Origin of the sequence: Candidatus Alistipes pullistercoris, from assembly GCF_027665465.1 — a bacterium.
GTDB classification, from domain to species: Bacteria; Bacteroidota; Bacteroidia; order Bacteroidales; family Rikenellaceae; genus Alistipes_A; species Alistipes_A hominis.
Genome location: NZ_JAQDED010000002.1, coordinates 288,357 through 403,699, shown reverse-complemented (window position 1 = coordinate 403,699; position 115,343 = coordinate 288,357). Strand labels below are relative to the sequence as shown.

General features: G+C 56.3%; 100 protein-coding genes and 1 tRNA gene (2 of these 101 cut by a window edge). 51 read left to right on the top strand and 50 right to left on the bottom strand.

Going from position 1 to position 115,343, the window contains the following annotated elements; all coding sequences use genetic code 11:
* A protein-coding gene (locus tag PGR91_RS05015; RefSeq protein ID WP_118656390.1) for an NAD(P)/FAD-dependent oxidoreductase crosses the window boundary here: on the bottom strand, positions 1–1,508 show its 5' portion. Its footprint begins 55 nt before the window's first position; only the first 1,508 of its 1,563 coding nucleotides appear in the window; its start codon is at positions 1,506–1,508; its stop codon lies off the left edge, out of view.
* A 99-nt stretch (positions 1,509–1,607) separates the two neighbouring features.
* Here PGR91_RS05015 and PGR91_RS05010 point away from each other — a divergent pair, with 99 nt between their 5' ends.
* The 3 genes from PGR91_RS05010 to PGR91_RS05000 are packed head-to-tail and all read left to right on the top strand — an operon-like array spanning position 1,608 to position 5,447.
* The gene (locus PGR91_RS05010) at positions 1,608–2,330 is read left to right on the top strand and encodes a polyprenol monophosphomannose synthase (RefSeq protein ID WP_101571210.1); all 723 of its coding nucleotides are present in this window, start codon (positions 1,608–1,610) and stop codon (positions 2,328–2,330) included.
* Entirely contained in the window at positions 2,327–3,670 is a 1,344-nt protein-coding gene (locus PGR91_RS05005) for a dihydroorotase (RefSeq protein WP_118656388.1), read from the top strand. Before PGR91_RS05010 ends, PGR91_RS05005 begins: the two co-directional genes overlap by 4 nt.
* Before the next feature lie 40 nt (positions 3,671–3,710).
* Entirely contained in the window at positions 3,711–5,447 is a 1,737-nt protein-coding gene (locus PGR91_RS05000) for a DUF4153 domain-containing protein (RefSeq protein ID WP_147387389.1), read from the top strand.
* Positions 5,448–5,452: 5 nt separating this feature from the next.
* On the opposite strand, the gene PGR91_RS04995 is transcribed toward PGR91_RS05000, so the two are convergent.
* Entirely contained in the window at positions 5,453–6,685 is a 1,233-nt protein-coding gene (locus PGR91_RS04995; protein WP_118656384.1) for a DUF2264 domain-containing protein, read from the bottom strand.
* 210 nt (positions 6,686–6,895) lie between these two features.
* On the opposite strand from PGR91_RS04995, the gene PGR91_RS04990 reads away from it, so the two are divergent.
* The 5 genes from PGR91_RS04990 (at position 6,896) to clpX (ending at position 11,415) form a co-directional block, all read left to right on the top strand.
* Positions 6,896–6,977, top strand: a tRNA-Leu gene (locus PGR91_RS04990).
* A 76-nt stretch (positions 6,978–7,053) separates the two neighbouring features.
* The gene (gene tig / locus PGR91_RS04985) at positions 7,054–8,382 is read left to right on the top strand and encodes a trigger factor (RefSeq protein ID WP_118656382.1); all 1,329 of its coding nucleotides are present in this window, start codon (positions 7,054–7,056) and stop codon (positions 8,380–8,382) included.
* Between the two features lie 139 nt (positions 8,383–8,521).
* Entirely contained in the window at positions 8,522–9,301 is a 780-nt protein-coding gene (locus PGR91_RS04980; protein WP_118656381.1) for an endonuclease/exonuclease/phosphatase family protein, read from the top strand.
* A 106-nt stretch (positions 9,302–9,407) separates the two neighbouring features.
* A complete protein-coding gene (clpP, locus tag PGR91_RS04975; RefSeq protein WP_055201840.1) occupies positions 9,408–10,082 on the top strand; it encodes an ATP-dependent Clp endopeptidase proteolytic subunit ClpP in 675 nt (224 codons plus the stop codon).
* Positions 10,083–10,158: 76 nt separating this feature from the next.
* Positions 10,159–11,415 (top strand): ATP-dependent Clp protease ATP-binding subunit ClpX, encoded by a 1,257-nt coding sequence (gene clpX / locus PGR91_RS04970; protein ID WP_055201838.1) that lies wholly within the window; start codon positions 10,159–10,161, stop codon positions 11,413–11,415.
* A gap of 320 nt (positions 11,416–11,735) precedes the next feature.
* On the opposite strand, the gene PGR91_RS04965 is transcribed toward clpX, so the two are convergent.
* Both PGR91_RS04965 and PGR91_RS04960 read right to left on the bottom strand, forming a co-directional pair.
* Positions 11,736–13,100 (bottom strand): PhoPQ-activated pathogenicity-related family protein, encoded by a 1,365-nt coding sequence (locus PGR91_RS04965; protein ID WP_118656379.1) that lies wholly within the window; start codon positions 13,098–13,100, stop codon positions 11,736–11,738.
* Positions 13,101–13,140: 40 nt separating this feature from the next.
* Positions 13,141–13,608 (bottom strand): TlpA family protein disulfide reductase, encoded by a 468-nt coding sequence (locus PGR91_RS04960; RefSeq protein WP_055201834.1) that lies wholly within the window; start codon positions 13,606–13,608, stop codon positions 13,141–13,143.
* 221 nt (positions 13,609–13,829) lie between these two features.
* Here PGR91_RS04960 and mce point away from each other — a divergent pair, with 221 nt between their 5' ends.
* The 6 genes from mce (at position 13,830) to PGR91_RS04930 (ending at position 19,240) form a co-directional block, all read left to right on the top strand.
* Entirely contained in the window at positions 13,830–14,240 is a 411-nt protein-coding gene (mce, locus tag PGR91_RS04955) for a methylmalonyl-CoA epimerase (RefSeq protein ID WP_055201831.1), read from the top strand.
* 34 nt (positions 14,241–14,274) lie between these two features.
* Positions 14,275–15,837: an acyl-CoA carboxylase subunit beta gene (locus tag PGR91_RS04950; protein WP_118656377.1), complete on the top strand. Its 1,563-nt coding sequence runs from the start codon at positions 14,275–14,277 to the stop codon at positions 15,835–15,837.
* Between the two features lie 2 nt (positions 15,838–15,839).
* On the top strand, positions 15,840–16,058 hold the full coding sequence (locus tag PGR91_RS04945; RefSeq protein WP_055201827.1) for a hypothetical protein: 219 nt from the start codon (positions 15,840–15,842) through the stop codon (positions 16,056–16,058).
* Between the two features lie 82 nt (positions 16,059–16,140).
* Positions 16,141–16,563 (top strand): biotin/lipoyl-containing protein, encoded by a 423-nt coding sequence (locus PGR91_RS04940; protein WP_118656375.1) that lies wholly within the window; start codon positions 16,141–16,143, stop codon positions 16,561–16,563.
* A gap of 52 nt (positions 16,564–16,615) precedes the next feature.
* Positions 16,616–17,584 (top strand): family 43 glycosylhydrolase, encoded by a 969-nt coding sequence (locus PGR91_RS04935; RefSeq protein WP_055201823.1) that lies wholly within the window; start codon positions 16,616–16,618, stop codon positions 17,582–17,584.
* A 57-nt stretch (positions 17,585–17,641) separates the two neighbouring features.
* Positions 17,642–19,240 (top strand): beta-N-acetylhexosaminidase, encoded by a 1,599-nt coding sequence (locus PGR91_RS04930; RefSeq protein ID WP_055201821.1) that lies wholly within the window; start codon positions 17,642–17,644, stop codon positions 19,238–19,240.
* 130 nt (positions 19,241–19,370) lie between these two features.
* Here PGR91_RS04930 and PGR91_RS04925 read toward each other — a convergent pair whose 3' ends face one another.
* The 7 genes from PGR91_RS04925 to PGR91_RS04895 all read right to left on the bottom strand — a co-directional run bounded on the left by PGR91_RS04925 (position 19,371) and on the right by PGR91_RS04895 (position 30,138).
* Positions 19,371–20,957, bottom strand: a complete 1,587-nt coding sequence (locus tag PGR91_RS04925; protein WP_118458430.1) for an ABC-F family ATP-binding cassette domain-containing protein — start codon at positions 20,955–20,957, stop codon at positions 19,371–19,373.
* A gap of 294 nt (positions 20,958–21,251) precedes the next feature.
* Positions 21,252–21,566 carry an L-rhamnose mutarotase gene (rhaM, locus tag PGR91_RS04920; RefSeq protein WP_055201816.1) on the bottom strand — a complete coding sequence of 105 codons (315 nt, stop codon included), beginning with the start codon at positions 21,564–21,566 and terminating at the stop codon, positions 21,252–21,254.
* A 70-nt stretch (positions 21,567–21,636) separates the two neighbouring features.
* Complete coding sequence (gene rhaT / locus PGR91_RS04915; protein WP_101571193.1) at positions 21,637–22,680, bottom strand: L-rhamnose/proton symporter RhaT; 1,044 nt, start codon at positions 22,678–22,680, stop codon at positions 21,637–21,639.
* 92 nt (positions 22,681–22,772) lie between these two features.
* Positions 22,773–24,026: an L-rhamnose isomerase gene (locus tag PGR91_RS04910; protein WP_055201813.1), complete on the bottom strand. Its 1,254-nt coding sequence runs from the start codon at positions 24,024–24,026 to the stop codon at positions 22,773–22,775.
* 72 nt (positions 24,027–24,098) lie between these two features.
* The gene (locus tag PGR91_RS04905; RefSeq protein ID WP_118656373.1) at positions 24,099–25,574 is read right to left on the bottom strand and encodes a rhamnulokinase; all 1,476 of its coding nucleotides are present in this window, start codon (positions 25,572–25,574) and stop codon (positions 24,099–24,101) included.
* 479 nt (positions 25,575–26,053) lie between these two features.
* Positions 26,054–27,763 carry an alpha-L-rhamnosidase C-terminal domain-containing protein gene (locus tag PGR91_RS04900; RefSeq protein WP_101571625.1) on the bottom strand — a complete coding sequence of 570 codons (1,710 nt, stop codon included), beginning with the start codon at positions 27,761–27,763 and terminating at the stop codon, positions 26,054–26,056.
* Between the two features lie 89 nt (positions 27,764–27,852).
* Positions 27,853–30,138 carry an alpha-L-rhamnosidase C-terminal domain-containing protein gene (locus PGR91_RS04895; RefSeq protein WP_118656371.1) on the bottom strand — a complete coding sequence of 762 codons (2,286 nt, stop codon included), beginning with the start codon at positions 30,136–30,138 and terminating at the stop codon, positions 27,853–27,855.
* A 208-nt stretch (positions 30,139–30,346) separates the two neighbouring features.
* Between PGR91_RS04895 and PGR91_RS04890 the strand changes: the two genes are divergently transcribed.
* The 3 genes from PGR91_RS04890 to PGR91_RS04880 all read left to right on the top strand — a co-directional run bounded on the left by PGR91_RS04890 (position 30,347) and on the right by PGR91_RS04880 (position 33,203).
* Positions 30,347–31,159 (top strand): SDR family oxidoreductase, encoded by an 813-nt coding sequence (locus PGR91_RS04890; protein WP_055203440.1) that lies wholly within the window; start codon positions 30,347–30,349, stop codon positions 31,157–31,159.
* 50 nt (positions 31,160–31,209) lie between these two features.
* On the top strand, positions 31,210–32,385 hold the full coding sequence (gene uxuA, locus PGR91_RS04885) for a mannonate dehydratase (RefSeq protein WP_118656369.1): 1,176 nt from the start codon (positions 31,210–31,212) through the stop codon (positions 32,383–32,385).
* A gap of 65 nt (positions 32,386–32,450) precedes the next feature.
* On the top strand, positions 32,451–33,203 hold the full coding sequence (locus tag PGR91_RS04880) for a polysaccharide deacetylase family protein (RefSeq protein ID WP_118656367.1): 753 nt from the start codon (positions 32,451–32,453) through the stop codon (positions 33,201–33,203).
* 8 nt (positions 33,204–33,211) lie between these two features.
* On the opposite strand, the gene dinB is transcribed toward PGR91_RS04880, so the two are convergent.
* The 5 genes from dinB to PGR91_RS04855 all read right to left on the bottom strand — a co-directional run bounded on the left by dinB (position 33,212) and on the right by PGR91_RS04855 (position 38,479).
* A complete protein-coding gene (gene dinB / locus PGR91_RS04875) occupies positions 33,212–34,285 on the bottom strand; it encodes a DNA polymerase IV (RefSeq protein ID WP_118656365.1) in 1,074 nt (357 codons plus the stop codon).
* A 31-nt stretch (positions 34,286–34,316) separates the two neighbouring features.
* On the bottom strand, positions 34,317–34,904 hold the full coding sequence (locus tag PGR91_RS04870; protein ID WP_118656363.1) for a hypothetical protein: 588 nt from the start codon (positions 34,902–34,904) through the stop codon (positions 34,317–34,319).
* A gap of 14 nt (positions 34,905–34,918) precedes the next feature.
* Positions 34,919–35,806, bottom strand: coding sequence for a hypothetical protein (locus tag PGR91_RS04865; RefSeq protein WP_147387388.1), 888 nt, complete (start codon positions 35,804–35,806; stop codon positions 34,919–34,921).
* 578 nt (positions 35,807–36,384) lie between these two features.
* Positions 36,385–37,149, bottom strand: a complete 765-nt coding sequence (locus tag PGR91_RS04860; protein WP_055201797.1) for an exodeoxyribonuclease III — start codon at positions 37,147–37,149, stop codon at positions 36,385–36,387.
* A gap of 4 nt (positions 37,150–37,153) precedes the next feature.
* On the bottom strand, positions 37,154–38,479 hold the full coding sequence (locus tag PGR91_RS04855) for an MATE family efflux transporter (protein WP_118656471.1): 1,326 nt from the start codon (positions 38,477–38,479) through the stop codon (positions 37,154–37,156).
* A 563-nt stretch (positions 38,480–39,042) separates the two neighbouring features.
* Here PGR91_RS04855 and PGR91_RS04850 point away from each other — a divergent pair.
* On the top strand, positions 39,043–39,984 hold the full coding sequence (locus tag PGR91_RS04850; RefSeq protein WP_118656469.1) for a DMT family transporter: 942 nt from the start codon (positions 39,043–39,045) through the stop codon (positions 39,982–39,984).
* An 87-nt stretch (positions 39,985–40,071) separates the two neighbouring features.
* A complete protein-coding gene (locus tag PGR91_RS04845; RefSeq protein WP_101571174.1) occupies positions 40,072–42,291 on the top strand; it encodes a cation:proton antiporter in 2,220 nt (739 codons plus the stop codon).
* A 43-nt stretch (positions 42,292–42,334) separates the two neighbouring features.
* On the opposite strand, the gene tpx is transcribed toward PGR91_RS04845, so the two are convergent.
* Entirely contained in the window at positions 42,335–42,844 is a 510-nt protein-coding gene (tpx, locus tag PGR91_RS04840) for a thiol peroxidase (protein WP_055201787.1), read from the bottom strand.
* Between the two features lie 131 nt (positions 42,845–42,975).
* Between tpx and ybaK the strand changes: the two genes are divergently transcribed.
* From ybaK to PGR91_RS04825, 3 genes are read left to right on the top strand one after another with little or no spacing between them, the layout of a single operon-like run.
* On the top strand, positions 42,976–43,458 hold the full coding sequence (gene ybaK, locus PGR91_RS04835; RefSeq protein ID WP_055201785.1) for a Cys-tRNA(Pro) deacylase: 483 nt from the start codon (positions 42,976–42,978) through the stop codon (positions 43,456–43,458).
* A complete protein-coding gene (mutY, locus tag PGR91_RS04830) occupies positions 43,455–44,552 on the top strand; it encodes an A/G-specific adenine glycosylase (RefSeq protein ID WP_055201783.1) in 1,098 nt (365 codons plus the stop codon). Before ybaK ends, mutY begins: the two co-directional genes overlap by 4 nt.
* A 34-nt stretch (positions 44,553–44,586) precedes the next feature.
* A complete protein-coding gene (locus PGR91_RS04825) occupies positions 44,587–45,306 on the top strand; it encodes a pirin family protein (RefSeq protein ID WP_055201781.1) in 720 nt (239 codons plus the stop codon).
* 72 nt (positions 45,307–45,378) lie between these two features.
* Here PGR91_RS04825 and PGR91_RS04820 read toward each other — a convergent pair whose 3' ends face one another.
* The 3 genes from PGR91_RS04820 to PGR91_RS04810 are packed head-to-tail and all read right to left on the bottom strand — an operon-like array spanning position 45,379 to position 47,478.
* Positions 45,379–46,059, bottom strand: coding sequence for a TrmH family RNA methyltransferase (locus tag PGR91_RS04820; protein WP_118656359.1), 681 nt, complete (start codon positions 46,057–46,059; stop codon positions 45,379–45,381).
* Positions 46,037–46,975, bottom strand: a complete 939-nt coding sequence (gene rsgA / locus PGR91_RS04815; protein WP_101571167.1) for a ribosome small subunit-dependent GTPase A — start codon at positions 46,973–46,975, stop codon at positions 46,037–46,039. The genes PGR91_RS04820 and rsgA overlap by 23 nt, the downstream gene beginning before the upstream one ends.
* A gap of 5 nt (positions 46,976–46,980) precedes the next feature.
* A complete protein-coding gene (locus tag PGR91_RS04810) occupies positions 46,981–47,478 on the bottom strand; it encodes a CvpA family protein (RefSeq protein ID WP_101571165.1) in 498 nt (165 codons plus the stop codon).
* 167 nt (positions 47,479–47,645) lie between these two features.
* On the opposite strand from PGR91_RS04810, the gene PGR91_RS04805 reads away from it, so the two are divergent.
* Positions 47,646–49,649: a glycoside hydrolase family 2 protein gene (locus PGR91_RS04805; RefSeq protein WP_118656357.1), complete on the top strand. Its 2,004-nt coding sequence runs from the start codon at positions 47,646–47,648 to the stop codon at positions 49,647–49,649.
* Between the two features lie 16 nt (positions 49,650–49,665).
* On the opposite strand, the gene PGR91_RS04800 is transcribed toward PGR91_RS04805, so the two are convergent.
* The 4 genes from PGR91_RS04800 to murB form a co-directional block, all read right to left on the bottom strand.
* Positions 49,666–50,289: a WbqC family protein gene (locus tag PGR91_RS04800; protein ID WP_118656355.1), complete on the bottom strand. Its 624-nt coding sequence runs from the start codon at positions 50,287–50,289 to the stop codon at positions 49,666–49,668.
* A 17-nt stretch (positions 50,290–50,306) separates the two neighbouring features.
* Positions 50,307–50,867 carry a DUF4924 family protein gene (locus tag PGR91_RS04795; RefSeq protein ID WP_118656353.1) on the bottom strand — a complete coding sequence of 187 codons (561 nt, stop codon included), beginning with the start codon at positions 50,865–50,867 and terminating at the stop codon, positions 50,307–50,309.
* 243 nt (positions 50,868–51,110) lie between these two features.
* Positions 51,111–52,460: a tRNA lysidine(34) synthetase TilS gene (tilS, locus tag PGR91_RS04790; RefSeq protein ID WP_118656351.1), complete on the bottom strand. Its 1,350-nt coding sequence runs from the start codon at positions 52,458–52,460 to the stop codon at positions 51,111–51,113.
* A 2-nt stretch (positions 52,461–52,462) separates the two neighbouring features.
* Positions 52,463–53,464: a UDP-N-acetylmuramate dehydrogenase gene (gene murB / locus PGR91_RS04785; protein WP_055203438.1), complete on the bottom strand. Its 1,002-nt coding sequence runs from the start codon at positions 53,462–53,464 to the stop codon at positions 52,463–52,465.
* 165 nt (positions 53,465–53,629) lie between these two features.
* Here murB and PGR91_RS04780 point away from each other — a divergent pair, with 165 nt between their 5' ends.
* The 4 genes from PGR91_RS04780 (at position 53,630) to PGR91_RS04765 (ending at position 57,675) form a co-directional block, all read left to right on the top strand.
* Positions 53,630–55,096, top strand: coding sequence for a DUF4301 family protein (locus PGR91_RS04780; protein WP_055201766.1), 1,467 nt, complete (start codon positions 53,630–53,632; stop codon positions 55,094–55,096).
* A gap of 65 nt (positions 55,097–55,161) precedes the next feature.
* Entirely contained in the window at positions 55,162–56,235 is a 1,074-nt protein-coding gene (gene holA, locus PGR91_RS04775; RefSeq protein ID WP_055201763.1) for a DNA polymerase III subunit delta, read from the top strand.
* Entirely contained in the window at positions 56,232–56,852 is a 621-nt protein-coding gene (locus PGR91_RS04770; RefSeq protein WP_055201761.1) for a rhomboid family intramembrane serine protease, read from the top strand. Before holA ends, PGR91_RS04770 begins: the two co-directional genes overlap by 4 nt.
* A gap of 7 nt (positions 56,853–56,859) precedes the next feature.
* Complete coding sequence (locus tag PGR91_RS04765; RefSeq protein ID WP_118656349.1) at positions 56,860–57,675, top strand: aminotransferase class IV; 816 nt, start codon at positions 56,860–56,862, stop codon at positions 57,673–57,675.
* Between the two features lie 20 nt (positions 57,676–57,695).
* Here the strand turns inward: PGR91_RS04765 and PGR91_RS04760 are convergent, their stop codons facing one another.
* Positions 57,696–57,962: a DUF2007 domain-containing protein gene (locus PGR91_RS04760; RefSeq protein ID WP_055201758.1), complete on the bottom strand. Its 267-nt coding sequence runs from the start codon at positions 57,960–57,962 to the stop codon at positions 57,696–57,698.
* 176 nt (positions 57,963–58,138) lie between these two features.
* On the opposite strand from PGR91_RS04760, the gene dnaE reads away from it, so the two are divergent.
* Both dnaE and trxA read left to right on the top strand, forming a co-directional pair.
* Positions 58,139–61,759 (top strand): DNA polymerase III subunit alpha, encoded by a 3,621-nt coding sequence (dnaE, locus tag PGR91_RS04755; protein ID WP_101571153.1) that lies wholly within the window; start codon positions 58,139–58,141, stop codon positions 61,757–61,759.
* 149 nt (positions 61,760–61,908) lie between these two features.
* On the top strand, positions 61,909–62,223 hold the full coding sequence (trxA, locus tag PGR91_RS04750; protein WP_101571152.1) for a thioredoxin: 315 nt from the start codon (positions 61,909–61,911) through the stop codon (positions 62,221–62,223).
* A 65-nt stretch (positions 62,224–62,288) separates the two neighbouring features.
* Here the strand turns inward: trxA and PGR91_RS04745 are convergent, their stop codons facing one another.
* The 5 genes from PGR91_RS04745 to PGR91_RS04725 all read right to left on the bottom strand — a co-directional run bounded on the left by PGR91_RS04745 (position 62,289) and on the right by PGR91_RS04725 (position 68,279).
* Positions 62,289–62,456, bottom strand: a complete 168-nt coding sequence (locus PGR91_RS04745; RefSeq protein WP_153497947.1) for a hypothetical protein — start codon at positions 62,454–62,456, stop codon at positions 62,289–62,291.
* A 417-nt stretch (positions 62,457–62,873) separates the two neighbouring features.
* On the bottom strand, positions 62,874–63,848 hold the full coding sequence (locus PGR91_RS04740; protein ID WP_055201750.1) for a deoxyhypusine synthase family protein: 975 nt from the start codon (positions 63,846–63,848) through the stop codon (positions 62,874–62,876).
* 137 nt (positions 63,849–63,985) lie between these two features.
* Positions 63,986–64,876, bottom strand: coding sequence for an alpha/beta hydrolase (locus tag PGR91_RS04735; RefSeq protein WP_118656347.1), 891 nt, complete (start codon positions 64,874–64,876; stop codon positions 63,986–63,988).
* 22 nt (positions 64,877–64,898) lie between these two features.
* The gene (locus PGR91_RS04730; RefSeq protein ID WP_055201748.1) at positions 64,899–65,765 is read right to left on the bottom strand and encodes an alpha/beta hydrolase; all 867 of its coding nucleotides are present in this window, start codon (positions 65,763–65,765) and stop codon (positions 64,899–64,901) included.
* A gap of 72 nt (positions 65,766–65,837) precedes the next feature.
* Positions 65,838–68,279, bottom strand: coding sequence for a TonB-dependent receptor (locus tag PGR91_RS04725; RefSeq protein ID WP_118656345.1), 2,442 nt, complete (start codon positions 68,277–68,279; stop codon positions 65,838–65,840).
* 50 nt (positions 68,280–68,329) lie between these two features.
* On the opposite strand from PGR91_RS04725, the gene PGR91_RS04720 reads away from it, so the two are divergent.
* Together PGR91_RS04720 and PGR91_RS04715 are read left to right on the top strand one after the other, a co-directional pair.
* The gene (locus tag PGR91_RS04720) at positions 68,330–68,761 is read left to right on the top strand and encodes a pyrimidine dimer DNA glycosylase/endonuclease V (RefSeq protein ID WP_101571144.1); all 432 of its coding nucleotides are present in this window, start codon (positions 68,330–68,332) and stop codon (positions 68,759–68,761) included.
* Entirely contained in the window at positions 68,758–69,621 is an 864-nt protein-coding gene (locus tag PGR91_RS04715; RefSeq protein WP_118656343.1) for a TIGR01777 family oxidoreductase, read from the top strand. The genes PGR91_RS04720 and PGR91_RS04715 overlap by 4 nt, the downstream gene beginning before the upstream one ends.
* A gap of 90 nt (positions 69,622–69,711) precedes the next feature.
* Here the strand turns inward: PGR91_RS04715 and PGR91_RS04710 are convergent, their stop codons facing one another.
* The gene (locus tag PGR91_RS04710) at positions 69,712–69,888 is read right to left on the bottom strand and encodes a histone H1 (RefSeq protein WP_055201742.1); all 177 of its coding nucleotides are present in this window, start codon (positions 69,886–69,888) and stop codon (positions 69,712–69,714) included.
* A gap of 195 nt (positions 69,889–70,083) precedes the next feature.
* Positions 70,084–72,126: a hypothetical protein gene (locus PGR91_RS04705; protein WP_101571141.1), complete on the bottom strand. Its 2,043-nt coding sequence runs from the start codon at positions 72,124–72,126 to the stop codon at positions 70,084–70,086.
* A 260-nt stretch (positions 72,127–72,386) separates the two neighbouring features.
* On the opposite strand from PGR91_RS04705, the gene PGR91_RS04700 reads away from it, so the two are divergent.
* The 9 genes from PGR91_RS04700 (at position 72,387) to PGR91_RS04660 (ending at position 82,285) form a co-directional block, all read left to right on the top strand.
* A complete protein-coding gene (locus tag PGR91_RS04700) occupies positions 72,387–72,863 on the top strand; it encodes a pyridoxamine 5'-phosphate oxidase family protein (RefSeq protein WP_101571619.1) in 477 nt (158 codons plus the stop codon).
* A gap of 13 nt (positions 72,864–72,876) precedes the next feature.
* Entirely contained in the window at positions 72,877–73,383 is a 507-nt protein-coding gene (locus PGR91_RS04695; RefSeq protein ID WP_055201738.1) for a flavin reductase family protein, read from the top strand.
* 171 nt (positions 73,384–73,554) lie between these two features.
* Positions 73,555–75,750, top strand: a complete 2,196-nt coding sequence (locus tag PGR91_RS04690; protein WP_101571139.1) for a BACON domain-containing protein — start codon at positions 73,555–73,557, stop codon at positions 75,748–75,750.
* Between the two features lie 335 nt (positions 75,751–76,085).
* The gene (rplM, locus tag PGR91_RS04685) at positions 76,086–76,541 is read left to right on the top strand and encodes a 50S ribosomal protein L13 (RefSeq protein WP_055201734.1); all 456 of its coding nucleotides are present in this window, start codon (positions 76,086–76,088) and stop codon (positions 76,539–76,541) included.
* 5 nt (positions 76,542–76,546) lie between these two features.
* Positions 76,547–76,933, top strand: coding sequence for a 30S ribosomal protein S9 (gene rpsI, locus PGR91_RS04680; protein WP_055203430.1), 387 nt, complete (start codon positions 76,547–76,549; stop codon positions 76,931–76,933).
* 168 nt (positions 76,934–77,101) lie between these two features.
* A complete protein-coding gene (rpsB, locus tag PGR91_RS04675) occupies positions 77,102–77,962 on the top strand; it encodes a 30S ribosomal protein S2 (RefSeq protein WP_118458486.1) in 861 nt (286 codons plus the stop codon).
* 26 nt (positions 77,963–77,988) lie between these two features.
* On the top strand, positions 77,989–78,807 hold the full coding sequence (gene tsf / locus PGR91_RS04670) for a translation elongation factor Ts (protein ID WP_101571136.1): 819 nt from the start codon (positions 77,989–77,991) through the stop codon (positions 78,805–78,807).
* Positions 78,808–79,160: 353 nt separating this feature from the next.
* Positions 79,161–80,513, top strand: a complete 1,353-nt coding sequence (locus tag PGR91_RS04665) for a phosphodiester glycosidase family protein (RefSeq protein ID WP_118656341.1) — start codon at positions 79,161–79,163, stop codon at positions 80,511–80,513.
* A gap of 239 nt (positions 80,514–80,752) precedes the next feature.
* Complete coding sequence (locus tag PGR91_RS04660; protein ID WP_270399212.1) at positions 80,753–82,285, top strand: hypothetical protein; 1,533 nt, start codon at positions 80,753–80,755, stop codon at positions 82,283–82,285.
* Between the two features lie 284 nt (positions 82,286–82,569).
* On the opposite strand, the gene PGR91_RS04655 is transcribed toward PGR91_RS04660, so the two are convergent.
* Positions 82,570–85,746: a UvrD-helicase domain-containing protein gene (locus PGR91_RS04655; RefSeq protein ID WP_118656337.1), complete on the bottom strand. Its 3,177-nt coding sequence runs from the start codon at positions 85,744–85,746 to the stop codon at positions 82,570–82,572.
* 92 nt (positions 85,747–85,838) lie between these two features.
* Between PGR91_RS04655 and PGR91_RS04650 the strand changes: the two genes are divergently transcribed.
* Together PGR91_RS04650 and PGR91_RS04645 are read left to right on the top strand one after the other, a co-directional pair.
* Positions 85,839–86,525 carry a GIN domain-containing protein gene (locus tag PGR91_RS04650; protein ID WP_101571128.1) on the top strand — a complete coding sequence of 229 codons (687 nt, stop codon included), beginning with the start codon at positions 85,839–85,841 and terminating at the stop codon, positions 86,523–86,525.
* 75 nt (positions 86,526–86,600) lie between these two features.
* Positions 86,601–89,456: a PD-(D/E)XK nuclease family protein gene (locus PGR91_RS04645; protein ID WP_118656335.1), complete on the top strand. Its 2,856-nt coding sequence runs from the start codon at positions 86,601–86,603 to the stop codon at positions 89,454–89,456.
* A 1-nt stretch (position 89,457) separates the two neighbouring features.
* Here PGR91_RS04645 and PGR91_RS04640 read toward each other — a convergent pair whose 3' ends face one another.
* The 4 genes from PGR91_RS04640 to nfo form a co-directional block, all read right to left on the bottom strand.
* Positions 89,458–90,012: a sugar O-acetyltransferase gene (locus PGR91_RS04640; protein ID WP_101571124.1), complete on the bottom strand. Its 555-nt coding sequence runs from the start codon at positions 90,010–90,012 to the stop codon at positions 89,458–89,460.
* A 7-nt stretch (positions 90,013–90,019) separates the two neighbouring features.
* Entirely contained in the window at positions 90,020–90,397 is a 378-nt protein-coding gene (locus PGR91_RS04635; RefSeq protein WP_055205433.1) for a GtrA family protein, read from the bottom strand.
* Positions 90,398–90,402: 5 nt separating this feature from the next.
* Entirely contained in the window at positions 90,403–92,094 is a 1,692-nt protein-coding gene (locus tag PGR91_RS04630; RefSeq protein WP_101571122.1) for an ArnT family glycosyltransferase, read from the bottom strand.
* 127 nt (positions 92,095–92,221) lie between these two features.
* Complete coding sequence (nfo, locus tag PGR91_RS04625) at positions 92,222–93,067, bottom strand: deoxyribonuclease IV (RefSeq protein ID WP_118656333.1); 846 nt, start codon at positions 93,065–93,067, stop codon at positions 92,222–92,224.
* Positions 93,068–93,277: 210 nt separating this feature from the next.
* Here nfo and PGR91_RS04620 point away from each other — a divergent pair, with 210 nt between their 5' ends.
* Positions 93,278–94,282: a DUF3078 domain-containing protein gene (locus PGR91_RS04620; RefSeq protein ID WP_172970751.1), complete on the top strand. Its 1,005-nt coding sequence runs from the start codon at positions 93,278–93,280 to the stop codon at positions 94,280–94,282.
* Positions 94,283–94,332: 50 nt separating this feature from the next.
* Positions 94,333–95,964 (top strand): S41 family peptidase, encoded by a 1,632-nt coding sequence (locus PGR91_RS04615; RefSeq protein ID WP_118458499.1) that lies wholly within the window; start codon positions 94,333–94,335, stop codon positions 95,962–95,964.
* Positions 95,965–96,037: 73 nt separating this feature from the next.
* Here the strand turns inward: PGR91_RS04615 and PGR91_RS04610 are convergent, their stop codons facing one another.
* On the bottom strand, positions 96,038–96,616 hold the full coding sequence (locus PGR91_RS04610; RefSeq protein WP_101571116.1) for an adenylate kinase: 579 nt from the start codon (positions 96,614–96,616) through the stop codon (positions 96,038–96,040).
* A 107-nt stretch (positions 96,617–96,723) separates the two neighbouring features.
* Here PGR91_RS04610 and thiL point away from each other — a divergent pair, with 107 nt between their 5' ends.
* Entirely contained in the window at positions 96,724–97,746 is a 1,023-nt protein-coding gene (gene thiL, locus PGR91_RS04605; protein ID WP_118656331.1) for a thiamine-phosphate kinase, read from the top strand.
* A 14-nt stretch (positions 97,747–97,760) separates the two neighbouring features.
* Here the strand turns inward: thiL and PGR91_RS04600 are convergent, their stop codons facing one another.
* On the bottom strand, positions 97,761–99,932 hold the full coding sequence (locus PGR91_RS04600; RefSeq protein WP_118656329.1) for a M3 family metallopeptidase: 2,172 nt from the start codon (positions 99,930–99,932) through the stop codon (positions 97,761–97,763).
* Between the two features lie 95 nt (positions 99,933–100,027).
* Between PGR91_RS04600 and PGR91_RS04595 the strand changes: the two genes are divergently transcribed.
* Genes PGR91_RS04595 through PGR91_RS04585 form a run of 3 tightly spaced genes read left to right on the top strand, consistent with a single transcriptional unit; the run spans position 100,028 to position 101,837 of the window.
* Entirely contained in the window at positions 100,028–100,741 is a 714-nt protein-coding gene (locus PGR91_RS04595) for a 16S rRNA (uracil(1498)-N(3))-methyltransferase (RefSeq protein WP_118656327.1), read from the top strand.
* 11 nt (positions 100,742–100,752) lie between these two features.
* The gene (locus tag PGR91_RS04590) at positions 100,753–101,316 is read left to right on the top strand and encodes a chromate transporter (RefSeq protein WP_306345968.1); all 564 of its coding nucleotides are present in this window, start codon (positions 100,753–100,755) and stop codon (positions 101,314–101,316) included.
* Positions 101,313–101,837, top strand: a complete 525-nt coding sequence (locus tag PGR91_RS04585; protein WP_118458507.1) for a chromate transporter — start codon at positions 101,313–101,315, stop codon at positions 101,835–101,837. Before PGR91_RS04590 ends, PGR91_RS04585 begins: the two co-directional genes overlap by 4 nt.
* Before the next feature lie 172 nt (positions 101,838–102,009).
* Here the strand turns inward: PGR91_RS04585 and PGR91_RS04580 are convergent, their stop codons facing one another.
* On the bottom strand, positions 102,010–102,411 hold the full coding sequence (locus PGR91_RS04580) for a hypothetical protein (protein ID WP_118458509.1): 402 nt from the start codon (positions 102,409–102,411) through the stop codon (positions 102,010–102,012).
* A gap of 84 nt (positions 102,412–102,495) precedes the next feature.
* Positions 102,496–103,734 carry a 6-bladed beta-propeller gene (locus PGR91_RS04575; RefSeq protein ID WP_101571112.1) on the bottom strand — a complete coding sequence of 413 codons (1,239 nt, stop codon included), beginning with the start codon at positions 103,732–103,734 and terminating at the stop codon, positions 102,496–102,498.
* 554 nt (positions 103,735–104,288) lie between these two features.
* Between PGR91_RS04575 and PGR91_RS04570 the strand changes: the two genes are divergently transcribed.
* Complete coding sequence (locus PGR91_RS04570) at positions 104,289–104,642, top strand: DUF805 domain-containing protein (RefSeq protein ID WP_055205445.1); 354 nt, start codon at positions 104,289–104,291, stop codon at positions 104,640–104,642.
* 144 nt (positions 104,643–104,786) lie between these two features.
* On the opposite strand, the gene fabG is transcribed toward PGR91_RS04570, so the two are convergent.
* The gene (fabG, locus tag PGR91_RS04565; RefSeq protein ID WP_055205446.1) at positions 104,787–105,533 is read right to left on the bottom strand and encodes a 3-oxoacyl-[acyl-carrier-protein] reductase; all 747 of its coding nucleotides are present in this window, start codon (positions 105,531–105,533) and stop codon (positions 104,787–104,789) included.
* A gap of 241 nt (positions 105,534–105,774) precedes the next feature.
* On the opposite strand from fabG, the gene glyA reads away from it, so the two are divergent.
* Positions 105,775–107,055, top strand: coding sequence for a serine hydroxymethyltransferase (gene glyA / locus PGR91_RS04560; protein ID WP_055205447.1), 1,281 nt, complete (start codon positions 105,775–105,777; stop codon positions 107,053–107,055).
* Positions 107,056–107,127: 72 nt separating this feature from the next.
* Here the strand turns inward: glyA and PGR91_RS04555 are convergent, their stop codons facing one another.
* From PGR91_RS04555 to PGR91_RS04540, 4 genes are all read right to left on the bottom strand, one after another.
* The gene (locus tag PGR91_RS04555; protein ID WP_055205448.1) at positions 107,128–107,994 is read right to left on the bottom strand and encodes an EamA family transporter; all 867 of its coding nucleotides are present in this window, start codon (positions 107,992–107,994) and stop codon (positions 107,128–107,130) included.
* Positions 107,995–108,128: 134 nt separating this feature from the next.
* Positions 108,129–108,896, bottom strand: a complete 768-nt coding sequence (locus tag PGR91_RS04550; RefSeq protein ID WP_101571108.1) for an SGNH/GDSL hydrolase family protein — start codon at positions 108,894–108,896, stop codon at positions 108,129–108,131.
* Positions 108,897–108,904: 8 nt separating this feature from the next.
* Complete coding sequence (locus PGR91_RS04545) at positions 108,905–111,301, bottom strand: alpha-L-rhamnosidase C-terminal domain-containing protein (protein WP_118656325.1); 2,397 nt, start codon at positions 111,299–111,301, stop codon at positions 108,905–108,907.
* The gene (locus tag PGR91_RS04540; RefSeq protein WP_055205451.1) at positions 111,298–111,675 is read right to left on the bottom strand and encodes an MmcQ/YjbR family DNA-binding protein; all 378 of its coding nucleotides are present in this window, start codon (positions 111,673–111,675) and stop codon (positions 111,298–111,300) included. The genes PGR91_RS04545 and PGR91_RS04540 overlap by 4 nt, the downstream gene beginning before the upstream one ends.
* 328 nt (positions 111,676–112,003) lie before the next feature.
* Here PGR91_RS04540 and PGR91_RS04535 point away from each other — a divergent pair, with 328 nt between their 5' ends.
* Positions 112,004–112,576 (top strand): hypothetical protein, encoded by a 573-nt coding sequence (locus PGR91_RS04535; RefSeq protein WP_055205452.1) that lies wholly within the window; start codon positions 112,004–112,006, stop codon positions 112,574–112,576.
* A 95-nt stretch (positions 112,577–112,671) separates the two neighbouring features.
* On the opposite strand, the gene PGR91_RS04530 is transcribed toward PGR91_RS04535, so the two are convergent.
* From PGR91_RS04530 to PGR91_RS04515, 4 genes are all read right to left on the bottom strand, one after another.
* Positions 112,672–112,872: a cold-shock protein gene (locus tag PGR91_RS04530; RefSeq protein WP_081032628.1), complete on the bottom strand. Its 201-nt coding sequence runs from the start codon at positions 112,870–112,872 to the stop codon at positions 112,672–112,674.
* A 134-nt stretch (positions 112,873–113,006) separates the two neighbouring features.
* Positions 113,007–113,702, bottom strand: coding sequence for a lipoate--protein ligase family protein (locus PGR91_RS04525; protein WP_055205454.1), 696 nt, complete (start codon positions 113,700–113,702; stop codon positions 113,007–113,009).
* Positions 113,703–113,710: 8 nt separating this feature from the next.
* Entirely contained in the window at positions 113,711–115,012 is a 1,302-nt protein-coding gene (locus PGR91_RS04520) for a class II aldolase/adducin family protein (protein WP_055205455.1), read from the bottom strand.
* Positions 115,013–115,178: 166 nt separating this feature from the next.
* Positions 115,179–115,343 carry the final stretch of a zinc-binding dehydrogenase gene (locus tag PGR91_RS04515; protein WP_101571101.1) on the bottom strand. It continues 1,110 nt past the right edge of the window, so the window shows 165 of its 1,275 coding nt (coding positions 1,111–1,275); its start codon lies beyond the right edge, outside the window; its stop codon occupies positions 115,179–115,181.

Sequence of the window (115,343 nt, the reverse complement as noted above, 5' to 3'; positions counted from 1 at the left end):
ATGGCGGCCGAGATGATTCCCCCGGCGTATCCGGCGCCCTCGCCGGCCGGGAAAAGCCCCGCGGTCTGCGGGTGCATCAGCGTCGCCGGATCGCGCGGGATGCGTACCGGCGAAGAAGTGCGCGATTCGACGCCGACGACGAGCGCCTCGTTCGTTACGAATCCGCGCAGTTTCTTGTCGAACGAGGCCAGGCCGCCCCGCAGCGCGTCGGAAATCGTGCCGGGCATCCACTGTTCCATTCGCGTCGCGGCGATGCCCGGCACGTAGGAGCAGCGCGGCAGCGATCCGGACGCTTTTCCGGCTACGAAGTCGGCCAGCCGTTGCGCCGGGGCGATCTGCCGGTCGCCGATCTGCCGGTAGGCCAGCTCTTCGAATTGCTGCTGGAAACGCAGCCCGGCCAGTTCCCCGTGTTCGGCCCGCAGGTGTTCGAAGTCGGAAAGGCGGATTTCGGTGACGATGCCCGAATTGGCGAATACCGAGTTGCGGCCCGACGGCGACATGCCGTTGACGACCGACTCTCCGGCGCGCGTCATGGCCGGCACGATAAAACCTCCCGGACACATGCAGAACGAGTAGACGCCCCGTCCGCCGACCTGGCTGACCAACGAGTACGAGGCGGCGGGCAGGTATTCGCCGCGTTCGGGCAGGTGGTATTGCGCGCGGTCGATCAGTTGTTGCGGATGTTCGGCCCGGACGCCCATCGCGAACGGTTTGGCTTCGATCCGTACTCCCCGGCGGTGCAGGATTTCGTAGATGTCGCGCGCCGAGTGTCCGGTCGCGAGAATTACGGCGGCCCCTTCGACCGTCGTGTCGCCGAGGCAGACCCCGGCGATTTTTCCGTTCCGGATTCGGACGTCGGTTATTTTCGCCCCGAACAGCACCTGTCCGCCGGCGTCGACGATCGTCTGTCGCATCGCGGCGATGATGCGCGGCAGCCGGTCGGTGCCGATGTGCGGGTGCGTGTCGTACAGGATCGACTCGTCGGCGCCGTGGAAGCGGAAAACTTCGAGCGCCTTGCGGTAGTCGCCGCGTTTTTTCGAGCGCGTGAAGAGCTTGCCGTCGGAATAGGTGCCCGCTCCGCCTTCGCCGAAAGCGTAGTTCGATTCCGGATCTACCGGGCCGTTGCGGTTGATCCGGGCGATGTCCCTTTTGCGCGCCGAGACGTCTCGTCCGCGTTCGAGTACGATCGGGCGCAAGCCGCGTTCGATCAGCCGCAGCGCGGCGAACAGTCCGGCCGGCCCCGATCCGACGACGACGACCGGCGTGCGACCCCCGACCTGCGGATAATCGAAGCGCACCGGCGGCGGAGCCTGTTCTCCGTCGACATAGATCTGTACGCCGAGGTTGACGCGGATCTGGCGGCTGCGCGCGTCGATCGAACGGCGAACGATGCGTACCAGTGCGATCCGGGATTGCGGAACGGCTATCCGGTCGGCGATCAGCGGCAGGTAACGGGCCTGGTCGGATGCCTGTTTCGGCGTGAGTTCCAGCGACAGTTCGATGGGCATAATTTTTAAGGATAAAGTTACATATTTCGCCAAAATTACTACTTTTGTTTTAAAATTAGCGTGTCGTGTGCAACATCGCGGCGCATAGCAACTGAATGTATGAGAAACCTGGTGATTATTCCGACCTACAACGAGCTTGACAACATCCGGCCGATGATAGACAAAGTCTTTTCCCTGCCTGAAAAGTTCGACCTGTTGATTATCGACGACGGCTCTCCGGACGGTACGGCGAAAGTAGTCCGGGAGCAGCAGCGGGTCTATCCCGGCTCGCTGCACCTGATCGAGCGTTCCGGCAAGCTGGGACTCGGCACCGCTTACCTTGCGGGATTCCGCTGGGCACTTGAGAACGGGTACGACTACGTTTTCGAAATGGACTGCGATTTTTCGCATAATCCGGACGATCTGGTGCGGTTGTCGCAGGCGGCGGTCGCAGGGGCCGACCTGGTGATCGGGTCGCGTTACGTGACCGGCGTGAACGTGGTGAACTGGCCGATGAAACGGGTGCTGATGTCCTATTACGCGTCGGCGTATGTGCGTTTCGTGACCGGGATGCCGGTGCGCGATGCGACGGCCGGTTTCGTATGTTACAGCGCGAAGTTGCTGCGGACGATGGATATGGATGCCGTGCGGATGAAAGGTTACGGTTTTCAGGTCGAAATGAAATATACCGCGTGGAAGTTGGGTTTCCGTGTCAAGGAGGTGCCTATCATTTTCACCGAACGGACGCTCGGCGCGTCGAAAATGAGCGGCGGGATTTTCCGCGAAGCTTTTTTCGGGGTGCTGAAACTGCGTTTCCGTTCGATCAAACCGAAAGCCGTATGAGCCGGGGGCTGCTGATTCGCGGAGGGACGGTCTTCGGTGACGGGGTGCGTTTCGAAGGATACGTAGTCGTCCGCGGCGAACGGATCGCCGAGATCGGCCGGGGCGCATATCCGCACGACCGTTTCGAAGGCGAAACGATCGACGCCCGGGGACAGTGGGTGTTGCCCGGCGCGATCGACGATCAGGTGCATTTCCGCGAACCGGGGCTTACCTACAAGGCCGATATCCACAGCGAGTCGGCCGCCGCCGCCGCCGGTGGAGTCACTTCTTTTATGGATATGCCGAACGTCAAGCCTCCGACCGTAACGCTCGGCCTGCTCGACGAGAAATTCGAACGGGCCGCCGAAACGTCCGTAACGAACTATTCGTTTTATTTCGGGGCGACGAACGAAAATGCCGCCGAGATCGAACGAATCGATCCGAAACGGGTGTGCGGCGTCAAAGTGTTTATGGGTTCTTCGACCGGGAACATGCTGGTCGACGACGATCGCGCGCTGGCGTCGATATTCGCCCAGTCCCCGGTGCCGGTGGCGACGCACTGCGAGGACGAGGCGACCGTGCGCGCTAATATGGAGCGTTTCCGGGCTGGGTACGGCGATGAGATAACGGTGGCGATGCATCCGCTGATCCGGTCGGCCGAGGCTTGTTACCGGTCGTCGGCGAAGGCCATCGAATTGGCGACGCGCTACGGGGCGGACCTGCACGTGCTGCACCTGAGCACGGCCCGCGAACTCGATCTTTTCGACCGGGGGCCGCTCTCCGGTAAACGGATTACGAACGAGGTGTGCGTGCATCACCTGTGGTTCAGTGACGCCGACTACGCCCGCATGGGGAATTTTATCAAGTGGAATCCGGCTATCAAAAGCGAGGCCGACCGCGATGCGTTGCGCCGCGGAATCGCGGACGGACGCGTAGACGTCGTAGCGACGGATCATGCCCCGCACACGCTCGATGAGAAGAAGCTGCCTTACCTGAAAGCTCCGTCCGGCGGCCCGCTGGTGCAGCATTCGCTGGTAGCGATGCTCGAAATGAGTCGCAACGGGGTGTTCCCGGTCGAAACGGCGGTCGAAAAAATGTGTCATGCGCCGGCTGTCCGGTTCCGGATCCGGGAGCGCGGTTACCTGCGCGAAGGGTATTTCGCCGATATCGTGTTGGTCAGGCCCGACGATCCGTGGACGGTGTCGCCGCAGAATATCCTATCCAAATGCGGCTGGTCGCCGTTCGAGGGCGTTACGTTTTCGAATCGGGTGACCCATACGCTGGTCAACGGGAAAATCGTTTTTCGGAACGGGGCGGTGGATCGCGACGCCCGGGGCCGGGCGCTGGAGTTCGACCGGTAATTGAGGATAACGTGTCCGTCTGGACGTAAAACAATAACCATTGAAAGTATCGTTAAAAGATCGTATTCGCCGGTTCGTCAGCCGATTGGCCGAGACGTTCCGGTATGCGCCGGCCGAAACGGCCGTAGCCGTTTATGCCTTTTTGATCTGCGCGTTGATCCGGGAGGAAGTGATCGAAAACGATGGTTATGCGTTGCTGCTGCCGCTGTTTTTCACGTTTTCGTTCGTGACGAACCGGTGGTGTCGCCGCGGCGCATGGCGGATCGTCTATTATCTGTCGCCGTTGCTGGCGCTCCCGTTGCTGGCGGCCGACGTCGGCGACTGGACGAGGACGGTGGCTTATCCCGTGACGCTGGTCGTCTGCGCGTTGACGGTGCTGGCCAGCGATTGGCAGAGCGATAACGAACGGTTCGTCGAGCGCGCGCTACGCTACGTGTACGACCTGCTGTCGGCCTTACTGCTGGCGTTGACGGCTTTCCTGGCGCTGATGGCCATTTTCCATTCGATCGTATACATATTCAATATTTTCACCGGGATATCGTCCGGTTTCACGACCTATGCCGCGATGTCGGCGTTCGTGCTGCTGGCGCCGGTTTGTTTCCTGGCATTCAACCGGACGAGCGACCGGGAGCAAGGCGTTCGGCCGAATCCGTTTTTCGATGTGCTGCTCAATTACGTGTTGAGCCCCACCGTGCTGATCTACACGGCGATCCTGTACCTCTATTTCGCAATGATCGTGCTGCGGTGGGAACTGCCCAAGGGCGGAATCGCTTACCTCGTGTTCGGTTATGCGATCGTCGCGACGGTGTTGAGAGCCTGCCAGCCGATGCTGCTCCGGCGGATGTACGACTGGTATTACGGCCGGTTCAGCCTGATCGCGCTGCCGGCGCTCGCGATGTTCTGGACGGGAGTGGGTTATCGCGTGCAGCAGTACGGGTTTACGCAGGACAGGGTTTACCTGGCGGTTTGCGGGGCGATCATGACGGTGACGATCCTGCTGTTTTTCAGCCGTCGGAGCGGACGTTACCTGTATGTCGCGGCGCTGTCGGGCGTTTTACTGGCCGTTTTCACGTATATACCGGGCGTTACGGCGGCGGCTATCGGCATTCGTTCGCAGATGCAGCGCGCCGAACGGATCGTCGTCCGTCTCGGATTGGCCGATGCTTCGGGCCGGTTGATTTTGCAGAAACGTCCCGATGCCGACTCGGTTTACCGCGAGGATTACCGTCGTCTTTACGAATCGTTCGAATACCTCGTCCGGAACTGTCCCGCCGGATTTATGGCGGAACGTTACGGGGTGGACGACTCGTTCGCTTTGCAGAACGAGGTGATTCCTCAGGTGTTGGAATGGTATGTAAGCGTGCCGTGGGCCACCGAACTGACTCCGCAGGAGGATCCGCAGCGGAACTCCGTGCTGCTCGAATCGGACGGGGCTCCGGTCGATATATCCGGATACCGCACGTTGCGGGCCGTGCAGAATTACGAGAACGGGCAGCGCCTGTATGCCGATCTGAGCCGGGATACGCTGTCGATCAAAGACAATGACGGCAGCCTTCTGTTCCGGCGGGGACTGGAAGATATGCTGCGAGAAAAGCTGTCCGGGAGCGGTTATGCCGTGCGGGATACGGTTCCCGTCGCGGCGTTGGATTCGATGAAGAGCGCGCTTCTGCAATACGAAACGGATTCGGTCAAAGTCGTTTTCGACATGGTGCGCCTGTCCCGCTTTCCCGAACTGCGTATCGAATACGTTTCGGTCGGTTTTTTCCTGGAAAAATAATCCGGTCAGTTGACGGCGTGGTCGGCCGGCAGGTCGATGCCTTTCCACAGCTTCAACGAAGTCCAGTCGGCGTCGGGGGCGTTCCAGAACGGATCGTCGGCCGGCAGTCCCAGCGGCAAGAAACCGGCGCAGCACAGATACAGACTACCGGTATTGATGTAGCCCTCTCCGATACCCGGCTGCGCTCCGCAGAAACCGATTTTCAGCCATCCTTTTTCGTCGAAAGTGCCCGGGGCTTCCATCATGCGTTTCATCACTGCCGTCAGCGCGCAACGCACCTGTGCGGGGGCGACTTCGGCGGGCAGCAAATGTCCGAGCGCGACCTGTCCGAGCGCTTGGAACGCCCCGATCCGGTAGGCCAGCGACCGGCCGATCGGCGGGAACGCTCCTTCCGGCGAGATTAGCCGTTCCTGTACGGCGGCATAGCGTTGTATCCGCCGCTGCACGTCCTGAAAGGTTTTGTCGGAAACGAGTTTCCGTTTATGCAGGATACGCACCACGTCCAGCAGCATCGGCTGGATCACGAAGCTGTTGTAATAGTCCCATTGGAACAGGTCGCCGTCGCTGTACGTGCCGTCGCCTTTGTAGCGTTCGAGGTGTTTGTTGACCGCGAAGTCTATTCGCATCAGGTCGCCGCCGTAGTCGTTGTCGAGCAGGAACGCTTCGATGATGCCGCTGAAAAGCAGCCAGTTGTTGGTCGGAGTGCGGATCGTGCGGGTGGATTTCAGGGCATCGACGACCTGCCGTTTGACTCGTTCGTCCAGACGCCCCCAGATTTGTTTGGGCGCCCGCACCAGCCCGTGCGCGAGGAAGGCCGCATCGACCAGCGGTTGCTGGTATTCCGTGAAGTTCATGCAATCGGCCGACTCCGGGTTGGTCGCGTTGTCGAGGCATTTCAGTACCAGTTCGATGTAGTGCGCCCGTTTCCGGCCTTCGACGGTGCTGTCCGGGCCGAGTTCGAGCCACGGGGCGATCCCGGTCAGCGTGCGGCCGAACGCTTCGAGGTAGCCCACGTGTTGCGCTCGGTCGATCTTCGTTTCGAGCGGCATCGCCGCTTTCAGGCGCTGTTCGCTCAACGCGGTCAGTACCGGCAAAGCCGTCCGGTCGAGCGTGGCGATCCAGTATTCGCGGGCCGCGGGTTCGGCCGGTTGCGGAGTTTTGCGTTTGCCGGACAAAGGGAAGCAAAACAGGCAGGCGAGCAGCGTCGCCGCATTCAGCAGGAGGTAGATCCGTTTCATGACTCGGTAGGGTTAGGTTTGCGATGTTGTCGGACTAATGCAACCGTTTGCACAAAACTAACGATATTTTGCCGGAAATCAAAATGTCGGGAAAACGGGGCGGTTCGTTTTTGCCGTTTGGCCGGGAAAAAACGTATTTGCGTCATTCATGCAAAATTAGGTCGAAAATTTGCAGCCTGATGAAAAATGTGCTATCTTTGTGGCGCTTCTGCGGATATGGCGTAATTGGTAGCCGCGCCAGACTTAGGATCTGGTGCCTCACGGCGTGGGGGTTCGAGTCCCTTTATCCGCACGATGTCGGAAGGCCGCCGGACATTGTCGCAGGGCGGCCATCTTGTTCGCGTTAACGATCAAAATATTACGGATAAATGAATATTGTCAGAGAAAATCTTGAAAATCTCACCACGCTGCTGAAGGTGACCGTGGGTGAGGCCGATTACAGTGAAGCTGTAGATAAGGCGCTGCGCACCTACAAACGCAAAGCGAACGTTCCGGGTTTCCGCCCGGGGATGGTTCCGATGGGGATTATCAATAAAATGTACCGCAAAGGAGTCGTTGCCGAGGAGTCGTACCGCGCCGCTTCGAAAGCCTGCTTCGATTACATCGAAAAAGAGAAGCTCACGCTCGTCGGCGATATGATTCCGAGCGACAAACAGCAACCGCTGGATTTCGACGACAGCACCGAATACGAGTTCGTGTTCGAAGTGGGTCTGGCTCCGGAGATCGGTATCGACCTGAGTAAAAAAGATAAAGTAACCCGGTATTCGATCCGGATCGAAGATAAGATGCGCGACGGTTATCGCACCAACTTCTTGAACCGTTTCGGGAAACTGACCGACGTCGATACGGTCGAGAAGGAAGACGCGCTCGACGTAACGCTCGAACAGGGCGATACGAAAGTCGAGGAGGCTTACGTAGGTCTGATCGGCATGAGCGACGAAGACCGCGCGCCGTTTATCGGCAAGAAGGTCGGCGATTCGCTGGACGTCGATGTGACCAAGTTGTTCAAGACGCCGTCGCAGCGTGCTGCCGCGCTCGGCGTGAAGGAAGCCGACCTGGAAGGGATGGACCAGAATTATAAGTTGACGATCAATAAGATCCGCCGTTTCGTCGCTCCCGAAATGAACGAGGAGTTTTTCAAAACCGCTTTCCCGGACGGCGGCGTCGCTACGCCGGAAGCGTTCGAAAAATACATCGAGGAACAGATCGCCCGCGACTTGTCGCGCGAAACCGATTTCCTGTTGCACCTCGACGTGCGCAAATTCCTGTTGAAAAAAGCCGGACTCGTAATGCCGGAAGCGTTCCTGAAAAACTGGCTCTATACGATCAACGAGGGCAAGTTCTCGATGGAGGAGATCGACAAAGACTTCGACCGTTTCCTCGATATGATGCGCTGGAATCTGATTCAGAAACATTATATCGATGCGCTGAAACTCGAAGTGACCCCGGAAGAGGCTACCGAGGAAGCCAAGAAAATGGCCGCCGCCCAGTTCGCTTACTACGGGATTCCGAATGTAGACGGCGAGACGTTGGCGAATTATGCGAAAAATATTCTCGGCAACAAGGAGGAAAATCGGAAAGTCTACGAAAAACTGTTCGAAAATAAAGTAATCGACGCGGTGATTCCGCAGATCACGGTTTCCGAAAAAGCCATTTCGGCCGAAGATTTCGGCAAACTGGCTCAGGACGCGCAGTAGTTTCGGCAATGACGTAAAAAACGAAGGCGCAGGTAGTACGACCTGCGCCTTCGTTTTTCGATCCGTACCGGCAGACGTATGCGGAATTGTAGAGTAATGTTGTATCTTTGTAAATATTTGTGACCAAAACGGGACGACGATGAAAAAATCCGGGGCGTTTTTCGTTTGCCTTTTGCTGACTCTGCTGTGCTACGCGCCGATAGCCCGCGCGCAGGATACTTTGCGGCTGAAAGCGATCACCTACAACCTGCGTTTCGGGGAGCTGGCGTCGCTGGAAGAGCTTGCGGCGCGAATCGCGTCCGAAAAACCGGATATGGTGGCGCTTCAGGAAGTGGACTGCCATACTCGCCGGGAGGGAATCCCGCATCAGCACGGCAAGGATTTCGCTACGGAGCTGGGCTTCCGTACCGGGATGTTTCCATTGTACGGCAAGACGATCGCTTTTGCCGGAGGCTGGTACGGGATCGGGCTGCTGACGGCCAGGCCGTACCTCGGGGTGCGGAAGCTGATGTTGCCGCAGGCTTCCGCGCAGGAAGAATCCCGGGCGTTGCTGCTCGTTACGGTCGAAGTCGGACAGGATACGGTCGTGTTTGCATCGACCCACCTGGGACTGAGCGAGGAGAGCCGACGGATGCAGACGGAGTGCATTCTGAACGAACTGAAACGGTCGCGCTATCCGGTGTTGCTCGGCGGAGATTTCAATGCGGAGCCCGATGCCGCCGAGATCGCTGCGATGACGTCCGGTTGCGATCTGTTGTGCGGGATGCAGCCGACCTTTCCGGCCGACGCTCCCGACGTCAAGATCGATTACCTGTTCGGTTATCCGGCCGGTCGGTGGACGCTCGAATCGACGCGGATCATGCCTTCCGGCCTGTCCGATCACCGGGCGATCGTTTCGGTCGTCGCGCTGGCACGCTGAGCGGAAGTCCGGAAAATTCGGGTCGGATCGCTTTTTGGTTCGGGGTTTGCAGAGAAATACCGGATAGGCTTTCGATAAAAGACAGTAACGGTAAAATGAAATAATTATGAGTAAGAGCGAGTTTGAAAAATATGCGACCGGTCATGCCGGGATCAGCAGTCTTAAACTGCATCAGTTCAAAGCGGCGGCGCAAGGCTCCATCTCCCCGACGATCATCGAGGAGCGGCAGATGAACGTGGCCGCGATGGATGTCTTTTCGAGGTTGATGATGGATCGGATCATTTTTCTGGGTTGCCCCGTTTATGACGACGTGGCCAATATCATCCAGGCGCAGTTGTTGTTTCTCGAATCGACCGAGCCGGACAAAGACATTCAGATTTATATCAACTCGCCCGGAGGATCGGTGACGGCCGGTTTGGGAATCTACGATACGATGCAGTTGATCAGTTCGGACGTGGCTACGATCTGCACCGGGCTGGCTGCCAGCATGGGGGCCGTCTTGCTGACGGCCGGAGCCAAGGGAAAACGTTCGGCGCTGCCGCATTCGCGGGTGATGATCCACCAACCGCTGGGCGGCGTCGAAGGACAGGCCTCGGACATCGAGATCACGGCGCGTCAGATTCTTCGCACCAAACAGGAGTTATACGAAATACTCGCTCTGCATTCGGGCGTAACCATCAAAAAGATCGAGAAGGATGCCGACCGCGATTACTGGATGACCGCTCCCGAAGCGCAGAAATACGGTCTGATCGACGAAGTGCTGTCGGCCCGGAAGAAATAGGGCGACGGAACGGAAAACGACTGCAATCTAACGAATATACGAATTTCCGCATCGCGCGGATATTTTTGAATAGAAAATGGAGAAAAAGGATACGAAACGGCCGGCGGATCATTGTTCGTTCTGCGGGCTTTCGCGTTACGAGGTGGCTATGCTGTTCGACGGCGACAACGGAGCCCGCATCTGCGACCAGTGCATCGAGCGCGGGCATGCGCTGCTGGCCGAGAACCCCAAAAAGACGGTGCGCAAGGCGCCTTCCATCCGCATGGAGGAGCTTCTGAAACCGATTCAGATCAAACAGTTTCTCGATCAGTATGTGATCGGGCAGGAGAGCGCCAAGCGGCATATATCGGTGGCGGTCTATAATCATTACAAGCGGTTGCTGCACGAGGAGAGCAACGACATGCAGATCGAGATCGACAAGTCGAATATTATGATGGTCGGGCAGACCGGTACCGGGAAGACGTTGTTGGCCCGGACGATCGCCAAATTGCTCAAAGTGCCGTTTACGATCGTCGATGCGACGGTGCTGACCGAGGCGGGATATGTCGGCGAAGACGTGGAGAGCATCCTGACGCGGTTGTTGCAGGTGGCCGACTACGACGTGGCGCTGGCCGAACGCGGGATCGTTTTCATCGACGAGATCGACAAGATCGCGCGCAAAGGGGATAACCCGTCCATCACGCGGGACGTGTCGGGCGAAGGCGTGCAGCAGGCGTTGCTGAAGATCCTCGAGGGTACGGTCGTGAACGTACCGCCTCAGGGGGGACGCAAGCATCCCGACCAGAAATTCATACAGGTCAATACGTCGAACATTCTGTTCATCTGCGGTGGAGCGTTCGACGGCATCGAGAAGAAAATCGCTCAGCGGCTCAATACGCAGGCGCTCGGTTACGGACAGCTTCACAGGGAACGGATCGATAAGGACAACCTGATGCGGTACGTCATGCCGCAGGATCTCAAATCGTTCGGACTGATCCCCGAACTGATCGGGCGTATTCCGGTGCTGACCTACCTCGAACCGCTCGACCGGGTTGCGCTGCGCTCGATTCTGACCGAGCCGAAAAACGCGATTACGCGCCAGTACGTCAAGCTGTTTGAAATGGACGGCATCAAACTGACGTTCGACGAGGACGCTCTCGATTACATTGTCGATAAGGCGATCGAGTACAAGCTCGGCGCGCGCGGCCTGCGGTCGATCTGCGAAGCGATCATGATGGACGGCATGTTCGACCTGCCGGGCCAGGAGGGACGCAAGTCGCTGCGCGTGACGGTTCCGTATGCGAAAAGCCGCCTCGAAAGCGACAAATTCCGGCAATTGAAGGCCGTTGGCTGACGCGCCTAATAATCTAACCGAAACCGAAATGCAGTGCCGGCCGGCGACGGAAAGTTTCCGACGGTACGTATGATCCGATAAGGAGTGTGCAAGGACATGCTCCTTTTTTTTGTGCTCGTTTGTTGCTCGTCGGAAATTTGCTTTAGCTTTTAAAAGAACGGATATCCCGCGTTTTTATCCACGGGTCCGCTTCCGAAATAACCGTCTTGAAAAGAGATCTTCCCTTCGTCCGCCGTTTCGTCCGGCCGCGTTATCCGTTGAATGCGCGGCAAGGGGGCACCGGGAGGAAATACGGGCCGATCGAACGTTATTCGGATAAATTACAACAATTTGCCTGGATCGGTCATGAAAATGCGCGTGGAGATTTTGTATTGCCGGCCGTCGTCGGTACGGTAGATCAGATCTACGTAACAAGCTTTGAAACCGGTTTCGGGCAACGGTACGTCGACCGTGTATTTTTCGCTTTCCGGTTCCGGCAGCGGAGCGGAATTCCATTCCGCTTTGCGAAAATCGCGGGTCGGCGAGACGGCGCTCCACAGCTCTGCGCCGACAAGATTTTCGCGGGACATCTCCAGCGCGATTTTCAGATTCTTGCCTCCGGTTTTCGCCTGCCATGCGCAGGTCGGGAAAAGATTATCCGACAACAGCGAAGCGAAAAAAGCATCCAGCGTCAGCATCGCTTCGGCTCCGCCGCCGAGGTTATGCCCGGCGTTCGGGATGTAATGCAGCCGGTTGATCCCCGGGATCGAGTCGATGTAGTTCTTGACGTTGTCGGCCACCCAAAATTCGTCGTTGGTTCCCATCAGCAGCAGTTTGGGCTGCGACAATTTGCGGCGGTAGCTGTACGGGTCGATCATCTCGACGATGGCGCGCCCCTTTTCCGAAGAGATCGATTGCAGGATGCCCAAGTCGCTGTAATCCTTGATTTGTTCGCTGTAAGCGCCGTACGCTTCCAGTTGGTAACGGATGCTTTTGGGCATGTTCAGGATGTCGATCACCATCGGCGCGGCTGCCGCCACGCGGCTATCCTGCGCTGCGGCGAGCCAGGTCGTCCAGCCCCGTTTCGACGCTCCGGCCACGACAAATCCTTCCACTTTGCGCTGCAACCGCTCTGCGCAGAATTCCGTCACGGCGTCCATTGCCCGCACGGCGCTTTTGGTCATCGGGAACAGCAGCGGCCAGGTGTAGTCGCCGTCCTGCTGGAAACGGTGCAACGTATAAGAGATCAGCGCGTCCTCCTTCAGGCTGTCGTACAGCGGTTGGTTCGGAACCTGCCTCAGGACGGCTGTGACGGCGCGGTTGTCCTGCGCTATTTTTCCCATCGGCGCGAGCAGGCCTTCCTGTATGCCTCCGTTCCAGTTCGGTTGTCCGTCCTTGACCGAGCCGCCGGTAATCATCAGCAGCGCGCCGGGATGCGTGATCCGATCCGGTACGATGACCGAAAGCTGGTGCGTCCAGGTGATGTCCTGCCATTTCTGCGAAGTCAACAGCAGGTGGTAGACGGTCGCATTGCCGTCGCGCACCGTTTCCCGGACTTCCCAACCGTAGGTCAGGTCGCCGTTGTGCAAATAGGATTCCAAAGCCGTCGAGGGCGTTACGGCAGGGTCTTCGGCACGCGCCCCGGCGGCGAAGACTGCAACGAACAAGATTCCCGGCAATATCCGTCGGAATAGCAATCTTAACATAGGTTATTAAATGATTATCGGATCAATCTCTTCGTCAGGGCTACTCCCACTCCAGCGTCTTTTTCAGCTCCTCGGCGCCGAATTTCGACGAATTGCCGAACCAGAGCACTTTCCCGCGCGCATCGAGCAAAACGCCGTACGGGACGAACTGCGCTCCGTAGGCGGTGAACGTCTTGTGTTCGTTGTCCACCGCGACGGCGAACGCATATCCTTTTCCGTCCATTACGCTTTGGATCTTATCTTTCGTTTCGCAGCCGATGACGACTACGTTCAGTTTTTTGCCGTAATTCCGCGCGAAGTCGTCCACGGTGGGCAGGCGCTTCATACTCAGGTCGCTGCGCGAGAAAAAGAACTCGATTAACGTGGGCTTTCCGCTTTGCAACTGGTTCTTGCTGATCCACTCGCTGAGTTTCAGTTCCGGAGCTTTTTCCCCGTTGATCAGTTGTTGCGCTTTGACTCCTGAAAAGGCCAGCAACAAAATGCCTGTTATAACGATGATCTTTTTCATGAGCACGACAATTAAACAAATATACGTATTCTTATTAATAAAACGAAAATCAGTATCAAAAGTTGCACCGATTTTAGCGACTGTATGTTTTTTGGACAGAAACTTTCCGGTAGATACTGGATTTTAAAGAATAAAATCCTAAATTTGTGAGATTCGGATTTGAATAATCCCCTTATTGCATACGGCAGCTATTAACTTACTTAAAAATAAAAATCTGTATCATGAAAGTATCGCACATCGAACACCTCGGTATCGCAGTGAAAAGCTTGGATACCGCCATCCCGTATTGGGAAAAAATGCTCGGAACCAAATGCTATAACATCGAAGAGGTCGCCGACCAGAAAGTGAAAACCGCTTTCTTTAAAGTCGGAGACACGAAGATCGAGCTGCTCGAATCGACCTCTCCCGAAGGTTCGATCGGCAAGTTCATCGAAAAGAGGGGCGAAGGCGTGCACCATGTGGCTTTTGCCGTCGACGGGATCGAAAACTGTCTGGCCGAATGCGAGGCGAACGGCATCCAACTGATCGACAAGGCTCCGCGCGGAGGCGCCGAAGGGCTTAGCATCGCGTTCCTGCACCCGAAGTCTACCGGCGGCGTGCTGACCGAACTGTGCGAAAACAAGAACAAATAATTTACCTGAAACCGTATATAACTGCAAAACTAAAATGAGCGACATTCAAGAGAAAGTCAAAGAATTGATGGGGTATCGCGAACAGGCGAGACTCGGAGGCGGTCAGAAAAGGATCGATTCACAACATAAAAAAGGGAAAAAAACGGCGCGCGAACGCATTAAGCTACTGCTCGACGAAGGTTCCTTCGAAGAGTTCGATATGTTCGTAAAGCACCGCTGCAATAATTTCGGCCTCGAGGAAGAGACCTATTTCGGCGACGGCGTCGTAACCGGCTACGGTACGATCAACGGCCGTCAGGTGTACGTGTTCTCGCAGGATTTCACCGTGTTCGGCGGTTCGCTGTCCGAAACCTTCGCCGCTAAGATCTGCAAAGTGATGGATATGGCGATGAAAAACGGGGCTCCGGTGATCGGAATCAACGATTCGGGCGGCGCGCGTATCCAGGAGGGCGTGAACAGTTTGTCCGGTTATACCGAAATCTTCCAGCGCAACATCCTCGCTTCGGGCGTTATCCCGCAGATCTCGGCTATCTTCGGACCTTGCGCCGGCGGCGCGGTTTATTCGCCCGCGTTGACCGACTTCATCCTGATGAGCAAGGGCAGCAGCTATATGTTCGTTACCGGCCCGAAGGTCGTGAAGACCGTGACCGGCGAAGATGTGACGCAGGAACAACTGGGCGGCGCTTCGATTCATGCGGCCAAGAGCGGCGTGGCCCATTTCGTTTCCGAAACCGAGGAGGAGGGGATCGAAATGCTGCGCAAGCTGCTGAGCTTCCTGCCGTCGAACAACATGGAGGACGCTCCGGTAGCCGCCTGCACCGATGCGATCGACCGGATGGAAGACGTGCTGAACGACATCATCCCGGACAACCCCAACAAGCCGTACAACGTGCTGGACGTGATCCATGCCGTAGTCGACGGCGGGGATTTCCTGGAGAGCCAGGCGAAATTCGCCCCGAACATCGTGACCGGTTTCGCCCGTTTCGGAGGCCAGAGCGTCGGGATCATCGCGAACCAGCCGAAGTTCCTGGCCGGGGTGCTCGATATCAACGCTTCGCGCAAGGCGGCCCGTTTCGTGCGCTTCTGCGATGCGTTCAATATTCCGATCGTGACGTTTGTCGACGTGCCGGGCTTCCTGCCGGGGACGGCCCAGGAGTACGGAGGAATCATTATCCACGGTGCGAAACTGCTGTTCGCTTACGGCGAGGCGACCGTTCCGAAAGTGACGGTAATCCTGCGCAAGGCCTACGGCGGAGCTTACTGCGTGATGAGTTCGAAACACCTGCGCGGCGATATCAACTATGCGTGGCCGACCGCAGAGATCGCCGTTATGGGGCCGAAAGGCGCTACCGAGGTGTTGTCGTCGAAAGAGATCGCTGCGATCGAGGACGAGCAGAAAAAAGCGGAATTCATAGCCCAGAAGGAGGAGGAGTACCGCGACAAGTTTGCCAATCCGTACGTGGCTGCCCGGTTCGGTTATATCGACGATATCATCGAGCCGCGTAACACCCGTTTCCGCATTGCGAGGGCGTTGCAGTCGTTGGCCAACAAGCGTCTGGCGAACCCGCCGAAGAAACATTCTAATATTCCGTTGTAGCGATGAAGGGATTTTTCAGCAGATTGTTTGCATCCAAAAAATCCGGATCTTCATCTTCCGAAAACGAAGTGGTTGCGGCGATTGCCGTCGCTCTCGAACTGTACGGCAGGGAGACCCGCACGGCTCCCGCTGCCGTCGTTCGGACGGCGAAAGCGGCTTCCGGATGGAATTGCAAAAGTTACGGGATGACCCGCCTGCCGCAGCGCAACCGCCGCTGGTAGGGAATGATTGCAGGGCGCCGCGGCCGGTCCGGTTTCCGGGGAGTCGGGACGCCCGTTCATACAAACGACAGATCGAATCATCATGAAGGAATATAAACTGAATATCAACGGAAACGATTACCAGGTCGCCGTCAACGACCTGAACGGAAACCGCGCTGACGTGACGGTGAACGGAACGAACTATACGGTGACGCTCGACCAGGAAAAAGCCGTCGCTGCGAAACCGGTCGCTGCCGCCGCGCCCGCTCCGGCACAGCCGGCGCCTGCCGCAGCCGCGAAACCCGCCGCCGGCGGAGGCGCTGTCAAGAGTCCGCTGCCGGGCGTGATCCTCGACATCAAGGTTGCGGTCGGCGATGCGGTCAAAGTCGGACAGCGTCTGATGGTGCTCGAAGCGATGAAGATGGAAAACAACGTCGATTCGGACAAGGAAGGCACTGTTGCGGAGATTCGCGTCGGCACCGGAGATTCCGTGCTCGAAGGAGACGTATTGATCGTTATCGAATAGGCATCCGGTCCGGCAGGTTGCTGCCGGGGCGCTGTCGCAAAACATTTCGGCTATGTATAAGATCAACCGTTGGGGTGCCGCGTTCCTGCTGTTGGCGGGGATGGCTTGTTGGGTTTGTTCCCCGCTCGGCGCGCGCGCGCCGGAAAAGATGCGGGCGAATTCCGGGCAAATCGGGCAGTTTTCCCGCGAGGGCGAATACGTCAAGGATTATTTCGTCATCAAGAAGGGGCGTACGTTCCATCTGTTCTACAACGTGGGCGTGGCCAACGATACGCAGGACTGGCAGGAACCGGACAGCGAGAAGGCGTTCGGACACGCCACTTCGACCGATCTGGTGCATTGGGAGCATCACCCGCGCGTCATCCGGGTCGTTCCCGGTACGTGGGAGGGGCAGGTCGTATCCGCTCCGTCCATCGTGAAGCACAAGGGAACGTACTACATGGTTTATACCGGGTTCGACGACCGTTGGCTGGGCAAGCAAACCGTCGGTCTGGCTACCAGCAAGGATCTGTTCGACTGGAAACGTTGTCCGGAAAATCCGGTCTATACGGCGCCGGAGTGGGCGATGCGCAATCCGACCGGTTGGGAGGATTGCCGGGATTCGCACATCCTGCGATATGGCGGGCAGTTCCTGATGTTTTCGATGGTCACTACCGCCGACGGCAAAGGCGCGATCGCGCTCGCTTCGTCGGACGATGCGATCCGTTGGAAAGATCTCGGGCCGGCGCTGATTACGTTTACGACGCCCGAAAGTCCGCGGGTTTTCGAGCATGATGGCACATATTATATGTTCGCTACCAGCGGACACGGGAAAGTGCTCTGCAAGACCAAAGACCCGATGTCGAACCGCTGGGAAGAGGTGCCGTTCGACTGGCCGCCGGACGGATTGTGGTCGGGCTGGGAGATCGTCGAAGATAAAGGCCGTCTGATTTTTTCCGCTTTCAAGTGGGAAATGAACGGCAATTTTATCCGTTTCTGGGAAGTCGAGTGGGACGGCGAAACGCCGGTTATCCGCTACTGACCGTTTTCGGAACCGGTTTGAATGACTTAAATTAACCAAGCATTAAAACGCTTCTTTATGAAAAAACTTTTTATCGGCCTGGTTGCCGCGGCGCTGTTCGCCGTAAACGGAACACGGGCGCAGAACCACCCGATCGAGATACTGCCGAAGCCGGTCAAGATCGTCGCTTTCCAGAACGCAGCCGTATTGAGCGGGGAGACTTCGGTTTATCTCGATCCGAAAGCGAACCTGAATCAGGATTACGTGACCGGGGTGCTGAAAGAGGCCGGGATCGATCCGGTTTATACGACCAAAGCCAAGAAAGCCAAACTGGCGTTTAAACTCAATGCCGTGCCGTCGAATAACAACGACGAGGCGTATCGCCTGGCCGTGATGTCCCCGGACAGCAAAAAGCAGATCGTGGCTACGGCCGACGCCCGTGCGGGGTTGCTCTATGCGTTGCAGACGCTGCGCCAGATGACCACGCCGCAGAACGGCCTGGTGACGATACCGGCCTGCGTGATTACCGATGCGCCGGCTTTCCCGTGGCGCGCTTACATGCAGGACGAAAGCCGTCATTTCCAGGGCGCTGAAACGGTCAAGAATCTGCTGGACGAGATGGCCCGGCTGAAAATGAATACGTTCCATTGGCATCTGGTAGACGATCAGGGGTGGCGTATCGAGATCAAAAAATATCCGAAGTTGACCGAACTCGGTTCGAAACGCGATTTCGACCACATGAACGTTACGTCGGAAGAGTGGGACGAGTTGTTCCCGAAACGCGCTTATTATACGCAGGACGAGATCCGCGACATCGTGAAGTATGCCGACGACCGGGGGATCAAGGTGATTCCCGAGATCGAGGTGCCGGGGCACGCTTCCGCTTCGATCTATGCCTATCCGTGGATCGGCGCCACGAGCCGCAGGGAAGGGAAAGCCGTCGTAGGCGATCTGTACGACGTGACCGACCCGAAGGTCGAGGAGTTCCTGCACGATATTCTCGATGAAGTGGTGGCGCTGTTCCCGTCGAAGATCGTGCATATCGGCGGCGACGAAGCGAATTACACGCACTGGCAGAATTCGGAGGAGATCCAGGCTTTCATGAAGGCCAACGGCCTGCCGACCTGCTCCGATTTGCAGGTATGGGCGATCAACCGGATGTCGAAATACCTCGCCTCGAAAGGGTGTCGGATGATCGGCTGGAACGAGATTACCGGCGACAATGTTCGCGGCGAAGCGCACGTACAGGCCAGCCAGTCCGAGAAATTGGCTCCCGGTACGATCGTGCAGTTCTGGGACGGGGATATCAGTCTGGTGAACAAAGCGATCGAGAAAGGGTACGACGTGGTCAATTCGAACCGTTTCTTCACTTACCTGGACTATCCGTACGAAGTGACCCCGTTCGAAAAGGCTTATTCGTTCAATCCGATTCCGGACGGCCTGGCCGATGCCGATAAAGAGAAAATTCTGGGAACCGGCTGCCAGATGTGGGGCGAATTCACGCCGAACCTCGACCGGCTTTATTATCAGATTTTCCCGCGTATCGCGGCTTATGCCGAGTGCGGCTGGACGCCTGCGGACAAGAAATACTACGAAGATTTCCGCAAGCGGTTGAAAAAGATCGAGAATATCTGGAAAGAAAAAGGTTATCTGAAAACCCAGTTGGATAAATATTGATTTTCCATCCGATCCGTTGTCGTTCGTAGCGGAACGCGCGGGTCGGACCGTAAAAAAGAGTCCGGGAAAACGGAGACGATTTCGTCATACCGTTTTCCCGGACTCTTTTGGGGCGTTCCGGAAGCGGCGCTTATCCGAGTTCGACGGTTTTCGTGATTCCTATTTCGTCGGTGAAGTTCCGGTCGTGGGAGATAACGAGCAGGGTGCCCCGATAATCGCCTATCGTATCGGCGAGCACGGCGAGGCTCGACAGGTCGAGATTATTGGTCGGTTCGTCGAGAATAAATAGATCGGGAACATGGTTCGAGATCATCAGGCAGCACAGGCAGAGCCGCATCTTTTCGCCGCCGCTCAGCGCGTTGCAGCTTGTGTCCCACGTGTCTGCGGCGAATAGGGCCCGCTTGAGCCGCATCTTGATCTCGTGGTCGCAAAGGTTGCTGCGGTTGTATTTTTGCGCCAGTTCCAGTACCGTCTGCGGAGTGTCGACCAGACTGTATTCCTGGTCGAGGCAGACGTACGAGAAGTCGGTTCTGCGGATTTCGCCCGCTGTCGGGAACAGTTCTCCTGTCAGCAGCCTGACGAGAGTCGTTTTGCCGCTGCCGTTGTTGCCGGTAAGACGTATCCGTTCGCCGCTGCGGATCTCCAGGTCGAGCGGCATTCTCCACAACGGGCGCTCCCGGTCGTAACCGAAGTTCACTCCGTCCGCAGCGATCAGCAGTTTCCCGTTATGCAGCAGCGCATCGTCGAAATCGATTTTGAACCGGCACGCCGTTCCGCGCTGTCGCCGCAGATCGTTCAGCCGCTTTTCGTTCAGGCCGACGATGTCCGAATGTTTTTCCCGGAGTTTCGAAATCGTTGTTTCACCGCGGTCTTTCGCCCCTTTGCGCAGGATGCGGGGAAGCCGGTCTTTGTTCCGTTCTCCTTGGTTGAACCTTTTCTGCTGTCGTTCCGCGATTTCTTGCGCTTTTTTACGGGCCAGCCGCAGCGCGGCCTGTTCCGAATCGATCCGCTGCTCCAGGGCGCTGTCTTCGATTCGTTTTTGTTCCCGGTAGAAATTGTAGTTTCCTCCGTATGTTTTGAGCCCTTTCTTGGAGAGTTCGCAGGTGCGGTCGAGCAGATTGAGCAAGTAGGTATCGTGACTGACTACGATCAACGTAGCCTTGCAGGTGCGGATGTAGTCGTAAAGCCGGTCGCGGCCCGTGCGGTCGAGGTGGTTCGTGGGTTCGTCGAGCAGTACGATGGCCGGTCGGTGGATCGTCAGTCCAGCCAGAGAAAGTCTCGTTTTCTCCCCGCCGCTCAGCGAATCGGTCGATGCGGTTAGTTCTACGTGCGGCAGGCCCCAAGCGTCGAGAGCGGAACGACAGCGGGATTCGATGTCCCAGTCGTCCGCCAGCGTGTCGTAGTGATCCGGGTTGGCGCTGCCGTCGCAGATGGCGCGCAGTGCGTCGAGTTTCTCCGCGACGCCCAATGTCCGGCCGACCGATTCGCTCCGGATGTCCGTTTGCTGGGGAACGTAATAAGGGGAGACGGAACGGCCGATGCTTCCGCAGGAAGGAGCCAGTTCTCCGGCGATCAACCTTAGCAAGGTCGATTTTCCGGTTCCGTTATTTCCGACGATCGAGATTTTCTCGCCCGGAAGTACCGATAGGTTGACCGGTTCGAAAAGAGGTTGCCGGTTGGTATAGCGGTAATTTACACCGCTTAGGATAATACTCATCAAAGTACGATTAATAAGGGGTCTTGCATGAGACCGGGTTGATAAACCGAAAAATGTTAGTTGCTTCGAGGCGTCGGTTTAACAGTACCGACTATCAATCGTTTATTCTCATCGGAGTATTTTTTGATTCGGGTGCAAATCTAAGCATTAAAATCCGGTTAACCTAACCGGGCGCGGAATTTCAACGGAATGGATTTTTTAGATGATTGCTCCTCGGGTGGTCGTTTAAGCGCGGCGAATAAATAAAAAAAGAGGATGACCGAAGTCATCCTCTCCGTCCCGGAAGACCCGGTCTTATTCCATGTAGAATACCTCTTTCAGCGGAATCGAAACCGGCGAGTTGTCCGGATTCACGTCCATGATGTCGGCCATGTAGTCCCACCATTTTTTTACGATCGGATTCGTGCCGAGATCCTGCGAACCGCTCTCGCCTCCCTGTTCCTGAACGGCGAACAGCAGGTTCGTCTCCTTGTCCCAGAAGATGTAGTAGTCGCTTACGCCGGTTTCTTTCAGCAGTTTGACCAGTTCGGGCCAGATCGCGCGGTGGCGTTTTTCGTACTCTACCTCGCAACCGGGTTTGAGTTTCATTTTAAATGCGCATTTCATAATATTGAAGTTTTATTGGTTAAGAATTCCGGAACCGGAGTCGGTTCCGGAATTCGAATAGGTTTTATCCGGTTTAGTATCCGAACGCCATGTTCATCAGCGACGGTGCGAATACCGAGAATACCAGGATCACCAGACCGATGACCAGTACGGAGATCGTTTTCGAATTGCAGCCTTTCCATTCTTTGAGCAGGATGCCCCATACGTTCGAGAACGTTACGTTCAGCGACATCAGGATGCTCCATGAGAAGGCCATCAGCAGCGGCGAATCCACCAGGAAGCTCTTGCCCATTTCCAGTCCGAAGAACTGTGAATACCACAGCACTCCGGCCAGCGCGCAGAACAGCACGTTGTTTACGAAAATGCCGCCCGGAACGGAGAAATAATCTTTTCCCGTTTTGTTTTTGATATTTTGCTGGATACAGTAAGCGGCATTCGTAAGGAATCCGCCGAAAGTCACCAGCAGGATAACCGGCAGACCGGCGAACAGCGGTTTCACGCCGTTGGTGAGCGCAGCTTCTTTGATCGGTGTTCCGGCGTCGAGACCGAGTGCGAAACAGGCGCTCATTACGCCGGCCAGCAGGGCTACGAGCAGACCTTTGGTCAACGCGAAATCTTTGATAGCGGCTTTTTTCTCCTCTTCGGTCATGTTTTTCGAGCGCAGCGAACCGGCGTAACCGATCACGGCGATACCGGCTAGCGTGATGCACACGCCTACCAGCAGGATCAGACCCTGGCCCTGGAACAGGTTCGTGCCGGCGAAAATGGCCGGCAGCAGCGTACCGAATCCGGCACAGGTTCCCAACGAGATCGACTGCCCGAGCGCAACGCCCAGGTAGCGCATGCTGAGTCCGAACGTCAGACCGCCGACGCCCCACAATATGCCGTAAACGATGGCTTTTGCAGCGCCGCCGTTTCCGAGCAGTTCGAACAGTCCCATTCCTTCGGGAACGCCCAGCAGCGCGCCGAGCAGCGGAAATACGAGCCATGCGAAAATGCCCTGGACGATCCAGAAGCTTTCCCAAGCCCAGTTCTTCACTTTATTGATCGGCACGTACGAGCTTGACTGCCCGAAACTGCCTATCGCGATGATAAGTAAACCCAGTAAAATTTCCATATGAATCAGTAGTTTTTAACAAGCTATCCGCACATGTCGTTTTTCGGGAGAAAAACACATGCACGGACAGCTCGCTTGGTTAATATCGGATATTATCTCTTAGAGGTAATTTCCTTTTCGTATTTTTCGATTTCCGTGATGTAGTCTTCGGCAACGGGAACGTTGTTCTTGTAGCAGAAGTAGTCGTACACGGCAGCCCACGGCATACTCTTGGCTTCTTCGAGCACAGCCATGCGCTGGAACAACTGGCCGTTCGCTTCATACTGGCGCAGTTTGCTGATCGGGGTCAGCAGTGCCTGCAGGAACGCTTTCTGCGTAGCGCGGCTACCTACCACGTATGCGCCGATCCGGTTGATCGAAGCGTCGAAGTAGTCGAGACCGATATTGGTCTTGTTCAGTGCGTTGGCCCATACGATTTCCTGTGCCAGCAATTGTACGCTGTCGTTCAGGATAACCACGTGGTCGCTGTCCCAACGTACCGGACGGCTTACGTGCAGCATGATTTCCGGCGTGAAGAGCAGCAGCGACGAGATCTTGTCGTAAGTCTCTTCGGTCGGGTGGAAGTGACCCATGTCGAGCGTGCACATGATGCCGTTCTGTACGGCGTAACCCATGTAGAACTCGTGCGAACCTACCGTGTAGCTTTCGAGGCCCACGCCGAATACTTTGCTCTCGACGGCGTCTTTCACGTTTGCGAATTTGTGGGCGAAGATCTGATCGAGCGAGTCTTTCAGCAGCGAACGGTACAGGTAACGGTCGACGGTCATATCTTTCGAACCGTCGTGGATCCACAGGTTGTGGCAGGCTTTGTCGCCGAGCTGTTTACCCATTTCGTCGGCGATCTTACGGCTGCGGATGGTGTGTTCGATCCAGAAGTCGCGGATGCCTTTGTCGCGGTTCGACAGCGACTGGTCGCCGCTCTTCGGGTGCGAGAAGCTGGTGCTGTTGAAGTCCAGTTTCATGTTGTTGGCTTTCGCCCAGTCGATCCAACTCTGGAAGTGTTTCGGTTCGATCTGATCGCGGTCTACCTTTTGACCGCCGAAGTCGCCGTAGATGGCGTGGATGTTCAGACGGTGATTACCCGGCAGCAGGCTTTTCACCTTTTCGATGTCTTTGCGCACTTCTTCGATGTTGCGGGCTTTGCCGGGATAGTTGCCGGTAGCCTGAATACCGCCCGAAAGCTGGCCGTCCGGGTTTTCGAAACCGGTTACGTCGTCCGTCTGCCAGCAGTGCAGCGACAGGGATACTTTGGCGATCTGTTCCAGTACGGCGTCGGTATCGACACCGATTTCGGCATAGCGTGCTTTGGCGGCCTCGTAGGCTTGCTGGATTTTTGCGTCTTTCATGGTTTTTGTTTTAAGTTAAAGAGTATTGAATGATTGTTGTTTTCTGTCGTTACCGAATCCGGCGGAACGGAATTATTTGATCAGCGATTTGATGCGTTCGTAAGCGGCGTTCCATGCGTCGGTATCTTCCGGCGTGAACGTTTCGATCTCGATGGCTTCGCCGATCATGTCGCGCATCTCCTGCAGCGAATTGACGCAACCTGCGGCGCGCGCCTGCAGCATGATGTTGCCGATGGCCGTGCCTTCCGACGGGCCGGCGACGACGGTTACGCCGGTTGCGTTGGCCGTGAACTGGTTTAGCAGGCGGTTCTTTGCGCCCCCGCCGATAATGTGCAGCCGTTCGATCGGGAACGGAGCCAGCGAACGGAACTTATCGAGCACGTTCTTGTATTTCAGCGCGAGGCTTTCGAAGATGCAGCGGATCAGTTCGGAGTGGTTGCGCGGAACTTTCTGGCCGGTTCTGAGGCAGAAGTCCTTGATCGCCTTGATCATGCTGGGAGGATTGGCGAACGATTCGTCGTCCGGGTCGATGAACGACTGGAACGGAGCGGCGTCGCGCGCCATTTTGACGATTTCGGGGTAAGTGTATTCGATCGCTTCTTTACGCCACTCTTTGATGCACTGTTCGAGAATCCACATGCCGGTGATGTTCTTCAGCAGTCGGGTAGTGCCTTCGACGCCGCCTTCGTTGGTGATGTTCAGGCGCGAAGTTTCTTCGGTGATGATCGGGTCTTTGACTTCGATCCCCATCAACGACCAGGTGCCGGAGCTCAGATAAGCGAATTTTTCGTTTTTGGCCGGAACGGCTGCCACGGCCGATGCGGTGTCATGACCGGCAACGGCTACCACCGGCAGTTTGCCCAGTCCGGTTTCTGCGGCCAGCGCATCGGTCAGCGTACCGATCACGTAACCCGGCATCACGATGTCGCCGAACAGGTTGGCCTTCACGCCCATTTTTTCGAGCAGGCAGGTTTCGAACTTCTTGGTGCGCGGGTTCAGTATCTGCGACGTGGATGCGATCGTATATTCGACCACTTTCTTGCCGGTCAGCATGTAGCTCAGCGCGTCCGGAATGAACAGCGCTTCTTTCGCGGCGTTCAGCAGCGACGAGTTGTCGCGCTTCATCGCGTAGAGCTGGTACAGGCTGTTGAAGTTCATGATCTGGATGCCGGTGATATCGTATACCTCTTTGCGGGGCAATACCTTCTCGAAATATTCTTCCGGCGCTCCTGTCGTGTGCTGGTCGCGGTAAGCGTGCGGAATACCCAGGATCTGACCGTCTTCGCCGAGGAATACGAAATCGACGCCCCAGGTGTCGATGCCGATCGAGGTGATCTCCACGTCTTCCTTGGCGGCGGCGATCATGCCGGCCTTCAGGTGTTCGTACAGCGAGAAGATGTTCCAGTAAGCGTGTCCGTTCAGTTCGAGGATCTGGTTCGGGAAGCGGGTCAGTTCCTTCATCTGGAGTTTGCCTTCGTTCAGCGTCCCCAGGATGGTACGGCCGCTGGTTGCTCCAAGGTCGAACGCCAGAAATGAAATTTGTTTCATCGGTTTTCGGTTTTTAAGTTTATTTAATTTGTTTGGCTTAATAAGCTGTCCGAACAGCCGTCGCAAATCAAATTTCCGAAAACCGAACACGCTGAGATCGTTTTTCGGAGTTTGCAGATTGTGCGGGGGAATCCCCGCGTCCTCGTTGCTCCGGCTTTTCGCGCCGTCCCGACCGTCCCGGTTTTCAGCCCCGGTTGCTCGTTCCGTCTGCGATACGATTTCTTTCGTGTCTCTCTGTCGCGTTGCCTCTTTGTAACCTCCATGTCTTTCGGCGCGCCGTCGTTTTCCGCCGCATGTCCGAAAGCTGCATCCGTATCTTATTGTCCGGCTGTTGCCGACGGATGCCGTGTTTTTGTGAAAGCAAATGTACCTAAAACAAGGGATATGCCTGTGAAAATAATGATATAAAAAATATATTTTTTGATACCCTTATTTTCACAGGCTGCCTCCCTGGCGGCCGAATCGCTTCCCGCGGTTCGTTATTTTACCACTTTCACGCCTTTCGGGACTTCGATCTTCGATTTGATCTTCCCGTCGGCCTGTTTCTCATGACGTACCTTGATCACTCCGTACGGCGTCGGAACGGTTCCTTCGACCCATTCGAGACCGCCGAGGTTCGGTTCGATCTTCACGGCTTTGCAACCCGGTTCGACGATCTTCACGCCGAGCACGTATTCGCTGAGCCATGCCGTCGGCCCCGATGCCCATCCGTGCGCCAGGCTGTGACGGTAGCCTTTGTAGCAGTAGTCGCCGTAAGTGCGGTGAACGTCTACTTTACCGGCCGGGATCAGCTCGTCGATCCGTGCGGCGTTTTTCTTCCAGTTGATGTCGAAGTCTTCCCAGAAAGTCGTAGCGCCGAGGTCGAGCATACCGCCCCAGTAGTCCTTCATGTTCTGGATCGCATCGGTATAGTCTCCGGCCAAGGCTTGGGCCTTCAGCATGTAATAGCCGTAGAAGGTCGAGAAACCGTGGGCGCCGCCCACTTCGAGCACTTCCTTGTTGGCCGTTTCGGCCGGAACGATGCCGGCCAGGGCGATCAGTGCGGCGGACTGTTTCGACGTTTTGTAGTCGGGCGTTACTTTTTTCATCCGGTCGGCGGTTGCGGTGCATTGTGCGGCCAGTTCTTTGTCGCCCAATGCGTTCAGCATTTCGGCTCCGGCTTCGAAAGTCATCAGCATCAGCGCGTGCAGGCCGGCGTTGACGGCCAACGTGTCTTCGCTGGTCGGCCAGTCGAGGAAGCGTCCGCCGCCGTCGAGGTGTTCACGGCCTTCGGCGTCCACCTTGCTCATCAGGATCTTCATCAGGTCGCTGAGGTATTGTTGCTGCTGTTTCAGGTAATTCAGGTCGCCGCGGTACATGTAGTAGTCGCGGTGGATCAGCACCCACCACAGCGAATAGGAGCACATGCCGTTCATCCAGCCCGGCAGCGGGGTTTCGTCGCGGGCGAAGTCCAGGCCGCGCGAAAGCGCCTCGTTGTCGCCGAATACGGCCAGCGCGGTACGCACTTCGGGATGCAGGTCGCCGAGCCATACCAGGCGGTCGCGCTTCGGGGCCTCTACGAGGTATTCCTGCAGGTTCAGGTGCAGCGTGTAGGCGCCGGTCGCCCAGATGCTGTCCACGCGCGGATCGTTCGAACGGAACGAGCCGAGGTACGGGATGTCGCGGTATAGCAGGCTGGCGCGGATCTCCTTGATCGGCAGTTCGACGTCGTCTTCGAGCATGTCGATCCGGACGAAACGGAAGCCGGAGTTCCCGACTTCGCAGACGCCCAGCCACGGCAGTTCGATCGTATAGTCGCGCATCGCGTGGTCGTTCGTCGCGCCGTTTTCCTTCGTGATCTCGCACATCGCTTCGCCGACCGATTCGCCGAGGCGCACGCGTACCTTGACGGGTTTGGTCGATGCGCGAATGCAGGTTACGAACTGCAGTCCCCCGTGGATTTCACGACCGAAATCCAGCAGGATCGACGGACGCTTACCCTCTTTGGATACGAAAACGGTTTTCGGGGTATTGGCCGTCGTAGCCTGCCCGTTGCCTTGCAACAACAGGTTCTCGGAGCCGGTGATCAGGTCGCCGTTCTGCGTCCACATCACGCGCACGGGCGAAATATACGCACGCGTACGGGTATCGAATTGTGTCTTTTCGGCCACTTCTTTCGGGAATACGGGGGGCAGGTTGCCCTTGCCCATCGGTTGCGCCTGAAGCGAAGCGGCATACACGAGGAATGCACAGATAAAAAGTTTTTTCATTTCGGTTGTTTGTGTTTGGTTTGATTAAGTTATTTAGTGTTCAGAATATATGCGTTTTTTCCGGAACCCTGATCCGCGATCTTTATAAAATTTCCTTCGCGGACGGTCTGTCCTGCAGGCTTCCCGTTGACGGTCACGTCGTAATTTTTGGTGCCGGCGGGCAGCGGCAGGTAGACATCGGCTTTCACGTTGGCCGGTACGACGGTCGTCAGCGTGAAACGGTCGGGCGTGTTTTCGAACGCCGTTTCCACGTCGCCCCGTATCGTGGGTATCCGCAGCGAGGCTTTTTCGAGTCCGGCCGGCTGCGGGCGGATTTCGATGCGCGAAAAACCCGGTTCGGTCGGTACGACGCCCATCAGCCTGCGCGGGATGATGTTGGCTGGGGCCGCGCCCCAAGCGTGGTTCCAGTCCTGATTCGGTTTGTATTTGTCGTCCCAGGCTTCCAGCGAAATGGTCGAGCCGACGCGGATCATGTTGTACCAACTGCGTTCGGCGTCCGACGTGAGCAGTTGCAGCGCATAATCGGCTTCGCCCGCTTCGTACAGCCCGTCCATCAAGAATTGCGAACCGTAGACGCTGCAGGCCATGCCCCGCGTCTTGACGAAATCCGCAACGGACTGCGCCCGTTTTACGTCGGCGAGTCCGAAGCAGAGCGGGAACATGTTGGCGTGCAGCGAGCAGTGGTCGGTGCCGATGCCGTCGCGGTAAGCGCCGGTTTTTTTATTGAACAGTTGTTTGTTGAAATTGTCCGCCAGACGGCCGGCCGCCCGGGCGTATGCGGCGGAATCTTCCGACTCTCCGGCGGCTCCTGCCATGCGGGCCATCAGTTCCAGCGCGCAGTAGTGGTAAGCGTTGACCACCGTGTTGACGTCGCGGAATACGAAACCGTCGGTTTCGCCCCCTTCCGCCTTGCCGAGTCCCAGGATCCCCGTGTGCGGCCAGTCGACGATATTTTTCAGCGTTTGTCCCCGCAGGTTGATCGACGCGTACAGTTCGGGCGTCAGTTTCTCCGGCGTGAGGCTGACGAATCCGTCCGTGCCGGACAGTGCGGTCAGCGTCTTGTTTTTCAGCGTCTCGTAATGCGTTTTTACGGCCCGCAGGTCGCCGGTGTACAGGTAGTCGTACCAGGCGATCAGCACCGATTGCAGGATCCATTCGGTCGGCCAAGTGGCGTTCCCGAGCAGGTATTCGTGGCTACGCCGCGCCATCGTGTATTCGCGGTCGACGCAGTAGTGCGACAGTTGGTTGATCAGCGCGTCGGCTTCGTAAGGGATGCGTTCGCGGTCGCCGTCCACATATAATCCGGCGAAAGAGGTCGCTTTGATCGAGTATTTGCACAGTTCCCATACCTGGTTCAGCGTCGTGTCGGAACTGGCGAATTCCGCCGCGAGATCGTCGAACGGGTAGTTTACGACCTGCCGGCTGATGATACCCGTGCCGTTGCCGATCGCATCGCCTTCGATCTCGCAGTAGCGGAACGGATAGACTTCCCCGATATAGTCCGGCATCCGAACGGCCTGAGGGCCGGTGTTGCGCGCGTCCGCCGGTATTTTTACGGTGTAAGTGCGTATGCCCGGCAGCAGTGCGAGGCGCTGGCTCAGGAAACGGCGGGAGCCTCCCGGAGCCGGGTCGATGCGTCCGTCTTTCAGGCATTCGCCGAGGCGGACGGTCACCGTGTCGCCGCCGGCGTGCGAGCAAAGCGTCAGCCGGAGCTGTCCGAACGCGTCGTAACCGAAGTCGGCGAAAACGAGCCGATCGGAGAGTTTTTGGGTCGTTTTCGGTAAGCCGTTGTCCGTTTTTTCGAGCGGGTAGGCCGGCGTGGCGTATTCGGTCAGCGAATCTGCCGTGCGGAACGCCTTGACGGCCGACCACGGCTGCGGATTGCCGTTGTTGAAAGTCATCACTTTCCAGTAGTAGATTTTGCCGGGCTCCAGTGCCTTGCCGGCATACGGGACGGCTACGCTGCGGTCTCCCGGAATTACGCCGCTGTCCCACAGGTCGGCCGAGTCGGTTGCGAGCGTTCCGGGCGACGAAGCCAGCAGGATGCGGCAAGCGGTCTGCATTACGTCGCTGCGCGAATCGTTGACCTGCCAGCCGAACGACGGCCGCCGGCTGCCGATCGTAACGAACCGGGCCGGTTCGACGATCTTGTCCGCCTGTTCCAGCGTCACTTGCGACGGATAACCGCCGATCCAGACTCGGTCGGTATGTTCCGCGAGGTCGGTCGTTAGCCGCGAAGGGGCTTCTCCCCGCAACGACAGGCACAACAATACGCCGACACACAGCGCCGGGACCGGCAACAGGATCTTTTTCATGATACGAAGTCTGGATGAAACGTCACAATTCACAATGTACAAAATAAACAATCATTTGCCAATATTGCAAATCCGGACGGGAAAAGTGTCCGGAAAAACGTTTCGGACGAGGCGTGCGGGTGTCGCGGATACGGAAATTTTGGTATCTTTACCCCTCGGAATATCCGATCATGAAATTCATGCGGTTCATTTTTTAAGGTATTCGATGATGAAAAATTTGTTTTGCGTAAAAGACCGGGTCGTGGCGATTACCGGGGCTACCGGGGTGTTGGGACGCTCGATGGTGCTCCATTTCGCCGAACAGGGCGCCCGGGTCGTGCTGATGGGCCGCAAGGCCGAAACCGGGCTTGCCCTTCAGCGGGAAGCCGCGGCGGCCGGCGGGGACGCGTTGTTCGTGGCGGCCGACGTGCTGAATAAGGAGGACATCGAACGGGCGTATTCGGAAATCATGGAACGTTACGGCCGGATCGACGTGCTGATCAACGGGGCCGGCGGCAATATGCCCGGGGCCACGATCGCGCCGGATAAGACGATCTTCGACCTGGATATGAAGGCATTCCGGGACGTGGTCGATCTGAACCTGTTCGGGACGGTGCTGCCGACGATGGCGTTCGCCCGCGCGATGGTTGCGGCCCGCGGCGGTTCGATCATCAACATCGCGTCCGAATCGGCGATCCGCCCGCTGAGCCGGGTAGCCGGGTACGGAGTGGCTAAGGCGGCGGTAGTCAACTTTACGAAGTACCTGTGCGGCGAACTGGCGCTGAAGTACGGCGACGGCTTCCGGGTGAATGCGATCGCTCCGGGCTTTTTCCTGACCGAACAGAACCGTGCGCTGCTGACCAATCCGGACGGCAGCTTGACGCCGCGTTCCGAGGCGATCCTCGGCCATACGCCGTTCCGCCGCTTCGGCGAACCCGAAGAGTTGCTCGGTACGCTGCAGTGGCTCGCCAGCGATGCCTCGCGTTTCGTCTCGGGCACGGTCACGGTTATCGACGGCGGTTTCGACGCTTTTTCGATTTAGAACGGAAATCGTATTTTTGCGATAGGGAATCCATAAAACGGATAAAGAATATGTATTTGTGTAAACAGGCATGGCGCTGGTACGGGCCGGACGATCCGGTCGGCCTTTGGGATATCCGGCAGGCCGGGGCTACGGACGTGGTAACGGCGTTGCATCATATTCCCAACGGGGAGACATGGAGCGTCGATGAGATCCGCAAACGACAGCGGACGGTTGCCGATGCCGGGTTGGTATGGAGCGTCGTCGAGAGTGTTCCGGTCCATGAGCGGATCAAAACCCGCACCGGGGAATTTCAGCGGTATATCGAAAATTACAAGCAGAGCCTGCGCAACCTGGCCGCCTGCGGTATTCGTACCGTTACCTATAATTTTATGCCGGTGCTGGACTGGACGCGCACCGACCTGGCCTATACGCTGCCGGACGGCTCGAAAGCGCTTCGTTTCGAACGGGCGGCGTTCGTGGCGTTCGACCTGTTTATTCTGCAGCGTCCGGGGGCGGAGGCGGAATATACGTCGCAGGAGCGCGCGAAGGCGGAAGCACGCTTCGACCGGATGGATGCGGTCGAACGCGAGCGGCTTACCCGGAACATGATCGCCGGATTGCCCGGCGCTGAGGAAAGTTTTACGATCGAACAATTCCGCGGGGCGCTCGGCCAGTACAAGGGGATCGACGCCGCCCGGCTGCGCGAACACCTGGTCGCTTTTCTGCGCGAGATCGCTCCGGTGGCCGATGAAGCGGGCGTCGAACTGGTGATCCATCCGGACGATCCGCCTTATCCTATTCTCGGCTTGCCGCGTATTCTGAGCACGGCGGACGATTTTCGTGCATTGATTGCGGCCGTTCCGAACCGTTCGAACGGACTTTGCCTTTGTACCGGATCGTTCGGCGTCCGCAGCGACAACGAACTGGCCGCCATGATGGAAGAATTCGGCGATCGCGTCGGGTTCGTCCATCTGCGCAGTACCTGCCGCGACGACGAAGGTAATTTTTACGAGGCGAACCATCTCGAAGGCGACGTGGATATGTACGGCGTGATGAAGGCGTTGTTGGCGTTGCAGCAACGTCGCGGCGTATCGATTCCGGTGCGTCCCGATCACGGGCATCAGATGTGCGACGACCTGCGCAAGAAGACCAATCCGGGCTATTCTTGCATCGGCCGCCTGCGCGGCCTGGCCGAACTGAGAGGGCTCGAAATGGGAATCGCGCGCAGCCTGTACGGGAAGTAAGTTCAGAGTAAGGTTCTGGGAAACGGCGGCGCGTTACGTGCCGGGTTTTCCAAAAAATAGCATGGATGATGAAACGATTTTTTTTACTGTTGTTATCGGTCGTCATTGCGGTGACGGCGGTAGCGGAAAAAACGGCCAAACGCCTGAAGCCGTTGAAAGGCCGGATCGTCGTGCTGACGTTCGACGATGCGACGGCGGGCCAGCGGGAAGTGGTCGCTCCGTTGCTGCATAAATACGGATTCGGCGCGACGTTCTACGTTTGCGAATTTCCGGGTTTCGAGGACAAAACCAAGTATATGAGCTGGGATCAAATCCGGGAGTTGGACGAAATGGGCTTCGAGATCGGGAACCACAGCCGCAGTCACGGGCAGATGAGTCAAATGACCCGTAAGCAGATCGGTTCGGAAACGGCCTACATCGAAGATAAATGCGCGTTGTACGGCATTCCGCGCCCGGTGACTTACGCTTATCCCGGTTACGACAACAGTCCGGAGGGGATCGCCGTCCTGAAAGAGCGAGGCTATAAGCTGGCCCGTCACGGCGGGGATAAGCCTTATGTGAAAGGAGTGTCGGATAAAATGCTGATGCCGAGTTACGGCGTGGTCGACGCGCGGTTCGAGACGCCCGAATTTTTCGAAAAAGCGCTGGACGAGGCCCGCGACGGGCAGGTCGTGATTTTCTGCCTGCACGGGGTGCCCGACCTCGCGCACGATTTCGTCAGCACTTCGCCCGAGAATTTCGAAAAATTATTGAGCATGTTGAAGGAGCGCAAATGTAAAGTGATTTCGATGCGCGACTTGCTGAAATACGACCTGTAACATGACAGTCAGAGGTCGAGGCTCAACTGCCGGTACAGTTCGTGCTGCACCGGGTGGGTCGGGTTTCCGACCGACAGGCCGAGCAGCCGTACCGGATGTCCTTCGATGCCGGCATCGCGCAGCAGCGCAGTCGCCAGCGGGAAAATTTCGGCCGATGCGAACAGCTCGTATCCCGGGCTCAGGCTGCGGGTTTGCAGCCGGAAATCGGCGAATTTGATTTTCAACGTCAGCGTATTGCCGCGAAATCCGGCCCGGTCGAGACGCCCGTTCAGTTTGGCGGCGAGTTTATACAGTTCGTCCGTCATCGCGTCGAACGAGGTCAGGTCGTACGGGAAGGTGGTTTCGCATCCGACCGATTTGCGGACGCGGCTCGCTTCCACCGGTCGCAGGTCGATGCCGTGGGCGAATTCGTAATAAAGGCGTCCTGCTTTTCCGAACCGTTCGGTCAGAAAATCCGGCGGGCACTCTCGCAGCGCAGCGCCGTCGTGGATTCCCATTTCGTGCATCTTGCGTGCCGTGACGCGGCCGATCCCCCAGAACGCTTCGATCGGCAGGCGCGCGATGAAAGCGGCGGCGCGGTCGGGATGGATCGTGCAGAGTCCGTCCGGTTTCCGGTAGTCCGAAGCGATCTTGGCGAGAAATTTATTGTAGGATACTCCGGCCGATGCGACCAGTCCCAGTTCGTCGCGGATTTGTCGTTTGACGGCCCGGGCGACGTCCACCGCCAGCGGGATTCCCTTTTTGTTCCGGGTAACGTCCAGAAAAGCTTCGTCGAATGCGATCGGCTCGACCAGGTCGGTGTATTCGCGGAAAATCCGGTGAATCTGCCGCGACACTTCGCGGTAGACTTCCATCCGTCCGGGAATGAAAATCAATTCGGGACACAGCCTTCGGGCCGTAACGGACGGCATGGCCGAACGGATGCCGTAGCGCCGCGCCTCGTAGCTGGCCGCGGCGACCACGCCGCGGCCTTCGGGACGGCCTACGGCCAACGGACGGCCCCGGTATTCGGGGTGGTCGCGCTGTTCGACCGACGCGTAGAACGCATCCATGTCGATGTGTATGATCTTCCGCTGCTCCATTCAGCGGTAAAAATAGGAAATATATGATTCATTATTCCGCCCGTCCCGGCAGTTGGGTGAAATAGTCGTCGTGCATGTAATCGTTGTGTTTGGAGCAAACCAGCAGATTCTCTGCGCGGAAGTCCGGCGATAATGTGAACATATACGAGCCGATAAAGTTTTTCAGGTCGAGACACAGTTCCAACTCCGGGATATTGAACAAACGGAACCCGCCGAGGTCGTACCTCCGAACGAATTCGGCGACCTCGTCGTCGTCGTGGAATTCGGTGACCAGAATTATATTTGTCGTACCCAACCGGTTTTCGTTTCTTTTCAGGCTTCGGACGAGTTGTGATATGCAGCGTTCGCAGGAAGGGAATTGTATGCGCACGAACAGTTTCGACGAGTCGGCCGAATAGGGGGCCAGCAACGCCCGCGCGCTGTCCGAAATGAAAAACGGGCGGCCTGCATACCGGACGCTCAACAGCGTACTCTCCCTGATGTCCCATTTTTCCATCGCACAGACCGAGGTGTCTGCGCCGGCGATCATCCGTTGTTTTGCGGCCGATCCGGTCCGGATCAATGCATAAAGCAAAAAGGCATTCAGCAATATCATGCCTACGATGAATGCGTTCTTCATGGCGTGTTCGGCATTTAGTAAGAAAACCGGTAAAGTTGCGTATGCTCGATGTCCGGCATATCGAGCAAGCCGTATATTTTTTTACCGGTTTCGTCTACGCAAAACTGCGTGATCGAGCGTGGGCAGTCGTAAGCGGCGGTCAGGCGGCCGTCCCAGTCGAAAGCGAGGATCGTCGGCGTGGCGGTTCTGTTTTTGATTTCGCCGTAAGGATTCGTGTAGCGCAGCACGAAAAAGCGATCGGGCGTGCCGAATAACCCGAGCGCATAGTTTACGGCGGACGATTCCGGCCAATTCCCCTGCGTGTTCAAAATGGGTAATTGCGGTTCAGAGAAGCAAATGCTTTTCACAAGACGACCTTCCTGGGAGAATAGTTGGATCATGTCCAGGTATTTATAGGCTCTCGCCATGATCCCTTTCCCCGGGTTAGCGCATAGGAAACCGTAGCATATCCCGTAAGGATTAGCCTTTACGGGCATTGCGAACCCCAGGTCGTATTCCCCCCACAAGGTTTGATCGTTTTTCGTGTCGTAAATTGCAACGGGGCCCAGGGGAGCGTCTGCTAAAATTCCTGCGTATAACGTATCGTTCAGGCGGTTGATATCTTTGTTGTATCGTAAGGCTTTGTAGGTATGTTCTCCTTGGATATTGAGAACAGCCGTGTCGCGCAGTAAAGATCGCACGTGGATCTCTTTCGTAAAGACCAGATGCGCATCGTAGATCCCGAGAACGGAATCTTCGGCGGAACCTGTCGAACGGTCGCGTTGCGGCATCTGAAATTCGTTCGGGCCTTTTCCTTTCGTTCCGAATGAGCATATCGGTTTCAGCGACTTCGTTTCGAAAAGGCTGAAGAATTTCCGTCCGCAATAATTGACGAGGACGATCGCCGAATCGTATAAAGCCATGTCGTAGGCGCAATTGTTTTCGATTCGTACGGAATCTTCGACCCGTAATAGTTCTGGTTTTTCGATCGGCAGAATAACGTGTCGATGCCGGTTATTGCATCCGCATAAAAGAACCATCCCCATTATGCCGATAATCGTTTTGAATGATTTCATGGATGAGGCGTAATGTGACAAAGTACCTTAATAAGGTACTTTGTCTTGAATTAAGATTGAAATATTATTGTTTTTTGCAAAGGCCGTCTCCGCCTCTGCTTACGTGGTACATATCACAAGTTCCACAATACAATACGTATTCAGGTGCCTCCGATCCCCCTCCTACAACACATCCTGTATAACTATCGCCGCTTTCGATTTGTGTCATAGCTTCAGGATTCGAAGCGAAAATAGTTTTTACGTCCGCATTTTTTGTAAAGGTTACAGCGCTGATAGCGACAATGCCTGCGAATAATGGAATAAATAATAAAGTCTTTTTTCATGACGATATAGTTCATGGTTTAAACAAAGCGTATTTTTAAATGTAATAATAAATATAATTAAATGCAAATAATATGAGTTTTTTGGGGATGGTGCTGGGATTTTCAGATCGTAATCTCCAGTACGGCCGGGCAGTGGTCCGAATGGCGCACGTCGGGCAGCAGCCAGGCGTTTTTTAGCAGCGGGCGCGCCGCTTCGGACGCCATCGCGTAGTCGATCCGCCAGCCTTTGTTGTTCGCCCGCGCGTTGGCGCGGAAACTCCACCAGGTGTACTGATTCGGTTCGTGGTTGAACAGCCGGAACGTGTCGATGAAGCCGCTGTCCAGGAAGCGGCTCATCCATTCGCGTTCTTCGGGCAGGAAACCGCTGCTCGAGGCATTGCGCACCGGGTCGTGGATGTCGATCGGCCGGTGGCAGATGTTGTAGTCGCCGCACAGGATCAACTGCGGCCGCTCTTTTACGAGTTCCGATACGTATCGCTGAAAATCTTCGAGCCACTGCATTTTGAACGCCTGGCGTTCGTCGCCTGAAGTTCCGGACGGGTGATAGACGCTGACGACCGACAGCTCGCCGTAGTCGGCGCGCAGGAAACGCCCTTCCGCATCGTATTTTTCGATACCCATGCCCGCCGCCACGCGGTCGGGTTCCCGGCGGGTCAGGATCGCCACGCCGCTGTACCCTTTTTTGACGGCCGAGAAGAAATAGCAACGGTATCCCAGCGCTTCCAGTTCGAGGGTCGGGATCTGCTCCGGCTGCGCCTTGGTCTCCTGCAGGCACAGGATGTCGGGCCGTTCGGCGGCGATCCAGTCGGTCAGTCCTTTCGACAGCGCGCTGCGCAGTCCGTTGACGTTGTAGGTGACGATTTTCATGGCTTTATATTTTTTTGTGCTGCCAGTCGGCTTTTTTCAGGTATCGGCAGGCCAGCAACAACATTACGATCGCGTATACGTGCTCCGTCGTCCAACAGACCGCGACGTCGGCCTGCAGGTAGATCACTACGTAGAGCGTATAGAGGATATAGATCAGCAGCGTCGTCATTTCCAGCGCCAGCGCCGAGCGGGTGTTTCCCGTTCCCGAAACCGTGTTGAACAGGATGATCGCCGGCACGGTCAGCAGGTAAGCCGACAGCATGACCCACAACGAAGACACCGAGCTGTCGATCAGCGGGATGCTGTCGGTGTAAATACGCAGTACGGCGGTCGGAAACAGCGCGAACAGCAGAGCCGCGGGAGCGATCGTCAGGTAGCACATGCCGACGATCCGACGGACGGTAGGCATTACGAGCGTTTGCTGTCCCGCTCCCATCTGGTTGCTCACGAGCGAACTGGCGGTCGAGGCGAAGGCGCTGACCGCCATGAAGATAATCCCGGATATGCTGCGTACGATGTTGCTGACGGCCAGCGGCCGCTCGCCGAGGTGTTCGACCGCGAGAAAGAACAGGAACCACGTGGCGACCGAGACGAAGGATTGCAGCATCGTCCACACCGAGACGTTCAGCATCCGTCCGAGCAGCCGGGGACGGGGACGGGCGAACCGGAACAGCCCGTATTTGCGGTGGTCGGTTTTCAGCCACGAGTAGAGGATGAAAAAGAGCGCCGAAGCCAGTTCCGAGGCCGACGATGCGATAGCGGCTCCGGCGATGCCCATGGCCGGAAGTCCGAATTTACCGAAGATCAGCGCGTAGTTCAGCGCCACGTTGGTCAGCACCATCGTGACCGAATTGGCCGTGAGTATCTTCGTATTGGTCGTGCCGACGTAGAACGCCCGGAACATAACGGCGACGAACGAGAAGAAAAAGCCGTAAACGCGCCAGTTCGTATAGCTGATCGCCGCGTCGCAGACCGGGCCGGAGTCGATGATCCAGCGCAGCACGACCGGCGTGAACGTCCGCGAGACGACGAACATGACGGCAGCCAGCAGCAACAGGAACAGGATTCCCTGTTGCAGCAGCGGGCCGATATCCGCGTACGCTTTTTCGCCGTTCCGCCGTGCGATCAGAATCTGCGTTCCGATGCTGAACCCGAACCCGATCATGAAAATAGCCATGTAATAGACTCCCGCGAGCGCCGAAGCGCCCAGTTCCACTTCTCCGACGCGGCCCAGGAAAGCGGTGTCGGTCAGTCCGATCAGGTTCTCCATCAGCAGGCTGATCAGGATCGGATAGGTAATGAGCCAAATCTGTTTGTAGGTCGGTTTCATCGGGAAAAGCGATTGTTGTTCGGCAGTCGATTTTTGTGCGAAAAAAAAGCGGATCGCAAAGGTAATGCTTTTTTTGATTTTTTTTGAGGATTGCCGTCGAAAAACGAGTCTCGAAAAAAGATTGCCTTTGTTCGCTCCGGCAGATTGTGCCGAAACAGGTAAAACGGCGGATAAACGCAAACGATATGACGCGTTTCGAATCCGGAGCCCGGGAAACGGAAAACGACTTGCGGGCGGAAATTAGGGTTGCGAAAAGGCGCGGAAACGGAGTGCGGAACGGTCTGGGAGGGAGGGCGACTCGCTGGGAAAGACGTCGGAACGGAGTACGATCGGCTCGATGGGCAGACGGGTATGGAATTCTTTTTGCGGTCGATCCGTCCGGTTTCCCGGAAATTGGCTAAATTTGCAGCGGGATGGCGCTACGGAGGTTGTAAATCAGACGATTGATGGTCCGTTGAGACCGATTCCGTCGGTGCGGAAGCCGGAATGCCGTTGGGAGCGTTCGATTTTCGCCGGTTTTGTCCTACTTTGTTTTTTAATTTTGGTTTCGAATGTCGAATTTAATCGAAGATAAAAATTTCAGGGGACATGCCGCGATGCTCGGGGCGTGCATTACGTTCGGCCTGCTCGCGCCCGTTTCGAAATCGCTGTTCGGGACGGGACTCGTCAGCGCTTATGCGCTGACGATGATGCGGATGGGCGGAGGAGCCGTCGTGTTCTGGATCGCGTCGCTGTTTACGCGCCGCGAGCACGTGCCGCCGCGCGACCTGCTGCTGTTTTTCTTCGCGTCGTTGCTCGGGATCGTGCTGAATCAGGGAACCTATGTGCTCGGCGTGTCCAAGACCTCGCCGATCGACGCCAGCGTCGTGACCACTACCACGCCGATCTTCGTGATGGTCATTGCCGCGTTGTACCTGCGGGAACCGATCACCGGCAAGAAAATCCTGGGTGTCGTCGTCGGCGCCGCCGGCGCGCTGCTGCTGATCCTTTCGGGCGCGCACCTGGTTTCCGGCCGGACGGGCAGCGGTTCCGTTTCCGGCGACCTGCTGTGTCTTTTCGCCCAATTGTCGTTTGCGACCTATTTCGTGGTATTCAAAAAACTAATTAGCCGCTATTCGCCGGTTACGTTGATGAAATGGATGTTTCTCTATGCGACGGCGTGCTGCCTGCCGTTCGGTTACTCCGACCTGAAGGCGGTCGGCTGGGCGGAACTCGGCTGGGCGGATTACGCCCAGATCGCTTACGTCGTGCTGGGCGCCACGTTCCTGGCCTACCTGCTGATGCCGATCGGCCAGAAGAACCTGCGCCCGACGGTGGCCAGTTCCTACAATTACGTGCAGCCGCTGGTCGCCACGCTGGTCGCCGTTTCGCTGGGAATGGATACGTTCGGATGGCTCAAGGGCGTTGCCGTGCTGCTGGTGTTCGCGGGGGTGTATATCGTGACGATCAGCAAGTCGAGGGCGCAGTTGGAAGCCGAGGCCGGACGCGGTTCCGCTTCCCGTTGATTCGTCCGAAAAGGAGTATTTCGCCCTTGTAAAAGTTCCGAAATAAACTTACCTTTGTTGGAACGGGAATCCCGACGGAACAGGTCTATGAAGGCAAAACGCAACTACATAATCTACGGGCTGATGCTTGCCGCGTTTGCGGCGCTGCTGCTGTGGATCGTGCATTTGGGTCATGCTTACGACGGTCTCGGGCCGGGAGCGGCGCCTTCCGGGGAGGATTCGCCGGTCGGCTTGCTGTACGACACGCTGACGATAAACCTGAAGCACCCGCTGTCGCTGTTGCTGCTGCAGGTCATCGCTATTCTGATCACGGTACGTATCTTTTCTTATCTTTTCAAATACCTCGGGCAGCCGGGGGTGATCGGCGAGATCGTCGCCGGTATCGTGCTCGGACCGTCCGTACTCGGGCACCTGTCGCCCGAGACGTTCGCTTTTCTGTTCGATCCCGATTCGCTCGTTCCGCTCAATATCATCAGCCAGATCGGCTTGGTGCTCTTTATGTTCGTAATCGGGATGGAGCTTGACCTGGGCGTCATCCGCCGCAAAGCCAGCGAAACGCTGGTCATCAGCCACGCCAGCATCATCGTGCCGTTCCTGATGGGAATGGGGCTCGCCTATGTGGTCTATCCTGAGTTCGGGGCGCGGCACGCTTCGTTCGTGCCTTTCGCGCTGTTCGTGGCCATCTCGGTCAGCATTACGGCGTTTCCGGTGCTGGCGCGGATCGTTCAGGAGCGGAATCTGAGCAAGACGCCGATGGGGATGCTGGCGATCGCCAGCGCCGCCAACAACGACGTGACGGCATGGTGCCTGCTGGCGGCGGTGATCGCCGTGGCCCGGGCCGGCAGCGTGACCAGCGCGTTTTTCACCATCGTGCTGACGGCGCTGTATATTTTGTTCATGTTCTACCTGGTCAAGCCTTTCCTGCGCAAGATCGGGGAGTTTTATAACAAACAGGAGACGGTCAGCAAAACGCTGGTCGCCTTTATTTTTCTGGTGCTGATCATTTCGTCCTACATTACCGAAATCCTCGGGATCCATGCGCTGTTCGGCGCTTTCCTGGCCGGGGTGGTTATGCCGGCGAACCTGAGTTTCCGCCGTGTGATGACCGAGAAGATCGAGGATGTCGCATTAGTGCTTTTTCTGCCTCTGTTTTTCGTCTTTACGGGTTTGCGTACGGAGATCGGCCTGCTGAATACGCCTCACCTGTGGGGAATCTGCGCGCTGTTCATCGTCGTGTCGATCGCCGGTAAGATGATCGGCGCCACGTTCTCGGCCCGGTTGGTCGGCGAGTCGTGGAAGGACAGCCTGTCGATCGGCGTGCTGATGAATACGCGCGGACTGATGGAACTGATTGTGCTGAACATCGGTTACGAGATGGGGATCATCCCGTCGTCGCTGTTCGTGATTTTCGTGATCATGGCGCTGTTCACGACCTTTATGGCTACGCCGCTGCTGGCGCTGATCGAAAAGATCGCGGGGTATAAATCGCGCAAGGTGAGGCCGACCCGCAACGGGCATCCGCGTATCCTGATTTCGTTCGCCAATCCCGAAAGCGGGCCGCTGTTCCTGAAATTGGTGCGCCTGCTGTACGGTCGTGTGCTGAAAGACGCTAAGGTGACGGCGATCCACTATACGATAGGCACCGAGACCAACCCGCTCAATGCGAGCGACTATTCGAAAGAGAGTTTCAGCCTGCTCGAGCCCGAGGCCAAACGTCTCGGGTTGCGGGTGGATATGCGTTACCGCGTTACCGACCACTATACCGAAGACCTTTGCGCGCTGGCCGACGACGAACATTACGATTTCGTGCTGACGGGCGTAGGGCCGGCTTTCCTACGCAGTTATCTCGATCCGCCGCGTCGGCTGAACGCCCTGCTGTCGAAGGGCGGCAAATGGTTGTCGCCGGGACTGACGCAGGACAAGATCCGCGTGTTGTTCCAGAATATGCACTCCGCTTTCGGAGTCTTCGTGAACCGCGACATCGACTCCGTTACCGACGCCGGCGTGATCCTGCGCGACGAGCGCGACCGGAGCCTGCTGTCGCTGGTTGGGTCGATGTCCGACCGGCTGCGGGTGGAACTGAGTTCGGTCAACGGCGACTCCCCGTTCCTGGACAAAGATTCCGCAGGCAAATCCGGTCGTTTTACGATAGGCGATCCGCAGGAACCACTGGCCGCGCGGCTGAAAGGCAAGCAATTGGTATTGATCAGCTATTCCGCCTGGCAGTACATCCTGCGCAACGAACGGGCGCTGTTGCATGCGCTGCCTTCCTTTATCATCGTAAAACCGCAGGAAGGCGACCGTTGACGGCGACCTTCCCGCGGTTTTTGCACGGAACCGGGAAATCCGGCTATTTCAACTCCCTGACCACTTTCAGCGCGGCTTCGTAATCGGGTTCGTGCGTCACTTCCGGCACGTATTCGATGTAGCGGATCAGCCCTTTCTTATCGATCACGACGACTCCGCGCGACAGCAACCGCAGTTCTTTGATGACGAATCCGTACTTCATGCCGAAGTCCAGGTCGCGGTAGTCCGAATAGACGTACACGTTGTCGATGTTCTCGGCGGCACAGAAACGTTTTTGCGCGAACGGCAGGTCGACCGATAGCGACAGGATCGCCACGTCGCCGTCCAGTTTGGTGGCTTCGCGGTTGAAACGGATGTTTTGCAGGGCGCAGACCGAAGTGTCCACCGACGGGAATACGCTGATGACGACCGTTTTGTCTTTGTATTGCGTCAGCGATACGGGCTGCAGGTTCTGATCGATTACTTCGAAAAGCGGAGCCCGGTCTCCGGCGGCGAGGTGTTTGCCCACGAGCGTCATGGGTTTGCCCCCGAACGTGATTTTCCAATTATCCATAATTTTAAAATTTAAAGGTTTGTACTCGGTGAAAAACACCCTCCAAGATACAACTTTAATACCGGAATCGGTACGCCTGTTTTCGATTTTCGACGAATAAGTTTTACCTTCGTGCGAAAGAGTCGTAAGCCGTGTCCGTAAAAATCAATAAAACCAATGCCGCCCGCCTGCTCGACCGGGCGAAGATCGCCTACGAGTTGATCCCTTACCGGGTGGACGAAGAGAATCTGGCCGCCGCGCACGTCGCCGAAGAGCTCGGCGAGCCGGTCGGCCAGGTGTTCAAGACGCTGGTGTTGCGCGGCGATCGCAACGGGATTCTGGTGTGCGTGATTCCCGGCGATGCCGAGGTCGACCTGAAAGCCGCCGCGCAGGCGTCCGGCAACAAACGCGTCGAGATGTTGCACATGAAGGAACTGCTGCCGGTAACGGGATATATCCGCGGCGGATGTTCGCCCGTCGGGATGAAAAAAGGGTTTCCGACGTTTATTCATCGCAGTTGCCTCGATTACGATACGATTTATGTCAGCGCCGGGGTGCGGGGATTGCAGTTGAAGCTGGCTCCCGGCGATCTGATTCGTTTTACGCGGGCCGTGACGGCCGACCTGATCGGATGACGGACGGTTTCGCAGACATACTGATCCGCTGGTATGCGGACAATCACCGCCGATTGCCGTGGCGCGAAACGTCCGATCCGTATCTGATCTGGTTGTCGGAGGTTATCTTACAGCAGACCCGCGTGGCGCAGGGACTGGATTACTTCCGCCGGTTCGTCGCCCGTTTTCCGGACGTGCGCTCGCTGGCCGAAGCTCCGCAGGACGAGGTGCTGAAACTGTGGCAGGGACTCGGCTATTACAGCCGCGCGCGGAGCCTGCATACCGCAGCGAAAGACATCATGGCGCGTTTCGGAGGCCGGTTTCCGGAGGACTACGAGGCGGTGCGTTCGCTGTGCGGGGTGGGGGATTATACCGCTGCCGCGATCTGTTCGTTCGCTTACGAGCTGCCTTATGCGGCGGTCGACGGCAATGTTTATCGGGTGCTTTCCCGCGTGTACGACGTGGATTTGCCGGTGGACGATGCGGCGGGCAAACGCTACTTCGCCGAATTGGCGCAGTCGTTGCTCGATCCGGTACGTCCGGGCCTGCAGAACCAGGCTACGATGGAGTTCGGAGCTCTGCAATGCGTGCCGCAGCGTCCCGATTGCGGGGCGTGTCCGCTGGCCGACCGCTGTCTGGCGCAGGCGCACGGCACGGTTGGCCGGCGTCCGGTGAAACGCGGCAAAGCGGCCGTGCGGCCGCGTTACTTCAATTACTTGTGCATCCGCTGCGACGGGACATTGTTGTTGCGGCAGCGTACCGAGAAGGATATCTGGCGCAACCTGTACGAATTTCCGCTGATCGAGACCGATGCGGAGACCGAGTTCGACGCGTTGCAGCGGACTTCCGCATGGAAAGCGTGGTTCGGCGGCGAACGGCGGATGCGGATCGGGGAACGGACGGCGATGCCGCGGCACGTACTGTCGCACCGGATTATTTACGCTTGCTTTCAGGAGATCGAACTGGAGCGGATTCCGGATTCGCTGTCCGGCTTTCTGAGGGTGCCGGAAGCGGAGCTGGATCGTTATGCCGTTTCGAGGCTGACCGAACGTTACCTGGAGCGGAGGCGTGCGGCCGGCGTGAATGTTAAAGTTGGCAAACTATTTGATAGTTGACAGGTTATATATTGAATATTAATATTTCAGAATTATGAATATACTGTTGCACAAAGCTCCTACGCGGGGTTATTTCGATCACGGATGGCTGAAGACCCACCATACGTTCAGTTTTGCGAGTTATTACAATGCCGCGCGCATCCATTTCGGGGCGTTGCGGGTTTTGAACGACGACGCGGTCGCTCCGGGAATGGGGTTCGACCTGCATCCGCACCGCGAGATGGAGATCGTTTCGATCCCGCTGAGCGGGACGCTCGAACATAAAGACAGCATGGGGAACGTTTCGGCGATCACCACCGGCGAAATCCAGGTGATGAGCGCCGGCACCGGGCTGCACCACAGCGAATACAACCAGAGCCGCGAGCAAAATGTCGAATTTCTTCAGATATGGGTATTCCCCGATCGGGAAGGCGTGAAACCCCGCTACGAAAATGCCGTGATTTCCGACCTGATCCGTCCGAACGAGCTCTGCGTGATCGTCTCGCCTTATCCGGGCGACGGACACGGCGGGCTGTGGATTTACCAGCAGGCTTGGTTCTCGTGGGGAGAGCTCGAAGCGGGTACGCGCGCGGAGTATGCGCTCAAATCGCCCGGCAGTTTCGGGGTTTACGTGTTCGTAATCGACGGGGAAGTCGAGGTGGCCGGACAGTCGCTATCGCCGCGCGACGGGCTCGGCGTCAGCGAAATGGACCGTTTCGAAATTCATGCGAAGGAGAAGGCGCGTGTCTTGTTGATCGAAGTTCCCGAAGCATAATATCAGGAAAGAGTAAAAAGTACGGCCGCGGAAAACGTTCCCGCAGCCGTGCTTTGTTTGTTTTCAGAGAACTCAGAAACCGCCCCGTTTCATGATCCGTTCGGCGTCCCGGACGGTCGTTTTCATCCAACGCAGCAGGATTTCGTCCCGCTCGTCTTCCGGAATCCGCCAGTCGACGGACGACTCCCGGAGCCGCGTCGACAGCGTGTACAGCAGGATCGCCGCCGATGCCGAGACGTTGAGGCTTTCGACGAATCCGCACATCGGGATGCGGATGAATTCGTCGGCACAGCGCATTACTTCGTCGCTGATGCCGGCGTGCTCCGTGCCGAAAAACAGCGCGAACCGTCCGGCGGTCACGTCGAAATTTTCCGGCGTACGGTCGTCGGTATGCGGCGAAGTGGCTACGATACGGTAGCCTTTTGCCCGCAGCGCGGCGATCAGATCGCCGGTGCTTCCCGTTTTGTGGATATCGACCCACTTGTCGGTTCCCCGGACGATGTTGACGTTCGGCGAGAACTTGCACAGCGCTTCGACCGTGTGGATATCCTGTATGCCGAACGCTTCGCAGTTGCGCACCAGCGCGCTGGCGTTCTGCGGATGGAACGTATTTTCCATGCATACGGTCATGTAGCGGGTCCGGCGGGCGAGCGTGGCGCGCAGCACTTCGGCCCGTTCCGGCAGCATGAAACCGGAAATGTATTCGATCTTGCGGGCCAGCAGTCCGTCGTTATTTTCGGTATTTTTGGTCATCGTCCAACAGTTTGAGGTAGCTTTCGTAACGGGAGAGGCCGATCTCTCCGGCGCGCAACGCCTCCCGCACCGCGCAGGCGGGTTCGTGGGTATGCGTGCAGTTGTAGTAGCCGCACCGGGGGGCGTAACGGAACAGATCCGGGAAATAGCGGCATATCTCGTCGTTTTCGATGTCGATCAGTCCGAATCCCTTGATGCCCGGCGTGTCGATCAGGTAGCCGCCTCCGGCGAGCGGGTACATTTCCGAAAAGGTCGTCGTATGTTTTCCTTTGCTGCTGCTGGCCGATACCGCGCCGATGCGGATGTCCAGCGACGGGTCGATCGCCCGGATCAGCGTCGATTTGCCGACGCCCGAATTGCCCGAGAGCAGCGACGTTTTTCCCGGTAACATTTTTTTGAACGCGTCGATGCCGGTCTGCTGCGTCGCCGACAGCTCGATTACTTCGTATCCCGCCGACCGGTAAATTTTCAGAAATTCGGTCTGGGCGTCCTGCAATGCATCGGTCGCGTAGAGGTCGCATTTGTTCAGCAGCAGCGTGACGGGAATGCGGTAGGCTTCCGCCGTGACCAGAAAGCGGTCGATGAACTCGCAGTTGGTGGACGGCAGGAAGAGCGACACGACCAGAAAGGCCTGATCGACGTTCGCGGCGATGATGTGCGACTCTTTCGACAGGTTCGATGCGCGGCGGATGATGTAATTGCGCCGCGGCAGGATTTTCGTGACGACGCCCGTCGCTCCTTCCGGCTGTTCGTATTCGACGCGGTCGCCCACCACGACCGGATTGGTCGTGCGGCTTCCTTTCAGCCTGAGATTCCCGCGGATGCGGCAGGTTACGGTCTGCCCCGACGCGTCGTCGCGCAGCGTGTACCAGCTTCCGGTACTTTTGATTACCAATGCCGAACGTGCGGATTCCATAGGCGTCAGTCGTTATTGCCGGTTATTTTGTTTTTCATCAGGTCGAGGTACGGGAAAAGCAGCGCGGTCGTGCTCCGTACCGGCTTGTAGAGCGCGGCTTCGGTGTAACGGTCGTTTTCGACCCATCGGGTCGTGCTGTTGACGGTTTCGAACGCATATAGCAACAGGCTGAGAATGACGGCCATTTTGAACACGCCCAGCAGAATGCCGCCGATCGCGTCGATCGGGCCGAGTCCGGCGAGTTTGAAAATTCCTTTGATCAGGTGTCCCAACAGCGCCATGACCAACAGTACCGCCAGCAGTATTACGACGAATCCGACGGCTGCGGCGATCGGCGGATCGGTATGCAGCCATTGGCCTACCGCGCTGCTGTGGCGGAATGCGAAATAGACTCCGATGAAGAGTCCCGCGATTCCGCCCAGTTGCACGATGATTCCTTCGCGGAATCCCCTGTATGCGGCGTAGAGCAATGGAATGCCCAGGATGATATCGAATCCGTTCATGCTTGCGTTCTCGTGCGTCCGTGTTCCGTATCCGGCTGCGGGCTGCCCGGCGATCGGCCCGGTTCCCGTATTTCCGGACGGCGCCGGAAGACGGGACGGCCGAATATTTGTACCAAATATAGGGATTTATTCGTTATTTATTAAATTTGCTCTCAAATGCAACGCATATGAAAAGAATCTGGATTTTGATCGCAGGGGTGTTTATGCTGACGCAATTGTCTGCAAGAGACGTGATTAATATAAACAGGGATTGGCGTTTTTTCAGCCATACCGAAGGTTCCAGCGACCGGGCGCAGGGCGTGAACCTGCCGCACATGTGGAACAACGACGCCCTGAGCGGCCGGAACGACTATTTCCGGGGGGTAGGCAATTACATGAAAGATATCGCCGTACCGAAAGAGTGGGCCGGTCGGCGGATTTTCGTCCGCTTCGGCGGGGCCGGAACCGTGGCCGACCTGATCGTCAACGGGCGCTATGTCGGCGAACACCGGGGCGGTTACAGCGCATTCACGTTCGATCTGACCGATTACTTGAAATACGGCGAGAACAACTCGCTGTGGGTGATCGTCAATAACGCTCCGCGGCTCGACGTGCTTCCGACCGCCGGGGACATCAACGTTTACGGGGGATTGTACCGCGATGTCGAACTGATCGTAACCGATCCGTCGCATATCGCCGTGGACGATTACGCGTCTGAGGGCGTTTATGTCCACCAGAAAGAGGTCTCCCGCGAGAAAGCCGATCTGGAGACGGTCGTGAGGGTGCGCGGCGCGGCCGGTAAGACCCTTACGGTCAATCTGGCCGTCGAAACGCCGAACCGCGATACGGTGGTCGTGCAAGGTGCGAAAGTCAAAATCGCGGGGGACGGTCGGGGATCGGCGACCGTACCGGTGATCGTAGGAAATCCGACGTTGTGGGATGGCGTCGAGAATCCGTATATGTATACCGTGCGCGTGCAGCTGGCCGACGAAGGACGCGTGTGCGACGAGGTTACGGTGCCGCTCGGACTGCGCTTTTTCAGCGTCGATCCGAAGCAGGGATTCCTGCTGAACGGCCGTCCGTATCGGATTCACGGCGTGGTGCATTACGAAGACCGGGCGTCGGTGGGGATCGCGTTGAAACAGTACCAGATCAAAGAGGATCTGGATCTGATTACCGAGATGGGCGCCAATGCCGTCCGGGCTGCCGGTTATCCGCATCATCCGGGCTTTTACGACGAGTGCGACCGCCGCGGGATCTTGGTCTGGAGCGAAATGCCGTTTATCGGGCCGGCTTATATGACCGATAAGGGGTATATCCATACGGACGATTTCCGCCGCAACGGCGAGCAGCAGCTTTACGAAATGATTTTCCAGCAGTTCAACCACCCTTCGGTCGTATTCTGGGGTATTTTTTCGGATCAGGATCCGCGGGGCGACGATCCGACCGACTACATCAAAGGGCTCAACGCGATGGCGATGCAGGAAGACCCGTCGCGGATGACGACGGCAACAAGCAATCAGGACGGCCCGATCAATTTCGTGACCGACCTGATCGTCTGGGATCTTCCGTTCGGATGGAAGGAGGGGATGCCGGGCGATCTGAAGATATGGCTCGAGCAGTTGCAGAAAAAGTGGGGGAGCCTGTGTTCCGGGATCACGTACGGAGCGGGGGCTTCGATCTATCATCAGGAAGATTCGCTCTACCGGCCCAACTACCTCGGCAACTGGCATCCGGAACGCTGGCAGACCAGTCTGCACGAGCAGTACTTTCCGCTGGTCGACGCGTCGCCGTTTCTGTGGGGCTGGTTCGTGGCCAATATGTTCGATTACGGGGCGGCCGGGCGCGACTGGGGCGAGGGCACCGGGATCGACGACCGGGGATTGGTGACTTTCGACCGCAAGTACCGCAAGGATGCGTTCTATTTCTATAAGGCCAACTGGAACAAGGCCGAACCGATGGTTTATATTGCGCAGAAGCGCTGGACGCCGCGCGTGAAAACGACCCAGACGATCCGGGTCTATTCGAATGCTCCGGAAGTGGAACTGCTGGTCAACGGCGCTTCGCTCGGAAAGAAAACGGGCGCCAACGGCGTGTTCTTGTGGGAAAACGTCGAGTTGAAACGCGGTGTCAACGCACTGGAAGCCCGTAGCGATACGGGTATCGACTATGCCGACATCCGGGTATTATAGACCGGGGCGGAACGGCTTAACGTACGGTCGAGTCCTGCAAGATCCCGGTCGCGGCCGGCCCTTCGCAAAACAGCAGGTCGATGATCGACAGGTTCGCTGCGAAAGGGTAGCGTTCGGCGAAAACCTGGTAATAGGTTGCGGGCCGGAATGCCGGATCGGGGCGTTGCAGGCCCGGTTTCGGGGACAGCGTGTCCCGGAAATCTTCGGCGGGGGCCGGGCACGGCAGGTAACTTTCTGAATATCCGACCTCCGGCTCTGTTTGTAACAGGTCGAATACCGTTTGCTGCAATTCCGCATTCAGATCGGCCAGGAATTCGTAACGCTTCCGGTAGAATGGAGCGAACCGTTCTTCGTAGTGAACGAAATAGGGTGAACTCCTGTAGGCCGATACGATCGTCTGCCAGTGTTGGTGCTGCCATTTTTTCGACGAATCGATCCGGATGTCCCGGGTCGGTTTTTTCAGGCCCGAAGGTTGAAGCACCGGGACGATCAGCGGGCTCGTGCCGTTGGCCGTCAGGATATCGCAACGGTTCCGGTAGCTCTGTTTCCGGTAGTGTTCGTGCAGGTCGATCACGGCTTTGCCGCTCAGCAGTTTGGTGTAGTACTGGACGTTTCCGAGGTAGGCGGTCGAAAGGATCACGGTCGGCGGGTTTCGGGTTATTTTTTCGGGCCGAACAGGTCGGTTTCGCCGCGTTCCGCGGCGTGGAACACGGTGGCCAGTTCGGCGACTGCCGGCGAGATCAGGCCGATGACGTTGCGGATGTCGTTCTCCTTGCTTCGATCGCCTTTGATCCGGTACAGCATAACGGCATACAGAGCCCGGAAGAACAGTTCCACGTCGGAGATGTCCTGTTTGCCGAGTTTGCTTTTGAGCGTCGGGATTTCGGGGGCTACCGCGGCGTAGAGCGCACGGTATTTCTCGCCGACGGGCAGCGTCAGCAACTGTTTGTGCAGGTTATCCAGATCGTCGATCAGATGCAGGGTGTGTTCCAGATGGCCGTTTTCCTCCTTGCCTTCTTTGCGCAGCAGGTTTACCAGATCCATGTACCAGAAGAAAACCTCCTGTTTTTTGGCTTCGTCCAGTTCGCTTTTCTGCACCAGTTGCGAATAGATCGCTTCGGGACTGAACTGCAGGGCGCGTAGCAAATCCTCCAACTGCCACAGATAGAGGATGTACTCGGCGATATTCTCTTTGCGTTTGCGTTGTGCGATATACATTTCGGTCGTTTTTCGGTGAACGGATCGTGTTTCCGACCGCTAATATACCGATTCCTTTCGAAAAACGGATGACGTCGTCCCGTTCGGAATGCGTTATTGCATCCGGATGTGCTCTTCGATCCTCTTTTTCAGGCTCCCCTTGCCGTAATCGAGCCACCGGTCGATCAGGATGCCTTCGGGATCGAACAGCAGGCCGAGCGCCGGGGAGAGTTGTCGGTCGCCCCGGCTATCGGGCGAATGGCGTTAAATCTCCACGTCCGTTTCGCGTACGATCCGGAGCACGTTTTCCGTAGCGGGCGCCACTTTGTAGCGGTCGTCGATGCGCCGTCCGACCACCCATACGATGTCGTTCTCGCTGGTCACGACGAATTGGCGGCGTTTGTCCGGGAGCGATACCTTGTTGTTTATCAGGAAATCGCTGATTTTCTTGCGGCTGTCCATGCCGAACGGAACGAATGCGTCCCCTTCGTTCCAGCGGCGCACCGTTAGCGGATAGGTCAACTTGTCCGCATCGAGCAGCGCTACGTTTTCGGGCTGGCGGAGCGATTCGACGTCGTCTGCTTCGAGGCGTTCGAAGGTCAGCAACGCGCCGCCGCAGTAGATGTGGGTCGTTTCGGGAGTCACTTCCGTCGTGCAGCCCTCGTCGTCGGGGATCGGGGTGATCAGGATGCGACCGCGGTCGATGTAAGCTACGCTGTCTTTCGAAAAGAAACGCTTGCCGGAGCCGTGTCCTTCGCAGAATGCCCGGTAAAGGCTGTTGATGACTTCCCCGTTGAACCCGAAACCGCGCAGCAGTTCGAAGATGACGAAATCGGCAGGCAGCGACGGATCGATCCGCGACAGATCGACGACGGTGCGCGTTTCGTCGCGTATGAGCGCCTGGCGGCGGATCACTTCCATGCTGCGGTCGATGAAATTCTGGGCCGAGGTCAGCCGTTCGACGTTGGCCGCCATCGTGTCGGTGAATTTCGGAGAGATCTCCTTGATGCGCGGCACGATGCCGAGCCGGAATTTATTGCGTAGGTATTTGGTCGACGCGTTGGTCGAATCTTCGCGGTAGGGGATTTTGTTGGTCAGCGCGTAGTCGATGATCTCTTTGCGCTGCGAAAACAGCAGCGGCCGGATCAGGCGCCCGTTCACGACGCCGATGCCCGTCAGCCCCCGGAGCCCCGTTCCCCGGATCAGGTTGATGAAAAAGGTTTCCACCGAGTCGTCGGCGTGGTGTGCGATTGCGACCCGGTCGTAGCGGCGCTCTTCGCATAGCTTGTCAAACCATTCGTAGCGCAACCGCCGCGCGGCCATTTCGACCGATTCGCCGGTCGCGGCGACTTCCGCCATCGTGTCGAAGCGAACGCCGTAATACGGGATTCCGTAGCGGGTCGCCTCGCGTTCGACCAGTAAGTCGTCTTCGTCGGCTTCGGCTCCGCGAAGCTGGAAATTGCAGTGCGCCACGCCCACTTCGTATCCGCCGCGGACGAACAGCGACAGCATGACCATCGAATCGACGCCGCCGCTTACGGCCAGCAGAATGCGGTTTTCGTGAGTGCACAGACCCCGTTCCCGGATGTAAGCCCGAAATTTATCCTGTAGCATATCTATATCAGATTTACTTCCATGTCGATCGTTACGCCGAACCGTTCGAGCACATCCTGCTGAACGGCACGGGCGAGGCGGACGATATCGGCTCCCGTAGCGCCGCCGTGGTTGACCACTACGAGCGCCTGGCGTTCGTGGATGCCGGCCGGGCCGAGCCTTGAGCCGCGCCATCCGCAGCGGTCGATCAGCCAGCCGGCCGCCAGTTTCACCCGGCCTTCTCCGGTCGCGTAGCGCGGCATGTCCGGGTATTTCTTCGTCAGGAAATCGGCCTGCGCTTGCGACACGACCGGATTTTTGAAAAAGCTGCCGGCGTTTCCCAGCACTTTCGGATCGGGCAGCTTGCTGCTCCGGATAGCGATGACCGCCCGACGGATATTTTCCAGCGATACGCCGCCGAGCGCTTCGACCTGTTGCTCCACGTCTCCGTAGCGCAGCCGGAACTGCGGATCGCGCGCGAGGACGAATTGAACCGCCAGGATTACGGCGCGGCCTTTCAGCTCCCGTTTGAAAATGCTGTCCCGGTAACCGAAACGGCATTCCGCGTTGGACAGCGTCACGGTTTCCCGCGTGTCGGTCAGCAGGCACTCGACGCTTTCGATCGTATCTTTCGCTTCGGCCCCGTACGCTCCGATGTTCTGTACCGGCGCGGCCCCGACATAGCCTGGGATCAGCGACAGGTTTTCGATACCGCCCAATCCGTTGCGCACCGCCCAGGCGACGAGGTCGTCCCATTCGACGCCGGCTCCGGCTCGGACGCGCACCGTCCTGCCGTCGTCCGAAACCTGCGCGATGTCGCGGCACGCGGGATGCAGCACGGTGCCGTCGTAATCGCCCGTGAACAGCACGTTGTTACCGCCGCCGAGGATCATCCATTTCTCGCCGGGCGGCAAGCTGTCCAGCAGGGCGGTCAGTTCGGCCCGGTCGCTGAATTCGGCGAAACGCCGCGCCGAAACGTCCACCCCGAAACTGTTCAGTCCGCGGAGGGATTTGTTTTCTTCCATCATACACGCTATTGTTAAACAAACATACGACAATAAATCAGATTTTGCAAAACCGACTGCCGACGGAGCGGTTCCGCTACAGACCGACGGCCGGTAAAAATCCCGGATGCGGATATTTGCGGAAAAATGATTACTTTTAATGTGAATTTTTAAATCCGACGAAAAATGTTTACCGAACAGGATATCGAACAGATCGGCGCTCACGGCCTGTGCGTCGCCGATGCGGAGCGGCAGATGCTCCGTTTCAGAGAAGGGTTTCCATACCTGGATATTTGCCGTGCGGCAGTGGCCGGCGACGGGATTCTGCAAGCCGACGGGGCTGCTGCGGAGCGTTACGGCGCGGTTTACCGGGAACTCCGTCCGCAGCGCAAGGTCGTGAAATTCGTTCCGGCGTCGGGTGCGGCGACCCGTATGTTCAAGGCGTTATTCGAATTTTTGAACGACGGCGTTCGCAGCCGCGAAGTCGACGAATTGTTGGCCGGTCTCGACCGTTTCGCTTTTGCCGAACGGCTTGCGGAGTTTACCGGAGGCAGCCGCGATCCGCGAACCGTGGTCTCGAATATCCTGACCGAAGGGCTCGGTTACGGGACGCTGCCGAAAGCGCTGATCCTTTTTCACCGTTATCCCGACCGCAACCGGACGGCCTTTGAAGAACATCTGGCCGAAGGGGCGTTGTATGCGGCCGGAGTAGGGAGCGAAGTATGCATTCATTTTACCGTATCTGCGGAGCACCGGGAGCAGTTCGAACGCCTGGCCGCCGAAACGGTTCCGTTTTACGAAGCCCGTTTCGGGGTGAAGTATCGGATCGGTTATTCCTGCCAGAAGCCTTCGACCGATACGTTGGCCGTCAATCCCGACGATACGCCGCTGCGCGACGGGCAGGGGCGCCTGCTTTTCCGTCCTGCGGGGCACGGGGCGCTGATCGAGAACCTGAACGAGATCGATGCCGACCTGGTTTTCATCAAAACGGTCGATAACGTGGCGCCCGACCGTCTGAAATCCGATACGGTGATCTATAAAGAGATGCTCGCCGGGTTGCTGCTCGATTTGCAGCGGCAGGCGTTCGGGTATTTGCGCCGGTTGGATGCCGGGGAACGGGTGTCTGCGGAGGAGATGGCGTCATTCGTTTCCGGCAGGCTGTGCCGTCGGCTGCCGGCGTCGTTCGCTGCGTTGGAACCGCAGCGGCAGGTCGGTTTGCTGCGCGAATTGCTGGATCGTCCGATCCGGGTGTGCGGTATGGTGAAGAACGAAGGCGAGCCGGGCGGCGGGCCGTTTTGGGTGCGGGAGGCCGACGGCGGCGAGTCGTTGCAGATCGCCGAATCGTCCCAGATCGCGCCGCAGCAAAAGGGTCTGATGACCGCGGCGACGCATTTCAACCCGGTAGATCTCGTCTGCGGGGTGCGGGATTATCTCGGCCGTAAGTTCGATCTGACGCGTTACGTCGATCCGCAGACCGGTTTTATTTCGTCGAAATCGCAGCAGGGGCGGCCGCTGAAGGCGCTCGAATTGCCGGGTCTGTGGAACGGAGCGATGGCGCGGTGGAACACCGTGTTCGTCGAGGTTCCCATATCGACTTTCAGTCCGGTGAAAGTTGTGGGCGATCTGCTGCGGCCGCAGCATCGGAACGGATAGTCCGGGTTTTGAAAGCCCCGTTTTATTCGTTACCTTTGCGTAAAAGATCAGATTCCGTACGAGCGATGGCGAAAAGCAGTAAAAAGAGCTTTAAGGAGAGTGTGGCCGATTATGCGGCGTTGTCCGAACGGATCGGCCGGAGGCAGTTCGCGCCGGTCTATCTGCTGATGGGCGAGGAGCCCTATTTTATCGATATGCTGGCCGAACGGCTCGGCGAGACGATCCTGTCGCCCGAGGAGCGGGCCTTCGACCAGACGGTCGTTTACGGCAGGGATACCGAAGCCGGGGCGATCGTCAATTTTTGCCGTCAGATGCCGATGATGGGGGCTTTTCAGGTGGTGATCGTCCGCGAAGCGCAGACGTTGCGCCGGATCGACCAGTTGTCGCTGTATACGTCGGCGCCCTCCCCGACTACGATCCTCGTGCTGTGTCATAAAGAAAAAGGACTCGATAAACGTAGTCAGCTCTACAAGCAGATCGAGGCTAAAGGAGCGGTTTTCGAATCGGTCGCTCCGCGCGATTACGAGATCGCCGGTTGGCTCGGCGATTTCGTCCGCAGTAAAGGATGTTCGATCGACCCGAAAGCGGCAGCCATGTTGACCGACCACCTCGGCGCCGATATTTCGAAGATCAGCAACGAACTGGGCAAACTGCTCACCTATCTGCCCGAAGGAACGAAGCAGATCACGGCCGCGCACATCGAACAGAATATCGGCATTAGCAAAGATTTCAATAATTTCGAGCTGACGCGGGCGATGTCCGAGCGGAACGTGGCCCGGGCGATGCTGATTGCCGATCATTTCGCCCGCAATCCGAAGGAGAATCCGTTGCTGGTGACCGTCAGCGCGCTGTTTACGCATTTTCAGCGGATTTTTATACTGAATTACCAAAAGTGGTATTGCCGCCGCAAAGGCGCGCCGATGCCGCCGGATGCGGAATTGGCAAGGATGTTGAAGCTGCCCACGGCGTTCTTTCTGAAGGAGTACCAGCAGGCGGCTGCGCTCTATCCGAACAACAAGGTTTTTGCGATTCTCGGCCTGTTGCGCGAGTATGACCTGAAAAGCAAAGGCATGAATACCGGGCAGGCCGACGGCGGCGAGTTGCTGAAGGAGTTGCTGTTAAAAATATTTTTACTCTGATGACCTATATCCTGATTTTCATAACGGCGATCGTTTCGATAGCGGCGTTCAACAATCGGCAATTGTTCGACCGGCTCGCGTTCGTCCCCTACCGTGTCGTGCATCGGCGCGAATGGTACCGGGCCGTGTCGTACGGTTTCGTGCACGGCGATTACATGCACCTGATCGTCAATATGCTCGTGTTGCTGTCGTTCGGGCAGTTCCTTGAGCAACTGTTTAAGGCTTACCAGCAGGCAGGGACCATTTTCAGCGGCTACCTGAGCTACGGACTGCTCTATTTCGGCGGGTTGCTGTTCTCCGTGCTTCCCGACCTCGTGCGTCGGCGCAACGATCCGCAGTATGCGTCGATCGGGGCTTCGGGAGCGGTGTCGGCCGTAATCTTCACCTCCATTTTTTTCAATCCGTGGAGTAAGATTTATTTCTTCGGTATCCTGCCGATCCCGGGGATTCTGTTCGGAATCCTTTATGTAGGCTACGAGCAGTACATGAGCCGTCGTCCGGGCGATCATATCAACCACAACGCCCACCTGTTCGGGGCGCTTTTCGGATTCGTGTTCCCGCTGCTGATGGAGCCGTCGCTGTGGCACGTATTCGTTAAGAACCTGACGTCGTTCTGATCCTGCGATGGATACGGTTTGTTACAACGGGGCGTTCGTCGTTCCCGGAGAGCGGGGATTCGCGCCGGAACGGTTGCTTTCGACGAATTACGTCTATCAGCGGATGCATGCCTTCGATCGCCGGATTCTTTTCCCGGATGCGCATTTGGAAATTCTCGGGCGGGCCGTGGAGCGGGTTTGCGGCGTGCCGTTCGTCCTCCCCGAATCGACGTTGCGACAGGCGGTCGGAGCGTTGCTTGACGCCAATCGTTATCCGCACGGCAGCAGTCGGATTACGTTGCGCGTTTTTCCGCACGGGCTGGAATCCGATGCCGAAGAACCGTCTTGGCTGCTGGAGACCGCTGCTCCGCTCTATTATCCGCGTTACGTGCTGTGGCATAAGCGTCCGCTGCTGGACGTGTTTCCGTGCGATTGCGCCTGGCCGGGATATCCGACTTCCGTTTCGCTGCTTTCGGCGGCATTCGGACGCGATGCGGCTGCCCGAGCCGGAGCGGAACTCGCCGTTCTCGAGAACCGGGACGGGACGCTGACCCACGTCGACGACGAGCCGTTGTTCCTCGTCTCCGCCGGCGAGGTGTTTACGACGCCGCTGGCAGCCGGGGCGACCGATTCGGTGATGCGGCGGCTGGTGCTTGCCGTCTGCCGCGCCGAAAAGATTGCGGTGTGCGAATGCCCGCTGACACGGGGTATGCTGACCCATTGCGAAGAAGCCTTTACCGTTTCGGTGCAGGGAATCGTGTCGCTGCTCGGTTACGGGGATTACCGCTACTTCAACCTGATGGCCGTGAAACTCGCCGAACGGATCAACGACGTGCGGCTCTGAAGCGTTTCGTCCCGTTCCGGCTACGGCTTTTTCCGCCGTTTGGCGCTCTCCTTATCGAATTCTTCCTGATCGAACTTCGCCCCGAGGATCTCTTCGGCCCGGCGGGCGTCCGCCTCGTTGACGACCAGCCGGACGGGCATCATCTCGTTGCGGATCGGCAACACCTCGGCCGTCAGTTCGTTCAGCAGTTCGCACGGTACTCCGCTGCTTTCCAGCAGGCTTTTGTAAATGGAGGCTTCCCCTACCGAGGAGAAGCTCCGGATTACTACCAGTTTCGAATCGTCCATCGCATTCGGTTTTTAGTACGACATTGATAATCAGGCGGAAATATCGGATCGTCGCCGGTTGTTCCGCATGTTCTAAATATAGGGATAATTTGTGAATAAATTCCCGCCGGGGATGCCGCGGGACAACTATTTTTTCGTTATTTTTGTCGGGATACATCATTAAAAGCGAATCTGAAATGGCTCAATTTACACATCTGCACGTACATACCCAATATTCGATCCTGGACGGGGCGGCTGCGATCAAACCGTTGCTCAAACGCGCCAAAGAACTGGGCATGACGTCGCTGGCGATTACCGATCACGGCAACATGTTCGGCGTGAAGGAGTTTCACGATGCGGCCGAAAAAGAGGGGATCAAACCGATCCTCGGATGCGAGGTGTACGTTGCGGGCGGCAGCCGTTTCGACAAAAGCGGCAAGGACGACCGCGGCGACCACCTGATCCTGCTGGCCAAGAACCTGGAAGGGTATCATAACTTGGCGCGTATCGTTTCGTACGCCTTTATCGAGGGATTCTATTACCGTCCGCGTGTGGATAAAGAGTTGTTGAGGCTGTACCATGACGGGATCATCTGCTGCTCGGCCTGTCTCGGCGGGGAGCTTCCGCAGGCGATCATGCACGGGAATATCGACGAGGCGCACCGCGTCGTCGAGGAGTTTAAGTCGATTTTCGGAGAGGATTACTACCTCGAACTGCAACTGCATCCGAGCGGTAACGCGCGGATCGACGCGCAGGTGTACGAGAACCAGAAAAAGGTCAACGAAGTGATCCTGCGGCTGGCGGCCGAACACGGCGTCAAGTACATCGCGTCGAACGACGTGCATTTCATCATGGCCGACGATGCGCCGGCGCACGACCGGCTGATCTGCCTGAACACGGGCCGCGACCTGGACGATCCGAATCGGATGCGGTACACGTTCCAGGAGTATCTGAAGAGCGAAGAGGAGATGGCCGCGCTGTTCCCGGATCATCCCGAAGCGCTCGCTACGACGGCCGAGATCGCCGCTAAAGTGGAGTCTTATTCGCTGGAACACAAGCCGCTGATGCCGAACTTTCCGATCCCGGACGATTTCGAAATACCGCTCGACAAACTGAAAGAAACCTTCCTGAAAAAGCTGGAAGACGAGGCGCTGCGCGCGGAAGTGAACGATTGCGCGTCGCTCGACGACGTGATCGCGCGTCATCCGGAACTGTCCGAACGGTTGATGATCTCGAAACAGTTCCGCTACCTGGAATACCTGACCTACCTGGGTGCCGAAAAACGTTACGGCACGCTTTCGGAGGCGGTGCGCAAACGGATCGAATACGAATTGTCGACGATCGAGTGGATGGGGTTCCCTGGTTACTTCCTGATCGTGTGGGACTTTATTCGTGCGGCGCGCGAGATGGGCGTGTCGGTCGGGCCGGGTCGTGGGTCGGCGGCTGGGTCGGTGGTTGCCTATGCGTTGAAAATCACCAGTATCGATCCGATGAAATACGACTTGCTGTTCGAACGTTTCCTGAATCCGGATCGTATTTCGCTGCCGGATGTCGACGTCGATTTCGACGAGGACGGCCGCGCCGACGTGCTGCATTACGTGACCGAAAAATACGGCAGCAAGCGCGTCGCGCAGATCATCACGTTCGGGACGATGGCTCCGAAAATGGCCATCAAAGACGTGGCGCGGATTCAGAAACTGCCGCTTTCGGAAAGCAACCGCCTGGCGAAGCTGGTTCCCGAAAAACCGGGGATGTCGTTCCCGAAAGCCTATAAAGAATCTCCCGAACTGCTGGCCGAGAAGGAATCGCCCGACCCGCTGGTGCGCGATACGATGCGTTATGCCGAGAAGCTCGAAGGGTCGGTGCGCCAGACCGGCGTACATGCCTGCGGTGTGATTATCGGGCAGGACGACCTCGAACTGTTCGCCCCGATCGCGATCGCGAAGGACGCCGAGCTGAACGTGGTGCAGTACGAAGGCAAGCTGGTCGAGAGCGTCGGCCTGATTAAGATGGACTTCCTGGGACTCAAAACACTGTCGATTATCAAGGATGCGCTCGAAAATATCGAATCGACGACCGGGCGGAAGCTCGATATCGACGCGATCCCGCTGGACGACGGCCCTACGTACGAATTGTACAGCCGCGGCGAGACGACCGGCCTGTTCCAGTTCGAGTCGCCGGGTATGAAAAAGCACCTGCGCAACCTGAAGCCGAACCGGTTCGAAGATTTGATCGCGATGAACGCGCTGTACCGCCCGGGCCCGATGGAGTACATCCCGAACTTCATCGCCCGCAAGCACGGGCTGGAACCGGTGACCTACGAGATTGCCGACATGGAGGAGTACCTGAAGGACACGTACGGGATTACGGTCTATCAGGAACAGGTCATGCTGCTGTCGCAAAAGCTGGCCGGTTTTTCGGGCGGCGAGGCCGATACGCTGCGCAAGGCGATGGGGAAGAAAAAACGGGACGTGCTGGATAAGATGAAGCCCAAGTTCATCGAAGGGGCTAAAAAGAACGGTCACGACCCGAAAATCTGCGAAAAGATATGGGGCGATTGGGAGGCGTTCGCATCGTATGCGTTCAACAAGTCGCACTCGACCTGCTACGCCTACGTTTCGTACCAGACGGCCTACCTGAAAGCGCATTATCCGGCCGAATTCATGGCGGCGCTGCTGAGCCGCAACCTGTCGGATATCAAGAAGATCAGCTTCTTTATGGACGAGTGCAAGCGGATGGGGCTGTCGGTACTGGGCCCGGACGTCAATTACAGTAAGTCGCGCTTCTCGGTCGACGAGGACGGCAACGTGCGTTTCGGCATGGCGGCGATCAAAGGCGTGGGCGAGGCCGCCGTCCAGAATATCATCGAGGTGCGCAAAGAGGGCGGTAAGTTCACGTCGATCTATGATTTCGTCGAACGGGTGAACCTGCAGGCCGTCAATAAGAAAACGCTCGAAAACCTCGTGCTCGGCGGAGCGTTCGACACGATCAGTTCGTTCCCGCGGAGCGCTTACCTGGCCAAGGACGACCACGATATGACGATGCTCGACGCGCTGATCCGTTACGGAAACCGCATCCAGAACGACAAAAACAACGTGCAGCAAAGCCTGTTCGGCGAAACGGCCGCCGAGTCTTCGGTGCAGAAGCCGGAGCCGCCGCAGCATACGCCGTGGTCGAAGCTGGAAATGTTGAACCGCGAACGCGAGGTAATCGGTATCTACCTGTCGTCGCATCCGCTGGACGATTTCTCGGTTATTATCCGTCACTATTGCAACTGCTCGCTCGGCGACCTGTCCGACCTGTCGTCGATGAACGGGCGCGACTTCATGGTCGCCGGCATGGTGACATCGGTGATGCACCTGACGACCAAAACCGGCAAGCCTTACGGACGGTTCACGATCGAGGATTACAACGGTTCGCACGAATTCGTGCTCTTTTCGAAGGAATACGAGAATTTCCGCCGCTATATGTTCGAAGGATATTACCTGTTCATCCGGGGGAAGGTGGGTCCTCGCATCTACAATCCGAGTGAGCTCGAAGCGAAAATCACGTCGATGATGATGCTTTCCGAAGCGCAGGAAACGCTGATGAAAGAGGTTACCGTAATGGTACCGGTGAACGATCTGACCGAAGAGTTGATCGGGAAGCTTTCCTGTACGGTGAAGGACAACCGCGGTAAGGTGATGCTCCGCGTCAAGGTGTACGATCCGGCAGCCGATGTGGCAGTAAATTTGTATTCGAAGAGCGTGAAGGTCGATATGACCGGCGACATGGTGCGGTTTCTGGAAGACTATGCGTTGCAGTATACGCTGATGTAACTATTTGATCCGTAAGTGTGTATTCGTCTGCCAGTCGGAATGTTGAATAAGTTGTTGATTACTTTTGCCGTCGCCGCGTGCTTTTGTCGGATGTTATTATGACCTTTGTACGACCACAGTGAAACATAAACTTTAAAAATACCGAAATTATGGCACTTACTATCACATCCGAAAATCTGCAGGGATTGCTCGATTCGGGCAAGCCGCTGGTAATCGATTTCTGGGCCGAATGGTGCGGCCCCTGCCGGATGGTCGCTCCGATCATCGACGAACTGGCCGGCGAATACGAAGGCAGAGTGACGATCGGCAAATGCGACGTCGATTCGAACAATGCGATCGCCGTGCAGTATGCCGTCCGCAACATCCCGACGATTTTGTTCATCAAGAACGGGCAGATCGTCGACAAGCAGATCGGCGCGGCTCCGAAAAACGTATTCGCGGAGAAAATCGCAAAACTTCTGTAAACTCGTATTCTGTTTTCATGGCGATAGGGGGGCGACTCTCCCTATCGTTTGTTTTGTGCGATCTCCTATCCGCCGAACGTATTTTCTCCGTAGTATTTTTGAGCCGTACGTGCGACGATGTCCGCATCGTATTTCCATTCGTCGTTGCGGTACCATATCTTTTTGCGCAGCGAACGGAGATAGCGGGATTCCTTTTTCTTTCCGCTGTCGGTAAAGTACATCTTCAATGCCATGCCGACACGGTCTTTTTTGGTGATAACCACACCCGTACAATACACATAACCTTTCTTGTATGGGTCGTCTACCGGCAAAGTATAGATACACTGTACCGGCATTGAACCACCTACGGGCTTTGTTTCCGGAAACGGTCGTAACGTAGTCGTCGAAACGAAATTCTTTATCCGACGCCGAATCGAAGCCCCCGTTCTTTTTCTTCTTGTGACCGTAAACCGTCGTCTTCAATTCCCCCGATTTATACAGGTAGCGAGGCGCTCCGCTGATTGTTGTCGGGAGAAGATGATTGATATCGGATGATGGAACAGAGGGGAATATACGACGACAAAGCCTGGAGACCGTATTTACAATGTCTCCAGGCTTCTGTGTATTGCCGGCAGGTTCCGGCCGCTTTGTGAAATCGATTGCGCGCGGAATTACCAGCCCAGCACGTATGCGAAAATCAGCGGGGCCACGATCGTAGCGTCCGACTCGACGATGAATTTCGGGGTGTCCGGAGCGAGTTTGCCCCAGGTGATCTTTTCGTTCGGAACGGCGCCCGAATATGATCCGTACGAGGTCGTCGAGTCCGAAATCTGGCAGAAGTAGGCCCAGAACGGCACGTCTTCCCATTCGAGATCCTGGTACATCATCGGCACCACGCAGATCGGGAAGTCGCCCGAAATGCCGCCGGCGATCTGGAAGAATCCGACGCCTTTGCCGCCGCTGTTGGCGCGGTACCATTCGGTCAGGAAGATCATCGTTTCGATGCCGCCCTTGACGGTCGAGGCTTTCAGTTCGCCTTTGATGACGTACGACGTGAAGATGTTGCCCATCGTGCTGTCTTCCCATCCCGGAACGATGATCGGAATGTTCTTTTCGCAGGCGGCCAGCATCCAACTGTTCTTCGGGTCGATTTCGTAGTACTGCTCCAGTACGCCGCTGCGCAGCAGCTTGTACATGAATTCGTACGGCAGGTAGCGTTCGCCTTTGTCGTCGGCATCTTTCCATATCTTGAAGATATGTTGTTGCAGGCGGCGGAACGCTTCTTCTTCCGGGATACAGGTGTCCGTCACGCGGTTCATGTGGTTTTCGAGCAATTCCCATTCGTCCTGCGGCGTCAGGTCGCGGTAGTGCGGCACGCGTTTGTAGTGCGAGTGGGCGACGAGGTTCATGATGTCTTCTTCGAGGTTGGCGCCGGTGCAGGTGATGATCTGCACTTTGTCCTGGCGGATCATTTCGGCCAGCGAGATGCCGAGTTCGGCGGTACTCATCGCACCGCCGAGGGTGATCATCATTTTACCCCCTGCCTGCATGTGGGCTTCGTATCCTTTGGCGGCGTCGATCAGCGCAGCCGCGTTGAAGTGGCGGTAGTGGTGCGTAATGAATTGAGAAATAGGTCCCTTTTCCATTTTTTTTGATTGAGTTTAATATGTAATCGTATTATTTAGGTCGTCTCGAACACGTGTTTCCGCTGTTGTTGCAGCGGACCTCCGCAAAGGTAGGAAATTCCGCCGTGAATTATTCCTTCAATTATATGGGAAACTCTTTATTTGCGGATTTCTTCGAGCCAGCGGCCGAGCGCGGCGCGCAGTTCGTCCTTGTAGCGGAACGATTCGCTCCAGCCCCAGCCGTGACCGCCGGTCGGGAAAATGTGAAGTTCGGCCGGGACATTGTGATTTTTCAACGCCGTGTAGTAACGTGTGCTGTTGCCAGGCAAGACGTTGTCGTCGTCGTCGCTGAGGACGATGAAGGCCTGCGGCGTTCGTTCCGTCACCTGTTTTTCGCAGGAGTAACGGGACGTTTCCCGGGTGGAAGCGTCCGGCCCGGTCAGGTTGCCGAAAGTCTCCTTGTCGATGATGTCCGAATCGTCCGAGATGGCCGCGTAGCACAGGATCGTGAAATCGGGACGGTTGTCCGGCCCGGTGAACAGCGTCGAGACGGCCGCGGCAAGGTGTCCTCCGGCTGAGAATCCGATGATGCCGACCCGGTGCGGATCGACGCGCCATTTCGGGGCCTGTTTGCGTACCAATTCCAGCATTTGCTGCGCGTCTTTCAGCGGGATTTCGGGGTGGCCGTTCGGCATCCGGTAACGCAGTACAATGGCCGTTACGCCCTGCGTATTAAACCATCGGGCGACCTGTAAGCCTTCGTGATCGAAGCAGATGGCTCCGTATCCTCCGCCGGGACAGATGACGACGGCCTGGCCGGTCGCCTGCGTCGGATCGGCCGGCAGCACCAGGTAGTCGGCGTCGACCGCCCCGAAAATCACGTCGGGTAATACTTTGACGCTGTCCGCCGACAGGCCGTTGCTCTCCGGCGCGCCTTTCGGGTAGAGCGGCAACGCTTCGGGCGTTCGGTTCGGTTCGGGTGTCCGGCCCGGGCTTTCGGCGGCGGACAACAGCAGCGGAAGGACTGCCAGCCATACCATTTTTTTCATCGTAACGGGCTTTCGGCGATTCTTATTTGCGGATCTCTTCGAGCCAGCGGCCGAGCGAAGCGCGCAGTTCGTCGTGGTATTCGAACGAATCGCGCCAGCCCCATCCGTGTCCGCCGCTCGGATAAACGTGCAGTTCGGCCGGCACGTTGTGCTTTTTGAGCGCGGAATAGTAACCGATGCTGTTGGCGGGCGGTACGCCGTTGTCGTCGTCGCTGAGCGCGATAAATGCTCGCGGCGTTTGGTCGGTAACCTGTTTTTCGTTCGAATAGCGCTCGGCCAGCTCCGCCGGGGCGTTCGTGCCCAACAGGTTGTCCTTCGACCCCTGATGCGTGATCGAATCCATCGAGATGACCGGGTAGATCAGGATTGAGAAATCGGGCCGGTCTTCCGGGCCGGTGAAGTGGGTGGCTGCGGTCGCGGCGAGGTGCCCTCCGGCCGAAAATCCCATGATGCCGACCCGGTTCGGGTCGACGTGCCAGTCGGCGGCCTTCTGCCGCACCAGTTTCAGGGCCGTCTGCGCGTCTTTCAATGGAATTTCGGGATGCCCGTTCGGCATCCGGTAACGCAGTACGACGGCGGTTATCCCGTGCTCGTTCATCCATTCGGCCACGTCGAGTCCTTCGTGACCGTAAGCCAGCGAGATATACCCGCCTCCGGGACAGATGACGACGGCCTGTCCGGTCGCTTGCGCCGGATCGGCCGGAAAAACGAAATAATCGGCTTCCGCGCATTTGTCGAGGTTCGTGGCGGTCAGCCGGACGTCGGCTGCGGAGAATCCGTTGCTTTCCACGGCCCCGTCGGGGTACAGCGGCAGCGCCTGCGGTGTTTGGGCGAATCCGCCCGGAGCGCACAGCAGCGCGCCGACGGCGGTCAATAGTTGTTTTTTCATAGTATCTAAAAATCCGATTTTAACAAAGGTAGCTAATTTGTACGGTTCGTCAAAGCGCTTGCGTGCGGTACGTTAAAATTCGACGGTGATGCCAAGCGTCGGCAGTACGGTGCCGCCGATGTCGTGCGCGACGGTCTTCATTTTGTAGTGTCCGGGGCGCTGCGGATCGGGGACGTATTGCCCCGAAGCGTCGGTCTCGGGCATCAGGATATCCTGCCCGGCCGCTTTGAAGTTGTAGAGATTCTGGATGTCGACGTAGAATCCGAGCCGCCATTTCGCGAAGTACCATACTTTGTCCGCCCGCACGTCGAGCTGATGGAAAGCCTGCAGTCGCCGCGAATTGTACAGCGCGTAATCGTAGTAGGGCCGCTGTCGGGCGTCCCAGGCTCCGGTTTGCGACGAGAGGCCGAAATCGTAGGGCGTGAAGGGGCTGCCGCCTGTCAGATACCATTTGGCGCCGAGCGTCCAGTTGCGCCCGAACTTGTGGATCGCCGAGACGTTCAGGATGTGCCGCACATCCCAATCGGAGGAGACGTACTCGTCCGTCGGGCGCAGGTCTGCGCCGGGACGGTTGAACTGCGAGTGCAGGAACGTGTACGAAACGTTGACGACCGTGTTCGCGAGGTTCGTGTTGCGGTACGAGAGTTCGACCCCGTAGGCGCGTCCTTTGCCGACCGACCGCACCGGAACGTCCCCGATCGTATAGTCGGCGAAGTCGCCGGTCGATACCGGCAGCGAATCGATCAGCGATACCGGATAGTCCGAGTAGCGCTTGTAGAAGCCTTCGACCGAAATGCGCGAGTGCGCGTCGGGCGTAAAGGCGATTCCCGCGATGAAATGGTCGGAGGCGATGTATCGCAGTCCGTTCGCTTTGTTGATCAGTACGCCGGTGCTGTCCCTGTATCCCATCGACGTGTAGGGCGGTTCCTGGTAATATCGCGCGACCGAAGCGCTGAACGTCCACTGCGGCCGGAAGTTGTAAGAGAGGTTCAGCCGCGGCGAAAGTTGTCGCAGCGGGTTGTGCATTTCGGAAGAATAGGTCGTTCCGTCGGCCCGTAGCCCGAGCAGCACCGAAAAGCGTTTCCCGAAAAATTCCCGGCTCAGCGTGGCGAACAGTTCGTAGCGTCCGAACGAGAGCCGGCTGTCGAACCGTTCCGTGCGGAGCTGGCCGCCGGTGTAAGCCGGCCGCCGGGTCGTATTGTCGTAGTGCCCGCTGCCGCCTCCGACGCCGCCCGTAAAGCGGAAGCCGCCGACCGACCGCAATTCGATTTCGGCCCGCACCCGGTTGTCCGATTGCTCGGTATTGTAGTCGATCGTGCGCGGCAGCGACTTGTCGTTGCGTTCGTGCTTGTAGAGTTTGTTCGTAAAAGCGTTACGACTGACCACGACGCGCAGTTGCCCGGCCCGGAAACGGTGCACGTATCCCGCGCCGAACACGTAGCTTGACTGCCTGTTTTCGGGCAGGTAGCCGAGGATGTACTTTTGATCGTCGTCGGGGTCTTTCAGTCCGGTATTCAGCCGGTTGTAGTCGAACGATCCGAGTCCGATCAGGTAAAATTCGTCCGACGCGCCGAGTTTCGAGGCCAGTTTGAACTGGTAGTCGTTATAGGTCGGCAGGAAGGGCAGGCCGAGTACGCTGAACAGCATTTGCAGGTAGCTGCGACGATAGGAGGCCAGCAGCGTGGTCTTGCCGTTTCTCGAAACCGGCGTATCGAAGTTGATCCCGAAATCCGACGCTCCGAGGATCAGTTTGCCTTTGAACCGCGTCGGGTTGCCGTCGCGCATCCGCATGTCCATCACCGAACTGAGGCCGTTGCCGAACGCGGCCGGGAACGCCCCGGTGTAGAAGTTGACCGAACGCAGCAGGTCGGTGTTGACCAGCGAGGCGTTGCCGCCCGATCCGCCCTGCACGGCGAAGTGGTTCAGCACCGGGATTTCGATGCCGTCGAGGTAATATTTGTTTTCGTTGGCCCCGCCGCCGCGCACGAGCACGTCGTTGCGCTGGATGGCCGTGGCGATGACCCCGGGGGCTGATTGCACCACTTTCGAGATGTCGCGGTTCGCGCCGGGCGTCATATCGATCTCTTCGGTTCCGATCCGCCGCATCGACACGGGGGATTCGGTTGTCGCCGCGAGCGGCGAAACCGCCACGACGACTTCCGACAGCGCTACCTGCATCGTGTCGAGGGCGATGTTCACCACGGCGGTGTCCGATGCCGTGACCAGGAACGATTCGGTGGTGACCGCGTGGAATCCTTCGGCGGCGACATACAATGTGTTGTATCCCACCGGGACGCGGCGGATCAGGAACAGCCCGTTGCCGTTCGACGTTCCCGCGAGAGTGTCGCCCGCGAGCCGCACGGTGATGCCTGCGATCGGCCGGTCGTCGCCGCTGCCGGTCACGCGGCCCTTGACGGTGCCCGTTTTCGGCATCGGTTTTGTCTGGGCATAAGTTGTGGCGCATAAAACGATCGGAAACAGCCATAAAAGGCCGTAAAGGCAAAGCTTTTTCATTGCGGCGTGCGAAGTTTCCGGCAAAGATAACGTCTAATTCCGATAAAGCGATGCGATTGTGGTCGATACACCCGAAGTATCTGGATCCGGCCGGTCTGACGGCCTGCTGGCGCGAAGGGTTGCTGGCGCGGGAGGTGCTTTGCGGCCGGACGTCCGGTTACCGGAACCATCCGCAACTGGCGCGTTTCAAGGAGGCGGAAGACCCGGTGCGGGCGATCGACCGCTATCTCGAAGCCGTCTGGGAAGAATCCGTGCGCAGGGGGTACCGGTTCGATGCGACGAAGGTCGTGCCCGGCATTGCCGTCGTCCGTCTGACGGTCTCCTGCGGACAGCTCGATTATGAATTCGAACATTTAAAAAGAAAGCTGGAACTCCGTTCCCCGAAAAACTATATGCGGCTGATTGCCGTGCGCAGCATCGAGCCGCATCCGTTGTTCCGGGTTACGACGGGGGGAGTGGCCGTTTGGGAGATCATCCGATGAAAATTGCGATTTCGGGAGCAACCGGGTTTATCGGTACGCATCTGACGGCCTATCTGACGGGATTGGGGCATCGGGCCGTTCCGCTGGGACGTCCGGCTTTCCGGTCGCAGGAGTCGCTCGCGGCGGCGCTTGCCGGCTGCGGGGCCGTGGTCAATTTGGCCGGCGCGCCGATCGACCGGCGGTGGAGCGACGCCTATAAAAAGCAACTGTACGACAGCCGGATCGGGACGACCCGTAAGCTGGTGGCCGCAATCAACGAAATGAATCCCGCGCCGAAGGTTTTCGTTTCGGCGTCCGCCGTCGGTTATTACCCCGATCAGGGCTGTTACGACGAATACACGGCGGTCAAGGGAACGGGCTTCCTGTCCGACCTCTGCGAAAGCTGGGAGCGGGAAGCGAGCCGGCTGGTTCCGGGGATACGGTTGGCGGTCGCCCGTTTCGGCGTAGTGCTCGCCCCGGACGAAGGCGTTTTCGCAAAAATGGCTTTCCCGTTTCGCAAAGGGATCGCCGTCCGTATTGCGTCGGGCGCGCAGATTTTTGCATGGATCGACATCGGCGATCTGGTGCGTGCGCTGACTTTTATCCTTTCGTCGGATATGCTGGCCGGGGCGATCAACCTGACGGCTCCCGAACGGCTGACCAATGCGGCGTTCGCCCGGGCCGCCACCCGCCATTACGCCGCCCGTCTACACGTGGCGGTTCCCGGTTGGGCGCTCCGGCTGCTTTATGGAGAGGCTTCCGGTATGCTGGTTTCGGGCCCGTGCGCGATTCCCCGGAAACTGCTGGATGCCGGATTCGTTTTCAATGCGCCGGAGATCGCCGCGTTTATGTCGAAACTCGGCAAAACGGCCGAGAAGTGAGCGTCCGTGTCGGTCCCGTCCGGGGGGAGCGAAAGCAAACGGAGCATCCCTTTTTGAGGACGCTCCGTTTGTCGAATTTGTTGTCGAAAACTATTTTTTTGCTTCTTCAACAGATACTTTACGAAAATCTTTCAGCAGTTTGGACAGTTCCAGCGCTGCTTTGCGCGCACGGGTTCCGGCTGCTTTGTTGTTTTTTTCAACCTGCAGATCTGCATTGGCCATAAAGACGTCAATTTGTTCTTTGATCTGGTTAACCAACTCTTTCATAAGCTTTTACGATTAATAGTTAGACATTCGGAAATACATGGAGGCAACCGGAATTCGACTTTTTTGAAGCAAAGCGACGACAAGGCAGTTCCCTCTGTGCTGAGTTTCCGTTTGATTTTCACCTGCAAATATAACAAATATAATGATACTTGAAAGAAAAGCCCCCGCTTTTTTGAGGCGGGAGCTTTTTTCCGTCTATCTGCTCCAGATGCAGCGGTAGTTGAACCGGCGGTTCGGAGCCGTGTCCCCGTTCAGGCACAGCGAGATCGGATCGTTCAGGTCGGCCGGGTTGTCGCTCCACTTGAAATCGAACACGAAACGGTCGCCGCCGAGTCCGAGCAATTCGCGCGGAACGGAAACTTCCAGTTGGTTGCCTGCGTAGCGCATCGGCAGATCGGCCACTTCCGTCCAGTCGCCTTTGGCGCTGTCGTAACGCATCAGCGTGGTGGTCTGATCGTTTTTGATCCGCTTGTTGATCAGGTAATCGTATCCGTACCATCCCGTTGACGGATCGTTGTCCGCGTCGATCAGCAGCAACATCCAATTGTTGTCGGTGCACGGGGTCAGCGCGTCGGCCGTTTCGGCGTAGAACGCCATCTGCTTCTTGTCGACGGCCACTTTGGCGGTGATGATGTCGTTGCGTCCCGAATTGTTGACGTAATGGATTCCCGCGTAACCTTTGGCGTCGCGGTGGAAAACGTCGCCCTTGGTATCGCGGTATTCGGTGGTAGCCCCCGCCCAGTCGTCGAACCGGCCGTCGATCTTAGTTTTTACGTAGCCGGCCAGTTCCGGGATCGGACGGATTCCTTTGTAGCGGCGGATGTTCTGCGCCATTTGCATGTAATAGTTATCCGTGTATCCGCCTTTCATCGGCTGGATGCCCCGGTTGAATTCCATGTTGTACTGGTCGACGAAGAAGAACGGGCTGTCGCGGTTCAGCCAGACGGTGGTCTTGCCTTTGCCCGGATGGTATTTCCCGGCGGTCCATTCGTTCCAGTCGTTGATATACAGGAATTCGGGGTTGGCCTGCAGGGCGTCCTCCCAGCGTTCCTGGAAATAGATTCCGTAGTTCACCGGGTCTTTTACGGTTTTCCCGAGCCAGGGCACATAGGCCGATTTGGGCATGTCGTGTTCGTCCAGCTCCGGCTCGCCGTACTTTTTCGACCACGATTTGCCGACTCCCATGCGTTCGCCTTCGATCATCGTGACCGGATGCTGGGCCGGCGTGACGGCGGCCTGTTCGCGTTTGCCCTTATGGGTCGAGAGCAGTTCCTCGGGTTTCATATCTTTGATCCGGGGATCGGCCATGTTGTATCCGAAGCTCCAGTTGTCCTCGGTTCCGATGAAACGCTCGTTGGCCCATTCGTAGTAGCCCCACCACATCGTGCGCAGCGTGAAGAAGTTTTTCACGTCGTCGGAATAATCCGTATAATATTTAGCGGTATAGTACGGGTCTCCGTAATGCGGATTGTTTTTGTTGGTCACGGCGTCTTCGTCGTAGTGCAGATTCGGGTGCGGCGTATCCTGTCCGTTGGCGTCGTATTTCGGGGTGCCGTTATAGAGCAGCAGCGGTTTGCCGTCCCAGTAGAACCACAGGTCGGGGTATTGGTTTTTCTCGTAGATGCGTTCGTAGAGATCCTGCACGACGGTGATGACCGGGCCGTTGAACGCCCAGAAACAGAATTTGGGCACTTTGTTGCCTTCGGCCTTCATCTTTTCCATCGTTTTGAAGATCACGTCCCATTCGTCCCAGTAGCGCACCGCGTTGGTGACGTCCATGATCATCACGTCCACGCCGGCGTCTGCCAGCATCGAGATGTCCTTGCGGATCACCCATTCGTCCTGGCTGAGGAAGTAACCCATTTCCGGTTCGGCGTAGTGGTACGAACCTTCCGTCCACAACGGATTGTCGGCCTGCAGGCGCGCGTTCGGATCTTTTTCGAGGATTTTGGTCACGTCGGCCGTGTAAGGGCTTTTCAGTCCAGCCAGTCCCTGGGTATGCCAGGTGATGTAGAAGATGCCGACGATGCGGCGCTGGTCGTTTTTCACGGCTCCGACCTCTTCGTAAGAAGGCATCGTGCGTCCCACGGCGTCGGTGGCTACCCAGGTGTCGGGATAGATGTCCCGGTATCCGGCGGTGTCGGCGGCGCTTTGCTGCGCGGGATTACCCGCCGCGAGCAGCCCCGGGGCCAGCAACAATGCCGGAAGCGACAGCAATTTGTAGATGTTTTTTTTCATCTTGCGGTTAAGTTATCGGTTAATAATATCAAAATAGGCAGATTCGACCTGCCGGCGTTTCCGCGCTTTAAAGATAATGATTTATTGCGAGTGCGAAAAACGGAAGATGCAGATCGGCGTTTTTTGCGATTTCCGGGACGGATTTTTTGGGGATTCTTCAAAAAAATTCCCCCAAAGATATCGGATTTAGAACAAGTATGTTTAAACTTGCACAAACAAGGAAGCCGGATGTTTCATTAAATGTCGGATTTATGGGAGGATTGTTTAGAGAAATCAGAAGAAAAGACCGTGTTTGGGACGACGGGCGGGCCTGGGAATTGCTGGCCCGAGGCGAATACGGTTTTCTGTCGCTGTGCGGAACGAACGGTTACGGTTACGGAATCCCGATCAGCTATGCGCTGTCGGGAAAAAGCGTCTATTTTCATTGCGCGCCCGAAGGGTACAAACTGGAGTGCGTCCGGGCGAACAATCGGGCGTGTTTCTGCGTCGTCGGGCATACCCGGATCATTCCGGAAGGGTTCACTACCGAGTACCGGAGCGTGATGGCGTTCGGAACGGTCGCCTGCTCGCTGCCCGAATCGGAACGGCTGTCGGCCCTCGATCTGCTGGTGGATAAATACAGCGCCGATTTTAAGGATATCGCGGCTAAATATATCGCCGGATCGTTTCACCGGACCGAGATTCTGAGGCTGGATATCGAGCACCTGTCCGGAAAACATAAAGAACTGCATAAATAAAATCTGATCGTCTATGGAAAAAATCGATCCCGCCTGGATTACCGAAAATTTTATTTCGCTGATCGGCAGAGAATGGATGCTCGTCACGGCTGGCGATGCGTCCCGTTTCAACACCATGACCGCCTCGTGGGGCGGGGTGGGGTATCTGTGGAATAAGCCCGTGGTGTTCGTATTCGTTCGTCCGGAACGGTATACGTTCGAATTTATCGAACGCTGCGACTGTTTTACGCTGTCGTTCCTGTGCGAGGAGTACCGGGAAGCGTATAAAGTTTGCGGTTCCCGTTCCGGGCGCGATACCGATAAAGTGAAGGAAGCGGGGCTCGTCCCGTTCGTTACGCCGTTGGGAAACGTCACCTTCGAGCAGTCCCGCCTGACGCTGGAGTGCCGGAAACTGTACACCGGGATAACCGCCGAGGAGCGGTTTATCGATAAGAGTATTTACCGGAAGTGGTACGGAGGGTCCCAGGGCGGAGACCATCGGTTGTACGTGGCCGAGATCGTGGACAGTTGGATCAAGTAAGCCGTCCGTCCGCTGTTTTCGCCGGCTTCGCACGAATCCCCGTTCCCGGAAAAAGTGTTGTTTTTACGCTTATTTGTTTGGTTTATTAAATAAAAAAAGATAAATTTACAGACAGAAACGAATTGTTTAACCAAAAGTCAACTTTAACGATTAAAAAACTACTTGATTATTATGAAAAAACTTTTGTATGCGGCTTTATTCGTCTTGGGGGCTACGGCTTTCTGGCAATGTGACGATCCTGAATGGGAATCTGCGGCGATCGGAACGTGGGGCGCGCCTGAAGTGTCCTTCCCGATTGCAGGCGGGTCCACAGCAGTGAAATTTACGGCGACCAAAGGATGGTCCATTTCCATCGACTATCCGGAAGGGGCGATTCAAAAAGATTGGTGCACCGTATCTCCGATGAGCGGCGGCGCAGGAGACAATGAAATTACCATTACGGCTGCCCAGAACGAGACTTTCGAGGATCGTACGGTCGACGTCGTGGTGCATTCCGGTTCCGCTTCGAAAGTTTACAAGGTTACGATGCCGGCGAAGAACGAACTGGCGGCCGAGGTTCACGAGTTCAAGGATCTGTCTTATGAAGAGCAGATCATCGAAGTGCCGTTGGTCAGCAACGTCGAGTACAAGGTGAATATCTCGGCGGAAGCGCAGGAGTGGATTTCGCAGGTGGAATCGAAGGCCGAGCCGGTGAAAGACACGCTCTATTTCAAGATCGAAACTTACCGGACGGGGCTTCTCCCGCGCGAAACGAGCATTACGCTGACCAACACGGCGCTGGGGGCTTACGAGCAGATCGATATTTCGCAGAATCCCGGCCCGACCCTTGTCGTAGATCCGGCGCTTTCCGAAATCGACGGGAAGAAACAGGAGGTGACCGTTTCGCTGGTATCGAGCGCTGCGTGGAAATTGACGCAGGAGGAAGCGACTGCTTGGTGTAAGTTGACCGGGACCGGTCCGGAAGGAGAAAAAGGCGAATATGAGTTGGTCTTCTCGGTTGAGGAAGCGCTTACCAAGGCACGTACCGCCGTATTCACGCTGACGGCCGACACGATGGTGCGAACCATTACGATCCAACAGACCGAACTGGGCGTTGAAAACGGAGCCTTTATTTATAAAGGGGATGCAGCGACGTATTCCAATCCTTCGGTATTCGAAAAGAGCGGCAACCTGATAGGGCTTTATACTTATCCTTATAAGTTGAGCGCTTCGCAGGCTGAATTGTGGGCTGCCAACTCAGGCGTTACTGGCGGAGAGTTCAGAAAGGGAACCTTATACGTGCATTTCGTGCTGGATCTGCCTGCTAGCAATATGAAGCAGTCTATCCGTGGGGAAGGTTGGGGAAGTACTAGCAAAATGGTCTTCAAGTTGTACCGTTGGGATACCGATTACAACACGACGCTGGCCGGTGATCCGATCATTACCAATACGATTCCGTACACCGAAGGTAAGCACTACGATATGCTGCCGAGCGGCAAGACCGTAGCTCCGGGCGAATATATGCTTTCGCTGGAAGCCACCGATATCGATATCAATAACCCGCAATACTGGTCGTGGGGTAAGGCGAATGAAGAGTTCGTCAAAGGGGCTTGGTGCGGAAAAGAGGAAATGACTGCTAATTTCCCCGAATTCTATTGCGTTTACGACACGAAGGTGAACGGTTCGGGACAGGTGGCCTGCAAAACTTCCACCGACCTGGGCAAAACGTGGAAAGATCAGGCCGACGAATCTTTCGCGGCTCTCAGCAAGAAATGGCTCGGCGATTATACGGTCGCTTCCAATTTCAATATCACGACATTCGACGGTTATTATTACGTGACTTTCGATAAGGCCGGTGATAAGGGTATTTGCGTAACCCGGTGTAAAATAGCCGGCGGCGATTGGGAATCGTGGAACGGTTCGGGCTGGTCGGCCGACGGAAAAGCTACCGTATGGACGAGCTCGACCCCCGTTTCGCTGGTCGGGAAAGACGGAGCCGTGTACGCTTATTATATGGACGGCGACAATGTGGTGTCGGTTAAATACGCCGGCGGCGACAACTGGCCGGCTTCCGGACAGCAGAGCGTAGGCTACGCGTTCACCGAAGACGCTCCTGCCGAAATCGACGTGAAATACCATGCGGGCAGCAGCGAATATGTTGCGACTTACGTGACCGCCGACCGCGAAATCGGGACGCTCACATCGACCGACGGCGTTCGGTTTACCGTAGCCGATCCGCTGCCGGTAGATTCGTACTACCTGTGGGCCGGCGCTTCTGGCGTGCGTTATGCCGTCGATGCGGCTACCGGTACGGTGAAGGCGAAATCTTACATCTCCTATAAACGTGGAGAAGGTACGAAAGGATTGTATGCGTTCCCCGAGAAATAGCATACGTTCGTAATTCCTAACGAAGAGGAGGTTGTCCGTCGGGATAATCTCCTCTTCCCTTTTATTCGGATCGCCTGCCGGGGAAATTCCGAAAAAACGGGTGCGCTTTTGGTGCGATTCCGTAGGGTGCGCCCCTGTCCAGGCCTGCGCCGGACGGGAAAAATCCGTGCATAAAAACGAACGGGACGAATCCTCTGCGGCGGAAATCGGGCAATCGCCCGGAAGAAATGCGAATATTTTTTTGTTTTCGGAAAAATCACTATCTTTGCAAGCCCGTAAAAGCGGGCACGGATCACATAATTAAACAAGTATTAATTTTTTAAACCTTAAAAACAGTGGAGTCACTAAGCTACAAGACAATCTCCGCCAACGCTGCGACCGTCACCAAGGAATGGGTTTTGATCGACGCAACGAACGCGGTATTGGGACGTCTTGCCGCCCAGGTAGCCAAAATCCTGCGCGGAAAAGACAAGCCGAGTTTCACTCCTCACGTTGACTGCGGTGACAATGTCATCATCATCAACGCCGAGAAGGTGAGACTGACCGGGAAGAAGCTCACGGACAAGGAGTATGTCCGTCATTCGGGCTATCCGGGAGGCATTCGGTTGACCACGCCTGCCGAATATCTCAAAAAAAATCCCGAATTCATTATCGAGAAAGCCGTGAAAGGCATGTTGCCCCGCACGCGTCTGGGGGCTGCGCAGATGCGCAACCTGAAGGTGTATGCAGGCGGCGAGCATCCGCACGCCGCTCAAGCTCCGAGAACAATCAATTTAAACGAGATTAAGTAATGAGTATGGAAGTTGTAAACAGCGTTGGACGTAGAAAAGCTGCTGTAGCTCGCGTTTACGTGAAACCCGGAAAAGGCAACATTACGATCAATTCGAAGCCGCTGGCTACCTATTTTCCGTTGGAAATTTTCCAGTATGTCGTAAAACAGCCGTTGCTGGTTACCGACAATACCGAAAATTTCGACATCACGATCAATCTGGATGGCGGCGGAATCAAGGGTCAGGCCGAAGCCGCCCGTCTCGGGATCGCCCGTGCACTCTGCGAAATCGATGCGGAGATGCGACCGATCCTCAAGAAGAACGGTTTCATGACGCGCGACCCGCGCGAGGTTGAACGTAAGAAACCCGGACAACCCGGAGCACGTCGCAAGTTCCAGTTCAGTAAACGTTAATCACTGCGTTCACCGGGCACAGAACGGGAACAAATACCGGAGACTGCGATTTTCGTACTACTCTGTTATTGCCCGTCTGCGGAAAACCGCGGGGATTGTCCAGGACACTACCGCCGCGGTTGATGTAAAGAGAATTTTAATCAGAGATTTATTAACGATCAGAAAACAATGTCAAGAACTGATTTTAATCAATTGTTGGAAGCCGGAGCCCACTTCGGTCACCTGAAAAGAAAATGGAATCCCAAAATGGCTCCTTATATTTTCATGGAGAAAAACGGGATTCACATCATCGACCTGCACAAAACGGTGGTAAAGGTCGATGAGGCTGCCGCAGCCCTGAAGCAGATCGTCAAAAGCGGTCGCCGCGTGCTTTTCGTCGCTACGAAAAAGCAGGCCAAGGAGGTTGTCGCAGAAAAAGTATCGACCGTCAACATGCCTTACGTCACCGAGCGTTGGCCGGGCGGTATGCTTACAAACTTCCCCACTATACGTAAAGCCGTCAAGAAGATGGCTACCATCGATAAATTCACTGCCGACGGAACCTACAACAACTTCTCCAAACGCGAAAAGTTGCAGATCAGCCGTCAGCGCGCCAAACTCGAAAAGAACCTCGGTTCGATCGCCGATCTGACCCGTCTTCCGGCGGCTATTTTCGTGGTCGACATCCAGAAGGAAGCCAATGCCGTGAAAGAGGCGAAACGTTTGAACATCCCCGTATTTGCAATGGTTGATACTTGTTGTGATCCGACAGATATCGATTATGTGATTCCCGCCAACGACGACGCGACCAAATCCATTGCCGTAGTGCTGGATGCCGTTGTCGGCGCCATTGCAGAGGGGCTGACCGAACGCAAGCTGGAAAAGGAAAAAGAGGCTGCCGAGGCTCCGAAAAAAGAGGAAAAAGAGGCTAAGCCGCGTATCCGGAAAGTAGCCAGAGCCGAAGCTGCGAAAGCGGAAGTTCCAGCCGAAGAAGTCGCTGCCGAAAGCGGAGCTGCGGAAGCTCCTGCCGAAGAGGCCGCCGCCGAGTAATGACATTTTAATAAAAACAGAAGATCATGGAAATAAAAGCTGCTGATGTCGCCAAACTTCGTAAAATGACCGGTGCAGGTATGATGGACTGCAAAAAGGCATTGATCGAAGCCGATGGCGATTACGACAAAGCGCAGGATATTATCCGCGAGCGTGGAAAGTTGGTTGCCGCCAAGCGCGCCGACCGTTCGGCTACCGAGGGGGTGGTCGTTTCCAAAATCGTGGGTCAGAAAGGGTATATGCTTTGCCTTGCCTGTGAGACCGACTTCGTGGCGAAGAACTCCGAGTTTTCGGCGACCGCCAATGAAATACTGGATATAGCCATTGCCGCCGATGCCGCCGATTTGGAGGCGCTGAACGCCGTGGCTGCCGACGGACGCACCGTTGCCGACAAAGTGACCGAGAAATCGGGCCAGACCGGCGAGAAGGTGGAACTGGTTTACTACGCGAAGATCGAAGCTCCGATGTGCGTAACCTACATTCATACGAACCACAAGCTGGGTACGTTGATCGGGTTCAACAAGGAGATCGGGATGGAAGTCGCCAAGGACGTTGCCATGCAGGCTGCGGCTATGGCTCCGATTTCGATCAGCCGGGAGGATTGCGATCCGGCGGTGATCGAGCACGAACGTTCGATCGGCCGCGAACAGGCCCGTCTGGACGGAAAGCCCGAGGCCATGTTAGATAAGATCGCCGAAGGAAAGGTGAATAAGTTCCTGACCGAAAATACGTTGTTGAGCCAGCCGCTGGTGAAGAACAACAAGTTGTCGGTGGGCGCTTATATCAAACAGGACGATCCGCAGGCTACGGTCGTCGCTTACAAACGTTTTTCGCTGAACGATTAATCGTTTCGGCGGGATTTCATGTACGGCCGGACACCGATCGGTGTCCGGCCGTATTTTTTTGATGACAAAAATGCATATTTTTGTTGTCCGTTTCGAATAATGAATTATTTTTGTCCGAAAGAAGACCCCGTATTTTGCGATCGGTTTCGTGAAAAAGGCGGTTTTATAGTCCGATTTTATCGGAAAGAATAGGGAATTTGGTTGAATGAATGAACCAGGGGAAAGTCTCGCTATTTTTATTTCGGCGGGTAAAATAATAATACAAGTTATTGCCGGATTAAAAAAAAAAGTTTAACTTTGGTTTTGATTTGAAGCCAAATTAATGCATTATACTAAATTAAAAACCTTGTTTTATGAAAAAGTGCCTACAACTTAGCGTTTTACCTCTTTTATTGTCGGCAGTGCTTTTTTGCTCGTGTAAGGACGACAATCCGGGGAATCCCAACCCGATCGTCGACGCTTCCGTGCAGGATGCAGAAGTGACAATCGATCAGGCAAACAAAAGGATTGATGTTCTGTTCTACGAATACAATCCGCTCTCGGCCGTCGAGATCACATTTAAGTTCGTCGATGGAGCTTATCTGTATACGCCTCTGATGAAGAATCCGGCTACGCTGGATCTGTCGAACACGAAGTACGGTTCGACGATCGTCGTACAGACGGGCGACGATCTGGTGTATTACGACGTATACGGCGCAGTCGATTACCCGATCATGGGGATGGTCGCTACCGCCGATGACGGAGCGATCGAAGGACGTGTCGTATTCGACCAGAGTACGCGTGAAATCACGGTCGAATTCAACTATGTGATCGATCCGACGAAGGTCGACTGTTCGTTCACGTTGAGTCCGAAAGGCGGCAAGTTGATCGGCTTGACTAACCCGTGCGTTTTGGATATGTCGAAAGACCAGACGATCACTGCCCAATCGGATAGCAGCGGTACGGTTACTTATAAACTGAAAGCGGTGGAGAGTGCGGACGCTTCGATCGTTCCCGACGGTTGGGAAAAAGTGTCGGGCTATACCATGCCTTCGTATATGGCGCTGTACAAAACCAATATGCTGTATGAAAACGAAGCTTATGTGCTTGTTGCGGATAAGCGGGCCAAATTCTCCGTGCTGAGTAACGGTTACAAATTCCTGACGACCCTTCCCGAATTTTACCAGCAGGATCCTACCGCGACGGTGATTATCAACGGCAGTGCGACCGACGATATGATCGTTGTCGACGGGCAGGTGATCAACCAGGGCCGGCAAACGACTACTGCGGGTTTCGGCGTAACCAAGGCGGGGACGATTCTGATCGGCGATAATTTTAAAGTCGAATGGGATAAGGTTAAACAGAACGATAGCACGGCACACTATGCGATGTATGCAGTTCAGTCGTTGATTGAGAAAGGTACCCTACAGGATGGACTGGATGCCGAAACCAAGGATGCGCGTGCCGCCATCGGGGTTACTTCCCGCGGATATTATGTATTCTTCGTTTGCCAGAAATACACTTCGTCCGGTATTACGGTGGAGCAGCAACGCGATATCATGGCCGACTGGGCATGTTATTACGCTGTCGGTCTGCAGGGCGGATCGGGTTCGTGTATGCTCGTCGGAGGGCAACGGACGATCTATTCGTCGAAGACAGATGCGTCTACCGGACTTACCGATAAGGATTACTACAAACCGGTCGGATGCGTAGGAGTCCTGAAATAATCGAGCTATAGAGATTCGTCGGAAAGAGGATGCAGTGTCTGAATTGCATCTTCTTTCTGTTTTGCACAACAATATCACAAAGAGAAGGAAAATAAGTTTAAAAAGTCCTTTTTTGTGTTTCTTTGTCGAATTAAAACGAAAATGGCTTGCAAAGTTGAAAAAATGATTTATTTTTGATTCTAAGCTACGACAAGGATTATACCTTGTGACATTAAAAAAACCTTATTGATAATTTGTCTATGAAAAAGTATTTACAACTCAGCGCCTTATGTTTGATTGTATTGGCGGCGGGCATTTTCAGTTCCTGCAAGGACGACGAGTCCGGCTCGTCGAGCCCGTTGCTCGGGATGTCCGTGCAACTGGCTGCGGCGGACAGTACCGTTTCGACACGGATCAATATCGATCATGCCAACCGCCTCGTGACCGTTTCGCTCAGCCAGGAAGCGCGCGATCTGAGTCATGTTCTCTGTACGTTCGACCTGGTCAACGGTGCGTCTCTTTATACGCCGAGCGTTACGAATCCTGTCGAGATGGATCTGAGCGACGTAACCGGCGTAAATATCCTTACGGGCGACAACATTGTTTGCTATAAGATCGTAGCGGAAGTGGACAGCCCGATCAAGGAGGTGAAGGCGTCTTACGGAGGAGTCGAAGCCGTAACGAGTCTCGACAAAAAGTCTCGTTTGATCAATGTTTATTTCGGCAGCGATCCCGTGGACTTCACGCAGGTTCAGGTGGAATTCGTGATTTCGGCGATCTCGTCGATGGTCGATCCTACGAGCACGAATCTAACGATGGATCTGTCGGCCGATACGACTTATGTGAAGGTTCAGAACGACCTGGTGGGTACGGCTACCTACAAGATGATCTGCTGGAACGATCCTTCGGATAACAATCTTGCGATTAAGCGGAGTGCGGACGTGGAAGTCACCGACAACGGCGGCGGCAGCTATACGCTGAATACGACGGGTACGGCTCCGACCGTCTCTACGTCGATGTTCCCGGTATCGGCCGGTTCTGTGGTTTCGTTCTCGTACAAGGCAACCAAAGCGATCGGTCGCCCGAGGTTGAGTCTGGATGTGAATAATAAGAAATTGCAGATGCTCGGTTACGAGATGAACCAGGCTGACGATTGGACGGAATATGCCGTAGATTTGGGCGGCGTTTACTTCGATATGGGATCGGAACTTGCACCGGGTTATCCGTTAACGCTCTCGTTGGGCAGCGAATCCGGCGTAACGATCGAGATCAAGGATATCCAGGTACGCGAAAAGAACTATGAAGAACAGATGTTCGCCGACAACGCTTATTACTTCAAGTTTGAAGACGGCAAGACCGGAAACAATTTGAAGGTGAACGATGTGACTACGGATGAACAATTCCTTACCTATAAGTTCACTCCGAGCGGCACTTCCGATCCGTATGTTTCTGCGAAGAGTCGTGAAAAAGCGGTAACGATCAATGACAATCAGATCTATTTCGAATACAAGAGCGAATCACCGTTCGAACTACAGTTGTTCTGGCAGGCAGTAGCCGATTCATGGAGCGGCCGCGCCGGGTATATGCTTCCCGTTTCGGATGTTTGGGTTGCCGTTCATATGGATTGGACGGATCAGGTGAAGAGCATCTTTACGACCAATCCGACGGCCGGAGATGCGGGAGCTCCGTTCCGCTTCGACTTGGAAGACCTGAAAGATCATAGCGGCGGAATGATTGCTAACGTACCTATTTACGTTCGTAACCTGAGAATAGGTCAAAAGAGTTACGAATAGTTCGGACCGGAGGTCCCGTTAATATTCAAAGAAAGCGCTGCGACAAATGCCGCAGCGCTTTCTTTTTAGTTCGCGAACGTTTGCAAGGAATCCTATCGGATATAAGCCGGCTTCGATCATCATGATTAAGACCTTCGAGAGCATAACGGTACCGTTTCGGGCGATTTCCGATTTGTAGGTGGGATCGGGAAGAGGTGGGCAAGGGGGAAGCCGTTTCCGTACCTTGTCGCTATTGGTTCTGCTGGGAGGAGTTGCCGGCGTAGGAGCGGTTGCTTTAGGCCCTTCTAACCTACCGCGTTTGCTGCGACCCGTTCGATCTCCTGGAGTTCGACATACCACAGGTATCCCGTTACGGAACGGTATCCCATATCCCGGAGCAGCCGCATGTAGGCTTCGATTTGCCGGGTGTGTGCCGTTCGTTTTTTGCGTCCGAATTTGTAGTCGATCACGACGGCTTCGGTTCCCCGGGTCAGTACCCGGTCGGGTCGCCGTACGGTCGGGGCGTTCGGGACGAGAATCGTATTTTCGTTCCGTACGGCGCTCCAACGGCTGTCGAACCACGACGCGATCAACGGATCGTCCAGCGCTTTGTCAAGCAGGGCCTGTACCTGCTGCGCTTCGTTGTCCGACAGAAGACCGTTTCGGCGCATCTGCTGCAGCCGGGGCATGATCTCCGTGCGGTCTGCGACCTGTTCGAACAGCCGGTGCATGAGGATGCCGTGGTCGCGCAGCGACGGGGCAGGAGGATCGTCCTGTTCGAAATAGCGTTGCGAACTCAGCCTGAATTTCAGTTTGCTGTGGTTTTTCTCTACCGGGTAGGAGGCCGGGTAACCGGTGGCGGCATGTTCTTCTGCAGAGGAGACGGCAGGAGTGCCGAAATCGTAGGTCAGTCCTTGTTCCGTTTCCGAAAAATGTCCCTGAAGCGTTCCGATCTTCGCATTGCCCTCGCCGTCGGTTTCGATGGAACCGAGAATCAACTGGTGAATGCGCGCCGTGTTCTCCTGCGCGCTCCGGGGGAACTGGATGTGCAGTTCCTCTTCGGCGCGGGTCGCCGCCACGTAGAACAGGTTGATGTTATCGATTTGGGCGAGAACCGTTTCGCGGAAATAGGCTTCCGAAAAGTAGGATTCGGCCAGCGCTTTGTTCCATTCGAGAGGAACGTGCTCCAGTGTGTCGAACGGAGCTTCGGGGCTTCGGGCCCACAGCAAACTACCCGTTTTGGGTTGCAGGCTCCAGTTACAGTAGGGAATACATACGGCTTTGTACTGCAGTCCTTTGGACTTGTGTATCGTGATGATATTGATGGCGTCTCGGTTGCGCGGCAGGTGGATCGATTGGGTGCGTCCCGATTCGTCCCACCATTGCAGGAAAAGCGGGATATCGGCGATCCTGGAAGTTCCGAATGCGTGGATCTGTTCTTCCAGCGCCTGTATGTAGGCGATCTCGTCTTTTTTCTCCGCGAGCCGGTAGAAAAGGACGATTTCGCTGAACGCTTCTTCGAGGGAAAGCAGCCGCAACCGGCCGATCCATGCGCTCTCGTCCGGCGTCGGCGGTTCGTCCAGGTTGCGCCCCAGGTAGCGGTTGTAGAAAGCTATGCGGATCCTGTCGTCCGGAGACGATGCGATTTGCAGTACGGCGATGATGAAGCCGACGGTGTCGGAGTTGCCTATTTGTAGGGCTTCCTGCGTAACGACGTCGTAACAGTACGGCGTGTCCGGGCGGGAGGCCTTGTAGTCGAGCAATTGCCTGGCTACGGCTACGCCCTGGGCGTTGGTGCGTACCAGTACGGCGATGTCGCCGGGCGCGTAACCGCGCCGTTGCAGTTCTTCGACCGTTTCGATGACCGGCGTTCGCGCCGTTTCTTCTTCCGGCGGATCGTATGCCGTGATCCGGACGTATCCGGCCTGCGGAGCGCGGTGCTGCTTTTGTTTTAGGTCGCTGTAAGCTTCCGCCAGCATGTCGGTCAGTTCGCGGCGCAGGGAGGCCGATATGGTTCCCTCCCCGGCGGACGCGTCGAGCAGCCGGTTCAGCGATTCGTTGGCCGACCGGACGCACCGTTCGATCAGGTTGTTGTTGAAGGCGACGATCGTTCCCGAACTGCGATAGTTCGTGTCCAGAGTCTGCTCGGCGATCTGCCCGAACGCTTCGCGGACTTTCCGTCCCAGAATCTGCCAGTCGCCGCCCCGCCACCGGTAGATCGACTGTTTGACGTCGCCTACCAGCAGGACGGGAAATTCGTCCTGCTGCGCCACGGCGTTTTCGAGTAGCGGGACGAAATTCTGCCACTGCTGCGACGAGGTGTCCTGGAATTCGTCGATCATGAAGTGCGAGAACGTATTGCCCGTTTTTTCGTAAATAAACGGCGTATCGTTGCCGGCGATCAGCTTGTTGATGATCGAGTTGGTTTCGGAGATCGGGATCAGGTGCTGTTCGGCGCAGACTTCCGCGATCTTTTCGTTCAGGTTGTTCAGCAGCGCGAAGCTGCGATAGTTGGTTTGCAGCAGCCGGGTCGTGTTCAGAAAACGGAAATTGCGGTCGAACGTTTCGCAAAGCCGCCCGAACAGTCCGCGCAGTTGCGGAACGAGGCTCAATATCTTCGCTCGGTGCGGCGATTTGGCGCTGACCCATTTGTCGTCCGAACCGAGGGCGTCCTGCACGCGTTTACCGTAAGGGACGATCTCCCCGTTGTTTATCCGCGTCAGGTAACCGGTGCAGCCTTGGCGGCCGTAGGCGAAATCTTCCGGACGCAATCCCGCGTCGGCGATCACCGCCAGCGCTTCGGAGGCGGTTCGCCGCATTTCGTCTTTGACGGCCCGGCTTCGGGCGATCGCCTCGCCTACGACGGCCGTCAGCTTTTCCGGCGTGACCGGTTCGCTTTGCAGTGTTTTGTACTGTTCCCTGAAAAGTTCCCTGCCTAAGGCGACGATTTCGCTGCGAACGTCCCATTTGCCGTTCCGGTCGATCTGCTCCTCGGCGAAACGGACGATCCATTTCCGCAGTTTGTCGTCCGTGGCGATCGCTTCGATCAGACGGTCGGCGGCCGTATCGAGCAGCGGATCGGTTTGCAGTTCGAGGTTGAAGTTGATGTCGATGCCCAGCTCTTTGATGAACGAACGGATGATGCGCTGGAAAAATTTATCGATCGTGACGATGGTGAAATGGCTGTAATCGTGCAGTATTCGGGTGCGCGCTTCCCGGGCCCGCCGACGGATCGTGTCGGGGGGCAGTTCCAGGTCGCGCACCAGTTCGGGCAGGTATCCGTCCGGCGCGCCGCAGGCCAGGCGGTTGATCTCGCTGATGATCCGTTGTTTCATCTCCTCGGTAGCCTTGTTGGTAAAGGTGACGGCGAGGATATGCCGGTAGCGTCCGGGATCGCGAATCACGTTGCGGATATAGGCGTAGGCCAACTGGTAGGTTTTACCGGAACCGGCCGAAGCTTTCAGGATTTTGATATTTCCCATGTAACAAAAAAACGCTTGTATGCGTTAAAGGTATAGAAAAGATTGATAATCTCGCATAAAATAGTATTTTTGTATCATAAAAACCGGATGCCATGAAAAAGTTTTTGGCGCTGGCCGTGCTGATGGGAATTGCAGTGTTGCCGGCTTTTGCACAACAGGAGATTAGAAGCGAGGGATCGCTGGATTTTTCGAAAGCGGATCTGAGCGGGAACCTGACCGTGAAGATGATTCGATCCGACACGGCGCGGATTGCGATCAAACTGCAGGATGCGGAGATCAATCGGTTGAATTGGGGCGTTAAGGACGGTCTGCTGACCGTTCGGCTGAAACCCGGGATGAACGGCAAGGGTAGCGCCGACGTGACGCTCTATTACGACAGCCTGTCGTCGGTGAAAGTTTCCGGAGCCAACGTATCGGTTGCGGGGGTATTGTCGGCCGTTATGCTGGACATAGACCTGTCGGCCGGAGCGACTTTCGGCGCCGAGCTTGCGACGAAAGACACTTATATGAAAGTAGCCGGCAATTCGGTCGCCAACGTGACCGGAACGACGAAATATTTTACGCTCGTGGCCGGGGCCAGGTCGAAGGTGGATTGCCGGGCGCTGACGGCCGAAGATGTGCGCGTCGAAGCCGGATCGGCTGCCGAAGTTTATGTGAACGTGACCGAACGTCTTCAGATGACTGCCGATACCGGGGCCGCGATTTTCTACAAGGGTTCTCCGGAGATCCTCCGGTCTTCGTCGAAAATGCTGGGAACGATCAACAATATCGGGCAATAAGGATATTTCCGGTTGCCGAATGGAATTTACGGTGCCGTCCGGTTTGCAGGCGGCATTTTTTAACAATACGATCCGATGCGGGGATTCATAACGGAAGTGGCCGATGCGCTGTACCGGCGCTACGGGGACGACATATCGTCCCTACGGTTGGTATTCCCGAACCGCCGGGCGCAACTTTTCTTTTGCGATGCGTTGAGTTCGTTGATTCACAGGCCGCTGTGGCAGCCCGCTTTCGTTAGCATCGGCGAACTGATGGAACGGTTGTCGGGCCTGCGCGGCAGCGACCGGGTCAAGCTGATTACCGAACTTTACAAGGTTTATTCCCGTGTTCACGACGAGAGTTTCGATACCTTCTATTTCTGGGGGGATATGCTGTTGGCCGATTTCGACCAGATCGACAAATACCTGATCGATGCGGATATGCTGTTCTCGAACATCGGCGATTTGAAAGCGCTCGAAGGCGATCATTCGTATCTGACGGACGATCAGATCCGGGTGATTCGGCAGTTTTGGCAAAGTTTCGGCTCCGGGAGTTCCTGTTCCGACGAACAACGGCACTTCCTGACGATCTGGGAGTCGCTGGCCGATATTTACCACCGGTTCCGCGAGTCGCTTTCGGCGCAGGGATTGGCTTATGAAGGCATGGTTTACCGGGCGGCTGCCGAGAGACTGCTCGACGACGAAGCGGTCGCCTTGCCCGGCGATGCGGACGGCCGTTATGTCGTGGTCGGATTCAATGCGCTGTCGGCCTGTGAGAAACGATTGTTCAACCGACTGAAAAAAAGCGGCCGCGCCGAGTTCTACTGGGACTACGATTCGTATTACGTCGATCATAAAGATTACGAGGCGGGGATGTTCCTGCGGGACAATATCCGAGATTATCCGCCGCCGGAGGCGCGGATCGGGCACGACCATTTCGGAGCTCCCAAAGAAACGGTCGTCGTTCCCGCGCCTTCCGACGCTTTGCAGTGCAAGTACGTCCATACTTTTTTGCAGGAACTGATCGACCGCGGCGAAACGCCGGATAAGGAGACGGCCATCGTGCTGACCGACGAATCGCTGTTGCTGCCGGTGCTGTACGCCGTTCCCGGCGCGGTCGATCAGTTGAACATTACGATGGGGTATCCGCTGCGGCAGACGACGGCTTATTCGTTCGTCGAGCGTCTGATCGGGCTGCAGGGGCGCAAGCGGGTGCGGAGTGGAAATACCTGGTTTTATCACAACGACGCGCTCGGCCTGCTGGAGCATCCGTACATCCGGCAGAGCCAGCCCGAAATCGCTTCCGCGTTGGCGGACGGTATCCGGCGCAGCCGGTCGGTGTACGTCCGTTCCGGGCTTTTCGAGGTCGGGGGGACGATCGGACAGGTGTTCCGGACGACCGGTTCATGGCAGTCGCTGTCGGACTATATACGCGGCTGCCTGGCGCATGTCGTCGCGCAACCGGCCGGAGAGGGACAGGAGGATGCCGCGCAGCGGCGCGAATTTTTCACGGTGATCGACGAACACCTGGTGCGGATCGTCAATTCACTGGCCGATTCCGGGTTGGAAATTCCGGTGCCCGTGTTCGCTTCGCTGCTGCGGCGGACGCTGCAAACGTTGCGCGTTCCGTACGAAGGCGAGCCGTTGGCAGGCGTCCAGATCATGGGAATCCTGGAGACCCGGAACCTCGATTTCAAAAACGTGCTGATCCTGTCGGTCAACGACGATACGTTTCCCGGCAACCGGGCCGTCTCGTCCTCCTTCATTCCTTACAACCTGCGCTACGCTTACGGCTTGCCGACGCCGCAGCACCACGAAGGGGTTTATGCCTACTATTTCTATCGGCTGATCCAGCGCGCCGAGCGGGTGCATCTGGTCTATTGTTCGCGCAGCGACGACAAACGCACCGGCGAGCCCAGTCGCTACATTTACCAGCTCGAATACGAGTCGCCTCACAAGCCCGTTTACCGTCCGATCCGGCTGGGGGTCAATCTTTCGGCCCGGCAGCCGCTTTCGGTCGATAAGACCGGGCGGGTGGCCGATGCGCTGCGCGCTTACTTGGACGGCGGACAGAAGCGTCTTTCGCCGACGTCGTTCTACCATTACGTCGAATGTCCGCTGAAATTCTATTTCCGCAGCGTCGCCGGATTGTCGCCGCAGCAGGAGATTGCCGAAGAGGTCGATTTGCCGATGTTCGGCACCATCCTACACCGGACGATGGAGCTGCTGTACGCGCCGTTGCTGGGCGATCCTGCCGCCGGGCCGAAGATCGGAGCCCTTGTCGGATCTGCGGCGGTGAAGGCCGCCGTCCAGCGGGCGATCAACGAAGAGTACCTGCGCGACGAAGGGGCGGGGGAAGAGGAGTACGGAGGGAACCTGATTCTGGTGCGGGATGTGGTCGCCAAGTACGTCAACAGTTGCATTCTGCCGTACGACGCTTCGCAGACCGGTTTCGTGATGCGGGGGCTGGAAGTGCCGGTAAGCTGTCCGTTCGGATTCGAGGAAGGGAACAGGGAGCATACGGTTGTTTTCGCAGGAAAGTCCGACCGGATCGACCTGCTCGCCGACGGCCTGCTGCGCGTGGTCGATTACAAAACGGGCAAACGGCATATCCGGTTCAAAGATCTCGAATCGCTGTTTTTCGGCGATATCCGCGAACGGAGCGCGGCCGTGTTGCAAACGCTGCTTTATTCGCTGATGCTGACCCGTTCGGAGAAGTGCGACGTGCAGCCGGCGCTTTACTATGTCAGAAATATGCAGGAGCCGGATTTTTCGCCGCTGCTGCTGGAGGGGAATACGCCGGTCGTCCGTTTTTCGGAGTACCGCGCGGAGTTCGAAGGTCTGCTTCGGCGCGTATTGATCGAACTGTTCGATCTCTCGAAGCCGTTCGTGCAGTGCAGTAGGCAGGAGACCTGCGCTTTCTGCGATTTCCGCGAAATCTGCCGGCGGTAACTCAGAAGTCGAGCCGGCGGATCACCCGCGCCGGGTTGCCGGCGACGACGACGTCGTCCGGAAACGATTTGGTGACGACGCTGCCCGCCCCGACGACCACCCGTTGTCCGAGAATTACTCCGGGACAGATAACCGCCCCGCCTCCGATCCAGCAGTCGTCCCCGATGGCGATCTCTTTGCACTGCTCGATTCCCTGCCGCCGCTCGCGGTAGTCCATCGGATGGGTGAACGTATAGATCTGTACGGCAGGGCCGATCAGCACGTGGTTTCCGATCCGGACGGGGGCTCCGTCCAGAATAACGCAGTCGAAATTGATGAAACCTTCCGAACCGATATAAAGGTTGTAGCCGTAATCGCAGTGGAACGGCGGCCGCACCAGGCAGTCGGCTGCGGCGTTGGGCATCAGTTCGGTCACGGCTTTCCGGTATCCTTCCGCATCGATCGACAGGGCGTTCAGCCTGCCGAGCCGTTCGGACGCCAGCCGCCGCTCTTCGGCCAACTGCCTGTCCATCGTTTCGAACGGTTCTCCGGCGAGCATTTTCTCTTTTTCCGTCATGCCGCTATTATTTTCCGGTGAATGTGAAATAATAATTCATAAAGAAGTTCCACAGCGTGACGAGTCCGATGGCGATCAGTTTCGACAGGTAGAAATTCAGGCGCGCTTTGTCGTTCAGCAGGTAAATGATGATGTTGTTCAGGATCAGTCCAATGGCCGAAATGCCGACGAACTGGACGTACTGCTGCGCCACCTCCGGGTCATGGCTGCGGAATGTCCACCAGCGGTTCAACAGGTAATTGGTCGAGGCGGCGGCCATGAATCCCAGCGAGTTGGCGATGTATTTGTTCAGTTTCAGTTTTTCTTTGAACAGGAAAGTGATGCCGAAATCCACCACCACTCCGGTGCCGCCGACGACGCAGAATTTTATGAATTGCAGGAACATGTCGCTTATTTTTTCAGGTTTATTTTTACGGTTTTGCCGTTGAACCAGGTTGTTGCGGGCAGGTTGGCGATCGTGAATCCGACCTGGAACGTGCGAGGCGTCAGTGCCGGTACCACGAAGTCCGCGGTTCCTTGCAGTTCGCCGTGCGGGGGTAGCGTGCCGGTTATCGGCAACTTATATCGGTGGGTCGGTTCGCTGCGGTTACGCCATACGATGCTGACCGAAACCGAATCTCCGTCGATTCGGTATTCGTAGGGATAAGGATTGTGCAGCGTCAGGCGCAGATGTAGCGTGTCTCCCGCCGCGACCTGTCCGGGAAGCGCGTCGTAGGCGACGTCGATCCTGCGGACGGGAGTGAAATGCTCCGTTTCGATGTATTCGAACCGCTTCCCGTTACTCAGTTTCAAGCGTCGTTTGCCGGGAACGCTGTCCCAGACCTGCAGGATCGCCGGTTTCCCGGCCATCCGGTCGTCATCGTCCTTCAGTTCGTACTGGCTGGTACGGTAGCGGATCGACGGTTGGGCGTATGCCGTTCGTCCGGTATAAAAACCGTATTTCGCGGCATCCGTATAACTGCCGTCGAAAATAACGGGCCGGCCGTCGGCCGCTGCTGCTATTTCGTTGTAGGAGGCACGGTTGTCGAATACTTCGAACTTCAGTCCCAGCGGATTGAATATCATTTCGATGCGCACCAGCGCGATCAGCGCGATCGTAATCCATCCGACGCGGACGATGTAGCGGCGCAGCCGTTCGCGCCCCTGCGTGAACAGGTACAGTACGGCGATCACGCCGAACGTGGCGGGGATTTCCCACTGCGGCTGTACGTATCCGCGCGTCGTGGAAGCGAGGAAAAACAGAATGAATCCGGCCGAAATACAATTCAGAGCTCTCAGTACCGGAGTGTGGCCTTTGGTTTTCCACCATCCTTTCAAAAATACGGGGAATAGGAACGGGTTGAAAATAGCGAACAGATTCAGCAGGTATTCCGTAACGAACGAGTATTCGAAATCGCGGGTGCGTCCGTCCAGGTGGTAACGGAACGAAATCCAGTCGTGCTGGTACTGCCACCACAGGTGCGGGGCGATCAGTGCGAGCGTCAGCAGGCAGGCTACGTAGAATTTCGGATTCTTCAGTAGCCGGAGGTTCGAAAGCACGATGAACAGCACGACCAGCGCTCCGTGGTATTTGCTGTAAGCCAGCGCCGCGATCATGATTCCCATCAGCAGGGCGCTCGACCAGCGGTCGTCCTCGGTAAACTTTTTATAGAACCATAGCAGCAGCGCGGTGAAAAGCATCAGCGGCCCGTCCGGAACGGCGATGAATCCGTACAGTTGCAGGATCGGCATGGCTGCGGCGATCAGTGCGAACAATCCTGCTTCGCGGCTGTCGGCCGAAGCCGGTCTGACGATTTTCCACAGGACGAACAGGTACAGCGGTTGCAGCAGCGTGAACAGGAAACGAACGCCCAGTTCCCCGCCCAGAAAACCGCCCAGTCTGACCAGCAGCGCGGTCATCGGCGGATGATCGAAATAGCCCCATGCCAGGGACTCCGAAAACATGTGATAGTAGGCCTCGTCGTTGGCCAGTTCGGTGCATCCGGCTTGGATCAGGTTGACGATCCACCATCCGCCGAGCAAAAGTCCCAGCAGCGTATCCGGGTTTTTGGGAACAGGTATGTTTTTTATGCTGTTGTGCATACGGAACCGTTTCGTTCGTCGTTCGTTACGGGCAATGTCCTGCCGCCGGCGAATTTTTCGCAAATGTAACAAAAAAACAGGAATTCGACGTCGGCGGAGAACCGGAGCCGGAGACAGGCGCCGGCGGTTATCCTTCGGCCAGCTCTTTCAGCAGCGCGATCTCCTGCGGCCAACGGGATTCGTCGGGCGTTTCGAGGATCAGCGGCATGTCGTCGAAACGCTTGTCGCGGGCGATGTAACGGAATACCGTCATGCCCAGCGTCCCTTCGCCGAGGCTCTGGTGCCGGTCTACGCGGCTTCCGAGCGGTTTCATCGCGTCGTTCAGGTGCATCCCCCGCAGGTAGCCGAATCCGACGACGCGCTCCAGTTCGTCGAACGTCCGGTCGCAGGCCGCCTCGCTGCCGAGGTCGTATCCGGCGGCGAAGGCGTGGCAGGTGTCGATGCAGACGCCCACCCGGCTTTTGTCTTCGACCCGTTCGATGATGGCGGCCAGATGTTCGAATGCGAAACCGACGTTGCTTCCCTGACCGGCCGTGTTTTCGATCACGGCCGTGACGCCCCGCGTCGCCGCGAGCGTCAGGTTGATCGATTCGGCGACCCGCCGGAGGCATTCTTCGATCGTGATTTGTCCCAGGTGGCTGCCCGGGTGGAAGTTCAGCCGGTCGAGGCCGAGCTGTTCGCACCGCCGCATTTCGTCGAGGAAGGCGGCGCGGGATTTGCGCAGCCCCTCTTCGTCCGGATGCCCCAGGTTGATCAGGTAGCTGTCGTGCGGGAGAATCTGTGCCGGTTGGTAATGATCCGTCCGGCAGTTCCCGCCGAACGCTTCGATCGATTTGGGACTGAGCGGCGCGGCCGTCCACTGGCGCTGGTTCTTGGTGAAAAGGGCGAAAGCGGTCGCCCCGATGGTATGCGCGTTCAGCGGGGCGTTTTCTACGCCCCCCGATGCGCTGACGTGTGCTCCGAAGTATTTCATGACAAACGTTTAATTAGTTCGTTGACGCTGCCGGCAATCCGGGTCGTGTTTTCGCCGTTTTTCACGTCGCCTGCCGTCGGGATTCCGCAGGCGGCGACGTCGCCGGGAGACCGGCGTCGAACAAAGCTACGACTTTTTTGCAGAAAAACCGATGAACGGCAAAACACTGGCCAAATATTGTTATCTTTGCCCAAATCCAATCCGGAAATTATGAAACGGCTGAATTTACTTCTGATACTTGCAGGATTCATAATGGTTTCGAACCAGGGTTTGGCGCAATTTTCCATTTCGAAAGTCCCCAGCGAAGCCGATACGCGGCTCAAAAAGGACTCCGTGAAACCCATCTCCGCCGTCAGTAACGAGTTTTTCAGCGAGGCCCGGTTCCGCGCTGAGAAAAGACGGTTGCGCAAGGAGCGCAATACGCTTACCTGCACGGTGGGACTGAACCTGAACCAGACTAAATTCGACAACTGGGCGCCGGGCGGCGTCAATACTTTTTCCGGGGTGGCCTCGTTGCTTTTTAATCATGTTTATCAGCGCGACCGGCTGCGCCTGGCGACCCAGTTGGATTCGAAATACGGGATGAACGTTATCTCGGGCAAAACCTTTAAAAATATCGACTATTTCATTCTCAACGTAAACAGCGCGTGGAACATATCGCGTTGCTGGGCCTATAGCGCCAGCGTCGACCTGCGCAGCCAGTGGACCAAAGGGTTCCGATCGGCGGACGATAAAACGATGGTCAGCAACATCATGTCGCCGGGTACGCTGGCGCTCGGCGTCGGTTTTACGTTCCGGGCGCTGAAAAAGGACAATACGGCGTGCAAAGTTCCGATCGTGATTACGGTCAACCCGTTGAGCGGTAGCATGACGTTCGTGCTGAGCGACACGCTGTCCAAACAGGGGGTTGCCGGAGTCGAGCCGGGCAAGCACCAGAAGAGCGCCCTGGGCTCGACGATGCGGATCGACCTGAACCAGCCGATCGCCAAAAGCAAGCTGAATTATATCACCTATTTTTACGTTTCCACCAACTACGAGAAAAATAATTACGTGGAGTGGCAGAACACGCTGAATATCAAAATTACCCAAATCATCAACGCGAGCGCGTTCTGTCGGATGATCTACAACGAAGTGCAACCGACTCCTCGCAATAAGCCGTTGCAATGGAACTATACGTTCGGGTTGGGTGTTGCGTATACGTTCAAGAACAAGTGATGACGGAACGGTTTCTGCATAGGTGGCACGATGCAAAAGAGATTTGAAGTATGTATAAAAACAGTAAATTCACCATTATTCTGCCGGCGGTCGTAGCCTGTTCGCTGGTGGCGGGGGTTCTTTTGGGCGGCCTGGTTTTTCGCACGAGTCGTCCGGTCGTCCGGCGGCCCGCCCTGACGGCTCCGGGCAGCGACAAGATCAATCGGCTGCTGTCGCTGATCGGGACGCAGTACGTGGACTCGGTTTCGATCGATTCGCTGACCGAACGGGTCATTCCGCTGATCCTCGATGAGCTGGATCCCCATTCCACGTACCTGTCGGCTCAAGATCTGTCGCGGGCGAAGGAGAGCATCGAAGGGGAATTCGACGGGATCGGGGTCGTTTTCAATATGGCGACCGATACGGTGATCGTGCTGAACGTGGTCAACTCGGGGCCGAGCGCCAAGGCCGGAATACAGGCCGGGGACCGCATCGTGACGGTGAACGATACCGTGGTGGCCGGCATTAAGATGCCGCAGGACAGCGTCGTGAAACGGTTGCGCGGGCCGCGCGGCAGCCAGGTGACGCTCGGTATCCAGCGGGCGGGCGTAAAGGATCTGGTTCCGTTCGTCGTGACCCGCGACGCCATTCCTATCAAAAGCATCGTCGCCGCCTACATGATCCGTCCCGAAACGGGGTATATCAAGTTCGAGCAGTTCTCGATGAATGCTCATAAAGAACTGGCCGAAGCGATCGCTCGGTTGAAGGAGCAGGGTATGAAAAAACTGATCCTCGACGTGCGCGGCAATCCGGGGGGATTGCTCGACCAGGCGATTCTGATATCGCGGGAGTTTCTTCCGAAAGGCAAAATGATCGTTTATACGCAGGATCGTGACGGGAACCGGGAGATCGAATACAGCGAAGGGAACGGCAAGTTTATGGACGAGGAACTGGTCGTTCTGATCGACGAGAACAGCGCTTCGGCGAGCGAGATTCTGGCCGGCGCGCTCCAGGATAACGACCGGGGAACGATCATCGGTCGCAGATCGTTCGGTAAGGGGCTGGTGCAGAATCAGATTCCGTTTCCGGACGGTTCGGCGGTACGGCTTACCGTCGCCCGTTACTATACGCCGACCGGACGCTCGATCCAGAAACCGTACAGCAACGGACGCGAAGATTACTACAACGAATTGTTGTCGCGTTACCAGCACGACGAAATGTTTTCGGCCGACAGCATCCATTTTGCCGACAGCCTGAAATATACGACCGAGTCGGGACGCGTGGTGTATGGCGGAGGCGGGATCATGCCGGATATTTTCGTTCCGGTCGATACGACGGATATGACGCCCTATTTCCGCGAGGTCGCCGGGCGCAGCATCTTGTACAAGTTTACGCTGGAATTTTCCGACCGTTACCGCGGGCAGTTGAACAAGATCCGTTCGCTGGAAGAACTCGACCGGTTTTTCGACCGGCAGCCGAATCTGTTGAACGAGTTCGTAAGTTACGCGGCAAAAGCGGGCGTGGCGCCAAAGCCCGCCGAGATCGAGCGTTCGAAAGCGATCCTGCTGGCGCAGCTCAAGGCTTACATCGGCCGGAATACGGAGTTGGAGGACAATGCGTTCTATCACGAAATCCAGGGAATCGACAACGTGATTGCCCGGTCGATCGAAGTGCTCGATTCCGCCGGGCACGCCGGATCGTGACCGGTTGCGCATCTATAAAACGAACGGGCTACCGCTGCGGTAGCCCGTTCGTTTTATAGATCCGTTCCGTTTTCTATTTCAGGAGCGGGTCGATCTCGGCGCATAGGTTTCTGAATATCCCGTCGATATCTCCGGTGCCGTTAACGGCGCGGTATTTCCCCTGTTTTTTATAGTGTTCGGCTACGATGGCCGTTTGAGCTTTGTAAACGTCGATCCGGTTCCGGATGACCGATTCGCAGCGATCGTCGGCCCGGCCGCTGTCCTTGCTGCGGAGCAGGATCCGTTTGATCAGTTCTTCGTCGGGAACTTCCAGCGACAGCATCAGGTTGATCGGCGCGCCGTGCATTTCCATGATCTTGTCGAACGCTTCGGCTTGCGGCGTGGTTCTCGGGAATCCGTCGAAAACGTTTCCCTTGCAGTCTTTGTGCTTGCAGACATACTCGGTTATGATGTCGATAACCAATTCGTCCGGAGCCAGATGCCCCTTGTCGATGTAACTTTTCATACTTCGGCCCAGCGGCGATTCCTGCCGGATCTCTTCCCGGATGACTTCTCCGGTCGAGATGTGGTGAAAACCGTATTTTTCGATCAGTTTGGCTGCCTGCGTTCCTTTTCCGGCCCCCGGCGGGCCGAACAATACAATGTTCAACATCGTGTTAAAATTTAATGATTCACTCTTTTAAACGTTAACAAAAGTAGTGTATTTTTTTGCCGGAACAAAAGATAAAGTACCTTTGTGTTTACTAAAATGTAATAAAAATGGATGATACGAAGCGAACGGAGATCGCCGAACTGGGCGAATTCGGCCTGATCGACCGGATCTGCGCCCCTTTCGAGCCGCAGCAGAAAACCACGGTAAAGGGATGCGGAGACGACGCCGCCGTACTCGATGCGGGAGATCGTTACGGATTGGTTTCGACCGACCTGATGTTGGAAGGTGTACATTTCGACCTGACCTATTTCCCGTTGCAGCATCTGGGGTATAAAGCGGTCGTGGTGGCCGTGTCGGATATTCTGGCGATGAACGGGACGCCGCGGCAAGTACTGGTATCGCTCGGGATATCGTCGCGTTTCTCGGTCGAGATGATCGACCGGTTCTACGAAGGGGTGCGGGCCGCCTGTTCCGATTACAAGACCGACCTGGTCGGAGGAGATACGTCGGCCTCGGTTAACGGCCTTACGATCAGCGTGACCGCGACCGGCGACGTGGACAAGGACAAGATCGCGTACCGTAGCGGAGCCGGAGCGAACGACCTGATCTGCCTGACGGGCGACTTGGGAGCCGCTTATATGGGGCTTCATCTGCTGGAACGCGAGAAACGGGCCTGCGACGGGCATCCGAATCCGGAGCCGAAATTCGAAGGGTACGAATATATCCTGCGCAGGCAGTTGAAACCCGATGCGCGGGTGGATGTCGTCGAAAAACTCGCCCAAAGCGGAATCGTGCCTACGTCGATGATCGATATTTCGGACGGGCTGTCGTCTGAACTGCTGCACCTGTGCAAAGCGTCGGACAAGGGAGCGCGGATCTACCTGAACCGGCTGCCGATCGCCAAGCAGACCTATGCGATGGCGGACGAACTGCACAGCGATCCGGTGGTTGCCGCGCTGAACGGCGGCGACGATTACGAGTTGTTATTTACCGTGCCGCTCGCCCGGCGGCAGGAAGTCTTCGCGCTCGGGGTGGACGTGATCGGTCATATGACCGAAGCGGGAACCGGAGCCGCGTTGGTCACACCTGACGGGCAGGAAATCGCGTTGCAGGCGCAGGGCTGGAAATAGCGGGGTACTCCGGGTCATTGCGCCTGCGGTACGACCGGCGTTGCCGCCGCGACGCTGTCCGCCGCGGGTTCGACCGGTTTGATCAGTCCCCGTTTGACCATCATCGGCGTAATGTCCGGGTCCTTGCCGCGGAAATTGCGGTAGAGTTCGGCTCCGTCCTGCGTGCCGCCGCGTTCGAGAATGTTTTTCCGGAAAGAGAGGGCGGTCGCTTTATCGAAAATGTCTCCGCTTTCGACGAATGCTTCGAAGGCGTCCCGGTCGAGTACTTCGGCCCACAAATAACCGTAATATCCCGCCGCGTAGCCGCTGTTGAAAATATGGTTGAAATAGGGGTAGCGGTAACGCGGCTCGATCTGTCCGATCAGTCCGCGCTTGTCGTTCAGCGCCTCTTTTTCAAAAGCTTCCGGATCGAACGGTTTGTAGTCTTCGATCGTATGGATGTCTATGTCGGACAGCGCCGCGGCTACCAGTTCCGTGGTGGCGAATCCCTGGTTGAACTGCCTGCTTTTGCGGATTTTCCGGATCAGGCTTTCGGGCATCGGCTCCCCGGACACGAGGTGCTTGGCGTAGAGCCGCAACATTTCGGGTTCGGTCGCCCAGTTTTCCATGATCTGCGAGGGCAGTTCCACGAAGTCGCGCTCTACCCGGTTCAGTCCGGCGTAGCGTACCTGCGAAAATAGTTTGTGCAAGGCGTGTCCGAATTCGTGAAACAGCGTTTCGGTTTCGTCGAGCGTCAGTTGGGCCGGATCGCTTCCGTTCGGACGGGTGAAGTTGCAGACGATCGTGACGATCGGGGCGATGCGCTTGCCGTCCGTACCGTAGGATGCTTCGCGAAACGTGCCGCACCAGGCGCCTCCCCGCTTGCCGTCGCGCGGATAGAGGTCGAAATAGAGGACTCCCAGATGGGTATTGTCTTTGTCGAGCACTTCGTAGGCGGAACACTCCTTGTTATATACCGGAACCGAAACCGGGCGGAAGGTCAGCCCCCACAGCCGGTTGCTAAGCTGAAAAACGCCCGATCGGACATTGTCCAGCGAGAAGTAGAGGTTGAGCGACGTCTGGTCGAGGTTATATTGCGATTTGCGGACTTTTTCGGCATAATACCGCCAGTCCCATGCGGCGAACGCGCTGTCCTGCGTCTCCTTCGCCTTGATCGCGCGCAGGGTCTCCAACTCCCGTTTCGCCGTATCGAGGGCGGGTTTCCAGAGTTTGTCGAGCAGGTCGTACACCCGTTCGGGAGTTTTCGCCATCCGGTCGTCCAGCACGAAGGCGGCGTAGGAAGGGTAGTCCATCAGGCGGGCTTTCTCGGTGCGGAGCCGGATGATGTCGTTGACGATCTGCCGGTTGTCGAACTGGTTGCCGTTGTTGCCGCGCTTTACGTAGCCGGTGTACAGCTTTTCGCGCAGTCCCCGGTTTTCGGCATAGGTCAGGAACGGGATCATGCTGGGCGGACTGAGCGTGAAAACCCATTTGTCGGTCATTCCCATCTCTTTGGCCTTGTCCGCCGCCGCGTCGGTGACGGTCTGGGGAACCCCGCTGATGTCTTTCGAACTTTCGACGACGAGGGTAAAGTCCCGCGTCTCGGCCAGCAGGTTGTTGCCGAATCGGACGCTCAGCAACGACAGTTCCCGGTTGATGTCGCGCAACCGCTCCTTCTGCCGCGCGTTGAGTTGTGCTCCGGCTCTTACGAACTGTTTATAGGTTTGTTCGGTCAGGCGGACCTGTTCGGCCGACAGCGCCATTCCCCCGATCTGTTCGTGCACGGCGCTGATTTTTTCGAATAACCGATCGTTCAGGTAAATATCGTCGTAATGGGCCGATACGGCCGGCGCGATCGCGAGGTCGGCCTCCTGCAGTTCGTCGTTGCTGTCGGCCGCTTTGACCTGCGCGAACGCGGCATATGCCTTTTTCAGCAGTTCGCCGCTGCGGTCGAGCGCGGCGATCACGTTTTCGAAACTCGGCGCATCCGGGTTGGCGACGATCGAATCGATTTCGGCGGCGTGGTCGGCGATACCCTTCTCGATAGCGGGCTTATAGTGCCCGTTTTTGATTTTGTCGAACGGAGGAACTCCGAACGGCGTATCCCATACGGTGAAAAACGGATTGGCGTCGGCCTGTTTCTTTTCACAGCCCGAGCCGGCTGACAGAACGGCGGTCATGAATGCGGCAATTAAAAAAAATCTCATGGATCTTCGGATGACGTTGTTTGTTCCTCGGTTGTTTCGTACCTTTGTCAGGACATGCAAAAGTAACCATAATCCAGTATATAACGCCTCTGCCGATGCAATTATTTTACGCTCCGGACGTCGATTTCAGTACCGGCCGCTACCTGCTTTCCGGGGAAGAGTCGCGTCATTGCGCCCGGGTGCTGCGTTTGCGCAGCGGCGACTTCGTGCATATTACCGATGGCCGGGGAACGCTTTGCCGTGCCGAGATCGTTTCCGTTTCGCCGCACGGATGCGAGTTGTCTCTCGGCGAGCGTACCGAAAATTTCGAAAAGCGCAGTTACTTCCTACAGGTAGCCGTGGCGCCGACCAAAAACATGGACCGGTTGGAATGGTTCGCCGAGAAGGCTACCGAGATCGGTATCGACCGGATCACGCCGCTGCTGACCGATCACTGCGAACGGCGGACGGTCAAGACCGACCGGTTGATACGGGTCGTGACCGGCGCCGTCAAGCAGTCGTTGAAAGCCTGGCATCCGCAGGTGGACGAGCTGACCCCGTTTCGCGAGTTGATCGGACAACCGTTCGACGGGAAAAAGCTAATCGCCCATTGCGAGGCCGACGCGGGGAAGATCCTGCTGAGAGATTGCGTTCGCCGCGGAGAGAACGTGCTGGTGCTGATCGGCCCGGAAGGCGACTTTTCGAAAGAGGAGATCGCCCTGGCGTACCGCAACGGTTTCGTTCCGGTTTCGCTGGGGAACAGCCGGCTGCGTACCGAGACGGCCGCCGTCGTAGCGACGCATTCGGTCGCTTTCCTGAATGAAAAATGATTTGAAATTTGATGAATACCGTTTTTACGATGCGTAAGTCGTTCGATTTGTTCTGGTCTTTCTTGAAGATAGGGATTTTTACGTTCGGCGGAGGATATGCGATGGTGGCCCTGATCGAGAAGGAGGTCGTCGACCGCCGGAGATGGGTCGAACGGACGGAATTTCTCGACCTGCTGACATTGGCCCAAACCTCGCCGGGAGCGTTGGCGCTCAATACCGCCGTTTTCGTCGGTTATAAGGTCGATGGGTACCGCGGGGGAGTGTGGTCGGTGTTGGGCGTAGTGGTTCCTTCGTTCGTCATTATTCTGGTCATCGCATTGTTTTTTGCGGAGTTCCGGCACGATCCGGTGGTCGAAGCCGTTTTCAAAGGGATGCGGCCGGCGGTCGTCGCCCTGGTGCTGGCCCCCGTATTCAATCTGTCCCGGGGGATCGGGCCGGTGCGGCTGGGTCTTGGCGCACTGGCGCTCGGCGTAACATGGTATGCGGGATTCTCTCCCGTCTACCTGATTCTGGTGGGAGCCCTGGCCGGGATCGGGTACGGGGTTTATCGCAAAAAGAAAGGGAAAGGATTATGATTTACCTGCAACTGTTTTTATCCTATCTGAAGATCGGCTTTTTCGGTTTCGGCGGCGGTTATGCGATGTTGTCGTTGATCCAGCACGAGGTGGTGATCAGCCACCAGTGGATTTCGAACAGCGAACTGACCGATATCATCGCCATTTCGCAGATGACGCCGGGGCCGATCTCGATCAACAGCGCGACCTACATCGGCTATGTCGTGACGGGGAATATCTGGGGCGCGATCCTCGCTACGTTCGCGGTCTGCCTGCCGTCCATAACGCTGATGATCGTGATCACGCGGTTTTACCTCGCTTTGCAGGACAACCTGTATATCAAAAGCGCGATGTTCGGAATGCGGCCGATGATCCTTGCGATGATCGGACTGGCCGGCGCGGTGCTTTTCACGCCCGATACGTTCATGGACGCGGCGAGCTGGGCGATCTTCGGCGTAGTGTTCGTGGCTACGCTGCGAAAGGTCGATCCGATCTGGCTGATTGTGCTGTCCGGCGCGGCAGGCTATCTGATATACGGATAGCGTCGTTGGTTGGTAATGCGTTGATTCGTTATTTGTCTCCGATTCCGATGCCTTGAGTCTTAAAGCCATAAATGTTACTTGTTTTATATTTGTCCGGGATAGAAAAAACGAAGAAGTTGCATTCGATCGAATGCAACTTCTTCGCAAAATTTCGATGCAGGAATATTGCGTATCATTGTGCGGGTGCACATGCAATGACTGTGACTTTTCCTGCGTCGGCATAAGGACAACATGCTTTGGGTGCGGGCCTTGAGCATTCTGAGATATGGTAAGTGATTGTGACGGATGCTCCACCCGAAACAGTTATCGGAAGTTTAAAACCTCCGATGATTATTTCTCCATCAGCATTGGCCCCTACGGTAGCCGTATGTTGAGGGTATGCCATCGTCATATCGGGAACGTCGTAAGGATTAGGACATTTTGTCGAAGAGTTATTTTCGTTTTGCACTAATGCTTCTACATTAGCTAATAGCAATTCATTGGTAATTATTGATTTTTCGGCTGAAAAATATACCGCAAATGCAAAAACTCCAGCTGCAATAGCTCCGATGATACAAAATGCTTTCTGTTTCATAGTAAAATTTGTGGAAGTTGTTTAACAAAAAGTTTAATATAAAAAGATAATTTGGTGCAAAATTATTTGATAAAGCGGAACTTTTTAATCCGTATTGTCAACGATCTCTTTTTTTAACGTGAAAAAAGAGATGACGGGATTGTCGTCTTCTTTTATTGTTTGAGCTATTCTTCGTACGGTCGTATCGTTGCTCTTTTCCAGAATAACATGCATGTTTGTTCCGAATGTCAAAGGGGAGATCGCCGTGATAAAGGTATTTTCCGAATAGCATGTAGACGGACTATTCAGGTTGAGGCACGTTGATAGCGTCAATAGGTTGTCATCGAAATACCGGTAATAGTAAGTTCCCCGCTTTTTTTGTTTGTCCCAGATCAGTGTGTAATCCTGAATCGAAGGAGAATCTTTTGTTTTGCCGAAAGTAACTAACAAGTATTGCGGCGTTTCGAACAGGTTGGTAACTCCCGAACTGTATCCGCTATCGAATAAGGTCTGCAACAATTCGAAGTAGTTTTTATGATTGTTTTGTTGCAAAAAACGCTCGTCCGGCAACGGATCTATCATTTCTATCGAATACATTTCTGTTATTTGTTCCCCTTCGATCTGGTATATCTTGTTCGAAACAGATTGAATGAATGATAAGTTGTGACTACAGCGGGTGATCGGATGGTTGGAGAATGTCAACAGTCCGGTATTCATAGACAGATTGCTTTGCAGAAAAAGATTCTTGACCTGATAACCGACTGCATCGGCCAAGCCGTATTGAAATGCCGTATTGTCTTCGAGCGAGGGATTGGTTATAAAAAAGTTGCATAGCAGGGAAGTGCTGTCAGCCATCTCGATATCGGCCATGTAATTATAGATAGGATCGATTGGTGTTTTGCTTTTAAAATTTCCGGAATAATCGTACTCCAACGCTTTACGCGTATATCCGTCGATCAATATGATGCTTTTGCGGTACCGATTCAGAAAAAACGCAGATATTGTATTGTATTCGTTTCCGGATCTTCCTCGTTCCCCGATTTGGGCTATGAATCTTCCTTCGTTGCTGAAGGCGTATATGGCCCGTCCGTCGTAAATAAATAATGTGCTATCCTGATATTTGATTTTTTGGATGTCTTTCAGCAAGCATTTTTCATGTGTTTCCAAAGGTACATATTTGATCTGGTCGATCAATGCGGCGCTGTGTACTTCTTCGACTATATTGCATTGCCCTCGGGAGATAACGATTGAACGGTCGCTGTTTATTTTGATATTTTGTCCCGGCGTACAACTTTGCCATCCGATGAAGCTAAATAATATTCCAATGCAAACCCGTATTCTCATGACTTTTGAGAATTTTGAATTAAGAATTTATACAAAAATAGATATAAATACATGTGCTTTAACTTGTTTTTGTTTTTTTTATGAGAAATTTGTGGTTGTGGATCAAATGTCCATTGCTTTCAGATCTTGATTGCCTGCCAGATCGTCTGTTTTGTCTCGTCCTGTAGCAATCTGTATATCAAAAGCGCGATGTTCGGAATGCGGCCGATGGTACTTGCGATGATCGTGCTGTCCGGCGCGGCAGGCTATCTGATATACGGTTTGTAAAAAGTGTATAACCTGTTTATAAGTTGTTCGACTCTGTTCATAAATCCGGGAGATACCGGAGGAAGCTGTTGGAAATCTTTTCCGTTTTTCGGATCGGGCATGTGTAAAACGGCGATATCCAGTTGTTTATCCGTATGTAGGTTATGAACCGTTTTCGTTTTTCGCTTTAAGATTGTTTTTCGCCCCCCGAAACGACAAAAATTAATCGATTAAAAGATTGCTTCCGATACCGCAATGTGTTACTTTTGCCTCGTTATTCATGTATTACCCGATAAAATGACAAGTTTATGAAAAAGTATTTTCTGGATGTGCTGAAATTGCAGTATGCTGATTTTAAGGGCAGGGCGTCGCGCAGGCAGTTCTGGATGTTCGTTTTGTACAATGTGATCGCCGCCGTGATCGTCGGGATTATTGGCGGTATCGTCGGACTGAACGCGATCCTGAGCGGTTTGTACAGTTTGGCGTTGTTGATTCCGTCCCTGGCTATCTCCGTAAGGCGGTTGCAGGATATCGACAAGGAGTGGTACTGGATTTTGATCAGTTTGATTCCGCTGGTGGGGAGCATCTGGTTGATCGTTCTTTACTGCCAGCCCGGCACGCCGTCGGACAACCGGTTCGGAAAAGTGCCCGACGCCGAATAAGGGGTCGAGGAACCCAAGAAACAGGCCGGGGCGTTCGAATGGGACGCCCCGGTTTTTTGCGGCATAATCGGGCCGTCCCGGTAAAATAAACCCGGTAACCGCTGTCCGGTACCGGGTTTGCATGACTTACGATATTTCGACGGATCAGGTATTCATCGCTCCGCAAACGTGGATTACCTGTCCGCTGACGTACGACGACAGGTCGGATGCGAGGAACAGGGCTACCTTGGCCACGTCTTCGGGCGTACCGCCGCGACGCAACGGAATCTGTTTGGCCCATTCGGCCTTTACTTCGTCCGACAGCGCATTGGTCATATCGGTAATGATGAAACCCGGCGCGATCGCGTTGGCGCGGATGCCGCGGGGACCCAGCTCTTTGGCGATCGACTTGGCTAGACCGATCAGGCCGGCTTTCGAAGCGGAGTAGTTGGTCTGTCCGGCATTGCCCGAAACGCCCACCACCGACGCCATGTTGATGATGCTGCCGCTTTTCTGCTTCATCATCACCGGCGTTACGGCATGGATGAAGTTGAATGCGGATTTCAGGTTCACGTTGATAACCATATCCCACTGCTGTTCGCTCATGCGCATCATCAGGCCGTCGCGGGTGATCCCGGCGTTATTGACCAGTACGTCGATGCGACCGAAATCCTTCACGATCTGAGCCACCACGCCGGCCGTATCTTCGAAGTCTGCGGCGTTGGAGGCATATCCTTTGGCCTTGACGCCGAGCGCCTGCAACTCTTTTTCCGTGTTCTGGAAATTTTCGTCCACTTTCAGGTCGGTAAAGACGACCGACGCGCCCTCTTCGGCAAACCGCATGGCGATTGCCTTCCCGATTCCCCGGGCGGCTCCGGTCACGATAGCGACTTTTCCTTCAAGTAATTTCATTCGTCTGTTTTTTAGTGTCTAACAAAATGGTTCGTTTTCGGCGGCATCCCGCCTGGACGGTTCTCGCTTTTTGCCGGGAGCAACTTTAAGCAGAGCCTTTTAGCTATGCCCGTTTCCCCGTCGAAAGCCATACAAAGGTAATAATTTATTTTGGTTCGGAGATGATTCGGTGGGTTTTATTGCTCTTTTTTACTACCTTTGGAGCGTTCTTCAAGGCTATTAAACTTTAAAGATAAATCTTATGGTAAGGGATGAAAAACTATTCGGATTGATCGAGAGCGAAAAGCAGCGGCAGTTGCACGGTATCGAGTTGATCGCTTCCGAGAACTTTGTAAGCGAGCAGGTTATGCAGGCGATGGGTTCCGTGTTGACTAACAAATATGCCGAAGGGTATCCGGGGGCGCGTTATTACGGCGGTTGCGAAGTGGTGGATCAGGTGGAGCAACTGGCCATCGACCGTCTGTGCGAGTTGTACGGCGCCGAATACGCTAACGTGCAGCCGCACTCGGGAGCGCAGGCGAACATGGCCGTTTTCCTGACGGTGCTCAAGCCGGGCGATACTTTTATGGGGCTCGATCTGGCGCACGGCGGTCATTTGTCGCACGGTTCGCCGGTCAACACGTCGGGTATCCTTTACAATGCGATCGGCTACAAGCTGAGCGAAGAGACCGGAACGATCGATTACGATGCGATGGAACGTCTCGCCCTCGAACACAAACCGAAAATGATTATCGGCGGCGCGTCGGCGTACAGCCGCGAGTGGGATTACAAGCGGATGCGCGAGATCGCCGACAAAGTGGGCGCGCTGCTGATGGTCGACATGGCGCATACGGCGGGCCTGATTGCCGCCGGGCTGCTTGACAATCCGGTGAAATACGCTCATATCGTTACTTCGACCACCCACAAAACCCTGCGCGGCCCGCGCGGCGGTGTGATCCTGATGGGTAAGGATTTCGAGAATCCGTGGGGAGTCAAGACTCCGAAAGGGGAGATCAAGAAGATGTCCGCTATGTTGAACTCGGCCGTTTTCCCCGGCATCCAGGGCGGCCCGTTGGAACATGTGATCGCCGCCAAAGCGGTCGCTTTCGGCGAAGCGCTCGATCCCTCTTACAAGGAGTATCAGGCGCAGGTGCAGAAAAATGCGAAGGCGATGGCTGCCGCATTCGTAAAGCGCGGTTACAAAATCGTATCGGGCGGTACGGATAATCACCTGATGCTGATTGATCTGCGTACCAAGTTCCCCGACCTGACCGGAAAGCAGGTCGAGAAGGTGCTGGTAAAAGCCGATATCACGACCAACAAGAATATGGTGCCGTTCGACAGCCGCTCGCCGTTCCAGACTTCGGGTATCCGCGTCGGGACGCCGGCCATTACGACCCGCGGTTTGAAAGAAGACCAGATGGAAACGATCGTAGAACTGATCGACCGGGTGTTGTCGGATATCGACAACGAGTCGAATATCGTTGCCGTACGGAAAGAGGTCAATACGTTGATGGCGAAATATCCGTTGTTCGCCTGGTAGAGCGGCAGAAAACGTACGAATGACAAAGGGAGGCGTCCGGTGCGGATTGCCTCCCTGTTTTTTGCCTGCGGATCATTTCGAAAAGATAATCAATACCGATCCGACGATCATAATTACGGCTCCGAGCAATTTACGCCCGATGGCCTGCTCCCGGAATATTTTGTAGCCGAGTAGGATACTGACGATTGTCGAGAGTTGGAAAAGCGCCAGGGCGTATCCCACGTTCATGCGGTCGAATACGTAATTGGTCGTGTACTGCATCGTGCCGATGCAGAGCACCAGCCAGACGTAGCGCGAAAAATCTTTGCGCCGGATCCGCAGCGGCGATTGCGAACGTCCGGCCAGTAGTGCCAGCGCCAGTGAAAACAAGGCTCCGAACCAGCACCAGGTGATAAAAGCGGTCGTGGCCGAAGCGTACAGGATGACCTTTTTGATGAATACCGCTTCGACGGCCGTCAGCACCATGGCCCATATCCGGTACCGGATGTCTTTTCTGCGCAGGATGGCCGGAGAAAACTTTTCGTTCAGCGTGTCCAGTACGAAATAGCTGCCTCCGACGATTAGCGCGATGCCTGCAACGCCCCATAATCCGGGAATTTCGCCCAGCAGCAGGATGCCGGCGATCATTCCGACGACCGATTTGTAGGAATTGATCGGTCCCAGCACCGATAGGTCGCCCCCTTGCAACGCTTTTACCAGAAAGCCGTTTCCGGTGGCGCCGAATATGCCGGCGACCGTGCACCAGACCCAGAACTCCTTCGGCAAAGCCGCCCACTCGATCCGGGTGGCAGGAACGATGCAGACCGCGCTCAGCAGCAGGAATGTGATGAAGTTGACCTTCAGCGGCGGCTCCGAGCGCTCGGTGAGCTGTTTCTGGAAAACGTTCGCCAACGGGTTCGACAAAATACGCAGCAGAACGGCTATTGCGGTTAACGCCATGTTCGCAAAGATTGTACGGATCGCTGTTTACCGGACGGGGAGAAGGAGTTTTTTAGAAATTCTCCATCCGAATGTTTTTATTTCTGGTTTTTTCCCGGTTCGATGGAGCCGGACCCCTTATATGAGCCGAATCGTTAAGGGCGAAGGATTCTTTCCCTGTCCACCTGCCTGATCCACAGATCGGCCATGCGTTGGTGTCCCGCCGCCGTCGGATGAACGCCGTCCCAGATCCAGTAAGTGTTTTGCGATGTGGGATCGCGCTGCAAGAGGTCGTTGAACATCTGTCGGTAGGGCAGGTAGACGGCCTTGTAATCTCGTGCTATCTTTTCTACGATCGCGCTGCAACGCTCCACGATTTTGTCATACTCCCCGAAATCTTTGTTTTCGCTCATGTTTCCCGTGGGGGCGACGAACGGCGAGGCCAGTACGATTTTCAGATTCGGATTTTCCTGACGCGTCCGGTCGAGCAGTTCGCGATATTTTTTGTCCCAAGCGTCGAAATCGAACGGCGAGGTTCTGTCGCCGTGCAGGTACCGGTTGATGTCGTTGATGCCGACGAGTATCGACAGCACGTCGGGGTTTATGTCCAATACGTCTTCCTGCCAACGTTTTTCCAAATCGTACAGCGAGTTTCCGCTGATTCCCCGGTTGAAAAATTCATATTCGTATTGCGGATATTCTCCCAGGTAATGGGAAGCGCACAGGTACATGAATCCGTGTCCGTATATATGGTTCATATCCCATAGAGTGCGTTCGGAAGAGGGCTTGCCGTCTCCGCTGCCCCAGTTGCCGTCGGTAATGGAATCCCCGATGAACAGAATTTTTAGTCCGCCTGCCTGCAAAGTGGCGGAAATAAGCATCAGGATGAGCGATGCGATTACGAATAAACCTCTTTTTTTCATGTTATGATTTATTTTATGTTGATCGTTTGCGTGCCGCCCCGCAGCGGACGGGTTTCCCCCTTCCAGACGAAAGTGCCTTCGACCGCATCGGGCAGCGAAATTTCGGCGAACAGTTCTCCGCGTTTGCCGACGTGGTAGCGGACGGCGACGTCGCCCTGAGGATGCGGGATCGATCCGGAGGCTTCTTTCAGTTTGCCGAGCGACGGTGCGATTCGGACTTTCGAGAATCCGGGGCCGTCGCTGTCGATGCCGAGGACGATCCGGAAAAATTCGATGTTCGGGCTGGCTCCCCAGGCATGGCAGTCCGAACGCGACGGTTCGGGTTGCTCGGCCCACGTAGTCAGTCCCAGCGCCATCTGGTCGTCCCAGACTTTCAGGTTGTCGAGCAGCCGGTCGCCGAGCCCGGCCTTTTGCAATGCCTGGTTCAGATAGTACCGGAAATAGATCGTGGCTTGCGTCAGGGTCGTGTCGGACAGCGTACGCTCCATCACGGCTTTCGCTTCGTTCCCGCTTACGGCGCCCAGCAGGACGGCCAGTACGTTGACGTGTTGCGAGTAGTTGCGCCGGTCGTACGTGTCGGCGAACAGACCTTTGTTTTCGTCCCAGTATTTCGGACGGATCGTTCCTCGGATCGCATCGGCCATTTTACGGAACCGCTCCCCGTACATCGGGATGCCGAAAGCCTGTTCCATTTCGGCCATTGCATCGAGCCCCATGACGAACAGCAGATCCTGGAACGCCGAATTTCCCTCTTTTTCGCGGATCGGTTCCCCGCCGTCGAAGTTCGACGCCCAGTCGGCGAAGAACCAGTGCGGGATATAGCCCAGCGAATGATCTTCGCGCAGGAATCCTTCGTACCACGACAGCACGCCGCGGAAAGCGGGCAACAGCGTTTTCAGGTACTCTTCGTCGCCGCGGTAACGCCAGTAGTCGTATCCGGTGCAGATCCAGTAAAGCGAGAAAGACGAAATGAACTGATGCAATCCCGACGGATAGCGGCTCATCGTGATTCCGTCGGCCACGATCGACTGCCGGCCCTGCTCCAGCGCATTGCGTACCATGTACGGATCGCGCGTGTTATACAGCGAGATCATCGCTTGGATCCGCGTGTCGCCGAAATATTGCAGTTGCTCGTAATAGGGACAGTCCATGTAGGTTTCGTTGGCGCACAGCCGGGCGGTGCGCCAGCCGATATCCAGCATCCGCGACAGTTTCTCGTGTCCCGGCGCCGCGAACGACGATGCCCTTTCGAACGGATAGGCGGTGAATGTCCCGTAGATGTCTTGCAGTTCCAGCGGGTCGTCCTGCGTCGTGACGGTCAGTTTGACATACCGCCATGTACGCCACCACAGTGTCGTATAGAGCCGGCCGTTGCCGCCGTCCGGACGAACGATATCTTCGTAGCCGAGGAACTGTTTGTTTTTTACTTCGTTGCGGTCGTCTTTGAAAAAGGTCTGCGTATCGCGGTAGAGCGCTTCGGCATAAGCGACGGTGATCTGCGAGCCTTTTCCACCGCTGAACAACAGCGATAGGTAGGCGGTCGTCAGCGAGTCGTTGTCGAGCAGGATTTCGGCGGTCGTATGGGCCGGAACGGTCACCGTCGCGGCCCGGCCGGGAAATCCTTCCGGAATACGCACGCCGTCGCTCCGCCGCACTTCGGCGAAACGCTCGGTACGGTTTTCCATCGGCGGGATCGGCGTAGGCACCAGCAGGCGTCCCGGATAGTCGCGCGCTCCTTTGGCTCCGCCGGTCATGCCGGCCTGCGCTTTGTTCCATGCCGAGTCGTCGAATCCGGGCGTTTCCCAGCCCCAGGGGTAGGCGGCCGCGTCGACCTGCTCGCCCGGTCCTGCGGCATAATAACCGTAGACGCGCGCCTGGTGCGGTTTGTAGGAGCCGTTGTGGCTGCACAGCCAACTGTCGTTCGTATTGACGGCCTCTTCGGCCGCTGTGTTGCCCTGTACGATCAACCCGGTCTGGTTGAAGCTGACCTGGGCGACCGGTTTCATTTCCGCGAAGTTCCATACGACGGCTGCCAGCGTATTTTTGCCGGGTTTCAGCCACCGGGCCAGATCGACTGTTTCGAAGTTCCAGTTGAATACGTCGCCGCGGGCCGGGCCGACCGAAGCCAGCTCGCCGTTGACGTACAGCTTGTAACGGTTGTCGGCCGAGACGTGCACGACGAACCGTTCCGGTTGCTCGGGAAGTTCGAACGTTTTTCGGAAATGGTAAATCCCGTAAGCGTTTTGAGGTTCTCCGGGGACGGAAATCCATTGAGCCGTCCAGCGTCCGTCGAGCCATTGCGGCGCAATGTCGGCCTGGCGGTATCCCTCCAGATGGATCTGAGCCGCAACCGGCGCGGCAAGCGTGCACAGGACGAAGCAAATCGGCAGGTAAAATTTTTTCATCGGTTTTCGTTATTTTCGACGTAAGCGTTTCGTATTTCGTCGCGTATTGTTTTCGGCAAGCTTTTTACGACCAGCAGGTAGGAGTCGCGGATCCATTCCCTAATCAGGCCGGCCGGCAGGTCGCCGTCCGTGCGGACGGTGTTCCAGTGGCGTTTGTTCATGTGCCATCCGGGCGAGACTTCTTCGTAAGTCTCCCGTAGTTCCACGGCCCGGTCGGGATCGCACTTGACGTTGATCCACCGGCTGTCGGTCATATCGGTCAGCAGAAACATTTTACCGGCTACTTTGTAGACGAGTGTCGTTTCGTCGAACGGAGTGGTTTCTTCGGTTGCAGGCAGCGAGAGACAAAACTCTCGCAGTTCGAAAATGTCCATTTCGGTCGTGTCTTTGGTTAGGACGGCTCTTTTTGCCGTCGAATAGTGGGGTTCGGATCGCGGGGCAGGAACCCGGTCGTGTTACCTTGCCGAAAGCAAATATACCAATAAAAAAGGGTTTTGCAACGGCTTTTATTCCGATTTGTTCCGATTCTGGTCGGTTTCGTTTTCCGGGTTCGGCGGTATGGGCGCGACGGGGGAGACGACCGGATCGGGCAACGGCGATTTGTCTGTGCGATTTTTGCAGCGTACTGCCGGTGTATCCGGTTCAGTCCGGTAATCAGACGATTCGATGTTGAACAAATTTAATAACCTAATTCAAAAAACGATGAAAAAAATTATCACTCTCCTGGCAGTTGTCGCATTCGTCGTGTCCTGTTCGCAGTCCCGCAAGTGGACCGACAAGGAACGCGAAGAAGTACGCAAAACCCTCCGCGATTACCGCGATCGTTCGGCGATCCGACACATGGAAGCCGCCAATTACGGCAACCTCGAACAGTGCGTGCTGACGACGATCGAAGGCACTTATCCCGATTACAACAAGTACGATCAGCTTACGGCTAAGGAGGATACGCTCAACGCCGCGATGGTCTCCTGCGTCGGTTTCTCGATCGGCGATAATTTCGAGAATCTGCCGTTGCTGTTTCCGGCGGCCGAGTTGCAACAGGCCGGTATCCTGCCCGCAGGCGCGACCGACGAACAGATCCAGGCCTTTTATACTTGCCTGGCCGGAAAGGTGAAAGAACTGTACGTGACGCCGCAGCAGTTTACCGTCGCTCTGTTCGTGCAGCCGGGCGTACCGACCGAGCTGGCCGACGCGATGCAACAGTGCGCCGCTTCGGTGGCGGCTCCGGCCGCCGATTCGACGGCCGTGAAACCGGCCGCTCCGGCAAAGAAATAGCCGTTTGGCGAAAAGTAAAAAAAGGACTGCTCCGTGAGCAGTCCTTTTTTTGTGGATTTAATAGAAAAAATCAGTATTTTGATGAATACAAAATCTTATCCTATTACAGAAACGTTTACAGCTTGTTCGCCCTTCTTGCCTTCGTTGACTTCGAATTCGACGTGCTGTCCTTCTTCCAGGCCGCGGAAACCTTCTTTGTTAATACCGGTGTAGTGAACAAAGATGTCGCTACCTGTTTCGGTTGTGATAAAGCCATAACCTTTGGCCGAATCAAACCACTTTACTGTACCTTTCATAAAAAATGTAATTAAAGAAATAAATCAACACAAAGGAAAACAAAAAGTTCGGAAAAACAATAGCATGCGCGTTTTATTTTTATTTTTTTGCGTTTTATTTTTCCGGAACCCCGAATGACCGCTCCCAGAGTGCGTTATCCGTATTTCTCTTGTGCGATCCTACGGACTTTTTCGACGATTTGCGACGGAACCGGACGGATCGGATCACAGTCGTAGTAGGCTGACAGGAAGTCTGTTAATCTCGAAAGGAACGTTTCGGTCGTCTCTTCCGTACCGGTGATCGAGGCGATGTTGGTCACCGGACTCGGTACCGAAGCTACGCTTTTGCCTCGCAATGAGCGATCCCCGCGCAGCGTGTAGTCCAGCCGTTCCAGGTCGGTACGGTGCAGCAGCGTGCCGTGGAAGAGTTGGCTGGTGCGCGTCACGTGCGAAGCGGTGCCCGATATTTTGTATCCGGCCGCCAGCAGTTCTTTACGCGCGCCTATCGTGGCTTCGATTCCGTTCGCCCGCAGCGCGGCGACGATCGGAACGCCGAAGTCCCGGTCGAGCACCGGGACGGAGCCTTTGTCCGCAATAAAGGCGTAGTTGATGTTCCCGTAGTCGTGGAAGACGGTTCCGCCTCCGGACAGCCTTCGGACGACCTCGATGCCGTGTTCGCAGCAATATCCGGTGTCTACTTCCGCCTCGATGCGCTGGTTGCGCCCGACGATGACCGACGGCCGGTTGATATAGAATAACAGAACGTCCCCTGCGGGACGTTCTGTCAAAAGATACTCTTCCAGGGCGCAATTGAATGCCGGAGAGTCGGATATGCTCCTAAGCAGCAGCATACCGCGTGTTATTTTACGTGGAATGCCACGCGCAAGTCTTCCACTTCCTTGTCCGTGATCGGTTTCAGTTCGCCGATCGGGGCGGCCATAATCAGCGATTTCGCGCTGAATTCGGCTACTTCCAGCCGGTCGAACGTTTGCAGCAGACCGTCGCCGGTGATCAGCACCGAGTCGTTGGCCAGCAGTACGGCGGGTACGCTCTTCAACGCTTCCGAGATCTTCTTGCTGTCCTCGTACTGAACGCCGAACGGAATGATCGGGGTATCCTTCAGGAAGATCCAGCTTTCCGGGATCGTCCGTACGTTGAACTTCACGCCCGAAGTGCAGAAACCCATCAGGTGAGGAGGCTGCGTGATGATGATCGAGTTGATCTCCGGATGGTTCTGGTAGATCTCCTGGTGCAACGCTACCGAGCGGCTCGGGATCTTGCCCGCTTCCACCATGCCGTTTTTCACCTGCACGATGTTGCTCGGTTCGATGTCCCAGCGCGGAACGCCCGGAGGGGTGATTAGGAAGTCGTTGCCTCTCCAGCGTACCGATACGGTACCGTAGGTGCTGATCATCAATCCCTGGTCGCAAGCGCGGCGCACCATCTTGACGATCAGGCTGCGGATCGCGCGTTCGTCGGACGGGTAGGTGACCCCCATGAAGTGCGGGAAATCGGTCGGCAGCGAACGTTCGTGCTGGTCGATCTGCTCGTCGGTCAGGTAAGTCGGCTCGCCGAGCGTCTTCGCGTTGATGACCGTGCGGGCGCAGAATTCGAGCGTCTCGAAACGCTGATAAGCGTCCATCAGGTCTTCGCCGCAGAGCACCACGCCGTGGTTCTCCATGATCACGGCCTTATAGTCGGGGTGATTTTTGAATTCGGTAGCGATTTTCTTGCCCAGTCCCTGACTTCCCGGGACGTCGTAAGGAGCGAACCCGATCGTTCCGCAGACGCGTTTTGCCTGGGGAATGATGTTGGTGTTCGGAATCTGGTGCGTGATACTGAACGATACGAGTGCGGGCGGATGCGCGTGGATCACTGCGGTCATCTTCGGACGCATTTCGTAAATCGCCTTGTGGAACGGGAATTCCGAGGACGGTTTGTGCGGTCCGATCACCGTACCGTCCGCTTTTACGCAGACGATGTCTTTCGGGGTCAGCGAACCCTTGTCCACTGCTCCCGGCGTGATCCAGATGTCACCGTTTTCGTCCTTGATCGAAATGTTACCGCCCGAGGTGGTCGTCATTCCGCTCCGGTAAATGCGACCGATCACGACCGTAATCTGGTCGGCGGGGTGCATCAACTTAGTGTCTAACTGTTTCATAACCTAACTAATTGTTTTTTTAGCTCGAATGCTAAACCTGTTGTTTATCTAACTAACCTAATCGTGTTGCCTTTTTTGTAAGCCCGGCGGAAAACTTCCGTCCGCCGCCGGGCTTTGTTTTACAGTTTGACGCTAACGTTTCCCGTAACGCGCGTTTCGTGCGCGCTTACAGTTTATCGGCGTTGGCCAGCAGGTAGGCCTCCGCTTCGGGATTCCACAAACCCTTGTGCTTTTCGCAAAGTTTGTGCAGTTCGGCGTAAACCGGATTCGATTTGCCTTTTTCCCCGAATTCTGCGATCGGGGTCAGCGGCATTTCGATATGGGTGTATAT

Bases quoted from the DNA above. Each gene is read 5' to 3' on its own strand.
- PGR91_RS04595 (WP_118656327.1), top strand. From the start codon at position 100,028: ATGCAATTATTTTACGCTCCGGACGTCGATTTCAGTACCGGCCGCTAC.
- PGR91_RS04895 (WP_118656371.1), bottom strand. From the start codon at position 30,138: ATGAAAAAGATCCTGTTGCCGGTCCCGGCGCTGTGTGTCGGCGTATTG.
- rsgA (WP_101571167.1), bottom strand. From the start codon at position 46,975: ATGGAATCCGCACGTTCGGCATTGGTAATCAAAAGTACCGGAAGCTGG.
- PGR91_RS04995 (WP_118656384.1), bottom strand. From the start codon at position 6,685: ATGAAACGGATCTACCTCCTGCTGAATGCGGCGACGCTGCTCGCCTGC.
- PGR91_RS04525 (WP_055205454.1), bottom strand. From the start codon at position 113,702: ATGCTGCTGCTTAGGAGCATATCCGACTCTCCGGCATTCAATTGCGCC.
- PGR91_RS04780 (WP_055201766.1), top strand. From the start codon at position 53,630: ATGTTTACCGAACAGGATATCGAACAGATCGGCGCTCACGGCCTGTGC.
- PGR91_RS04645 (WP_118656335.1), top strand. From the start codon at position 86,601: ATGCGGGGATTCATAACGGAAGTGGCCGATGCGCTGTACCGGCGCTAC.
- tilS (WP_118656351.1), bottom strand. From the start codon at position 52,460: ATGCTACAGGATAAATTTCGGGCTTACATCCGGGAACGGGGTCTGTGC.
- trxA (WP_101571152.1), top strand. From the start codon at position 61,909: ATGGCACTTACTATCACATCCGAAAATCTGCAGGGATTGCTCGATTCG.
- PGR91_RS04890 (WP_055203440.1), top strand. From the start codon at position 30,347: ATGAAAAATTTGTTTTGCGTAAAAGACCGGGTCGTGGCGATTACCGGG.
- PGR91_RS04555 (WP_055205448.1), bottom strand. From the start codon at position 107,994: ATGGCGTTAACCGCAATAGCCGTTCTGCTGCGTATTTTGTCGAACCCG.
- nfo (WP_118656333.1), bottom strand. From the start codon at position 93,067: ATGAAATACTTCGGAGCACACGTCAGCGCATCGGGGGGCGTAGAAAAC.
- PGR91_RS04900 (WP_101571625.1), bottom strand. From the start codon at position 27,763: ATGGGCAAGGGCAACCTGCCCCCCGTATTCCCGAAAGAAGTGGCCGAA.
- holA (WP_055201763.1), top strand. From the start codon at position 55,162: ATGGCGAAAAGCAGTAAAAAGAGCTTTAAGGAGAGTGTGGCCGATTAT.
- PGR91_RS04725 (WP_118656345.1), bottom strand. From the start codon at position 68,279: ATGAAAAAGCTTTGCCTTTACGGCCTTTTATGGCTGTTTCCGATCGTT.
- rpsB (WP_118458486.1), top strand. From the start codon at position 77,102: ATGTCAAGAACTGATTTTAATCAATTGTTGGAAGCCGGAGCCCACTTC.
- PGR91_RS04820 (WP_118656359.1), bottom strand. From the start codon at position 46,059: ATGACCAAAAATACCGAAAATAACGACGGACTGCTGGCCCGCAAGATC.
- PGR91_RS04765 (WP_118656349.1), top strand. From the start codon at position 56,860: ATGGATACGGTTTGTTACAACGGGGCGTTCGTCGTTCCCGGAGAGCGG.
- PGR91_RS04730 (WP_055201748.1), bottom strand. From the start codon at position 65,765: ATGAAAAAACAACTATTGACCGCCGTCGGCGCGCTGCTGTGCGCTCCG.
- PGR91_RS04705 (WP_101571141.1), bottom strand. From the start codon at position 72,126: ATGAAAAAAAACATCTACAAATTGCTGTCGCTTCCGGCATTGTTGCTG.
- PGR91_RS04735 (WP_118656347.1), bottom strand. From the start codon at position 64,876: ATGAAAAAAATGGTATGGCTGGCAGTCCTTCCGCTGCTGTTGTCCGCC.
- PGR91_RS04965 (WP_118656379.1), bottom strand. From the start codon at position 13,100: ATGTTAAGATTGCTATTCCGACGGATATTGCCGGGAATCTTGTTCGTT.
- PGR91_RS04940 (WP_118656375.1), top strand. From the start codon at position 16,141: ATGAAGGAATATAAACTGAATATCAACGGAAACGATTACCAGGTCGCC.
- thiL (WP_118656331.1), top strand. From the start codon at position 96,724: ATGGATGATACGAAGCGAACGGAGATCGCCGAACTGGGCGAATTCGGC.
- PGR91_RS04620 (WP_172970751.1), top strand. From the start codon at position 93,278: ATGAAACGGCTGAATTTACTTCTGATACTTGCAGGATTCATAATGGTT.
- PGR91_RS04540 (WP_055205451.1), bottom strand. From the start codon at position 111,675: ATGGACATTTTCGAACTGCGAGAGTTTTGTCTCTCGCTGCCTGCAACC.
- PGR91_RS04760 (WP_055201758.1), bottom strand. From the start codon at position 57,962: ATGGACGATTCGAAACTGGTAGTAATCCGGAGCTTCTCCTCGGTAGGG.
- PGR91_RS04570 (WP_055205445.1), top strand. From the start codon at position 104,289: ATGAAAAAGTATTTTCTGGATGTGCTGAAATTGCAGTATGCTGATTTT.
- PGR91_RS04615 (WP_118458499.1), top strand. From the start codon at position 94,333: ATGTATAAAAACAGTAAATTCACCATTATTCTGCCGGCGGTCGTAGCC.
- PGR91_RS04690 (WP_101571139.1), top strand. From the start codon at position 73,555: ATGAAAAAACTTTTGTATGCGGCTTTATTCGTCTTGGGGGCTACGGCT.
- PGR91_RS04710 (WP_055201742.1), bottom strand. From the start codon at position 69,888: ATGAAAGAGTTGGTTAACCAGATCAAAGAACAAATTGACGTCTTTATG.
- uxuA (WP_118656369.1), top strand. From the start codon at position 31,210: ATGTATTTGTGTAAACAGGCATGGCGCTGGTACGGGCCGGACGATCCG.
- PGR91_RS04715 (WP_118656343.1), top strand. From the start codon at position 68,758: ATGAAAATTGCGATTTCGGGAGCAACCGGGTTTATCGGTACGCATCTG.
- PGR91_RS04845 (WP_101571174.1), top strand. From the start codon at position 40,072: ATGAAGGCAAAACGCAACTACATAATCTACGGGCTGATGCTTGCCGCG.
- PGR91_RS05005 (WP_118656388.1), top strand. From the start codon at position 2,327: ATGAGCCGGGGGCTGCTGATTCGCGGAGGGACGGTCTTCGGTGACGGG.
- PGR91_RS04650 (WP_101571128.1), top strand. From the start codon at position 85,839: ATGAAAAAGTTTTTGGCGCTGGCCGTGCTGATGGGAATTGCAGTGTTG.
- clpX (WP_055201838.1), top strand. From the start codon at position 10,159: ATGGAGAAAAAGGATACGAAACGGCCGGCGGATCATTGTTCGTTCTGC.
- murB (WP_055203438.1), bottom strand. From the start codon at position 53,464: ATGGAAGAAAACAAATCCCTCCGCGGACTGAACAGTTTCGGGGTGGAC.
- PGR91_RS04580 (WP_118458509.1), bottom strand. From the start codon at position 102,411: ATGAAACAGAAAGCATTTTGTATCATCGGAGCTATTGCAGCTGGAGTT.
- PGR91_RS04805 (WP_118656357.1), top strand. From the start codon at position 47,646: ATGAAAAGAATCTGGATTTTGATCGCAGGGGTGTTTATGCTGACGCAA.
- PGR91_RS04610 (WP_101571116.1), bottom strand. From the start codon at position 96,616: ATGTTGAACATTGTATTGTTCGGCCCGCCGGGGGCCGGAAAAGGAACG.
- tsf (WP_101571136.1), top strand. From the start codon at position 77,989: ATGGAAATAAAAGCTGCTGATGTCGCCAAACTTCGTAAAATGACCGGT.
- PGR91_RS04660 (WP_270399212.1), top strand. From the start codon at position 80,753: ATGAAAAAGTATTTACAACTCAGCGCCTTATGTTTGATTGTATTGGCG.
- PGR91_RS04640 (WP_101571124.1), bottom strand. From the start codon at position 90,012: ATGACGGAAAAAGAGAAAATGCTCGCCGGAGAACCGTTCGAAACGATG.
- PGR91_RS04795 (WP_118656353.1), bottom strand. From the start codon at position 50,867: ATGTATATCGCACAACGCAAACGCAAAGAGAATATCGCCGAGTACATC.
- PGR91_RS04865 (WP_147387388.1), bottom strand. From the start codon at position 35,806: ATGGCTTTATACGATTCGGCGATCGTCCTCGTCAATTATTGCGGACGG.
- PGR91_RS04810 (WP_101571165.1), bottom strand. From the start codon at position 47,478: ATGAACGGATTCGATATCATCCTGGGCATTCCATTGCTCTACGCCGCA.
- PGR91_RS04935 (WP_055201823.1), top strand. From the start codon at position 16,616: ATGTATAAGATCAACCGTTGGGGTGCCGCGTTCCTGCTGTTGGCGGGG.
- PGR91_RS04960 (WP_055201834.1), bottom strand. From the start codon at position 13,608: ATGAAAAAGATCATCGTTATAACAGGCATTTTGTTGCTGGCCTTTTCA.
- PGR91_RS04910 (WP_055201813.1), bottom strand. From the start codon at position 24,026: ATGAAAGACGCAAAAATCCAGCAAGCCTACGAGGCCGCCAAAGCACGC.
- mutY (WP_055201783.1), top strand. From the start codon at position 43,455: ATGACGGACGGTTTCGCAGACATACTGATCCGCTGGTATGCGGACAAT.
- PGR91_RS04980 (WP_118656381.1), top strand. From the start codon at position 8,522: ATGAAAAAATCCGGGGCGTTTTTCGTTTGCCTTTTGCTGACTCTGCTG.
- PGR91_RS04550 (WP_101571108.1), bottom strand. From the start codon at position 108,896: ATGAAAAAAAGAGGTTTATTCGTAATCGCATCGCTCATCCTGATGCTT.
- PGR91_RS04825 (WP_055201781.1), top strand. From the start codon at position 44,587: ATGAATATACTGTTGCACAAAGCTCCTACGCGGGGTTATTTCGATCAC.
- tig (WP_118656382.1), top strand. From the start codon at position 7,054: ATGAATATTGTCAGAGAAAATCTTGAAAATCTCACCACGCTGCTGAAG.
- PGR91_RS04520 (WP_055205455.1), bottom strand. From the start codon at position 115,012: ATGAAACAGTTAGACACTAAGTTGATGCACCCCGCCGACCAGATTACG.
- PGR91_RS04880 (WP_118656367.1), top strand. From the start codon at position 32,451: ATGATGAAACGATTTTTTTTACTGTTGTTATCGGTCGTCATTGCGGTG.
- rhaT (WP_101571193.1), bottom strand. From the start codon at position 22,680: ATGGAAATTTTACTGGGTTTACTTATCATCGCGATAGGCAGTTTCGGG.
- PGR91_RS04585 (WP_118458507.1), top strand. From the start codon at position 101,313: ATGATTTACCTGCAACTGTTTTTATCCTATCTGAAGATCGGCTTTTTC.
- rpsI (WP_055203430.1), top strand. From the start codon at position 76,547: ATGGAAGTTGTAAACAGCGTTGGACGTAGAAAAGCTGCTGTAGCTCGC.
- PGR91_RS04545 (WP_118656325.1), bottom strand. From the start codon at position 111,301: ATGAAAAAATTTTACCTGCCGATTTGCTTCGTCCTGTGCACGCTTGCC.
- PGR91_RS04860 (WP_055201797.1), bottom strand. From the start codon at position 37,149: ATGAAAATCGTCACCTACAACGTCAACGGACTGCGCAGCGCGCTGTCG.
- PGR91_RS04925 (WP_118458430.1), bottom strand. From the start codon at position 20,957: ATGAGTATTATCCTAAGCGGTGTAAATTACCGCTATACCAACCGGCAA.
- glyA (WP_055205447.1), top strand. From the start codon at position 105,775: ATGGTAAGGGATGAAAAACTATTCGGATTGATCGAGAGCGAAAAGCAG.
- clpP (WP_055201840.1), top strand. From the start codon at position 9,408: ATGAGTAAGAGCGAGTTTGAAAAATATGCGACCGGTCATGCCGGGATC.
- PGR91_RS04745 (WP_153497947.1), bottom strand. From the start codon at position 62,456: ATGGCATTGAAGATGTACTTTACCGACAGCGGAAAGAAAAAGGAATCC.
- PGR91_RS04870 (WP_118656363.1), bottom strand. From the start codon at position 34,904: ATGAAGAACGCATTCATCGTAGGCATGATATTGCTGAATGCCTTTTTG.
- PGR91_RS04950 (WP_118656377.1), top strand. From the start codon at position 14,275: ATGAGCGACATTCAAGAGAAAGTCAAAGAATTGATGGGGTATCGCGAA.
- PGR91_RS04905 (WP_118656373.1), bottom strand. From the start codon at position 25,574: ATGAAACAAATTTCATTTCTGGCGTTCGACCTTGGAGCAACCAGCGGC.
- PGR91_RS04655 (WP_118656337.1), bottom strand. From the start codon at position 85,746: ATGGGAAATATCAAAATCCTGAAAGCTTCGGCCGGTTCCGGTAAAACC.
- mce (WP_055201831.1), top strand. From the start codon at position 13,830: ATGAAAGTATCGCACATCGAACACCTCGGTATCGCAGTGAAAAGCTTG.
- PGR91_RS04740 (WP_055201750.1), bottom strand. From the start codon at position 63,848: ATGGAAAAGGGACCTATTTCTCAATTCATTACGCACCACTACCGCCAC.
- PGR91_RS05010 (WP_101571210.1), top strand. From the start codon at position 1,608: ATGAGAAACCTGGTGATTATTCCGACCTACAACGAGCTTGACAACATC.
- PGR91_RS04695 (WP_055201738.1), top strand. From the start codon at position 72,877: ATGGAAAAAATCGATCCCGCCTGGATTACCGAAAATTTTATTTCGCTG.
- PGR91_RS04665 (WP_118656341.1), top strand. From the start codon at position 79,161: ATGAAAAAGTGCCTACAACTTAGCGTTTTACCTCTTTTATTGTCGGCA.
- PGR91_RS04635 (WP_055205433.1), bottom strand. From the start codon at position 90,397: ATGTTCCTGCAATTCATAAAATTCTGCGTCGTCGGCGGCACCGGAGTG.
- dnaE (WP_101571153.1), top strand. From the start codon at position 58,139: ATGGCTCAATTTACACATCTGCACGTACATACCCAATATTCGATCCTG.
- PGR91_RS04575 (WP_101571112.1), bottom strand. From the start codon at position 103,734: ATGAGAATACGGGTTTGCATTGGAATATTATTTAGCTTCATCGGATGG.
- PGR91_RS04630 (WP_101571122.1), bottom strand. From the start codon at position 92,094: ATGCACAACAGCATAAAAAACATACCTGTTCCCAAAAACCCGGATACG.
- fabG (WP_055205446.1), bottom strand. From the start codon at position 105,533: ATGAAATTACTTGAAGGAAAAGTCGCTATCGTGACCGGAGCCGCCCGG.
- PGR91_RS04590 (WP_306345968.1), top strand. From the start codon at position 100,753: ATGAATACCGTTTTTACGATGCGTAAGTCGTTCGATTTGTTCTGGTCT.
- PGR91_RS04720 (WP_101571144.1), top strand. From the start codon at position 68,330: ATGCGATTGTGGTCGATACACCCGAAGTATCTGGATCCGGCCGGTCTG.
- PGR91_RS04535 (WP_055205452.1), top strand. From the start codon at position 112,004: ATGAAAAAAATTATCACTCTCCTGGCAGTTGTCGCATTCGTCGTGTCC.
- PGR91_RS04530 (WP_081032628.1), bottom strand. From the start codon at position 112,872: ATGAAAGGTACAGTAAAGTGGTTTGATTCGGCCAAAGGTTATGGCTTT.
- PGR91_RS04930 (WP_055201821.1), top strand. From the start codon at position 17,642: ATGAAAAAACTTTTTATCGGCCTGGTTGCCGCGGCGCTGTTCGCCGTA.
- PGR91_RS04855 (WP_118656471.1), bottom strand. From the start codon at position 38,479: ATGAAACCGACCTACAAACAGATTTGGCTCATTACCTATCCGATCCTG.
- PGR91_RS04600 (WP_118656329.1), bottom strand. From the start codon at position 99,932: ATGAGATTTTTTTTAATTGCCGCATTCATGACCGCCGTTCTGTCAGCC.
- PGR91_RS04945 (WP_055201827.1), top strand. From the start codon at position 15,840: ATGAAGGGATTTTTCAGCAGATTGTTTGCATCCAAAAAATCCGGATCT.
- tpx (WP_055201787.1), bottom strand. From the start codon at position 42,844: ATGGATAATTGGAAAATCACGTTCGGGGGCAAACCCATGACGCTCGTG.
- dinB (WP_118656365.1), bottom strand. From the start codon at position 34,285: ATGGAGCAGCGGAAGATCATACACATCGACATGGATGCGTTCTACGCG.